Consider the following 115,343-nt stretch of genomic DNA (forward strand, 5'->3'; position numbering starts at 1 on the left):
CTGGGGTTTTTCTTTGTCTGGAATTTGGCGGCAGCTCGGCCTTGGCTATTTGCGGATGCCGTAATGGGGGGGGAGGTTGCGCTAGCAGTATTCGGAGGAGGTGTTTGTTCTCTGGTAGCTCGCTCGCCTAATATCGGGCGCGGAGCGCGTCTATTCACTCTTCATCGCGCTTAAGCGCCTGCGCCTTTCCCTCTTCTCCCAGTGTTGAATCTGGCGTCGAAGAGTAAACGTCCGTCCACGGCCTCAGATCTGCTCGAAAGCCGCTGGGGGTAAGGCGATGAAATCCCTTATATGGCCTTCCGTCACAGTTGCACTTTTAAAATTAATGTAATAGTGTATGCGACCAATAAGTGCGTCTGTTGTTCAGCTTAAATCGAATAATAAAACGTTTAGCCAACAGCTACATACACGCTTAGTAGATACCATAAAAATTGACCATATTTCCGCGTAATCGGCTATTGAATAAATAATTTGTTTGGTAGGTGATCGCAAAGAAAGATAAATACTCGTGGTACACACAGATAGCCTGTGTTTCTGCGCGTTTTTAAAACAATAAAAGCTTAACTGCTGAGGAGAAAACCTATGGGAGCCAATCCTTTCCTATTTAAGAAGAAATTGCTAGCGACTAGTATCTCTTCTTGCTTACTTGCTGTTGCTGGTGTTGCCGCGGCGCAGGATCAAGTAGAAGAAGAAGTAATTGTAAAAGGGATTCGCGCATCTATCGAATCATCAGTAAATAGCAAGCGCAATGCCGCGTCTGTTGTAGACTCTATTACTGCTGAAGATATTGGTAAGCTTCCTGATGTCACCATATCAGATTCTTTACAGCGTATACCTGGTATCCAGATTCGTCGTTCCGCTGGTGAAGGCGGAGCGGTTAACATCCGTGGCTTACCTCAGGTTTCGACTCAGCTGAACGGTGAATCCTACTTAGGCGCCAACTCTATTACTGACTTCCAGCCTAACTTTGGTGATATTCCTTCGCAGCTATTCAAAGGTGCGGATGTAATTAAGTCGCCAACAGCAAGCTTACTAGCCTCCGGCCTTTCCGGTACTGTAAACCTAAAGACTCGTCGTCCATTTGATTTTGACGAAGGTTTTACTGGCGTTGCTGCCGTTGAAGCCGGTTACGGGACTGATAGTCAAGAAGTAAACCCAAGTGTAAATGGCCTGTTTAACTTTAAAGGTGAGCGTTTCGGTGTTCTAGCGGCGTTCACAAGCTCACAAGCTGACCTAGCAAACTACTATGAAGGTAAACAATACGGTACTGACGGTGGTTCTGACGGTATGGTTTCCGAAGGCGCTGGTCAGGGCGACCCTTATGGCGGTACGTTCTTGGGTGATAACGATGACGTTGGCGGCGAGTCTTTCTATGCGCCAGAAGGTTGGGTTGTATATAACAAGTTTACAGAGCGTGAGCGTAATGGCGCCAATGTTTCCTTCCAGTTAGATTTGGGCGAGGGTTTTGAGTTGGTGGCAGATTACTTCTACACCAAGCAAGATGAATGGAACCGTTCTACAGGTTTGGTTGCGGAAACGAAGTGGGCAAACTGCTGCTCATTTAACGATTTCGCGGTAAATAATTCAGTTGATACGGGTGTAGATGGTATCAATACCTACGATTCGATCGACTATATTTCTCGTCGTTTGCAGTCTTACTCAGAAGTTAACGAGTTCTTCTCAACTTCTCGGGACCTTAACGTAGAGCTTAACTACGATAATGAAGGCCCTTTAACAGCAAGTTTCCGTGTTGTTCGTGGAGCAGCTAATCAGCAAAATCGTAATAACTATTTCCAAGGCGATTTGATGGATGGCGGCCCTACTAACTCTAACGTTTGGACTGATCCAGTATTGGGTAACCGTATTCCTGGTGAGTGGGTTAACCCTAACCCGAATGGTTTCCAAGGCCTTTCTCAGTTCACCATTGATCATTCCGGTAGCGATCCAGTTTGGACTGGGTTCAACACGCCTCCAGTTTTAGGTGGCGCTGACAACCAGGCTGCTGATGGTACCTATAACGTAGCGGCCGGTACTCGTACGTTGGGCGATTTTATTGCTGATCCAAACTCGTACAACGTTGCTGCGATTAGCTCCGAAAACAACTACGATCGTGACGGAAAGCTAAACGTTATGCGTGCAGACGTGAGCTATGAGTTTGAAGATAGCTTCATTACCAGTGTTGACGTTGGCTATCGCTTGAGCGAAAAGTATGCAAGCAACGACGTATGGCACGGTGTATCTAACTTCTACGAAGGCGCTGGCGGCGTAACCTCTGACGGGACTCCTAACCCGGAAGGCTGTCAGGCTCGCTGGAAGGCTACCGATGTGATCTTCCGTGAAGACTGTCAGGTTGGTGAAATTGTTACTGCTGACGGCGAATCTACTTGGGTTCCTTGGGTCGCGATTGGTTATGCTGCTCAAAGTGACTACCCAACAATTGCCGTTACTGATTTCGGAAACGTTAAAGGTTTACCTGCGGTTTGGACCGTGGATCCTAAGGCGCTAGACAATGTAGAAGAGTTCCATACGACTTTCTACGGCAACTACATTAAGAGCGTTGATCCCGGTGCCTCTTATGAAGTTAAGCTCGGTGATAAGAGTGGCTACGTTCAGGCTAACTTTGAAGCCGGCCCTGTTACCGGTAACTTCGGCCTTCGCGTTGTTGATACTGAGCTAACCGTTAAGCAGAACACTCGTGGAGGTTCACGTTCGTATGGTATGGCTCCGGCTGATACTGGGGACAAGTTGTCTGTACGTAACTTCCAAGACGTGCTTCCTGCGCTTAACGTGGCTTGGGATGTAAGCGACGATGTTAAGATTCGTGGTGCATACTCTGAAAACATGGTGCCGTTGAATTTAGATCAGTGGGGGCGTTCACTGGTAACCAACTATGCCTTAGATAACGGTATTCAGCGCGTTACAACTATCAGCTATGACGGTAACCCAGAGCTAGATCCTTGGCGCTCGTCTACTATCGAAGCCACTGCTGAATGGTATTTGGCTCCAGGTAGTATGTTGACCGCCGGTATTTTCCGCATACAAGTCGACAGCTTCCCTGAGGGCGTTACTGTTTACGAGCCATTCCCAGACTTGGATGGTGTTGTTCGTAACCAAGCTGTTGAGACATCTAAGCAAATTAACGGCGACGGTGGTAGTTTGAAGGGTATTGAATTGGGTGCTAAATACGCATTCGAAGATCAGCCTTTTGGTATCGATGCTAACTTAACTTTGGTTGAGTCAGAGTCTTCAGCTCTTGATGTGGAAGGGAACCACCCTCCGTTTATCGATGTATCTGATACTCAGGCCAACCTCGGCTTTTGGTTCGACAACGATGTTATTCAGGCTCGTATTGCTTATAACTACCGTTCAGATCGTTACACCGGTGTACGCGTAGGTAACTTGGTTCAGTATCAAGCACCTACCAGCTACATCGATGCGAACATCAGCTGGGACGTAACGGATAGCGTTACTACCTACTTGAACGCATCTAACATTACGGGTGAGTCTGAAGAGTACTACTTGCAGTGGGACGGTCAGCACATGGCTCAAAACGTTTATGAGCCACGCTTCACGCTTGGTGCTCGTATGCGCTTCTAATAATTTGGCCGAAAGGTTAAGTTAATAAAACCGCCTCACTGGTGTTTGCTGGTGGGGCGGTTTTTTTTGTCTGTAATTTAAGATATGAGATCTTCGTCATGAACAATTTAGTTAAAAAAGTCGTGATAGTAGGAGGCGGTACAGCAGGCTGGATGACTGCCGCATACCTGATTAAATTCCTCGCTAAGTCTGACGTGTCGATCACCGTTGTAGAGTCTTCTGATATAGGGAGCGTTGGTGTTGGTGAAGCGACGATTCCTACGATACGAGAGTTTTATGGCGCTCTTGGAATGAAAGACCAAGACGTTATGAAGGCAACCAATGCTACGTTTAAGCTTGGTATAGAATTTCAAAATTGGTTTAAGCCGAATCATTCATTCTTTCACCCCTTTGCACAGTACGGGCAAAGTGTAAATGGTGTGAACTTTCATCACTATTGGAACAAAATGCGCCAGCATGGCTACGAAGGCGAATTGAGCGAGTTTTCTCTCGGTGTCATGCTAGCTAAAAATGGAAAATTCACATTTCCAGCGAAGAATCCACCATCACCAATGTCGGTGTTTGATTGGGCACTGCATTTTGATGCTGGGTTATTTGCCAAGATGTTAAAAGAGTATTCTCTAGAGCGGGGCGTAACCCTAATCGATGACAAAATAACCAACGTAAATTTACGCGAGAATGATGGTTTTATCGACACGCTCGAACTTGAGAATGAGGGTGTTGTTTCTGGTGAATTGTTTATAGATTGCTCTGGTTTTCAAGCGCTACTAATTGAAGGGGCTTTGAAAACAGGCTATGAAGATTGGTCCGAGTGGTTACTGTGCGACCGCGCTGTTGCAGTTCAAAGTGAGTCTGCTTCTGAGCCACTACCTTATACCATTTCTGCAGCGGAAGGTGCCGGCTGGCGCTGGCAGATCCCGTTGCAACATCGTGATGGCAATGGACATGTCTATAGCAGTACACATATGAGTGATGACGAAGCTACACAGATTCTTTTAGATAATGTAAAGGGCAGCCCGATATCTGAGCCAAAGTCCTTCAAATTCACGCCGGGACGGCGGGTTCAAGCTTGGAATAAAAACTGTATCGCGGTCGGACTTTCCAGTGGGTTTTTAGAACCATTAGAGTCGACAAGTATTGCGTTGATTGAGCTTGCGATACAAAAAATTCGCTTGTTTTTCCCTGACCAGACGTTTGATAAAGACGTGATTGCCGAGTTCAATGATCGAACAAAAATGGAATATGAACGCGTGCGAGATTTTGTGATATACCACTACAAGGCGAATCGTCGTGGGGACACGGACTTTTGGCGTCATTGCGAGTCTATGGATATCCCAGAAACCTTAGCGTACAAAAATAGATTGTTTGAAAAACGAGGGCATTTGGTTAAGTCACCTTATGAGATATTTCAACTGCCTAGCTGGTTAGCTATTTATACCGGCAATAATGTTCAGCCTACGGGTTACGATACGATGGTTGATAGTTTTGGTATTGACTATCTTAAAAATGTATTCGACCAGATGCGTAAATCGGTTGCTGATTCCGTCGCTCAAGCACCTACACACGCCGAGTTCCTTACTAAAATTTAAACGTTTATTAGTGGTTATTTGAAAAGGTATGAGACTGGTATTTTATTCCGATAGTCCAGCACTGAATTAAGCTGTGGGCTATCGGAGATGCTCGGGGGCGCGAAATACTGAGCTATAAATATAGCCAGATTATTTCTCTGGCGCACTACAGTGTCGGCTTATAAACTCTTGATGCAGCGGCGCTGCAGTTGCACCTTTCTGGATTAGCGTCGCCATTTGTTTTAGTTGCTGTTCTAGTTGCGGCATATCTAGATGATCCAGCTTAATCTGGCTTTCATTGGGCATTACGTCAAAACCGTTGTACATGCTAATCCAACTTGCTGATTTAAATGATTCACCTTCGTGCTCAACAATATATCCACGTCGTTTAAAGACATTAATTTTGTGTTCAAGTGACGCTGGCATTTTGATAGATTGAATGTGGCGCCAAAACTCAGTGTCGGTACGTTCTGACAGCTTATAGTGCAGAAGTATAAAGTCTCGAATATGTTCCATTTCGAGGCTAGCCTGACGGTTGGCTTCATCGATATCCGTTTGGTTAAAAGACTTGTCTGGGAAAAACATAATCAATTTGCTAATCGCTGTTTGGATTAACGAGATACTTGTCGACTCCAATGGCTCTAAAAATCCACTGGAAAGTCCGACCGCGATACAGTTTTTATGCCAAAACTGATTACGCCGTCCTGTTTTGAATTTTATCGTGCGAGGCTCACTGAGGGCTTGGCCATCGAGGCTGTCCAATAGGTGTTGCTTGGCGTCGATGTCGGAGATGAAATCATCGCAATATACGTAGCCATTGCCAACTCTATGCTGCAGTGGAATGCGCCATCGCCAGCCTGATTCCATTGCAATAGATTTTGTGTAGGGTGTAGGTGGCGCTGCCGATTTACTTTGCACCGCGGCAGCACTGTTAACGGGTAGCCAATGGCTCCAATCTTCAAATCCGGTTTGAAGGGTTTCTTCAATGAGTAAGCCACGAATACCTGAGCAGTCGATAAACAGATCGCCAGTTAGCGATGTTGCGTCGTTGAACGTAACACCTGCGATAAAGCCAGTATCGGTTTGAGTTACTTGGGTTACTGTTTTTTCATGTCGAATCACGCCATTTTTTACCGCATATTTACGTAAGTAATTGGCGTATAGCGAGGCGTCAAAGTGAAACGCATAATTATATTCGGCAAGGGGCGTTTGCGGGTTTTCACGCGGTTGAGCGAAACGACCTTGTGTTGCAAGCATGGTAGAAAGGCAGTAGTGACTTAATTCCTCTACTTTATTTTGTTTTCTTAAATGTTGCCAAACCTGATAGAAGTCAGCGCCGTACATAGATTGACCATAATTTGAAAACGGATGAAAAAAATCACTTTGCTGATTCTTCCATCCGACAAATTCGATACCGAGCTTGAAGGTGGCCTGTGTTTCTTTGATGAAATCAATTTCGTCTATACCAAGCGCTAAGTTGAAATCTCTGATGCCCGGCAGCGTAGCCTCTCCTACACCAATGGTTCCGATGTCCGGCGATTCGATTAGATGTATCGCTACTTGGCGTTTGCGTAAGAAATGTGACAACGCAGCAGCAGCCATCCATCCCGCAGTGCCGCCACCAACGATAACGATTGATTGAATTGCTTGTGTCATATGCTACTGCCTACCTTATTTTTAGGTGAGGAAGGATAAACTTGGCACCCTTGTATGTCTATAGATCTGGGGAGTTTGGGGTCCTGCTTGCGGATGTGATTGGTTGTTTACGGCTATTGATACTTGTATTGCGTGCTGTTAGTTTTACTCCCCTTTTGGTAGATTTTCTTTTTGCCCTTCATTTAGACATGGTTTTTCTATGCTTCAGCAATTTGTGCATCTTCGGGTGCGCACCGAGTTTTCGCTTCAAGATAGTATTATTCGCGTTAAAAAACTGGCGGGGCGCCTAGTCGAACAGCGTATGCCAGCTTGCGCGATTACTGACTTCCACAACTTTTTTGGCCTTCTCAAGTTCTATAAGGCGGTACAAGGGGCGGGTGTAAAGCCGATCTGTGGATGTGATTTTCGGCTGCTGGTGGACGACAGTGATCTACAGCCGCCGTTATTTACCCTGCTAGCCATGAATGAGCGCGGCTATCGCAATATTACCCAGTTGATTTCAAGATCGTATCAAGAAGGGCAAAAGCACGGCGAACCCTACCTATTGAAAAGCTGGTTGGCGGAACACGCCGAAGGGGTTATAGCGCTATCTGGTGCTAAGTTCGGAGAGTTGGGGCAGCTATTACTGGGCAACAAACAACCCGAAGCTCGGGCGTCACTCGAGGAGTGGATGAGTCTCTATCCGAATCGATTTTATGTTGAAATTCATCGTACCGGACGAGAAAACGACGAGCGTCACCTGCATGCGGCGGTCGCTATGGCGGCTGAGTTTCAGTGCCCTGTTGTGGCGACCAACGATGTGCGCTTCCTTGATAGCGACCAGTACGGCGTACACGAAGCGCGTGTCTGTATCGGCGAGGGGCGTGTGCTCGACGATCCGCGGCGTGAACGGCGTTATAGCGACGAACAGTATTTCCGCTCGGCAGCAGAGATGTGCGAGCTGTTTTCCGATATACCTGAAGCGATTGAAAATACCGTAGAGATCGCCAAGCGCTGCAATCTGAATATTCAGTTAGGCAAATACTTTTTGCCTGAATACCCCATTCCCGATGGGCTGACTGAAAACGACTTCTTTCGCAAAATCTGTAACGAAGGATTGAATGATCGTTTAAAGCGGATCTTGGATCCTGCCGACCCTAACTACCTTGAAGCACGTAAAGAATATGATGACAGGCTGAAATTCGAGCTGGATATTATTATTCAGATGGGCTTCCCCGGCTACTTTTTGATCGTGATGGACTTTATCCAGTGGGCTAAGGATCACAAGATACCGGTTGGACCGGGACGTGGTTCGGGTGCTGGGTCGCTGGTCGCCTACGTGCTGAAGATTACCGATCTCGACCCACTGCTTTACGACCTACTGTTCGAACGTTTCCTCAACCCAGAGCGAGTTTCGATGCCGGATTTCGACGTCGACTTCTGCATGGAAGATCGCGACAAGGTCATTAGCTATGTTGCTGATAACTACGGCCGCGATGCGGTATCGCAAATTATCACCTTCGGCACTATGGCTGCTAAGGCGGTAGTGCGTGATGTAGCGCGTGTGCAGGGTAAGTCCTACGGTTTGGCCGATAAGCTTTCCAAGATGATTCCAGCCGACGTCGGCATGACCTTGTCGAAGGCCTTTGAGCAAGAAGAGGTGTTGCGGGAATTCTTGGAATTCGACAGTGATGGCCAAGAAATTTGGGATATGGCCCTACAGCTCGAAGGCATTACCCGTAACGTAGGCAAGCACGCCGGTGGTGTGGTAATTGCGCCAACCAAGCTGACCGATTTCGCGCCACTGTACTGCGATGAAACTGGCTCGGGATTGGTCACCCAATTCGATAAAGGTGACGTTGAAGACGCAGGCTTGGTTAAGTTCGACTTCCTCGGCCTGCGTACCCTTACCATTATTGATTGGGCGGTTAAGATGATCGACGCCCAGCGGATTCCGCTTGGCGATGCGCCATTGGATATCGCCGAGATCGATCTGCTCGACGCGCCGACCTTTGCGATGTTAAAGCGCGCCGAAACGACCGCTGTATTCCAGCTGGAATCGCGGGGTATGAAAGACCTTATTAAGCGTCTCTCGCCAGATAACCTTGAAGATATGATCGCCTTGGTGGCGCTGTTCCGCCCTGGGCCACTGCAATCGGGCATGGTTGACGACTTTATCAACCGGAAGCACGGCCGTGCGCAGGTGGCTTATCCTGACGCAAAATACCAGCACGAGTTATTGAAACCTATTCTTGAACCTACCTACGGCGTAATCGTCTATCAGGAACAGGTGATGCAAATCGCTCAGGAACTAGCGGGCTATACCCTCGGCGGCGCCGACTTGCTACGCCGTGCAATGGGTAAGAAAAAACCGGAGGAGATGGCCAAACAGCGTTCGATTTTCGCCGAAGGGGCCGCCAGCAAAGGCGTTGACCCCGATCTCGCCACCAAGATTTTCGACCTTGTGGAAAAGTTTGCCGGCTACGGTTTTAACAAGTCACACTCTGCAGCCTATGCGTTAGTGTCTTACCAAACGGCATGGTTAAAAGCGCACTATCCCGCACACTTCTTAGCGGCAACTATGTCGGCCGATATGGATAAAACCGATAAGGTCGTAACCTTCATCGAAGAGTGCCGTAACATGGAGTTAAATCTCCTGCCGCCGGATGTAAATAGCGGTGATTTTCAGTTTACGGTCGATTCCGAAAACAACATTATTTATGGCTTGGGTGCCATTAAAGGTCTTGGTGAAGGGCCGGTTGAAAGTATTCTTGAGGCGCGCAAAGATGGCCCGTTTCAAGATTTGTTTGATTTTTGCTCTCGTATCGACCCCCGTAAGACCAATAAGCGTGCGCTGGAAGCCTTAGTGCGCAGCGGTGCTTGTGACAGTATTGGCCCTGGTGTAGACATCGACTACGATCGCGCGGTCATGTTTCATGCAATCCCCGAAGCGGTGAAAGCCGCAGAGCAAAAAAGTGCCAACGCCAGCGCTGGTATTGCTGACCTGTTTGGAGAGGTAGTGCCGTCCGCTGACGATGGCAGTTCCGTCTATCAAGAGTTCCAGCGGGTACGACGCTGGAATATGAAAGAGCGTTTAAACGGCGAGAAGGAAACCCTGGGGCTTTATTTAACCGGCCATCCAATAGATGAATACCACAAAGAGCTCAATCACCTTGTTTCGGCTCGTATTGCGGACCTGAGAGCAGAGAAAGGCAAGCAAACTGTCGCCGGTTTGGTGGTGGCCTTTCGAGTGATGAAAACTAAACGTGGCGACACTATGGCGTTTATTACCTTGGATGACCGTACTGGGCGTATAGAATGTGCCGTTTTTGCGGACACATACAACGAATTTCGCGACAAAATCGTTAAAGATGCGATGTTAGTTGTGGAAGGGCAGGTCAGCGTCGATGAATACAGCGGCGGTTTGAAGATGCGCATCGACAAGGTTACTGATCTTACCGAGGCTCGCGAGGCTAATGTTGCGGGCATAAAGTTAAATTTGAGTGCGGATTCTCTACCGCTTAACTTCGAGCGGCAGTTGCGAGAAACATTACAAGAACATCGCGACGGGAAATGTCAGGTAATGGTGAAGTACCACAAGGCTAATATCGTTGGCGAATATCGCTTTGATCAAAGCTGGTGTGTACGACCAACTGACGCGCTTATGGAAAGCCTGCGCACTCTGTACGGCCCGAAAAGTGTTGAGCTGGTTTATCGGCACTGATACTTTCGGGGATAGGCGGGTGGTGGTAAACTTGCGCACCCTAAAAAGGCTGGATTAAAAAAGTGGCGTAAAACTTAGCTAAATACTTGGCTGAGTCGCAACACCAGCGTACTAATAAGTCGATTCGTCGTCAAAGGTTAGACAAAACATGAATTTGAATTACCTAAATTTCGAGCAGCCGATCGCCATTCTCGAAGGCAAAATTGAAGAGTTGCAACTTGTCGGAACGGATAACGACCTAAATATCAGCGACGAAATTGAGCGATTGCGAGAAAAAAGCGTCAAGTTGACTGAGGGTATCTACTCCAACCTTAGCCCTTGGCAGGTAGTTCAAGTCGCCCGCCACCCGCAACGCCCCTATACCGCTGATTATATCCCCCGTCTTTTTGATGATTGGGATGAGCTCCACGGCGACCGTCACTTTGGTGATGATAAGGCGATTATTGCCGGCATTGGCCGTTTGGATGGCCGTTCAGTGATGGTCATTGGCGAAGAAAAAGGCCGCTCGGTTAAAGATAAGGTTTACCGTAACTTTGGTATGCCCAAGCCAGAAGGCTACCGCAAGGCGTTACGTCTTATGGAAATGGCCGAGCGCTTTAAGTTGCCGGTGCTAACACTTATTGATACTCCTGGGGCCTACCCAGGTATCGACAGTGAAGAGCGCGGTATCAGCGAGTCAATTGCACAGAATTTAGCCGTCATGTCGCGTTTGCGCACGCCGATTATCTGTACCGTTATTGGCGAAGGTTCGTCTGGCGGTGCTCTGGCAATTGGTGTTGGCGACCATCTTAATATGCTGCAGTACTCCACCTATTTTGTGATCTCCCCAGAAGGTTGTGCCAATATCATTTGGAAAACCGTGGATAAAGCACCACTGGCCGCCGAAGCGATGGGGGTTACCTCCACAATCTTGGAAGAGCTGGGCATTATCGACGAAACCATCGAAGAGCCTTTAGGTGGCGCCCACCGCGATATGGATGCAATGGCGGCAAAGCTAAAAGAGCGCTTGTCCGCGCAGTTGGATGAATTGACCAGTCAAGATATCGACAGCTTGTTAGCGAAGCGCTATCAGCGTTTGATGTCTTACGGTAATCCAGCTTAATCAGCGTATAAACCTACCTAGTGGATCATAAATATCATGGCGGTATTGTCAGAAATACTCGCCAGCGGTAACTCATCTTCAGTAAACGAATGGTCAGAGTTAAAACAAACGCTGGCCTATCTCGATCTCGCAAACATTACCCGTTTGCGCGACGACATTTTGCGTCGTCAGAACAACAATCAGCCCTACGACAAAAAACTTATCAAGCTCGAACAGGTTGTTGAGCAGGCGCGTCAGCGGGTTGCCTCGCGCAGCGTAATGCCGACTATTAAATACGATAACAATCTTCCAATAAGTGCCAAGCGCGACGAAATTGAAAAGCTGATAAGTCAGTATCAGGTACTCATTCTCGCCGGAGAAACGGGCTCGGGCAAAACGACTCAAATCCCTAAAATATGTTTACAGCTAGGACGCGGCGTGCGCGGTTTGATCGGCCACACCCAGCCGCGTCGTATCGCCGCTAGTACAGTCGCCAGCCGCATTGCTGAAGAATTAAATGTAGAGCTTGGCACCACCGTTGGTTATCAAGTGCGATTTTCGGATAACACCGACGAAAGCACGCGTATAAAATTAATGACCGACGGTATTTTATTGGCCGAGATTCAGCAGGATCCAATGCTGCTGAAATACGACACGCTAATAATCGATGAGGCCCACGAGCGCAGTCTCAATATCGACTTTTTATTGGGCTATTTAAAAGGTCTGTTAAAAAAGCGGCCGGAATTAAAGTTAATTGTCACCTCCGCTACCATTGATTTAGAAAAGTTCTCGCAGCACTTTGATAAAGCCCCAGTGCTAGAAGTTTCTGGGCGTACCTTTCCCGTGGAAGTGCATTATCGCCCTTGGGACAATGAGTTCGAGGACGCGAGCGATGCGATTGTTGATGCGCTGCAAGAGCTGCTGCAAATTGCGCCGCAACAGGGTGGTGACATCTTGGTATTTTTAAGCGGCGAGCGCGAAATTCGTGAAACCTCCCACGCGATAAAAAAAGCCGGTATTGCTAACCTCGATATTTTGCCCTTGTATGCGCGGTTAAGTTTGGCGGAGCAAACAAAAGTCTTTAAACCCCACCGAGGGCGGCGTGTAGTTTTGGCCACTAACGTTGCCGAAACATCGCTTACGGTTCCGGGAATTCGCTATGTGATCGACCCCGGTACTGCCCGTATTAGTCGTTACAGCGTACGCACCAAGGTACAGCGTTTGCCGATTGAAGCGATTTCACAGGCTAGTGCAAATCAGCGTATGGGGCGCTGTGGTCGAGTCAGCGAAGGTATTTGTATTCGCCTCTATAGCGAAGAGGATTTCAATAGTCGACCAGCGTTCACTGATGCAGAAATATTGCGCACTAATCTCGCGGCGGTTATTTTACAGATGCTGCATTTAAAAATCGGTGATGTCCGTAAATTCCCGTTTGTTGATCGCCCCGATAATCGCATGATTAATGACGGCTTTAAGCTGCTGGAAGAATTGCGCGCGGTAAACAAAACCGGGCGAGTGACCGATATTGGCTATCAGCTACAAAAATTGCCGGTCGATCCGCGCTTTGGTCGAGTCGTGCTGGATAGTGTTCGCCACGGTTGTGTGAAAGAGATGCTTATCATAATCTCAGCTTTGAGTTTGCAAGACCCGCGCGAACGTCCTGCTGATAAGCGTCAGGCTTCTGACGAAAAACATCGGCGATTTTGGGATGAACGATCCGACTTTATCGCTTATATCAATCTGTGGAACTACTGTGAAGAACAGCGTCAAGAGCTCACCCAAAATCAGCTGAGAAAATTGTGCAGCAAAGAATTTATCAACTTTATGCGTTTGCGAGAATGGCGCGACCTGCACCACCAGCTGCGCTTGGCAGTGAAAGGTTTGGGCTTTAAAGAGAATTCACAGGCGGCGGATTACGACGGAATTCATCGGGCTCTATTGGGCGGCTTGTTGTCCAATATTGGTTTGAAGAACGAGGATGGCAAGTCTGCTGACGATAACGATACGCGTAAAAAGCCAAGTACAGTAGCCCGAGGTCAGCAGGATTATAGCGGCACGCGCAATCGAAAATTTCAGATATTTCCCGGCTCTTCGCAAACTAAGAAGAAGCCTAAGTGGTTAGTTGCGGCCGAGTTTCTTGAAACCTCGCAACTCTTCTCTCACTGTGTGGCGGCGATCGAACCGAATTGGGTGCTCGACAGCGCTGAACATTTATTGAAACACCACTATTACGAGCCCTATTACGATAGCCGCAGCGGGCAGGTTATGGCCTACGATCGAATAACCTTGTTCGGTTTAGTGTTGCAAGAAAAGAAACGTGTCGGCTACAGTAAAGTCGATCATAAACAGGCGCGCGAAATTTTTATTAGAGCGGCGCTTGTAGAAGGCGGTTACAGTAAACATAAAACTGTGCAAAAACTTCTGCTCGAACCGACAAACAGTGTAACGGCGTCGAACCCTGAAGCTAATAGCCAAGCCGCGATTTTAGAATCACCGAGCTCACATTTTTGGCTTTACAATCGCGCGCTTATCGAAACCTTACAAGACTTGGAAAATAAATCTCGACGCCGCGATATTTTGGTCGACGAGGAAGTTGTTTTTCAATTCTATTGTGAAGTTATTCCCGGCGAAATTGTCAATCTCGCGGGCTTCGAACATTGGCGCAAGCAGGCTGAACAAACCGATCCCGCTATTTTAAAACTGCAACAGCAGAATTTAATGCTGAATGATGCTGAGCATGTTAGCGAAGCTCAGTTCCCCGACCAAATAGAGTTGGATGGAGTAACGCTACCGCTTAGTTATCATTTTGAGCCGGGCCATAGCGATGATGGTGTAAGTGTACGAGTGCCGGTCGACTATTTACATATGATCGCTGAAGGGCGCTTAGAGTGGCTTGTCCCCGGGCTTTTGCGAGACAAGTGCATTGCCCTGTTAAAAGGCTTGCCGAAACATCTACGTAAACAGTTGGTGCCAGTGCCGCAAACGGTCGATCGTTTGCTTGCGCGTATCAGCCCGTCAAAGTTAGCGCTTACGGAAGCGTTGGCGACTGAGTTACAGCGGTTGTACAACATCGAAGTAACGGCAGACGATTGGTTGCAAATTGAGTTGCCCGATTTTTACCTCATGAATATTCAGGTGGTCGATGCCGACGAGCAGGTAATTGACCGCCATCGAAATTTGTCTCATCTACGTGAACGTTACCGCGAACACGTTCGGCAAAGTTTACAGGACGCACACAACAGTTTTGATCGCGACGACATTACGGCGTGGGATTTTGACGCGCTACCTGAGCAAGTCGAAATGAAACGTCAGGGTGTAAAAGTGAAGGGCTATCCGGCGTTGATCGATAAGCAGGGTTCGGTTAGCTTAACTGTGCTGGATAATCCGCAAGAAGCGCAGTTGTTGAGCTATGCCGGTACGGTCAGGTTAGCGCTATTAAATCTCGGACAAACACGAAAGTATTTGGCTAAACAATTGTTAAAAGGTAAAGATTTGGGACTGGCGCTACTGGACCTTGGGAAGCGCGAACAGGTTATTGACGACATTTTACTGGCGGCTATTGCGGATGAGTGTTTCCCCGACAGGCAGTTACGGATATCGTCGGAACAACATTTTCAGCAGTGCATTGATGCGGGACGCGCCGAAATTGTCGCCACGGCGCACCGTTATGAAGATCTGCTGCAAAATGTGTTAGCTTTAGTGGTCGAAATTAAGAAAACTATGAAAACCAATAAAAATGCGTTGATGCTGGCGTTTACGTTTGCGGACATTCAGCAACAGATGAACGACTTGTTTACGCCGGGCTTTATGTTTGTAACACCGTGGGAATATTTACAGCACTACCCGCGTTACCTGAATGCAATTCTATTGCGCTTAGAAAAGGCGCCGCAAAACCCTCAGCGCGATCGAGCCCAGATTAGTAGTTTGAGCGATCATCGCCAGCGCCACAGTGACAAGCTACAAAAAGACGGTTTCCTAGCCTACCAAAATAGTGCTGCATGGCAGGAATACCGCTGGATGATTGAAGAATTGCGTGTGTCAGTATTTGCGCAAACTTTGAAAACATTAAAGCCCGTTTCCGACAAACGTCTAAATAAGCTGTGGTCCAGCTTGTAAAGTGCATAATTGCCGCCGCAAATAGCGGTTAATATGTAAGACTTTGCAATTTTTACTGTTTAGACTACCCAGCTACCGCTAAAATAATCGCCAAATTACTGACCGAGTTAAGCCTTGTGATCTCATCGTTAGCTGTACCGCTATTTTCCCGTCGCTGTCGTGGCTCCCTCTTTGGGCGTCTGCGTAGAATAGCGTTGTTTTCCTCACTAGTTTTATCGCTGTTTTTCGTTACCGGGTGTGCGAGTAATCCGCAAGTATCAGATTCCGCCCCAGATCAAGGCTACGATTCGAGCCTCGATAGCGACAACTATGATCGCTTCGAGTCGTTTAATCGAGTCATCTTTAGCTTTAACAAAACCTTAGATCGCTATCTATTAAGACCACTTGCGGTTGGCTATACCTGGATTACTCCCGACCCTATCGAGTCGGGGATTGGTAATTTCTTCGGTAATTTGGGTGAAGTGAACAATGTTGTAAACGATCTGCTGCAGTGGAAGTGGAAGCAAGCCGGTAATGATACGGGGCGGTTTTTACTGAATTCTACCATCGGTCTCGCTGGCTTTTTTGATATTGCCGGTAAAGTGGGCTTGAATCGCTCTGATGGTGAAGACTTTGGTCAAACCCTCGCGGTTTGGGGCGTGCCTCAGGGGCCGTATTTAGTTCTGCCCTTTTTGGGGCCAAATACTATTACTTCGAGCCTTGCCACACCGGTCGACTGGGTCGTCGATCCGTTAGCCAATCCTGTTAGTTTTGTAGATGATCGCCAGATAATCTATGGTTTGACGGCGCTAAAGTTCGTTAATCTTCGTGCGAACTTATTGGATGCTGAGAAGTTGATTTCTGGCGATGAATATAGCTTTATGCGTAATGCCTATCGTCAGCGTCGAGAGTATTTAATCAAAGACGGTGTTGTCGAAGATGATTTTGGCGGCGATTTTGAGGGGAGCGAGGACGAGGCGTTCGATTTTTAGCAAACACCTCGCCGTTGTCGACGTTTGGTTACAACGCGGTTGCGACTAGAGCACTTCGGTAATTTCCATGCCTAACAGGCAGGGCTGGGCGCTAGCGTCGGGATGAGATTCGACTCGGCTAACTACGGCTTTTGCCTTTAGCATTGGGTTATGGCCGTGGCTGGAAGCTATGGTCACTTCTACTTCTGTTCCCATTGGCAGCGCGGTGTCTAGTTCCACCAGCAGGCCGCCGCCGCTTAAGTCACGACAAATACCCTCATAGCTATCACTACCGCTTTGAACCTGCATCGATACAGGGGTATCGACCTTCATACGGATGAAATTACGCTTTTCCTGATAATCTCGACTGGCTAGGCTCATATGTAGTTCCTTCCTAATTTTTATCAAGGCTGTTTTTATAGTACGGTTGCTTCTTCTTCGGTGTTTTTTGGTGCTTTTAAGCCGTTTTCACTGCGTTTTCTATTGGTGTTGTGAGCTTGACAGGTTACCGTAAGAACCCAGTGTGAAATCTGGCCGACCTGTACGTTTAGTGTGCAAATTTACCCTAAAATTGCCCTTTTGGGTAGCTTGCACGGGGTCATTTATGAGAGTAGTGTAGACAATCCTTTCGACCGTATCCCAATAAAAAAATCTAAAGTAAGCAAGGATCTCAAATGGTTGAAGTCCGTCGCCAGTTGTTGGTAATTGATGACGATACCATCGTACGTAAAAGTATCGCTGCCTATCTAGAGGACAGCGGCTTTGATGTTACCCAGTTTGGCGTAGCAAAAGAGGGTTTGGCGTGGCTGCAATCAAATCACGTAGACCTTGTTGTTACCGACCTCTGCATGCCCGAGCTCGACGGCCTCAGTTTACTCAAACTTATTAAGCAACAAATGCCTGATATACCCGTGATTGTTATCTCGGGGATGGGGGTTGTGCGCGATGTTGTTGAGGCGTTGCGCCACGGTGCAGCTGATTATCTGGTCAAACCCCTTGTCGATATGGAGGTTTTGGTTCACGCCATTGGCAGAGGCTTGGAGCGGAATATTTTGCGCGCCGAGAATCAGCTTTATCGAGATCAGTTAGAGCGTGCCAACAAAGAACTCGAGGAGTATGTTCAGCTGCTAGAGCGCGACCAGCAAGCTGGGCGTCGAGTTCAGTCAAAACTGTTACCTCGTGCGCCAAAGGTCTGCGGACCTTTACATATTGATTACCAAATCATCCCTTCTCTTTACCTCAGCGGCGACTTTATTGACTACGCTTTACAGGTCGACCGGTATTTCGCCTTTTACCTTACCGATGTGTCTGGCCACGGCGCCGCGCCAGCGTTTGTTACTGTATGGTTAAAACAGTTGGTGCAACGCTGTTTTCGCGAGCAGAGTATTTTTCGTTCGGAGGAGTCTTTCCGGCGCGACGCGGGAACCCTACTCAAATTAATTAACCGAGAAATTATTCACGCGGGTATTGGTTGTCACATGACTTGTTTTGTCGGCGTTATCGATATACACACATTGGAGATGCGCTATGTGGTTGCCGGCCACCTACCGCTGCCGGTGTTGGTGTCGGGCAGCCGTGTTGAATACTTACAGGGTAAAGGTAAGCCATTGGGCATTTTTGAAGATGGTGATTGGCCGGTAAGTGTTGTGCAGCTGCCGCAAAACTTCAGCCTCACGATTTTTTCTGATGGTGTATTAGAAGTTTTACCACCGCCAGGGTTAATCGAAAAAGAGCAGTACTTGCTCGACTCATTTGTGGCAGAATCCGCGCCACAAATACACACTGGCACTGCGGAAGATCGTCCTAATTCACTACAAAAGGTGAACGCGCGATTAAAATTGTTAAATCTTGATACCGCTCCTGATGATATTGCTATATTGAGTATATCGTCTGCGAGTTTTCGTGCCGCAGCGTCAACAAAGTTAGACCTAGAGTCAACGGGAGAAGTATGAGCTCTGGACAAATAAAAGTGGCTGATCACAAAGGTGTATTTGTCATAAAAATGGAAGGGGATGTGCGTCTCACGCTCTGCTTGTCGTTCGATGAATTTATTGAACACATGTTTGCCGCGCCAGATTTCTGCGCTGTAATTTTTGATTTGTGCGATGCGGTGGCTATCGACAGCACTACCTTGGGGTTGATGGCCAAGATTTCCATTCGCGGCCGTGCTATGGAGTTTGACGCTCCCTATGTAGTATCGAGTAACCCTAATATCACCCGCTTGCTGGCTTCTATGGGTTTTGAAGATATTTTTTATATTGTCGAGAGTGCCGATGCGCTAGAGATGCCTATTGTCGATACCGAAAGTGCTACCGCTTTGGATGAAAATATCGTCGACGAGAGTCAGGTGCATAACAGTGTGCTCGACGCTCATCGCACCTTAATGGAGCTTAATTCCACCAATCACAACACCTTTAAAGAACTGGTAGCAGCACTCGAAGGTGAGCAGAAGCCTTGCCGTTAACCCCGCTAACTTACCTCCTTTGTCGTGTGAATCATGACGCGTTTCTCAGTTAGTCCAATACCAATTCGACTTTACTGCTGGTAGCCTAGCACGCTGTTTGGAATCAATGGGACGGCAGCGACATGCCTTATTTGCGTCAGAGCTTGAATGGCACCACCATCAACGTATACGAACTACAAGAATCCTGCTTAATTGGCCGCAGTGCGGGCGATTGCGCGATTCTTGTCGATGATCCTACCGTTAGCGCGCAGCATGCGCGTGTTAGCAATACCGCCGAGGGATGGATTCTCGAAGATCTAAATAGCACCAATGGTGTATTTGTGCGCGGCAAGCGAGTGGGTGTTGTTAACTTAGTCGAGGGCGAGCGCGTCTCGATAGGGACTCACGATCTAGAGTTTACTAAGGCGCTTCCCAGTGATTTGGATAAAACCTTAAAAATTAAAAAGAGCTGGATTCCGGGCGTCTATTACACCGAGTAGTCCCTGCTGTGGTTTACCTTTAATCGTCGCTGGAATTCCAAGCCAGTAAATCAATCTATGCGAGAGCTCATGCCTGTAGCGAAACTAGCCGATATCCTCGCCCGCGTAAGCCTGCGTTACTGGGTATTAGTGGTGGGTGTGGCGATAGCGCTTAGTGGCGCCGCACCGCAATGGTTGAGCGGTGTCGACCGCGGTTTGTTCGTCGCTAGTAGCTATTTGGTGGGCAAGCCCCGTGGGACTTCTGATATTGGCTTGATTCAAGTTCCACAGAGCGATTACGACCTTTGGCAGTCTGACCTCTATCAAGCCGGCACTCTGGGTGCCTTGTTGTCGAATATTTTGTTGAGTTCGCAGTCGACCATAGGTTTGGTTTTGTATAAGCCGTTGCCGCTAGAGTATGGTCCCGCCGATGTTCTGCTCGAATCTATGGCGGTAGCGGCCGAGTCGAATGGTTCCGTATCGCCACAAGACCAGCAGGCCCGCGAGCTGGTTAGCCGGAAAAACCTCATCCAAGAGATTTTGCGCAATGACCGTGTTGTTTTGGGGGTTAAGGGCAATCTTCAGCAGGCATTAACGCCGTTACAAAGCCAAGGGGGTGAGCTTGGTGATATCCCCGTTTGGGTGCGGCGCGTGATAGCTCCACCTGCGGCCCCGCAATCAGCGATGTTGAGCGGTATTGAATCTCCCCGTCCTGTACTAGATCACTACACCATAGCGAATCCTCATAATTTCCAGCACAGACTAGTGGTGTCTGACGGCGATTCGGTGTTTAGCGGGTTTTTACTGAGGCTGTTATATCAGGCAAAAGGTCAGCCGGCATTAAGTTGGCTAGCCGATGGTGGGGTGCAGCTCGGTGCGAATCGTTTGCGTGCATCCACCACTGGAGACTATCTGGTCTACAATCTCGCCAGCGCTCGGATGGCGCCGCGTATCAACCGCATGTCGTTAGATGAAGCGCTTGCCAGTGGTGCTTTCAGTGACCTTGTCTTAATCGCTCGCGAGAATGATGAGGATGCCGAGGCGTTAGCCGCAACACTATTCAGTTTGCTGATGGAGCGCACCGCAGCAAAGCCTTGGTGGCAGCCCTTTTCACAAGCGCTGGTGATATTGCTGATAACACTACTGCTGGTCTTTGTCGTACCGCGCTTCAGCTTTGTGGTGGCAGGACTAATCTGCTTACTGGTAAGTTTTGTCTTGCTAGTTGGCGAAGTCGTGTCTGCTGCTACTCATGGCATCTGGTTGCCCATGTCACTTGCCTTGTTTTGGCTTTGGCTTGGGTTTGTGCTCATCTGTATATTTCAACTTAAGCAGCGTGTTTGGCGCGAAGTGGTGACTCGAGCCGATAGCTCTGCCATCGACCAAGCGGCGATGTTTATTGATAAGGGCGACTTAGATGCAGCCTACCAGTGCTTGTTGCCCTGCAGCGCCACTGACGAGGTGCTCGCGCAAATCTACCGTGTAGCAGGCAAGTTAGCCGAGCAACAAGACTACCCGCGCGCAATAGCGACCTTCCAATCCATATTGCTGCGGCGCAAAAGTTTTCGTGACTGCAAAGAAAAGATTGAAGCCTTGGCGGCTATGCGTATCGCCGCTGGGCGTGATACTGATCCCGAGGTTGATGCTACTCAGGTTATTGATCGCGCCGCGCTGGTGCGGCCCGCACTTGGCCGCTACGAGCTTAAAGACGAGCTAGGGCGTGGCTCCACTGGAATTGTTTACCTTGGTTTTGATCCGAGGATTGCGCGTCAGGTAGCGATCAAAACGCTTAACTACCGGCAGTTTCAGCAGGGCGATATCGCGGATATAAAAGCGCGATTTTTTCGTGAGGCGGAAGCGGCGGGGCGGCTTAATCATCCGAATATTGTATCGGTGTTTGATGTCGGTGATGACGCGGATTTGGCCTATATCGCGATGGACTACGTCGAAGGTAAAGCACTCAATGCTTTTGTAGACGAAAAAAATCTACTGCCGGTATTTGAGGTGTATCGGATTATTGCCGATGTTGCCTCCGCGTTAGAATATGCACATAGCAACCACATAGTGCATCGTGATATTAAACCCGGCAACATCATCTACAACCCATCGCCTTATCAACTCAAAGTCACCGATTTCGGCATCGCTAGATTGGTGGACAATTCGCGCACAAGCACGGGTGAGATTTTGGGAAGCCCTTTGTATATGGCGCCCGAGCAATTGTTAGGCCGCAGAGTTCAGGCGGCTGCCGATGTGTTTAGTCTTGGCGTTACCTTTTATCAATTGCTGACGGGTCGGTTGCCATTCAATGGCGATAGTTTGGCAAGTTTGAGCTACGACATTATTCACGGCAAACACAAGGGCGTGCGCAGCCTGCGGAAGGAGCTACCGAGTAGTGCTTCGCGGATTACCAATCAATGTTTACAAAAAGATCCGGACGATCGATATGAAACCGCTGCTGATTTAGCTGCGGCAATTAAGAAAGCGATAAAACGTGATTTTGTGCAGGAAGCTCGGCGCTTGGGTTATGTATAGTGGTGTGGTTTTTGTGGCGGGGCTTTAGTAAAGCGCACCGGCACTCAGGCTCACACCAACAAAAAAATTAAAGGTTAGTAACCTTAACCGATAAGAGGTTTATCCCGTGGCTATTCTCGCTCAGCTGGTTGATGATGTTGTTGTCCATAAATTTGATATTAAGGCCGCCTCGACAACGCTGGGCCGACGCCCTAGTAATGATATTGTTATTGATGACAGCGCAATTAGCTCCCTTCATGCCTATATTATTCAGCAACCCAACCCCGACTTCCCGGAGTACTTTGAATTTTTTCTGGAAGATAACCAGAGTACCAACGGTTCTTTTATCAACGATCTACCGGTGACAAGTCGTAAACTTCTCCACCACAATGACATTATTCGTTTCGGCTGGAACAAATTTAAGTTTATCAACGACAGTGAAGCCGACTTGGAAGCAACGGTCCACATGTTGAATAAAACCCTTTAGTCGCCGCGTAATACTAGTGTTATTTTTCTTTACCTAAAACTAAAAGCAATGATAAAAAGCGAAAACAAATATCCGTAGAGCGATATTTGTTTTCGCTTAACGCCTTTAGCTAACGACGGCTTCTTGTCTATCTTCGCTATTAACGGCTGTTATCGGCTTGCCATCCATATCGACAATCGTCGCAGGCTCAATCGTTGTTTCAGTTTCGTCAGGATCTGGATCACCGCCTTCATACTCCTCCAAAAAGGTTAATAACTGTTCGCGGTAACGGTAATAGTCGGGGTGTTTGAGTAGCTGTTTGCGCGTGCGCGGGCGCGGTAAGTTTACTTCCATAATCTTGCCAACTTTTGCGTTGGGCCCGTTTGACATCATTACCACACGGTCAGCGAGTAGAATCGCTTCGTCAACGTCGTGGGTTACACAGATTGCGGTAACTTGCGTTCGCTTCCATACCTCCATTAACACTTCTTGTAGTTCCCAGCGGGTAAGCGAATCGAGCATGCCGAAGGGCTCGTCGAGTAAAAGTAGTTTTGGTGATAATGCAAAGGCGCGGGCAATACCAACGCGTTGCTTCATGCCGTTGGAAAGTTCACAGGCTTTTTTATCCATTGCATCGGAAAGCCCCACGCGAGAAAGATAATACTCAACAATTTCTTTACGTTCTTTACGGCTGCCATGAGGGTAAACCTTGTCAACGCCGAGCAGCACATTTTCGCGCGCTGTTAACCATGGGAATAAACTCGGTGCCTGGAATACCACACCGCGATCCGGCCCCGCTCCGGTTACTTCACGGCCGTCGAGAATAACGCCGCCACCACTAATTTCATTCAGCCCAGCGACCATCGAAAGCACCGTGGACTTGCCACAACCAGAGTGCCCGATTAGGGAAATAAATTCGCCTTTTCGAAGTTTAAGGTCAAAGCCGTCAACCACCGTTAGCGGCCCCTTGGGGGTGGGATAAATTTTTGTAACCTGTGAAAATTCTACGTAACGATCGAGATGTGCCGTGTGTACCTTGGCGGCAGCGCGGGCTGCGTCGTTTGGCAGTTCTGCTGCTGGTTCTTGTGGAACTGTCGCATTCGTCGCTTTTGGTGCTGCGGTATTTGGTGTTAAATCGGGTAGATCGAGCGAGTCGTCGGCGTTACTTGCCGCCATGCCAACTTTCATTAGATATTCGGTGATTTCTTTGCGCAAACGTATAAATTCGGCATCGTGATTCATGGCGGTACGTTCACGTGGTCGTGAAATGTTGATCTTGAATTCTGGGCCTAAACTAGCGCGTGGCCCAGGGTTTAGTGGAATAACGCGATCGGCAAGCAAAATGGCTTCATCCACATCGTTGGTAATCAGCACGATGGTTTTCTTTTCGATTTGCGAAATCTCTTCAATCTCGTCTTGTAGTTTTGCGCGGGTAAGCGCATCTAACGCCGACAGCGGCTCGTCCAGTAGAATTACTTCGGGTTGCATGGCTAAGGCGCGAGCCACGGCAACACGTTGACGCATACCGCCGGAGAGTTCTGCTGGGCGTCTGTCGGCCGCGTGCGATAAACCCACCATGTCGATGTAGTGACGAATATGCTCGTCTCGTTTACTTCTTGACCAGCTGCCAAATACTTGGTTTACCGCTAGCGCAATATTGCCGTAGACCGTGAGCCAGGGCATTAACGAGTAGCTTTGAAAAACAATGCCGCGTTCTGGACTCGGCCCTGACACCGGTTTTCCTTTGAAAAGAACTTCGCCGGAGTCTGGGCTGATTAACCCCGCTATCGACGAAATAAGCGTGGTTTTTCCACTGCCGGAAAAACCTACAATGGCGACAAATTCACCGTCTTCAATATTTAAATTTAAATCTTTTAACACTTCAGTAACATCGGCGCCGTTACCGTAGCTCTTGCTCATATTTTTCAATTCTAGAAATGCCATGCTACTTCCTCGATTAATACTTCTTCCTCGATTAATGTTTGTCGCCGAATGTAAATAGATTTTGCAAAGTAAACATAATGCGATCGAGCAAGAATCCAATAATGCCAATAGTTAACACTGCAACCATAATGCGGCCGAGTGAGTTGGAGCTGCCATTCTGGAATTCATCCCAGACGAATTTCCCCAGGCCTGGGTTTTGTGCGAGCATTTCGGCGGCGATTAGTACCATCCAGCCAACACCCAGCGATAGTCTTAATCCGGTAAAAATCAGTGGCAGAGACGAGGGTAAAACCAGCTTGGTAATTTTGGTGAACCAGCCTAGTTGCAATACTTTGCCCACGTTCATTAAATCTTTGTCGATCGAAGCAACGCCAAGCGCTGTATTGATTAGTGTCGGCCAAAGCGAGCACAAGGTGACGGTAATGGCGGAGTTTAAGAAAGATTTACTAAACCACGAATCGTCAGACGTTACATAGGTCGCACTTACCACCATGGTTACAATGGGTAGCCATGCCAGCGGAGAGACCGGTTTGAATAATTGAATGATTGGGTTCATTGCGGCGCTAAACGTCGTGCTAAGACCGCAGAATATACCTATAGGAACGGCGAATATCGTCGCGATAAAAAAACCCATGAAGACGGTTTTAATACTGGTCCATATTTGATCGATATAGGTGGGTGATCCGGTATAGTCACGCCATTTTATTTTGTCTGTCTTACCTTGTTGTTCATATTTTTCATTGCGTTTCTCTTGGCGCTCATAAAATGCATTTTGTTTTTCGCGCTGAGCCTTGTGGTCGCCCCAAAGGCCGGTGGCCTGATGGTAGACTTCTACTGGGCCGGGAATGGTTCCAAGGCTGGTCACAACTTTACTGGAGAGCTGTCCCCACAGCGCTAGAAATACAACAAAAGCAACAATAGGAATACCGACCACCATCCATAACTGCTTTAACTGCTCTTTTGGGTCTTCACCGGCCGCTAGGCGCACTAGCGGCACGAACCATGTCAGCCCAGATACCTGCAGAAAATGAATAAATTTATTTATCATGACTAAAGCCTGTTTATGCTCGTTAATGTAAAAATGGATTTTCATTTGCTGCGAGCTACGATTGCTTTTGCTCGCAGCAAATGAAATTGGTGATTATTTCTTTTTAGTGATGCCTGTACCGGTAACGACATCGCCAGACTTTAAGCCGATGGGGAACTTGGCAATATAGTCATTTGGCTTTTTACCGTTGTATACAATGTTGTCGATAAAGTGAGTTTGTGGGTCGCGGTAGCCATCTGAACCAAACGGGAAGTCAGCTTTCGCTACCTTGCCTTCTTTGATAAGAAGCTCAGCTGCCTGCATATAGATCTCTGGCTTATACACTTGCTTGGCAACGTCCTGATACCAACTGTCGGGTTTGTCGTCGGCGATCTGTCCCCAGCGACGCATTTGTGTCAAGTACCAAATAGCATCTGAATAGTAGGGGTAGGTCGCAAAGTAACGATAGAATACGTTGAAGTCTGGTACTTCACGCTTGTCACCTTTTTCGTATTCAAATGTGCCTGTCATAGAGTTGGCGATAACGTCATAATCTGCGCCGACGTAGTTGGGTTTAGACAGAATTTTTACTGCTGCGGGGCGATTGGCATTGTCGTTTTCATCTAACCATTTAGCCGCACGAATAAGTGCTTTTAAGACGGCTAAGTGAGTGTTGGGATATTTTTCTGCCCAGTCATTGGAAACGCCGAATACTTTTTCTGGGTTGTTTTTCCAAATTTCGTAGTCAGTTACAACCGGTACGCCAATACCTTTAAATACCGCCTGCTGGTTCCATGGTTCGCCTACGCAGTAACCGTAGATAGTGCCAGCCTCCATAGTTGCGGGCATTTGTGGTGGTGGCGTTACCGAGAGCAAGGTGTCGGCGCCAATTTGACCTACAGTGCCGGAAGCGCCTGGGCCATAAAACCCTGGTTGCAGTCCGCCAGCTGCCAGCCAGTAGCGCAATTCATAGTTGTGTGTCGATACCGGAAAAACCATTCCCATATTGAATGGCTTGCCTTCGGATTTATATTTTTCAACAACAGGTTTCAGTGCGCTCGCGCTAATTGGGTGTACGGGTTTGCCATCCTTATGCGGAATATTTTTCTTCATTTGGCTCCAGATATCGTTGGAAACTGTAATGCCGTTGCCGTTTAAATCCATGCTGAAGGCGGTAATAATATGCGCTTTAGTCCCATAGCCAATGGTTGCGCCCAGTGGTTGTCCTGCGAGCATATGTGCTCCGTCAAGCTTCCCGTCGATTACGCCATCGAGTAAAACTTTCCAGTTTGCTTGTGCCTCTAAGGTTACGAATAAACCTTCGTCTTCAAAAAAGCCCTGCTCGTAGGCGATTGCGAGTGGTGCCATATCGGTAAGCTTAATAAAACCAAAAGTGAGTTCGTCTTTTTCCAGTTCTAATTCGGCGGCGATACTATTACTTGATGTGCTAAATAAAAACGCAGCAGTGAATATACTTGCTGATAGCCGCGATAATTTTTTATAGACAGATTTTTGTTCAAACATATGTGGCCCCAAAACGTTGTTGGTTGGTCCCGAAAGGCTGCAGTGCAGCAAGTTAGTTAAGCGTTGTTAGAGTAAGCATCGCTATATTACATAGCCGACACGCTCCGTTTTTCTTATCGCAAAACCCTTGCCACATTTGTTTTTTTATTAAAAAGTTATTTTATTTCAATTAATTAGCCGATAAATCTCTGAGTAAACCTATTCTTAGATGATGGAATTTAAAAAATAGGCGCACAGTTATGGGGATAAGGTGCGCCATTACTGACTCATTTTTACCCGTAAAAATCTATTTTTGTCGATGTGTAGCGATGCTTTTTTGCGTCATTGCGGTGCGGGGTCGCTGCAGGAACGGGCGCTGAGGGAATATCTAACGGTTAAGATGGCGCTTTATATTTTCGTTGCGCGCCTTTTTGGAACCTACAGTTTTGTTTTTATTTCGAAGTGGGAGAAATTAAAAGCGAGGTTGCTGATAATAGCAGGAAGGCATGAAGCGGATACTGAAACAGGGTGAGTTAAATGCCCAAGGTTCTGTTGTGGGAAAGAACCTTGGGCAAAAAGCGAGAAGCTTTTTGGTCGGTGCGGGCTGTGTAATCCAGTGTGTGGGTTTACACCAAGCTAAATGCTACGCGTCGCTTGTTGAGGTCTGCGCTGGATACTTTTACTTCCACTTCGTCGTCAAGATGATAAGTGGTCTCGCCAACCGTGATGGTCATGCGTTTCGCGTCGAAGGATTTCTCCTGCTTTTTCGGGAATAGCACAAACCCGTCTAAACCTAAATCGAGCAGGCGGCAGCCGAAGCCTTGCTGGGTAACGATTCGAATTTTCGCCAAACCTTGTGTGCCAATTTGAGTTTGTGCGTACTGGCTAATTAACCACTGGGTAAGTTCGCGGTCGGCTTTACGTGTTTCGTCAATACTGGCGCGTAGACGTTCAAGACTTGCGTCATTTAATGGCGTAAACGTGGACTTCGTTAAACAACTGCGTAACGCCCAGTGGTTGTATAAATCGGCAAAGCGGCGAATTGGTGATGTTACTGTGGCGTAGGCGCTTAGACCCATACCCATATGTGCATCGCCTCGCAGGCTTAATTCACTGGTGGGCATCATGCGTCGTAGCGGTAGTTCCAGGTGTGCTTTATCTGGGTTGTTGCTGAGCGACTTAAAAAAGGCGAGGTAGCCATCTAGGGTGGAGATGTCGGTCTCAGGCGTTATTTCTTCCTCTTTAAGCAAGGCGTTAACTTCGCCGATACGGTCGCTGCGGAAACCACTGTGAACGCTGTGTAGTCCTTTACCTTTGCTGGCGAGTAATTGTCCGGCGCAGAAATTGGTTGCGACCATGGCTTCTTCGACAATTTGATGGGCAAGACTTTTAGTGCGCGGAGACATTCCGACAATTTTACCCTTATCGTCCAACTGAATATCGTAATCGAGCTGATCGCGGCTCACCATATTGTGTGTTTTACGGTAGTTGATACGCGCTTTGGCAATTGCCGCTAGCTGTTCAAGCATGGCGATATGCTGTTCTGGAACTAATGCAAGGTCGTTATTTTCCAAGGCATCGGCTACACCTTGGTAGCTAAGTTTGGCGTGGTTCTTAATCGTCGCAAAGCTAAATGCGTTCGCGATGATCTCTCCGTCGCTATTGATATCGAGCTTACAAATCAATGCGGCGCGAGGCTCGTCTTGAACCAGAGAAAAACAGTCGTGAGAAAGTGGTTTGGGCAACATTGGACAGGCGCCACCAGATAGGTAGGTGCTTTGGCCTGCATATTGGGCGCTGGTGGCGAGAGCCGAGCCCTGCTCGATAAATGCGGTTGGATCGGCAATAGCAACTAAGAGGCGGTAGTGTTGCTGGCCATCTTTTTCAAATACTTCTACTGCGAGCGCGTCGTCCATATCTTGTGTGGTGGCGGCATCGATGGTCACGAACGGAATATTGGTTAAATCTTCACGTTCGGCTTGCCATTCAGATAGCTTCAGCGAGCCGATAATCGTATTCATTTGCTTGTCGATGGCGTCGTTAGTGCGGTTGCTTAGCTGGTATTTTGCCGCGATGTAATTGCGTTCGAAGTAGGGGGAATCGGGCTGGCCAATGCTTTCGAGTACTTTTACGAGGGCTTTGCCATCTTTATAAGGGTGCTGGGTAAGACGTGCGACAACGCGATCGCCATCTTGGTTGCGACCACGCGCTTTTGGTGGAACGAATAGCCAGCGACTGTGCTGAGCGGTTTTGCCCTTGCTGCGATCTTCCAGCGGTTCAACAAAATGCGTTTTGCCGCGAACGTGGTAAACCCCTACAAAAGTGTCGACGGCGGGCTCTAGCAATTCTTCTAAGTTGGCTTCCAGCTGGTCTTTATCATTCTTGGTTAGGCATACCTTTACACGGTCTCCGGGAATGAGTCGTTCCATTTTGTCGGGTGCAAGGAAAGCATCTCTACTGTCGTCTAAACGGACAAATCCAAATTTCCGGCCGGTTCCGGCGACGGTACCTTCGGCAAATTCCTTGGAGGCGTGAATGTCGGATTTAAGTTGAGAAAGTTGGGAGAGAATAGACTTATCAAGCATTGCGCGAGGTTCCGATTAAGGCAAAGCGAGGGATTCTAACAGAAATGCAGTATAACTAAATGAAGTTCGCCGCTTGTATCGCAAAACCGGCGTCAAGCCTCCAAAAAGGGCGGTTGGATCATGATTTCGGCCGGCTAAATCGTAGTTAGCTATAACAGGCATAGGTATTCAGGCTAATATCTATGCTATATAAGGTGACAGCTGATACCCAGCTGGGAGACGAATCCATGGTCGTGGTAGTACTACTAAAAGAATCGCTCAGGTCGTTGGCGCTGTTATTGGGGGCTTTTATGCTGCTGATGCCCGCTCTGGTGGTTGGCGAGGGGCAAACTGCTACCGATGTACAGAAACTGGAGCCAAGCCCCGCGCCTAGTGTGTTGTTGTTAGCCGAAATTCAACAAGCGGAAAATGTAGATTTAAAGCAGGTTGTTTCCGAGCCCCTGCCAACGCCAGATGCCGACGTTGGTAGTGCACAAACTCCGAACGAAGACGGAGCTCCGGCCGCCGATGGAGAAGCCATTTCAAAAGATGCGGTTAGCGATCAAATGCAATCTGCACGTGAGGCCGTCGCTAGTGGAACCGCCTCGGACTCATCCGCTACGACACCTACGCCCGAGTATTCCGGCCCCGCTTATTTGCCCAACGAGGAAGAAGAGGCTCGCCTTGCTGCCGAGGGCAAGTATCGCCCGCCATTAGTCATTTTGGGCACGGAGGTTCTGCCAGGGACTTCGACCCGACTTGGTTGGTCGCCCAATGTCTCGTTTTTGGGTATTGCTGCGCCCACGCCGGTATTAGTAGTCAACGGCGTCAATCCTGGGCCGACGCTGTGTTTGACCAGTGCTATTCATGGTGACGAGCTTAATGGCATCGAGATCGTTCGCCATGTGCTGTATAGCATTGATGCCAAGGAGCTTTCCGGCACCGTGATTGGCGTGCCGATTGTAAACTTGCAGGGATTTCGTCGCTCTTCGCGCTATTTACCAGATCGACGCGACTTGAATCGCTATTTTCCGGGTAACAATAATGGCAGTTCGGCATCGCGGATTGCCTATTCATTTTTTAACGAGGTGATCTCCCATTGCGATCTGTTGGTCGACCTGCACACAGGCTCATTCCATCGTACGAACTTGCCGCAGCTACGTGCGAATCTGGCCGTAGAAGAAGTCGCCGATCTCACCAAAATGATGGGCTCTATCGTGGTAGTACACAGCAGTGGCGCCAAGGGCTGTTTGCGTCGAGCGGCGGTAGAGGCGGGAATTCCAGCGGTTACCTTAGAAGCAGGACAGCCACACCAATTGCAAAAAACGGCGGTAAACCACGGTATTAAGAGCGTCGAAACCTTGCTTGATACATTGAAAATGCTCAAGCGGCGCGCGTTTTGGGAGCTGAAAAGTGAGCCCGTCTACTACCAGTCACACTGGGTTCGAGCCCGCGAGGGTGGTGTATTGCTGAGTGAGGTTGAGTTAGGTGACAAGGTGCGTTTGGGGGATTTACTGGGGGTGGTTAGCGACCCGATTACCAATATGCGCAGTGAGATTCGTGCACCTTATAACGGCAGAATCATCGGTATGGCGTTAAACCAGGTTATCTTCCCTGGGTTTGCCGCTTATCACATTGGCTTACAGTCGTCGGCAGAAGCCGCTGCGGAAACGCCACCGGATGAAGGCGACGATAGTATCCTCACGCCGAGTAATGGTCTCGAATCGATTCCGGACCCAGACCCAAGCGATGAACGTCTTTACGAGGACTCGTAGTTTTACTGCGTAACTTTTTTTCTAAGGAATGGGTTTCTAAGGAATGGGTTTGCAAGAGATCGGGTTATAAGAGACTGCGGGTGTAAGAGACGGGGCGGGAAGGGAAGTGGCTCAAGCTGTGCGTAAAGCCGCCAGCTTGAGCCAAAGTAATAACGTCTATTATTGACTTATTTCAATACGGGGAGATGGATCCGAACCGGCTCTTTTTTCTTCACCCAAGGCAGTTCATGCCAAGAGGTGGAGCGATCGTACTTGAACAGGCTACGCATGCTGTCGCCATCAGCCCAGAAGAAGTTGTCTGGGTCGCGCCAACTCATAAACCAAACCCACTCGGGTTGCTCGTCTAACATTTCGGTCGTCGGGAAGCCACCCACTTCGCCAAGCGCAATTGGCTTGCCGTCGGCAAGTTCAACCAGCTGCTGATAGTTTTCTTTATCGTAGCGCTTTGAATAGACATCGGTAGCGAGAACATCCACTACATCGGCACCTGGGTAAAATAGCTTGTAGTCAGGCACTCGGTCTTTTACTTCGTTGGCGTTAAACACCCAAATCAAATTGTCTAGCTTGTGAAAGTTAACCAAGCGATCAAACATCATTCTCCAAAGTTTTGCGTAGCCTTCTGGACCCTGACGGTATCCCCACCAAAACCAAAAACCATTCATTTCATGGTATGGCCGCCAAAGTACTGGAACGTGGGCGTACTGCAGTTGCTTAAGGTGCCAGGCAATAACGTCGACTTGCGACTTCCAGCGCTCGTTAAGCTCTGTGCCTGGGGTGGTCATCTCTTGCCACTGGGCATCGGTAAGTTTTGATTGAATGGCGTTTTCAAAGGTGTTGGGTTCATCCATTGTTGGCGGTACGGCATGCCACATAATCGTGTTGATAAAACCCTGTTCGTGGCGACGAATAGCCTCGTCCACAATATTCTGGCGAAAGTTGATGCCATCCCAAGAGCCAGGCTCGCTAAAGCCAAAATCCTGTCCAAAAATAGCGGGGTATTCTCCGGTTTGCTTGTGCATACCCATCATACGGTTGGAGCCGTTTAGGGGCGCGTTGTGTTGTCCGGTAAGAATCTTTTTGCCCTGTATCTTATAGAGGTACGCGAGCAACTCTTTTACTTCCTTCGAAGCGTTAGGTGTAACCGGTTTAGAATTCGCTGCTAAAACTTGGCTGTTTAAGCAAATTACGGCGACAACAAACAGCGCGAGGCTGGATCGCCATTTAAGGTTTTTCATGTTTCTCTCCTAGATTTTTCTTGTTGGGTGCTTTTTTTGGATAAATTTTGGGGTCAATAAAGTTCCGATGTAATTCTAGCAGGCTCAGGAGAATCTAGAGTCAACAATTACGCCAACTCGAATTTTAGGTGTTGAGCCCCCCAACGCGACGAACTGCAGTTTGCTTAAGACGAGTGGGTGTGACGCTAAAATCAACTACGGCTATACTTCTAACGTATGAGTAAATAATGATCACTTTAGAAATTACTGGGTCCCAGTTCACAATTTGATAGCAAAAAAACGTGAATAAGCTCTCAACTAGATTGATTTGAACTAAGACTATAGTTTTAGTTTGCTAGTGGTTTATCTGCGTATATAGTACCAGTATGCCTGAGCTGTATCTGGCGAAAGAACTCGAAAAAACACAGTAGTACGGGCGAATTTAGATCCGAATGTGTAAAGGGGCGGAGAGCCTAACCTGTCCAACTGAAGAGAGATTACAGTGATTATGTACCAACGTGAATTCAACAAAACACTACCGAGGGCAAGCCGCAGTACAGAAAATGCTGGCTTTACTCTGGTGGAATTATTAATAGCAACGGTGATTGTAGGCATTATCGCGGCTTTTGCAGTGCCGTCATATTCTGGCTATGTGGATCGCAGCAAGATGCGCAGCGCGCAAGCCGATCTGATCGCGCTTAGCGTCAATATAGAAAACGCATATCAGCGTCTTTTGGCCTACCCCGTGATTACCGCAAGTGAAGACCTAGCAGCAAAGTATTCCGGCTGGCGGCCAACGTCAGAAAACTTCACCTACAGTGCTGTTTCGACGGCAACGGCTTATACCCTTACCGCGACTGGGGTTGGTAATTTTAGCGGCTGTACCATCAGCATTAATCAAAACAATGTACGTTCAACCTCGAGCTGTAAGTTCGGTAGTGGAGATTGGATATGAAATTAGGTCGTTCGGTAAAGCGTCAACTGGGTGTAACCCTAATTGAGCTAATGATTACTACGGCAATTATGGCGGCTATGTCATTGGTGAGTATGGCTTTCGGCACTGGCTGGGTTACCGAAAACCGTCTTATCGAAGCCGAGAATCAATTGGTTGTTGCCTTTGATAAAGCTAAATCAACGGCTCTACGCAATCGTTACGGCAAGGTAGGTGGCTCGGCGGCTTCTACTGTTTGCCTGAGCAACCAAATTATAAGTGTACATGAGGCGACCAGCGCTGCGGCGGCGAGCTGTGCCACCACCGCAATTTGGCAAGCCGATTTGCACGAACGTATTTCAGTATCGGCGGGAGGCACTTCGCTTTCATGCTTATGTGTTACTAGCAAGGCGGAGCTTACCGCTACAGGCTGTGGCAGTTGTGCCACGACGACTTCTTTAAATTTAACAATGGGTAATGACAATGTCTCTATTTCGCTGCTCTAGCCAACATCAACGTCGACGCGGATCTTCGGCGGGTATGGATACGCTTAGCCGAGTTCGTGGCGATATTTTAATCGAGTCGTTAATTGGCATGTTGCTTTTTGGTATAGCCGGGATGGGAGCTTCCTATATTTCGTCCAGTGTTTCGGTTAGCCAAAAAGATATGAAAGTACAGGATTTAGTGGTAACTGAAATGCGCAGTCGAGTTATGAATCGCACCAGTGCTAGCGAGTACTGCGATGGTTCGGCAATAGCTCCAGTAACGGTCGCCGGGACAGAAATTGCGGTTACAGCAACTTGTAATACGGTCTCGGCTACAGTCAATAGTGTATCTATCGCTAACATCTCTGCGCCGATCACCTTAAATGCAACCATAGAGTCGCTGGGCGATGTTCGCGTCGGTCAGGCTGCACAGCAAAATTAATCTGGCCTAAATTAGGGACTATAGTTATTGGGCGCTAGTTTGTGAGTGTGCAATAAAGAGCGTAATAACGGCCATTGTTGGTTTAGATAAATGTCCTTGGTGATGAGGCTGGATCCATAGATGGAAAAAATGTTTCAAAAGCAGCGTGGCGCTTCCCTAATCAGTTTGATGATTGGCGTGTTGGTGTCGATGTTGTGCATTCTTGGCACTATGGTCATGCATAAAAGTTTGATTCAGGTGTCAGTGGAAGCGAAAACCGATGCGGAACACGATTCCAGAGTTGCGAGCGCGATGTTGCGTTTACAGCTTGGCTTGCAGAATGCTGGCTATGGGATCGACAACGCGGGCGCTGATGATGTTGTAGTGGCATACAGTGGTACTACGCGTGATTTACTTTGGCGTTACCTCGACGCAGATAGCGGCAATATGACTTGTCGCGGCGTACGCGAAGTCACCTACACCGATGCAGACTCGGGCATTGCCGGTCGAAATTTAGTGAAATTAGGCGCATCGTCTGGTTGTACCGAAACAGCAACGCTGACGGATTTAAGCTGGACGAGTGGCGATTCGATAGCGAAGTTTCGCAACCAAGCCAACCCGATATTTAATTTTTCGGTGGGTATTGCCGCTTGCGCCCCCTATGGATTAGGTGTGTCGGAAAACCATCTGATTGTCACGGTAATGGCACCAAGTAGTGCTGTGCTGGCAAACACAGAAGAGGGACTTAATAACATCGACCAGACGAGTTTTGCTTTTTGTCTGACCAACACTCGGCTGTAAATGCGAGTGGTTTCTTACTGAGATTAAATCATGTTAGCCAATATGAAACGTCGCCAACTAACGTCGTCATCAATAATAGCCTCCAGCAAGGTTTCGTCTCGTCGAAGCCTAGGAGGTAAGCGTACAAGGCTGCCCGGTCAGGCCGGTATTGCGACTATTTTGATGGTGCTTCTGATCAGCCTTGCGATGACGGTAGCGGCCCTAGGGGTTGTCTATACACTGCGCGGTACGCAGGAAATGCAAGTAGCGGCACACGCGACAACACACTCGCAGGCCAGTGCTTGGGCTGGGGTAGAAGCCTTCCGCCGCTATCTATATGAAATTCATGATGAGCCAGCCACCTTAGCCGCTATTTCTGGTGCTTTAGATATGTCGATAAACTCCGTTTCGGCAAACCTTTCGGCACAGGTTGTCAGTGTCACCTCGCCAACGGATGAATTCGTAGATTCCTATTACGATGTAAAAGTGAATATCCGCAGTGAAGACGAGGCCGCCCGTTCGACCTCGGTGCTGCAAGTGGTTTATCGGGTTTCGCCATTTTTATGTAGTGGTGGCATAAGTTTGGACTCCGAGTTGGATTTCCAGCGCGACCTTAATTTAGGCGGCAGTATCACCGTTCTCGAATTCGCTGGCACCTCGGCAAGTTTCCAAGTGGATGGCTCGGTCAATATGGAAAATATTTCGGTTTCGGGTATTGATTCCATGTATGCCACTGGCGACATCGTGATCGGCAGTAACTCTAGCCTGCAGGAGCTATGGTCAAACGGCGATATTATCTTGAAGGGCGGCTCCAGTGTTGGTAAGGCGACAGCTGCGGGCGGCATCTCAATGCTCGACGGCGGTACTTCAATGGGAATCGGTTATGCCAATGACGACATTGTGCTAGATGGCTCAAGTTACGGTACCGTTAGCTCACGATCAAATATCCAAGCCTTGCGTGGCACGGCTAGTGGAGCGCTTACCGCTGGCGGTACTATTGAGCTTTCTGGAGTTAACCTTGCGGATGTAAGTGCTGTCGGCAATGTTATTGCGAAAAATGGTTTTACGCCCAGCGTAGATAATGTGTATACAGAGGCTGATTTGGTTTGTGAAGACAACACTTGGGTTGGATACACATCAGTCACTGCCGCTGGTAATGCGAGCGGCTGTGCCGCAGACCCAGATTTGTCGACCGGCCAAACCGTAAGTGTGCCGGTGATGAGCGAGATTAGCGAATTTAGCCTTTCGCAAACGCGAATCGATGCTTGGGCTTTTTTGGCTAAGGCCAACTATGTTTTTGAGCCGGATGGCAGCGCGATTAAAGTTACCGTGGCAGACGTAAGCGGCGTTACCGACGGAGTTTATTACATTGGCTCATACAATGGTGGTGCGGGTACTACCTACAACTTCCTGTGTGAAACAGTAAATGGCAGTAATGAGTGTACTTCGCCAACACCACCGAGCCAGCGCATTTGTATGGGTTACAGCGACTACAATCGCTGCCTTACATACGACAGTGGTACCGATACTTGGAATTTGGGTGCGCAAAATATGGCGCCTGGGTTAGTTTGGTTTAAGGGCAATGCACACTTGGGTAACGGGCACTTTTACAATACCTTTGCCGCTAGCGGTAATATCACAACCGACAGCGAGCACGTTACCGAAGCGATCAACTATGCCGGTTATGCGGCTATATGTGAGAGTACCTTCAGCGTTAATCCAAATAATTATTACACCAACTTAGTGCCGCTAAACTTCTGTGATACATCAAGCAACGAAATTATCTACTCACATGAAGGCAATGTTGGCTTGGTGTCCGGTGGTTATGACCCTAGCTTGGGCGGCACGGTTTTCGAGGGTGGCAGTGTTAGTCTTGGCGCATCCAGTAAAATATACGGCACCGTTTTGGCCGGTGATATGTTGACGACGGCCGGTCAAACCGAGATTCACGGTTATGTTACCGCGTCGGGTCAGGGGAGTGGTGGTGCCGGTGCATCCAATTCTCTAGGAGGGTCGACCACGATTAATTTGGAGACGCTGCCGTCGGGTTATGCTCCAACCATCGTGCCGAATATGAACTCTGCCGTTTGCAACCCGCCAGATAGTGAGGTGGTTCGCTCCTATTGGACGCGTTACTTATAAGCTAGGATGTTCAGTAGTTAATTAGTTTCGCCGTAAATTCGGTTTGAATTAAGCCCCGCTATTCGATTGTGAATAGCGGGGCTTTTTAGTTTCCATTGGTTAGCTTTTGAATCTAATTCAGGCGTTAGATTCGAGTGCGGCTAGGTATCGTATCAGTCTAAATATCGGCGCCACCATAGCCTAGTTGGCGCCATGCCTCGTAAACCATTACCGCGGCCGCATTAGATAAATTCATGCTGCGGCTTTCCACCACCATGGGAATACGCAGGACTTGCCCTGGCGGCAGGGACTCTCGTATTGCCGGTGGTAAACCGCGTGTCTCTGGCCCGAAGACAAGATAATCCCCCTCGCGAAAACGTACCTCGGAATGCATTTGGCTACCCTTGGTTGAAATTGCCCAAAGCGTTCCCGCACCTTTAGCTGCCATAAACGCATCCCAGCTTTGGTGGGATATGACGTTTTCCCATTCCGCGTAGTCTAGCCCCGCGCGGCGCAGGCGTTTGTCATCCAGCTCAAAACCAAGCGGCTCGATAAGATGTAACTGACAGCCGGTGTTGGCACATAGCCGAATGATATTGCCAGTATTGGGCGGTATTTCTGGCTGATAAAGCACGATGTTAAGCATTCTAAGGTTCCGTTTACATGAATCGGTTAAAGCATAGATCAAACCGTCATCTTCCCCCAGCGCTGTAACCTGCAAAAAGTGCATAAAAAATTACAGCTTCCAAGCGCATTTGCAGCAAGTGTCTATACTAATTGTTATCGAAGGTAAGTTGATTATAAGCGAGAGTTATGGATTGCCCCATATGTGCGTTCTCGCAAGGGGTGTTTGCAGTCAAATTTTTGAGCGGCAGATACTGCGTTCAGTACACCGAATAGCTGGGAAAGATCACACACAATGATTACGAACTGGTTTAAGCGCGGTAAGTCTTCCCGAGTGCACTTGGGGCTAGAGCTATTGCCGGGTGGGGCCGCCGTGGCGGTTTGTGAATCTAACTCCTATATCAGCGCGCTTAAAAGTGGCGCTCGTCAACCAATTAGTGGCGTTACCTCAGGTGAAGCTCGCGCCAATATCCTCGACATTAAAATATTTGATCAAGCGGCCGACGACGATCTGAGTGCGCTCATTTCCGATTGGGTAACCGAAAAGGGCTATAGCGGAGCCAGTTGCACAGTGAGCTTGCCTTCTGATGCCTACCAACTACTTTTGGTCGAAGCGCCGGATGTGCCAGAGGCCGATTTACGTCAAGCGGTGCGCTGGAGAATTAAAGATCTTATTTCAATCCCTGTCGAAAAAGCCGCGATAGATGTGTTTTTGTTGGCATCTGACGGCAGTAAAAGCGGCAAAAAAATGGCTTATGTTGTGGTCTCGGAAATGGCCAGTGTCACCAGCGCCATTGAGATGATAAACACTACGGGATTAGAACTTGAATCCATTGATATTGGTGAAATGTCGTTGCGCAATTTGCTTTATATAAAAGAGGCGAGACTAGAGGATAGTCGCGGTTTGGCAGTCGTGCGATTAACCGAAAAAACCGGAGCTGTATCGCTTTATCGCAAAGGCAATTTATACCTGTCGAGAAAATTCAGTATTAATTATGGCGCGGGGTTACTTGATGACATTCCCGTCGATAGCTTTTTGCTAGAGGTGCAGCGGTCGTTGGACTACTTTGAGCGGCAGATGGGGCAGGCGTCGCCGACAGCGGTATACCTCTGTGGCGAAAATGTTAGCGAAGACAAGGTTACGACCGAGCTTTCCCGCGGCTTAAGTGTACCGGTACGTTATCTAGATCTTGCAAATATGTTGGACTTTCCAGAGCTAACCGATCCCGGCTTGCCGCAAACCTGTGTTGCGGCGTTGGGCGCAGCCTTACGCAAAGAGGTTTTAGCGGCGTCGCGGGCGAATATTGAAGCTGCAACAAGAGGTGCGAACAATGCCGTTGCAGCAGGTTAATTTATACCTACCGGAATTACGCCCCACCCGAGAATGGATAACGGCGAATACTCTGGCCTTTGCCAGCTGCGGCGTAGTTGTAATGTTCGCGATGATCTACTTAATGTTACAGATGAATTTAAACAGCTTACAAGAGCAGGTGATCGAGCTGGAAACCCGTGGCGTTTTAGCTCAGGAAAGCGTCGAGAAGATTAAAAATAAAGCTAAGCCAGTTCGCGCCGAAAAGCTGGATCAAGAACTCATACTATTAAAACAAGCTATCCGCAGTCGCAAGCGCGTCGAACGTTTTATTGAAGGCGAAAACTTTGGTAACGAAGTTGGTTTCGCCAAGGCGATGGAGGCTATGGCCCGTGAGTCCATGCCAAGCCTATCCCTGCAACATATCTATATCGCCGAAGGCGGTGGCGTTTTGAAATTACGCGGTGAAACGTTAAAGCTAGAAGATGTGGCGATCTACATTCAGCGTTTGCAACAAAACTATGAATTTAACAAAACAAATTTTGGGGCGTTAAATATTGAAGAACAGGAAAATCGCGGGCGACATGCCTTTTCCTTGGGTTTTAAAGGTGACACTGAACGCCTAGCGCGTGGGGGTAAGCCATGAGCTTATTCGATAGCGTATCAAAGAAATGGTTAACCCTTAGCGAACGCTTTAATAACCTTGTTAAACGCGAGCGCGTATTGATCTCACTGTGTGTCCTGGCCGCCATTTACATGGGCTGGGAGTTTGGCGTTGCCGCGTCATTAGATAAAAAACGCACGGTGTTAACGAAGCGTTTTGAGGCCGCTAATCGAGATCTAACCAAGATAACAGCGGAAGAAAAAGTTCTTGTAAAAATAATGGCCAACGATCCCTCTACGGTCAAGCGACGTGAAATTTTACGTTTGAAAAAAACCTTGGAGAAAACTGAGTTAGACCTGCAAAAACTATCTGTTGGTTTACTTCCTGCCGAGAAACTTTCCCAGCTTTTACAGGACGTTTTACGTGAAAGTTCCGCATTGCAACTGAGAGCTTTGCATACACACCTTCCCGAAAAAGTAACACTCAATACCGGTGTGGAAAATACTAGCGAAGACGATGGCAGCGTAGCCAATGATTCGCCGGAGGGCGACCAACCTGTAGTGGAAGATGCCGGAGTTTACAAACACGCGGTTACTGTAAGTTTAACCGGGTCTTACTTTGATATTGTTACTTATTTGAAATCCTTAGAGGATTTGAACTGGACGCTTTACTGGCAATATATAGATTACAAGGTTGATGGCTATCCAAATGCTACTGTGACATTGCAGGTTTATACGCTCTCCACCGAGAAGGGGGCTTTCAGTGCATAGAGTTGTTAAATATTTTAAGCCTTATTGTTTTTTGTTAGTCGCCGTTGCCGTGATGTTTAGCCATTCTCTATTCGCGCAGGCTGCGGATGTTAATGATGAACATGGCACTATTAATAGTGCCAACCTTGGTAGTGAAAGTACTAGCAATAAACTGCTAGTCACGGAAACACTGCGAGACCCTACTCAGCCATTACATTTTCGGCAGGGGAAAAAATCCGCGTTGCCATCGCTTACCTTGCAAGCCGTTATTCAGCGCAACGGAAAATCTCAGGCCGTTATTAATGGCGTTGTGGTCGGTGTTGGCAGCCGTTTAGGCACAGCGACGATTTTAGCAATTGAAGCAAAATCTGTTACCTATGAAAGAGGCGGGAAAGTGGCTAGTTTGCGACTACGCCCATCCGTCGTTACTAAACGTTAGGACTATTATGAAAACCAAACGCACCTATCGCGGTATTTTTAATCGAGTTGTCGAGCAGCGTGACATGCGATCAGAGGGTAACACTGAGAATCAGTGGTTGGCTCGTGTTGGAAAGTCAATTTTAGTATGTTGCGCGCTTGTCATTTCCTCGTGCGCGAGCGTCCCACAGGAAAAGACCTTGGTTGAAACCACCATGGAGTCATTGTTTGCAGAGAGTAAAAACGCGAATCATACCGGTGCGGCGGCGTCCGCCAGCGGTGCGTCGGCGGTTCCAGCTGAAGTTTCGGCGGCATTAATGAACAATGCACAAACCAATAATCGATATACGCAATCGTCAAACGAATCTTTGCGGTTTGATATTTCTGTAAACCAGGTACCTGCGCGTACTTTTTTCTTAAGTCTTGTTGCCGATTCGGGGGTGAACGTTGTCGCTCACCCAGAAGTCGACGGGGTTATATCGCTAGAGCTTAACAATGTAACTGTGCGGGAAACATTAGACGTAACCCGAGATGTTTACGGCTATGAATATAAATTCCAAAGCGGCATCTATACGATATACCCGCGAAAAATCCGCACAGAAATATTTCCGATAAATTATCTGGATGTAAAGCGTGTGGGCGTTACCGACACGGGGGTCTCCATCGGTAAAATTAGTTCTAGTTCACGCGATTCTGGCAGTGGATCAAATTCCGGTGGCGGCCAGCAATCCGATAGTAGCGGTTCGAATCTACTCGGTTATATGGATAACAAGGGCTCTAACTCCAATTCTGGCAACCAGTCCGGAGGCCAATCGGGCAGTAAGATTACCGCAGGAGCTCGCGTGCAAACTCTTAGCCGTACAGATTTTTGGGGTTCTCTGCAGGAAACACTAATGGCGATTGTTGGCGGTGATGGCGACGGCCGAATGGTTATGACTAATCCTCAGGCCGGTATGGTCGTAGTCAAAGCTCTACCCAATGAGATAAGTGCCGTACGTGATTTTCTGACGCGTTCAGAACTCAGTATTAAACGTCAGGTAATTTTGGAAACTAAAATTTTAGAAGTTACCCTTAGTGATGGCTATCAGGCTGGAATTGATTGGGGCGCAATTGGCGGCAGTTTAGGCGCTACTCAAACAACTACTGGCTTCGGCGACTTTGCCGATGTGATTGGTCAAGGGCAGGGTGTGAGTGAAGTTCTATTTCAGTCGGTGTTTAATGTTGCCGATATTACTCAGCTGCTAAACCTACTCGAAACTCAGGGCCATGTGCAGGTACTTTCCAGCCCGCGTATTTCTACTGTGAACAATCAAAAGGCGATTATTCGCGTGGGCTCAGATGAGTTTTTTGTAACGGGTCTTTCCAATAGCACTACCACCAGCGCTTCTTCGATTCAAAGTCAGCCAGAAATTGAATTTGCTTCGTTTTTTAGCGGCATCGCCTTAGATGTTACTCCTCAAATTGCAGAAGATGGTGAAGTGATTATTCACGTGCACCCGATTGTGAGTAAAGTCGAAGACCAGCTTAAAGAAATTAATGTCGGTGATGACTTGTTTTCACTGCCCTTGGCATTGCGTGACATTCGTGAATCCGACAGCGTGGTGCGGGCTAAAAATGGTCAGGTGGTTGTGCTTGGCGGTTTAATGCAAGAGCGTACAGTCGACAACGCGGGAAAGCGCCCGTTTCTCGCCAGTGTTCCCGGTTTAAATGTTTTGTTTAAAACGCGGGAGAAGCGACGCTTAAAAACCGAATTGGTGATTCTGATGCGACCAATCGTTGTCGACGATAATACTTGGACGGAGGAGCTGGAGCGCGGGTCGTTTAACTTCAATAGCATTTCTGACGATTATCGACGCCGTGCCGATTAGAGGGCCTATGTATCAACAGCATTTTGGGCTGATAGAATCGCCGTTCTCCCTAACGCCTGATACCCAGTTTTTTCTGAACCAGCAGAGCCATCGCGATGCTTTAAATACCATGCTGGTTGCACTGCAACACTGCGAAGGGTTTATCAAAGTGGTGGGCGAAGTCGGCACCGGAAAAACACTACTCTGCCGCATTCTACTTTCACGTCTAAAACATAATTTTGTCACCGTCTATATTCCCAACCCTTACCTAACGCCAGAAGAATTAAAAGCCGTAGTCGCACAAGAGATAGGTGCAAGTTATCAACGCGATATGCCAGCTCACGATTTGATGTCGTCGATTTATCGTGCGCTGGTTAAGCTGGCACGCAAAGGTAAGCAAGTGGTGTTGTTAGTGGACGAGGCACAAGCGATGCCGCGCGATACTATTGAATGTCTACGCCTATTAACAAATTTAGAAACCGAAAAACGAAAATTACTGCAGGTGGTCATTCTTGGGCAGCCGGAGCTGGATACATTATTGGCGCGCCCAGATTTACGCCAACTAAAGCAGCGCATTATTTTTTCCGAAACCCTTAAGCCTTTTACTGTGGTAGGAGCTAGTGAGTATGTTGTGCACCGTATTGTTTCCGCGGGCGGACAAAAAAATCTATTTAGTCGCCGTGCCTTGTGGTTAATTGCGCGGGGTTCCGGCGGCATTCCACGCCTAATCAATATTATTGCCCATAAAGCGTTAATCTCGGCGTACGGGCGAGGTGATCGCCGGGTTAATATTGTGCATGTCGCAAAAGCTATTTCGGATACTTCAGAATCTAATTGGTTTGGCAAACTTATCGCTTGGTATTGCCGTGTCTTGAGTGTCGCGGCAAGTCCAGCATTGCGTACTCATGCGGTTCTTCCCCTGATGGCACTGGCGAGTTTTCTAGGTAATCTGCTATGAGCCTTATTAACGATATGTTGCGGGATCTGGACGAGAGAAATTCCGGCGATGGCGGGAGAGCCATTAATACGCAACAGCTAGCCAGTGAGATCGCAACTAGTGGTGAGGGCGCCGGCGGTGCACGAGCCGATTTGTCTGAAATTAAGCCCGCTAAAAAAAGCCCGCCACGTTGGCTAGCAAGTGTTTTTATTATCGCTATGGCGGGAACGGTGGGATGGTATCTAAAGGATAACGTTAACAGCGCTAGCTTGGAAAAAACGCGCGGGGTTGCCAGTATTGAGCCTAACGAAGTGCGTGTTGATAGGGTCGCGAATATTGACACTAGTACAGCGGTTGACCCTAGAGCTAATCCCGCGCTTGAGGAGGCACTTGAGAATGAGGGATCTATAGATAAAACCGTCCTTCCAGAAGCTGCGCAAATTGAGCAAAGTGCGGCGCAGGTTACCACTTCGGTTTTAGAGCCTGTTCCAGAAAAATTAAATGCCGATGTGATTGCCGCACTTACCCTAGCAGAAGATCGCTTTGCGCGGTTACGGCTAACGCGTCCCGAGCATGATAGCGCCCAATATTATTATCGTGCGGCGCTGGCGGTAGAGCCAGATAATAGACGAGCGCTGGCTGGCCTAGAAAAAATAGCGGGCTACTACAGCGACAGCTTGCGCGATGCCGCGAAGACTGACGATGCAAAAAGGCTTGCCATACAGTTGCAGCGAGCTCAGCGCGCAGGTGTAGATGCCGCTACCCTAGAAGAATATAAACAGCAGTTGACACTATTAGAAGATGTTCAAGCCAAAGAAATAAATCATCAACCGCAATTTGCAGATGCGTCTGAACAACAAATACCGCTGGTAGAACCCTATGCTTCCGAGGCCAAGGATTCGACTCGCCTTCATATTGAACAAACCGATGTGACGCAAGATAGAAGTGCGGCTTCGCAAGCAAAAGTATTATTAAAACGCGGCGAAACTGTCGCAGCAGAAGCGCTGCTGCGCAAGCTGATCGAACAACACCCGAATGCGCAAGAGAGCAACCTCGCTCTGTTCGATTTGTTGATCGCACAAAATCGAATTCAAGAGAGTGAGCGTTTAACCGCATCATTATCCAGCGATCGATTTTTAAGTAGCTACCTAAATGCCCGCTTGTGGGAGCGCGAAAGAAAGCCGTTGCTAGCAATAGATGCCTTAGCGAGTTTAACTTTAGACCAACTAAAAGTCATGATGAACAATGGCGGACTTTCGGTTGAATTGTTTGAGCGCCATCAATCTTTACTGGCAGCGATCTATCAGCAAACAGCACAGCACCTGTTAGCGGTTGAAAAATATCAAATGCTGCTACAGAACAATTCTAGGAACAGCGCCTATTGGTTGGGCTATGCCGTGTCAAGCGATGCGTTACAGCACAGTCACAATGCCTTAAAGGCCTTTGAAATGGTGGCAAATTCGCGCACTTTAAGTGATGTTGTTGTTGATTATGCGCGCCAGCGAGTCGCAAGCCTAAAACCTATAGTGGCCGCAAAAACCAATGATTTAGTGTTGGAGCATTAATCGCCAATGAGTAATGAGAAAAAACGTATCCGCCTTGGTGACCTGTTAGTTGCTCAGCAGCTAATTAGCCAGGAGCAACTCGAGAGCGCTCTAAACGCTCAGCGCACCACCGGCTTAAAGTTGGGTAAGCAGCTGATCGAAATGGGGTATGTGGAAGAAAACACCCTATTGTCGCTGCTGTCGGGTCAGCTGGATATTCCTTTTGTTGAGTTAAAACAATTTCGCTTCGATCGCGAACTTGTACAGAGTTTACCGGAGAGTTTAGCGCGTCGTTATCGCGTTATGATTTTACGTTCTGACAGCGACGGTCTGTTGCTCGGTATGGCGGACCCTACTGATATTTTTGGTTTGGATGAGTTACAGCGCATACTTGATAAACCTTTAAAAACAGCCGTTGTGCGCGAGTCTGAACTTCTCGATATTCTCGATATGGCCTATTCGCGCGAGAGTGAAATTGCCTCGCTGGCGGAACAACTCGATGAAGAACTCGAAGCCGACTCGGTAGACCTATCCGATATTATTACCGATGCCACCGATAACGATGCGCCAGTTGTAAAGCTACTGCAAAAAATATTCGAGGAGGCGATCAACACCAAAGCATCGGATATTCACATCGAACCAGACGAAACAGTATTACGCATTCGCAAGCGAATTGATGGTGTTTTGGTCGAACAGGTGATGAACGAGAAACGTATCGCCAGCGCGCTGATTGTACGATTAAAGTTAATGTCGAATTTAGATATCGCGGAAAAACGTATGCCCCAAGACGGACGCTTCCATCTCAAGGTGAGCGGCCGCAGTATTGATGTGCGTTTGTCGACTATGCCGGTGCAATTTGGCGAATCGGTAGTTATGCGTATTCTTGATCATACCGACGGCGTGCGCTCGCTTGACCAAGTAGGAATGCCGCCAATATACATTAAGCGGTTCCGCAATATTATTACTCGGCCACACGGTTTGATTTTGGTTACTGGTCCTACCGGTAGTGGTAAAACTACTACCTTGTACGGGGCACTGTCGGAGCTGAATACTCCCGAGAAAAAAATCATTACCGTTGAAGATCCTGTTGAATATCGTTTGCCGCGTATTAGCCAAGTTCAGGTTCACGAAAAAATAGGGTTGAATTTTGGTACGGTGTTGCGGGCCACATTGCGTCAAGATCCAGATATTCTTTTAGTTGGTGAGATTCGCGATGCTGAATCTGCGGAAATTGCCTTGCGTGCGGCAATGACTGGTCACATGGTTCTTTCCACCTTGCACACCAACGATGCCGTTACTTCGGCGCTGCGCTTAATTGATATGGGAGTGGACTCTTATTTAGTTGCCTCCAGTTTGAAAGCGATTGTTGCCCAGCGTCTAGTTAGAAAAATATGTGAAAGTTGCTCTCAGCCACACGAACTCACCCCACAGGAAAAAACCTTTATAAATAGTTTGCGGCGCAGCCCATCCGAGGCACCCATGAATTTTCGTCAGGGGCAGGGTTGCTCGCATTGCTATAACACTGGTTATCGCGGTCGGATTGGTGTGTTTGAATTGCTGGAACTTAATACGCCCATGGCTAATGCCCTGCGCGATAACAACGTGCGTGAGTTTAATGATGCCGCCCATAGCGACCCACATTATCGCCCGCTAAGTGCAAGCGCACTGGAATTTGCGCTACAGGGTATTACAAGCCTTGAAGAGGTGTTGCGCGTATCGGCACAAATAGAAGACGAAAGCTTGGCTGAAATAACCCAGCCACCCACAAATATGAACTACTAATTAAAATAGATCCTTATTTTAAGGGTCGTGGTTAAACCGCTATGCCGCAATTTAAATTTGAGGGCCGCTCAACCCAAGGGCAGCCGATAACTGGAGAGGTAACGGCCGCGTCTACTGATTTGGCAGCAGCGCAGTTGCTCGGTCGTGGTGTAACGCCCATATCGATTGTCGAAGTCTCTATAGGTGCTTCGTCGTTAAAACAGATAAACAAATTGCTGGGCGCGGAAAAAGTTCGCGTCGTTGATTTGGTAATGTTTTGTCGGCAAATGTATACCATTACCAAAGCGGGAATCCCGCTAACTCGAGGTATGCGCGGATTGGCGGCGGGCATTCGTCATGAGCACCTTCGTGATGTGCTAAATGATATTGCCGACAAACTTGAAGCGGGAACCAACTTGTCGCGTGCGATGCACCATCACCCTAAAATATTTGATAGCTTGTTTGTCAGTATGATTAACGTGGGAGAAACTAGTGGTCAGTTAGATGAGACCTTTAAGCAAATGGGATTTTATCTTGAGCGGGATGAAGAAACGCGAAAACGTGTTAAGCAGGCTTTGCGCTACCCCTCATTTGTTATTGGAGCCTTGTTGATCGCTTTGTTGATCGTAAACTTTTACGTTATCCCTCCATTTGCGTTGATGTTTTCGGAGTTCGGCGCCGACCTGCCGATAGTGACCAAAATTCTTATTGCTACGTCCAATTTTGTGGTCAATTTTTGGTACTACATAATTGTAGGTTCTATTGTTGGTATTGGTGCGGCTATTTACTATCTGCGTACCGAGACCGGTGCAATGATGTGGGGGCAACGAAAGTTAGGCTTGCCGATTGTTGGCGATTTAATAGAGCGAGCATCGATGGCACGTTACTCAAGAAGTTTTGGTTTGATGCTTAAGTCGGGTGTGCCCATTACGCAGTCGCTAAATCTTTGTGCCTCGGCTATTGATAACCCATTTTTAGCAAAGAAAATTCGCAGTATTCGCCAAGGTGTAGAACGAGGTGAGGGGCTGTTAAGAACCCACTTACAGGCGAATATGTTTTCACCTCTAGTATTGCAAATGATTGCTGTGGGAGAGGAGAGTGGTCAGGTAGAGGTATTGCTAACTGAAGTTGCCGAATTTTATGAGCGCGAAGTCGACTACGATTTAAAAAACCTTACCGATAAAATTGAGCCCATTCTAATTGTTATAATGGCAGGATTTGTTTTAGTGCTGGCGCTTGGAATATTTTTGCCGCTCTGGAGCATGTACGATGTGCAAACAGGACAGTAACGCGCCGCTTAAAAACCGTGGGTTCAGTTTGTTTGAAATGCTGGTCGTGATGATTGTGATCAGTATTTTGGTCTATATGAGTTTCGACTATTATTTATCGACAATCGAAAACTCCAAACATTCAGTTATAAAGTTCCAGGCCGGTACATTTGCCAGAACGGTTGAAAACCTCTCAGGCGAAGCGACGCTGCGCAATACCGATTATGTGGTTACGGGTATTGCTAGAGTCTATATGAACCAATTTGGCTGGCCGGCGTCTTCGGATACGACTAGCTCCCTAAGCGCTTACAATCAAACGCCTGAAGAGTGTCAAAAACTGTGGCGCGCAATGTTTTCAAACCCTCCTTCAACGACGATTAATACAACCGATTCGTCACTTCACAACATTGATTACAAAATATATTCAATAAACGGTCGAATTTGCCGATATGAATTACTAAGAAAGCAGGAAGGACGCTATTTCTTTGACTATGATTTAGTTACGGGAAGTGTGACGGTTTCGATTCCTGATTAAGTGAAAATGACTACAAAAATGACGCATAAGCGTCGTAAATACGACATTTTTTCTTGCGGGAATAGGATTGTTTTTGGGCGCGTCGGTTTGCTGGCGCTTTGGCAAGGTTGCCAGCCAGTCTACTGAACGAGACGGTTTGTTGAGGCGCCTTTCGACGCTTGCAATCAAAACAATCTAAAAAAGTAATTTATTAAATTTGGCAGTTTTAAGTAATATTAATTGGAGAGTATTTTATGGTTAAGCAACAATCGGGTTTTACTTTAATCGAGCTGATTGCGGTGTTGGTAATCTTAGGTATTTTGGCGGCGACGGCAGTCCCTAAATTTATTAATTTGTCTGACGAGGCCGCTCAGGCTGCAGTCAATAGTATTGCCGGTAGTATTGAAAGTGGTGCAGCACTTAACCACGCGGTTGATATTGCGCGTGAGGCGGGTCTAACAACGGATACCATCGTGACTGTTGCTACCTGCGCCGATACGGTCAACCTGTTGTCTAAAGCGTTACCGACGAAGTATGCCGTTTACGCGCCAGATAATGCCGCATCAGCTTCAGCTAGCGCGGGTTCATCCGTTGCGGTTGGCGATAAAGAAACGGAGGTGTGTCGTTTGTTCGATACCACTACGGATTACTACGCCGACTTTGCTGCAATTGGCGCCGCGCCTTAACGTTTAATAGCTAAAAGGAAGTTTGTAATCGATATTGATGTACACCGAGTTATCCGCTTAGCTCGATGTACATCAAAAGCATGTACTACCTCTAGCCAATAATGTAGATTAAGCCGAAAAGGTGAGTGCAGGTTAGTTAATGAAATCTGAACACGGTTTTTCGTTAATCGAATTGGTGACAGTTATGGTTCTTATTGGAATCCTTGCTGGCGCCGTTATAGGCTCTTCGGTACCTAGTTCTAGCTTGCAGCTTCAGTCGAGCCGCGACACCATCGTCGCGGTTTTTAATTCTGCTCAGCAGCTGGCAATGAACCGCGCTAACGCGGTGCGTTTAATCACGGCATCTAATAGTGTCGATATCCGAATTGACAGTAATGACGACGGCGATTTTTCTGCAGCCGAAAGTATTGCCTATGCTGGAATACAATACCCCTTATCCTTACCATCCACACATACCTTGACGGCAGTCGATTTTGACTTCGATCGTCTCGGTCATACTAGTTCGACTACGCTAGTGCTTAGTCAGGGAGCAAATGTTGTTTCTCTAGAGGTTAGTGGTGCAGGGTATATTCGATAGCGCTCTCTTTGTAAATCCCCGATAACTAAAAATTCGATACGTAAGAACCTATTTCCTGAACATTGCGTTATGAAACGATTTGGCTTTATATCGTCCATAGTTTCGCAATTCTCCCGGTTTTGTTCGTTTCGCTATTTTCTAGCCATTTTAATTCTCCTGTTAGTGACTGCACCTGTCTAGTCAGACCTCCTTTTGTCTGCAAACTGCTTATGGGTAGTGCAATCTTAAACTTGTGAAGTGCTACACTCTTATATAGACATAACTTTTGTTTGGTTATCGGTTCAAGGATCGATGCCAGCGATTTTTCTAGCGCTAAATTATAAAGTGTTCCCCCTATGCCATCCGCACTTCAGCCTAACAAGCCCGACTCTGGCGTTACCCTAATCGAGACGATTGTCTTCTTGGTGGTAATCGCGATTGCATTGACCGGTTTGATGATGGTATTCAACGAAAGTGTTACTAAATCCGTAGACCCTGTTGTGCGTATTCGTGCTTTGGAGTTGGGGCAGGGGCAGTTGGATGAGGTTATGTCGCGTAAGTTTGACGAAAATACACCGACGGGAGGTATCCCGCATTGCGGTGCTGTTAGCGGTGTCGCCTGCTTGGGAATAACAGCCGATTCAGGTTTTGATGATGTTGGTGATTACGATGGTTTCAGCCGCACAGTGGACGGTTATAGCTTGACCGTTAGTGTTTCCGAGGCCGGCGATGATCTGGGGTTGAGTGCGGCAGAAGCGAGATTGGTTCAGGTTGTGGTTACCATGCCCGGCGGTGATAGTTTACAGCTCGCCGCTTACCGAGCCAATTTTTAGTATGTTCTCGCCAAAGGCAAAAAGATCCCGTATCCAGCCCTTGTACATGAGCTTGGGTTTTACCTTGATCGAACTCATTTCGGTCATGGTGATTCTTGGAATTATTGCGACCATAGGAACCCGTTTTGTAGTGACCACGGTCGATAGCTACGCGGCAACCGAAAAGCGTGCAAAATTAACAGCACGCGGACGAGTCGTGGTAGAACAAATTACTCGCCAATTGCGTTTGGCTGTGCCCTATAGTTTACGGCTGAGCAGTAGCGGTAATTGTTTGGAATTTATGCCCGGTGTTGCTGGCGGTGCTTACCTCGAACGGGTAGCTGACGAAACGCTGCCTGGGTCCGCCGCCACGTCTTCAATAACGACTGCGCCGTTTAGTGTTGGTTTGGGCGCACCGACTTACTTGATTATTGGTGCTATGTCTAACTCGGATATTTACGCTCCTGCAGGTAATGCCCTCGTCGATATTAATTCAATAACCTACGGTGCAACGAACACTATAAATTTTTCAGCGCCGCACAGATTTGAACGCAACTCCATTAACCAGCGATTTTTTATCGGCGATTCGCCAAAGCGTTTTTGTTTTAGTGGCGGTCAAATTCTTGAATATGGTAGTTACGGACTTTTAAGTGCTGCAGTTGATGATTCCAATCCCGGTGGAAGCAGTCTAGTCATGGCTGAAAACGTTACCACTAACTCAACTTTTTTTTCGATCTCGCCCGGAAGCGAAGATAGAAACGTCGCGGTTAGTTTAGACTTTACGCTTACAGAGCGAGGTCAGGTAGTAACAATGAATAACACGGTGTTACTTCACAATGTTCCCTAGTTTTATTGAGCCGAAATCGAAAATTTCACAGGGTGGGTTTTTATTGCCCTTGGTGATTTTTTTGTTGGTGGGTGTGTCAATGCTTGCTATTGCTATTAGCCGTGTATCGAGTTTTTCTGGCGCTAGCTCAAGTGCCGAGGGCTTGTCTGTTCAAGCGTTGTTTGCATCAGAATCCGGCTTGCAGTGGGGTATGAACCAATTATTTTTTCAGCAGACTAGCCGTATAGCGGTAGATGCAAATTGTACGACATTAGAAAATAGCGGCGCTGGACAGACATTAACCTATAGTGTCGATGGCCTGAGCAGCTGTACAACACAAATTAATTGCTCTATTTCCACTCAGGGTGCAACTAGCTATTACACACTCGAAAGTTCATCGACTTGTGGCGGCGGTAACCTACTGGGCCAGCGGCGATTACAAATATTGGCGAAAATGCAATGAGATGCGGCTTAACAATATTTAATGTGGTGAAGCAGAGCAAAAAGTCGGTATTCGTGCGCGACGTTATTTTCCTACGTTTTTTGGTATTGCTAGCGTCTGTCTCATTAAAGTTTTTTGTTGTTTTTTTAGGGCTATTAGGTGCTGAAAATCTTTATGCTCAGTCGTGTAGCGAAGTTTTTTCTGATGGTGCGTCTGGTGTAGGAACTGGAAGTTCGGTTACCCTCAATGGCGGTTCTTATATCTATAATAGCCCTGATAATGTTTTAAATACCGGCGGAATTACCTATAACGGCGACCCATCGAGCAATGTTGTTTGCGATGGTGTTGCCTGTGGGCAAGATAGCCCGGTATCTGCTGGGCTGACATGGACAAGCTTTCCCGGTGGGTCGTATATAAGTGCAAGTACGGCTACCTATACCTTAGCGCCAGGGGATTACGGGGGATTTGCCTACTATTACAGTTATGGAATTTTATATCTTTCCCCTGGTACCTATACTTTTTCCGGTGATTTTACCATGGGGTATGAAACTGACTTGGTGATTACCTCACCTGGAACCGTACGAATTTATGTGTCTGGTAATGTTAGTTTTCAAAACTATAACCAAGTTAACTATGGTTCTACCGGACGGTATCTTTCTGTGTACTCCGGCGGAAATTTTACGCTTGGGACCGGTGGCCGTTTTCAGGGTATTACCTATTCAAAATCAGGACTAACGCTTTCCAATGACACTATCTATCGCGGCGCTGTTTCATCAGAAGGAAACATTACTTTAAATTATGGCACCTCGCTGTATTTTGATGAGCCATCCGTGTCGGGTGGCGATTTTTCTGAAGTGTGCAGCGTTGGTGGGTCGCCCGCAATCGATCATTTTGTGATTGATGTAGGCTCTGGCAGTGGCAGTACCTGTGTTCCGTCTGAAATTACCATTAGCGTAGAAGACGCAACGAACACGGTGCTTACGGACTACACCGGTACGATTGATATCACAACATCTTCCGCTAATGGCGATTGGAGTAAAACCGCAACCGCCGCCGATGCCTTGGGTGATTTGACTCCAGGCAGTGGCGACAGCGGTGCAGCGACCTATAGCTTTGACGCTAGTGAGGCTGACGCGGGCGTTATCAGTTTAAATTTAGCCAACTCGCACGCAGAGAGTCTAACCATTACCTTGAGTGATTCGGCGGCGGGCGTGACCACCACGTCAACGACGCTTAGCTTTAGTGAGAACGCTTTTGTGGTGACCGCGACGGATAGTCTCGGCGATGATGTTGTGGCGGGTCGTGACCATGATTTTCTCGTGCAAATGATGCGTGAAGACCCGACTACCGGCGCATGTTCGCCTGCGTCGGAGTACGATCAGTCCTCGGTAAAAGTTTGGTTGACGCGTGCCGCTAGCGACCCGAATGGTGCTGCGCCTGTTGTGACAAATGCGACCTCTTCGGCGTCGGTTAGTTTACCGAACACTGTCCCCGCAAGTAATAATTTCACCTTGCCGTTTATTGATGGCGAGGCATCCTTTTCGCTCGAGACGAGTGATGTGGGCCGTTATCGAATCGAATTTTTGGACGATAGTTCGGGGTTTTCGAGTAGCGATATTACTGGCTTTAGTAATACTTTTGTTACTCGTCCGTTTGGCTTTTATTTACAGGTTACCGGCAACCCTGCGGCGACCAGCGCAACTGAGGCGGTATTTACATCGGCGGGGACTAACTTTTCCGTTACCGCTGTCGCCGTGGGCTGGCAGACGGGGGACGATGCGAATAACGATGGTGTTGCCGATGGCCACAACGACACAGACCCCGCCAGTCGTGCGAATCTTGCCGATAATAGTTCTTTGCCAAGCTATGGCCAAGAAAGCCCAGCAGAAACGCTACAGCTAAGCGCAAGCTTGATCGCACCGAGCGGTGGCGTATCCGCGGGGCTTGAAGATGGCGATGCGAGCGCTGCCGATGGACGAAGTTTAACGACGTTCACTTCGGGCAGTGCTTCTACCTCCAATGTTTATTTTAACGAAGTTGGTATTATTGAAATTAGTGGTGTGGTAGGAGATGGCGATTACCTTGATACGGGAACAAGTTTTACCGCTCGAAGCCAAGGGCGAAGTGGATATGTTGGGCGGTTTACCCCGGCGTACTTCGCTATAGATTCGGCTAGTGTTGACGCTGCTTGTGTCCTCGGGGGGTTCAATTATTTGGGTGAGCAATTTGGCGTCAGCTTTAACGTGTCGGCCTACAGTAGCCGCAATACCATCACCCAAAATTATAACGCGGCGTTTGCGCGTTTCAGTCCTGTCGATAGTCTCGGTAGTGAAGATTACGGCGCTATAGATGCCGCTGTGCCAACTGCGCTTACGAGTCGTTTGTTTGGAATTTCCAGCAGTTATAATTGGGCGGCGGGTGTGGGGAGTGTTGTAACAACGGCAGCCCTTGCGCGCACTACCGGCCCCGATGGGCCATTTACACAGGTCAACTTGGGGGTCTCGCTCAGCGATGCCGACAGCGTTAGCTTGCGGACGAGTGATTTCGACATAGATACCGATAACGATTCGACTCTGGATAAGGTTTTACTTGGCCAGTCTGAATTTATTTATGGGCGGTTGCGTTTAAGTGACGCCTTCGGGCCGGAGACCGCTGAGCTGCCGGTGGCCTTTTATACGGAAGAATGGAACGGCAGCTATTGGACTCAGCACCAAGCGGATTCCTGTACTGAAATTGTGCGCTCGGCGGTGACTTATCCTAGCGGAACTATCGATATTGATGGCAACCGCACGGTGCCACTAGGTAGCGCGTCGACTACGGGTAATTATAGTGGTTTAACCGCGACAACAATTACATTTGATTCGGGCGATGCGGGGCACTTTTTTAGCGCGCCGAATAGCGCTACGGGCAGCTTTTCCGTAGAGGTTGATCTTTCGGCTTACCCTTGGCTGCAATTTGATTGGGACGGTGACGGTAGCGATGAAGCGAGTTTGCCAACTGCGACTTTTACCTTTGGTAGCTACCGCGGCCATGACCGTGTTATCTATTGGCAGGAGGTGCTCAACTAGGCACTTCCGTCGCAAATCATTACATATTGATCCAGCTGTTTAGCGCTTGCATCTTGAACACGCTGGATTTGTACTTTAATAAAATCCCGTCGGCTAAAATCATTTCTAAGATTAAGTCACTCGCGACGCGGTCGCCTTTTTTAAAGCGCGAGCCGTTAATGGTAACGGTACTTCGCCCATTTTCTACATAGTTGTGTTCAGAATAGTTAAGCGTGGGTATTGTTGTTTGTTCGCTCCAACTTAAGCTCCTAATGTCGCCAATCTCGGTAAAGTCGGCGATAGTTGGTTCGATCTTAACATTCGGCTCGGCGCTTGGCTTAGCTGCTGCGGGATCAAACGGTCGAGCCGGAATATTTGACTGCGCTACGGATTGTGCCGCGGCCGGAGTTGGCTTTAATGTCGGGGCTGGCGTTGGAGCGGGCGTGGCTGCCAATGTCGGCAGTGGCGTTGCCACGGCGGCAGGCTTCGCCGGTTGTTCGTAAAGTGAGGCGACGTCTGAACTTTTTATCACGGCTTGTGGTTCCGGCTTTTTCGCCACCACAATCTTTTTCGCGGCGGGTGTTGGTGCAACCGTTGTTGGTGCTGGCGCTGTCGGGCTATTTACCGCTGAATTCAGCGTTGGATCGATAGCGGTGCCAATATTGGTGTCGACAGCAGCAATTTCGTTGGTGCTCAAAATAGCGGTTTGTTGCTCTGGCTTTTTAATAGCGACAAAAATACCAATGGCGACTAATAGCAAGCCAATCAGCAGTGCCATTAATATCACCACCAATTTTGAATTGCTGTTGTGGACCGCCTCGATGGGGTGATGTTGGCTGTCGATCCCCGGCGTTTGTTGGTTGCTGCGGCGTTCGCGGTCGGCTTTGTTTAATGCATCAAGAATCAATGACATGGGCGTAGCTTGTGTCTCTGTTGGTTAGTCGAGAATGTTTAAGGTGTAATCTATCCCCAGAACTTCGTTCAGCTTCATTAGGGTTTGCTCCCCTAGAATGCCGTCGTCCGTAAGGCCGTAGTTACGCTGAAAAATTTTAATACGTTCTTGCAGGGTAGCGTTAAGTTCGTTGCGGGTGAGGGGCTTTTCCCGTTGATCTAATTGGGCAAAACTTTGTGCGACCCACTTTACGGTATCGCTACGCTGGCCGAGGGTGAGCGGTTCTAGGTAGCCTTCTGGGCGATGCCAGAGGTAAAACGTTTTGCCTGTCCACATATGGCCAAGCTCCATCAGGGGTGTTAGTACCAAAACGCCTTGAGGGGTTAGCAACTGCGCTTGTGTTTGGCTCATGCCGGTAATAATTGCATGGGTTATAAATTTATCGGGAGTTGTCAGCTCGAGAACCGCAGGGCGGTTAAGGTCACGGAGGCTGTCCCAAGTGGCAAGCTCTAGTGTTTTACACTGAATGCGCTCGCGGGTTAACTCCCAGCAGGGATGGGTATCGGACGAAACATCATGACCAAGATAGCGAACGAGGTCGGCTTGCGCCTCGCTATAGTTATCTTGGCGGTATTCAAACAGCGAGCCTAATCGCTTTTGCGTACTCGGTGCGGTACGAGCGCTGGCGATTAACTGGCTACGAAGGTTTTCGCTTTCTACCTTGACGATAGGTGTTGGCAAGGGGGTAGGCTGGGTCGGTGCAATCTCGGTATTCTGCTGTTCGCGACTAAGTGTTGCTGTGGTCTGTGTGCTATTTCCGGTTGCGGGTAGGTTGGGGCGAAAGAATAATAGGTTTATGAGTAGCGCTACAACGAAAACTGCAGCAACGGCGGCACCGCCGATAGCAATGGGCCGCCAGTTGATAGCTTTACGGCGCGACGGCAAGTAGTCCATGCTGCCGGCAACTTCAGAGCGGGCAAGCTCGAAAATATCTTTACTGATTTCTTGGGTATTGTGTCCGTAGGCGCCGATTAAAGTACGCTCGCAGACAATGTTGATTAGCCTTGGAATGCCACCGGTAAAGGTGTGAATTTTTCGTATGATTTGGTGGGTATAAAGTTTGCGTCCCTCGGGCATTCCGGCGACTTCTAAACGGTGATTTATATAGGCTTCGGTTTCTTCTAGGGTTAGCGGCGTAAGATGAAAGCGAGCGGTGATACGCTGTGACAGTTGACGCAAGCGTGGTTGCGCTAGCAGTTCATTAATCTCCGGTTGGCCGACTAAAATAATTTGCAAAAGTTTTTGGGTGGTTGTTTCGAGATTCGTCAGCAGGCGAATTTGTTCCAGCGCCTCAGGCGATAGTAGCTGAGCTTCATCGATGAGTAACACCGTATTGTGACCGCGCCGGTGATTGTCGAGCAGGTATTCGTGCAGGGCGTCGGTTAGTGATTTGATATTGGTGGTGTCGTTAAGGTATTTAGCCCCAAGTTCATCGCAAATGGTACATAGCATATCGACGACATCGGCCATTGGATTTAACACGATAGCGATGTCGGTATTTTCGGGAAGCTGTTCCAGTAAACAGCGAATAATGGTGGTTTTACCTGTACCTACTTCACCAGACAGCAAAACAAAGCCGCCGCCTTTTACGCCGTATAACAAGTGGGCTAGGGCTTCTTTGTGTTGTTGGCTCATATAAAGGTAGCGGGGATTCACCGCTATTGAGAAAGCCTGTTCTTTTAACCCGAAATAATTGTGATACATGGTTCTGCTATGCTAATAGGTTATTGTTATGGTTATGCCTAATGGGGGTTTTTCAACCGCGCTGGCATGATACCGCGTTTTTATAGTGGCGACTATTTAGTCGCTTTTAGCTTAATTACCCAGAGATCTAATTATTATGGAAATGACTCTCACCACACCGGGGCTTCTATTTCCAGCGATTTCCCTATTGTTGCTTGCTTATACTAATCGTTTTGTTGTGCTAACCAACGTTATTCGGCAATTGAGCCAGTTGGATGATGAGCGATCGCTAGACTTGGCTCGACGCCAAATCGACAGCTTGCGTGTTCGGTTGAAAATCATTCAAGCGATGCAGGCTTGTGGTGTGTTGTCGTTTCTAACCTGTACCTTGGCAATGTTTGCCTTGTTTGTACACTGGGAGGGCGTGGGTAAGATTTTATTTGGTCTCAGTTTGGTATTGCTTGGTAGCTCGCTGCTGTTTTCGCTGTTTGAAGTTCAGGCGTCGACTAAGGCTATCAATATGGAGATCGAACGCTTTGATTGTCGCCGCAATAGTCGCAAGCCAAAAATTGCAACCCCAGATGTGTAGGTGACACGCTCAACCGATTGGGCTGGATTTTGGGGCATCGACTTTACTCTTCGCGTGTTTGTAGCGAGATATCGATTGCTAGCGTATCCTCAATTTCGTCCAGCTTATCTTCCAGTTCGGATTGATTGAGTCCGCTTGGCAAGGTGAGTGTACCATCTGCTTCGAATAGCGGCTCGCCACTATAGGGCATACTCGAGATACGCGTATTCAGTTTTTCGACATTAATATTGTATTGAGCAAAAGTGGTTGCGATCTCTTTGACAATACCGGCGCGATCTGGCCCCCAAACGCGAAAATCTAGGCGTTTGCCGTCTGATGCCGCAGCAGCGCCAGGGCTGTTGTCGATAATGATATTGATTTTACGTTCATTGAGCTGTCGTAAATCGGCGATAAGCTTAGCTTCACTTTCGGCCGCTACCTGTAGGCTTATAACGCCGGCAAATTTACCTGCCAGGTGAGATAGCTGGCTTTCCAGCCAATTGCCGTTGTTATCTTTAACAACACGAGAAATGGCCTCGACTACGCCGGGCTTGTCTTCACTGATTACGGTAAGTACGAGATTGCTGAGCATATTTACTTTCTTATTCTGGTTAAACTCTCATAATACTACCGCAACCCCGTTGCTCGCGGCCATTCAAATTTAGAAGGCTGTGCTTTTAGCCCTAGTTGATCTAGCGCTAGAGTGGAATTGATAACCTAAGGCCCACTATGATCGTCCCGCCCGAGCAGTTAAACGCCGATGTTCTGCGCAGTATTATTGAGTCATTTATCACCCGCGAGGGTACGGACTACGGCGAGCAGGAATGGTCTTTAGAGGAGAAGGTAGAGCAGCTCTTGCCTCAGGTATTAAACGGTGAGGTCGCAATTGTTTACGATGAGGCCAGTGAATCAATAACCCTTATGGAGCGCCAAGCTCTGCCGCCCCAATGACGGAAATAACCACTTGTCTGCCGTTAAAACCCTCAGTCTCGGATCGAACCGTGCATACTAATCTTTCAAGTAGTTGTCTGCGGGCGGCATGTCCAGATTTGGCCTTTCGGTGTGACGGCGATGCTGCTAACGCACACGCAATAGTGATACTGGCCCACGGTGCGGGTGCGGGAATGGATTCTGACTTCTTGACCACGCTAAGTAAGGCTTTGGCTGCGCGCGGGTTATTTGTGGTGAGTTTTGAGTTTGCCTACATGGTTAAACGACGGCTTTCGGGTAATAAACGGCCACCGGCGCCTAAACCTATCTTGCTTGCCAATTGGGCAGCGGTGCTGGAATGCACTGTTCAGTGCAGTTCGCTGCCAGTCGTTGTGGCGGGGAAGTCGATGGGCGGGCGCATAGGCTCCGAGCTGCTGGCGTCCGCGAGCCTGAGTCCTTTGGTCAGGTCGAGAGTGGCAGGCTGTATGTGCTATGGTTACCCGTTTCATCCGCCCGCAAAACAAGAACAGTTGCGTACTGAGCACTTGGCCGAATCTCGTTGGCCAGAGCGGATTCCGCTGAAAATTGTGCAAGGCACACGGGACCCCTTTGGCAAGCCCGATGAGGTTGCGAATTACAGTTTGGCTAAGGAGATCTCAATCGCTTGGCTGGAGTCTGGCGATCACGACTTTGTGCCCTTGCGGCGCAGCGGTTTTGAGCAGCGCGATTTAATTCAGCGTGCGGCAGATCTATCAATCGCATTTATCGAGGCACATTTATGTGACGGCACTCTTACCTTGCCGCGCACATTAATGCGCTAGTAATACCGACAACTAAGTCAACTTTGATTGGCACTGGATACTTATGGAAATTATTGCGCTCTGCCGAGCGGGATTTGAAAAAGAAGTGGCGGCAGAGTTATCTGAACTTGCCGCTGTAAATGGGTTGGCTGGATACGCTAAGACCAATGACCGCGATGGTTACGTGGAGTTTATTTTTTATCAGCCCGAAGATGCCGTATCGTTTATCGAAAACACACCATTCCGCCAGCTTATTTTTATTCGTCATTGGTTTATTGCCCAGCCGGCGCTCACCATTGACGATGTGCAAGACCGAGTTACCCCCTTGGCGGAACAGCTGCAGCAGTTGCTTACAAGCCTACAGCTAACGCAATTGGATTTAATCGAGCCGGTAAACCTAGATACCAATGACGGGAAATCATTACAGCGTTTAGCCACCGGAGTGTCTGGGCATTTAGGGCGCAGCTTAGGCGATATTGTCGGCCGTAAAAGCGCGCGCTATAGGGGCCAATTGTTGATGTTAGCGGGTAATTGCGCCTTTGTAGGTGTTTACCCAAAAGCCAACGTATCGCCCTGGCTCGCAGGTGTGCCCCGGCTACGCCAGCCCAAAGCAGCACCTAGCCGAGCAACCTTGAAACTAGAGGAAGCTTGGCACCACTTTATCCCCAAGACTGAGTGGGACCAACGTTTGGCAGCCAGTATGACTGCTGTAGATCTGGGGGCCGCGCCTGGGGGTTGGACGTGGCAATTGGTGAATCGCAGTATGTTCGTACAAGCGGTCGATAACGGCCCTATGGCCGAATCGCTTATGGAGTCCGGTCAGGTTACTCACCATATGCTCGACGGCTTCGCCTTTAAACCGGACTACTCAGTTGATTGGCTGGTATGTGATATTGCCGACAAGCCCGCTCGGGTAGCTGACATGATACGTCGCTGGGCGCTACAAGGCTGGTGTCGTGAAGCGGTTTTTAACCTCAAGCTGCCAATGAAACAGCGCTATCTGGAGGTTAAAAAATGTTCGGCAATGATCACCGAGGCATTGACTGCGGTGAACATTGCGCATGAGTTGCGGTTTAAACAGCTCTACCACGACAGAGAAGAGGTGACAGGACATCTAAGGATATTATGATTTCGGCGACCTACAATTCGGCAGCCAGACTTAGTTCTCTAGTACAGAAACTTTTTCCGGTTGCTTAAGAATAGAGTGGATCGGAGCCAGTAGCTCGAGGCGCTCGCCTGAACTGGCCCAACGGCGCCAATCTTCTAGTGTTTTCCATTTGCATAGTAAAAAGCGATGGTTTTCATCGCTGATATCGGCAAAGGCTTCCCCTGAAATAAAGCCGGGGACCAAATAAGTGCGTTGCAGTGCTTTTCGCGAGTGCTCTATATATGTATTTAGCATCTGCTCGTGTAAGTGCCGTTCAATCAGAACGTGTACCATAATAAACTACCTTCAAGGCTGGGGTGTTGCATTAAAAAATTTAGATCTAGTTGTTGGCTGTAGGCGTTGTTTTTAAGTGTAGGTTAAAGCTTAGATTTAATTGTAAAACACGGTGGTAGCCCGTCACGCTTTTATTAAAAGTGACGGTTAGCGATTAATTAGCCGAGTGATTTGACCAATTTATATTATTTTTGTTCGTTGCTGATTGTTAACGATCGTTGCAGTTTTTTCCAGCGGTTTCGATCATCTACAGACAAAGGGTTCGGAATAGGTATGAGTGAAAAAAAGATTTCGGGTAGTGGTGAGCAAGTAACCGATGCCGTTGAGCTTGCTGATGGGTTAGCCAAGCGAGTTGATGCCTGCGGCCTTATTTGTCCCGAGCCGGTAATGTTGTTGCATAGCGCAGTAAGAGATGTGAAGGCCGGAGACTGTATCGAGGTGATTGCCACGGACCCATCTACAGAACGAGATATCGCGCGTTTCTGCGAGTTTCTTTCCCATCAGTTGGTAAGTTTCGAGCAACTTGAGCGTGATGGCACAGTGTCTTTGTTGCGTTTTGTGGTGCGTAAAGGGGGAAGCTAACCAGCGCGTACCTATCATTTTTAGATATCCGGCATTGCGCCGAAGCGGCGTCCCTTCGCAGGTTGCGAAGTTGTAAAGCGCCAGCATCATTGGTGCGGCAGCTTTTTTGCTGATTAGGTTATCAGCAGGCTCGATGGGTTGAGCTTAAATTACGATAATACAGAGCCAAGGTCCCACAGCCACACAAACCCCTTAAGGTGTGCGGTACTGGTTGCGTACCGCGTTTGTGTTTAATCGCATAGGTTTAACTCTTAGTCATTTCCGCGCTGCCAGATTCTGTCACCAGTAATGAGATAGCAGCCAGTGCTTCTGGGTCCTGGGCTTTGATCTTGTTGGCAATATGGTGTTGGAAAAAGTAACGGAAATTGTCATGCATCTGTGCTGGGTACAGACAGTCGTCGCCAGGCAGTACCGGAGTACTTTCTACCTTATCTTCGGCTATCAGCATTCCGCACACAGTGCCGTCGTTGTAGAGTCTCCAGCTAATCACTTCCTGCAGCGTTAAGCTGGTGAAGTCTGCGTTCGACAATACGCCGTGGGTTCCAATGGTGTCGGGTATTTCTTGAACTGTGTCGTAGGGGCTTTCACATTCGTAGTCGTAGTACTCTGCTGCGGTTTCCAGCTCAACTATCTTGTGAATTGGGGAATCGAAGAATATTTCGTCGATACCTGGGTCGTAATAGCCTTCCCAGCAACCGTTAAGCGGATCGTCGATTTCTGGGCAGGCGACGATGTCGTCTAACCAAGGAACCAAGCCGACGACTTCCCCGTTAGCGCGCAATGCCCAGCAGAGTACCTTTAGGCTGAAAAGCTTCTCTCCACTTGATTCATTGGAGTAGAGCATTTCTAGGCCGTCGAGTTCTGGCGCGAGGCGTATAAAACGCGAATCTTTAAGAGCCGAGTAGGATTTACCCGTGAAGAGGTCGATCACATTATCCGTATTGTGACCATCGTTTGAGGTCTTCATAATACCACCCCCTGGTTGAGGCCCGGTAAACCGGTATGGTTAATTGGGCAGGACGGTTGAGTGAACCATCACTACATACAGTATAGACACAGCGCGAAGAACACAATACCTTGATTTGGGTTTCAGTTTTGCACGCTATTGAGGGTTAACTTGGTCGTGGCTCCCGTTGGTTTGGTGGGTATTTAATGTGAAGTTAGTGAGTATTTACTGGTTTGCTAAGCCGTAAGTGTGGCTCTTAAATTAAAGCGCCACGTGAGAGTCGGTTTCTAGGGAAACCCGTCGTTATCATTAGTGTAGATCAAATGAAGTCAAAATTAGTTCCAGAACACAGCTGCATACAATTGATAGAGATATTTAATAACTGCTTTGCTGAGCCCTGTAATACGCGTTTAGAGGGGGGAGGGTGTGAGCCAATATATTACCCTGCGGCCCATGAATACGCTGAAGATCCCGCGCGGGTGGTGTTTAGCCACGATTACTTCGCCAGTGCTCTGCACGAGATCGCTCATTGGAGCATTGCGGGTGACCAGCGTCGTCAGCAGCTTGATTATGGCTATTGGTATGCCCCCGATGGTAGAAGTGCCGAGCAGCAAGCGCTGTTTGAGCAAGTAGAGGTCAAACCGCAAGCATTAGAGTGGGTATTCAATCGAGCCTGCGCTCACAAATTTAGATTAAGCGCCGACAATCTAACGTCGGAACTTGGTGCGACCGAAGCCTTTAAGCTGGCGGTAGTGTCGCAAGCGCAGGCCTTTTGTCGCAACGGGCTGCCGCAACGCGCTGCGGTATTTGCAGATGCGCTAGCGCAAGCGTTCGGTGTCGACCAATACCTTGTCGAGGACGACTTCAATTTAGCCACGTTAGCGATTTGAGGCTGAACATGTACAAGGGCTCGCTTTGCCGGTGAACACAGTCTATTTGATAGATGCCTCGATCTATATCTTTCGCTACTATTTTGCGCTGGAGGATCATTGGTTTGCTGAAAATGATTATCCAACAGCCGCGGTTTATGGCTACACCCGCTGGCTAATGCGATTTTTATCTGCGCAGCAGCCGACTCGAGTCGGCGCGTGTTTTGATGAGAGTTTAGATAGCAGCTTCCGCAACGAGATATACGCCGATTATAAATCCAGCCGAGCCCTGCCCGATGATGCGCTCGCCTTTCAGTTGTTGGCCTGTAAGAAAATGACAGAGCTATTCGGCGTGGCCAGCTTCGCTTCAGCACGCTACGAAGCCGACGACTTGCTGGCGACCTTGGCGCAAAAGAATCGAGCGGCTGGCCGTGCAAATTGCGTGTTAACGCGGGATAAAGATCTCGCCCAAATTATTTTGGGTGCGCGGGATCAGTTTTGGGACTATCCCGACGGCGAGCCGATGGGCTCGAGAGAGTTGACCAAAAAAATGGGTGTGCAACCACACCAAGTTGCCGATTATCTCGCACTAATTGGCGATGTAAGTGACGATATTCCCGGCGTGCCAGGGCTAGGGCCAAAGACGGCAGCGGCCCTATTGCAGCACTTCCCGAACTGGGAGTCGATAAAGCTCGGGTTGCCTCTAGTCGCTAATTTACCGATTCGAGGTGCGACGGGTGTCGCCGCGAAGTTGCAGCTGTACAGTGCGCAAATAGACATGGCTTTACAGCTAACCCGTGTGCAAAACAAAATTCCATTGGGGCGTTGTGATTTAAGGCTGCGCCCCGCCAATATCAACGAGATTACACGCTTTGCTCAATACCTTGGGTTTGGACAAGGGTTTATAGCTTCGTTGCAACCGTTTGAGAGACAAACATGAAGATAGTGGCCGATGAAAATATTCCATACGTTGATGCGCTTTTTGGCGAGCTTGGTGAAATTGTGACTCGCCCCGGCCGCGATATTTGCGCGGCCGACGTTGCCGATGCCGATGTATTGCTGGTGAGGTCTGTTACCTCCGTCAACCAAAGGTTACTTGGTGACAGTAACGTAAAGTTTGTTGGCACTTGCACCATAGGTACGGATCATCTCGACAAGAATTGGTTAGATTCTGCGGGCATCGAATACCGCAGCGCTCCAGGTTGCAACGCATACGGCGTCGTACAGTATGTATTTTCGGTATTGGCGAATTTGGATTTGTTGCGCGGTCAGCCGAAAGTCGGCGTGATTGGCTGTGGTAACGTCGGTGGCCGACTGTATCGAACCCTAAAAGCCTTGGGGCTAGATGTCGTTGTTTATGATCCGTTTTTATCAAAGAGCAATATCCCCGATTTGCAGGAGTGGGAGGCGTTGTACGATTGCGATATTGTCTGCACGCACACGCCGTTAACTACGAGTGGGCCGCATCCCACCGAAAAAATGATCACCACGAATTTTTTTAGCAACTTAAAGACTGGTTGTTTACTGTTGAATGCTGGCCGCGGTGGGGTTATTGATAATAACGCCTTGTCCGATTATCTCGATGGCGACAACCTCAATAATGTGCGAGTGGTTTTGGATGTATGGGAAAGCGAGCCAGATGTGCATCGCAAGCTGTTACATCAAGTTATTTTCGCCAGCCCGCATATTGCCGGTTACAGTTTTGAGGGCAAAACCAACGGCTCGCTTATGATCTTTACCGCATTGGCCGAGTTTGTTGGTTTAGATGAAAGTCGCCACGCCGAAATTTTTAATCGTGTAAAAACGACAGCTTACGGCGAGCCAGAGCTCATTGATGTTGTTAGTGTGGAAGATGCGATTCTACAAAGTTACCAAGTGAGCGAAGATCACGCGCGTATGCTGGCGGTGGAACCCGGCCTGCCGGCAAGTTTTGATCAGCTACGTAAAAACTATCCCATGCGGCGCGAGTTTAGTCACTATCGTGTTAACGCCGCCAGTTCTGCCGTTGCTGAACAGTGTGCCGCTATTGGTTTTTTAGTTTAAGTGTGTGAGCTAATTTGTGAAATTTAAAGCGGCATCTCCTAGCCAGTTAAAAATCGGCTTTTTAGTTAACCCCTATGCCGGCATCGGAGGTCCTGCGGGATACAAAGGGAGCGATTTTGTCGAGCTGCAAGCCCTTGCGGATAAGGGCGAGTTAGAGTTACGAGCGCCGCGGCGAGCACAACTATTTATTAATAGCTTGCAAGAAGTGTTGGCTCGCTCCGCAACTACAGCGCCGGTTTTTATTGCCGCACCCTCTGCCATGGGGTGTGACTATCTACGCGATTGGCCATTTGAATTTACCGAACTGGATTGTAACTTGCGGCAGCCAACCATTGCCGAGGATACGCAAGACCTCTGTAAAACATTGTTAGAAAATGCTATAGATTTGTTGGTGTACGTTGGCGGTGACGGCACTGCACGAGATGTATGCGCGGTGGTACAAACACAGATACCAGTACTCGGTGTACCTTCCGGCGTTAAAATGCAATCGGGGGTGTTCGCTATATCTCCACAGGCAGCCGCCTTGGTACTCGCAAAAATTATTGCTGGCGAATTGACGAGTTTGGAGGAAGAAGAGGTTCGTGATATTGATGAGCGGGCATTACAACAAGGTAGGGTCAATAGCCGTTATTTTGGTTCAATGCGAGTGCCACAGGAACTCGCCTACATGCAAAGTGTAAAGCAGGGCGGCAGCGAAGTTGAAGAGCTAGTGCTGTTAGATATTAGTGCGGATATTCGCGAGCAAATCGATGATATCGTTTCTTCAATAGAGGCCAACACAGAAACCTTCGCTTTACTGTGTGCACCAGGGTCGACCACTCATTTTATTAGTCAAGATCTAGCTTTGCCGTCGACATTGTTGGGGGTTGATTGTCATCTTTTCAGCAAGGGTAAAGTTGATTCCTTCGTTGATGTTTCGGCAGTGAAGTTGGAGGCAATACTCGAGTCTTTAACTGCAAGTGAAAAAATAGTACCGGTAAAGCTTCTGTTAACCGCTACCGGCGGGCAGGGCGCGTTAATTGGTCGTGGTAATCAACAGCTTACGCCGAATGTCCTGCGTGCAATTGGCCGAGATAATTTGTGGGTTGTTGCTACCAAGCAAAAGCTCGAGCAGCTGGCTCAGCGCCCGTTGCTATTCGACAGCAACGATCAATCATTAGATCGAGCGTGGACGGGGTTAATCCCGATTATTACCGGCTATCACGACCGCGTTCTCTATCGGGTAGGAATTAATTATGACTGAACTAACAACGACACCCGAGAACAATCTTGAGGTGGATGATAGAAACAATTGCGAAATGGAATTAACGGCCTCGCTTGCGCAATTGGACACTCACTTGCGTGAACAGCTAGCTGCGCGTCCGTTAGAGGCTGAGAGTCGGCGCTTGTTTCACGGTCGTGGTGGTTGTTATCAGGGACTAAATTGGTTGGTCGTCGATTGGTTCTCGCCAGTGTTAGTGGTGACTTTATTTCGCGAGCCGCCGCTAGGTTTTGAGTTGAGGCTTGCTGAGCTGATGCGTTCACAGATTCAATCTTTAGCGACGTCGGTCGATGCCGTTCTGGTTCAATATCGCTTTCGCACTGGAGCACCATTCGCGACTTTAATCGGTAGCTTACCTAGTAGTTTGTTCGCGCAGCGTGGTGACTTGCGTTTTAATCTTTCCCTGCAGCAACAAAATGTTGGTTTTTTTCTCGATATCGAACCCGCTCGCGAGTGGCTGGAAGCGGACGTTGCAGGTAAACGAGTTCTCAATTTGTTTTCCTACACCTGCGCATTTTCGGTTGTAGCACTAGCCGCTGGGGCGCAGCAGGTGGTCAATATTGATATGAGCCAGCGGGCGTTAAAAGTGGGGCGTGATAACCATAAACTGAACAGTATTACTGTCGATAAGGTTAAATTTTTAGCTCATGATATTTTTAGTTCTTGGGGTAAGTTAAAGCATTTGGGGCCCTACGACCGCGTTATTATCGACCCGCCTAGTTTTCAAAAAGGCAGCTTTGTCGCCACTAAGGATTATCAGCGAGTGCTGAAAAAGATGATTGATCTGGTGGCGCCAGGCGGCCAATTTCTTGCCTGTTTAAATGCGCCGGAAGTCGCTCGAACAGATTTTCGAGCCTTGGTGGAAAGTTGTTGTCCCGAGTTTGTTTGGCAGCAAGACCTGCCTCAACATGGCGACTTTCCCGATGCGGATGTAGAAAAAGCGCTTAAAATGTTGGTGTTTCAGCGGCTTTCGTAAAATTGCTGAATAAGGTTTAGCGGCATAGGTTTAGCTAAGCCAAAACCTTGGCCGTAGGGCACTTCTAAGGTAATTAGTTCGTCTTCGATCTGTTTGTTTTCAACATATTCTGCAATCGTACTAATGCCCAGTTCTTTGCCGATACCGTTAATTGCAATAACCATTGCGCGTCCCAGCTTATCGTTGACAATATCCTTGATAAACGAACCATCGATTTTTATGTAGTCTACATCGAGCTTTTTTAAGTAGCCGAAGGATGAAAAGCCAGTCCCAAAATCGTCAAGGGCAAATCGGCAGCCAAGAATTTTGAGTTCATTGATAAACTCTACCGCTTCGTCAAGGTTGTGAATGGCGCTGGTTTCGGTTATTTCAAAACAGATTTTTTCAGTATCAAAACTTGTCGCCATCACCAGCTGTTTAATTGCCGAGCGACTGCGATGGCTTGCGAGCGAAAGGCTGCTGAGGTTAATTGAACAGCATCCCAGTTTGCGTGTGTGTTCTGGATGTCGATCGAGAAAATCTAAAATTGTAGTGAGTACCCAAAGGTCGATCTGATCTGATAATCCATAGCGTTCTGCTGCTGGTAAAAAATTATCTGGTGCTAAGTGCGTGCCGTCATCGTCAACGTAGCGAATCAGTACTTCGTAGTGAATATAGTTTCCAGCATTTGGATTGAGCGCAAAAATAGGCTGTGCGTAAAGTTCAAATCGATCGCGCATTAAGGCGTTTTGTAAGCGTCCCACCCAAAGCATTTCGTTGCGGCTAGAAATGTAGTTCGGCGATGCATCCTCGGTTACGACTACGCGATTGCGCCCTTGTTCTTTTGCCATATAGCAAGCCGCGTCGGCAGCGCTAAAAATATCCGAGAGGCTGTGGAGCTTGCCCGAGGTAAGCGCGATACCGATACTAATGGTTTGACGGAAGGTTTGACCCTTCCATTGAAAACTAAAATCTTCCGCCGCATTGCGTAATATCTCGGCGAGTTCTACCGCTTCTTTCTCGCTGGTGTCATTTTTTACCAGTGCAAATTCATCGCCACCGAGTCGTGCAAAAAAGTCGAATTTTGTATCCGATTCGTTAATCGCCTGCACAAGTTTTTTTAACAGTTCATCACCAGCACGGTGGCCGCAGGTGTCGTTAATGACTTTTAGCTGGTCGACATCCACATAAATTAGCGCGAGCGGCCGAGATGTTTTGCCCAGATGAGCAATGCGCTCGGATAGGTAGGATTCGAGTGAACGGCGATTGTGCAAGCCGGTAAGGTCGTCGTGTTTAGCTTGATAAGAGAGTGTCTCAGCTAGGCCTTTGCTCTCGCTTATATCTTGGCAAACCAGCAGTAGATATTCGCCGTCCTCGGGTTCGACAATGATACTGGCAGAGACTTTTGTCCATATTTTGGTGGTGTTATTTCGCTCTAAGCGCAATTCGGTTTCGTGATTTTTCTTTGTGTTAGAAAAGCATCGCTCAATAAAGCCCTGCTGTTTAACAGTGTCTTCTAGTGCTACTAGAGCCTCGAAGGGCTTGCCAACTAACGACATGGCGTCGTAGCCGAGTACGCTGGCGCCGTAGAGGTTGATATCGGTAATACGTGCGGTGCGATTAACGGCGACGAAAATAGCTGGACTTTTATCGAATAGGGTACGAAATTTCTTTTCGCTTTGGAGTAGTGCGATGCGCGAGCTTTGCTGGTCTTCTAGCACCTGCTGTAACGTCAAATAGTTGATTTCAAGTTCTTGATTGCGATCGGCAATAGTTTTTACCAGCTCGTCGTTTGATGCCGAGAGCTGCTCACGCACTGCGACTAGCTCGGTGAGCTGGCGAGTTGATCTGGGAATGAGGCTAGAAATGAGCAGGACTAAGCCGACAAATAACAGGGCGGTTCCGGCAGCGTTAAGCGGATATATCCACGGCGCGATGAGTTGGCCTAGGTCAGCGATTGCTGGTGGTAGGTAGTTTTGAAATGCAGTGATGAAATCCGCGCCACTGGCGATCACTACAGGCCCAATGCCGAGAAACATCAATTTAAAGGCGTTGCTAAACCCGTGGAAGTGTACGTCGGCTCGTCGTTGTCGGTTGAGAACAAAAAGACCAATCGCTAAGGTTACAACGACGATGTCGATTACAGGCATCACGGTCTGGGACAAGGTGAGCATAAGAAATAATCAACCTGTTGCTGAGAGACAGAACTTGAATAGAGATAAATTGAGTAAACGCGGGCAGCTGAAGGTCGCCGATTCACATTATTGCTAGAAGTATAGTCACAACTTGTGGGTATGTTTTGATTTAGCCCATGATTTCTTGTTGAGGTTTTCGTCTTGGTGACGGTGCTGCTCTGGGTGCGGGTAGGTTTAACGGTAGAGCGGGGCTAGATACGCCTGTTGGCTTATTAACGGTAGTTTCGAGAGTCTTGTAGATACTGCATAACAAGCTGTTTGAGTGCTTCTGAGCTGCGGTTTGCGAGGGTATCGCGGATAACGTTGATTCGCGTAGGCAGGGTTGGTGGGAGCAAGGGCTGGATTTGGGTGTTGGCGGGATCGCTATTGTCGGTATCGGTGATTGCGGCTCCGCTGCTGTGTAGTAGGTTTGTTGCCTGCTCGTCGAGACTGCTTAGGAAGGTAAACGCCCGATGACTGAGAGTAACGTCTTGAAACGCTTCCTGTCGTATGGTGTCACTAAAGTTTAGATAGTCGCTTTCCTGCAGCCATAACACTGTGTTGAATGCAGCGACAAATCTGGGCGCGTGCAGGCCAAACTCATCGGGAGAGTCCGGCCCGCAAATATCTTCCACATAGAGAATGATTTTCTGCGGGAACTGCTTGTACAGAAGCGTGAGCACCTTAGCGGTATCTCGACAGAAATCATCTATATGCAAATCGCTCATCGCGGTTACTCGTAAAAATGGGTTAGCGGCGATAGGCTTGGATAAATTTACCGAACTTGTTAATCGCTTTGCGTAAATCTTCTACCTGAGGAAGAAAGACTATGCGGAAGTGGTCCGGCGTTGGCCAGTTAAACGCAGTGCCCTGAACCAGCAAGATCTTCTCGCGAATGAGCAGATCTAAAATGAGTTGTTGGTCGTCGTCAAAGGCATACATTTCACGGTCGATTTTCGGAAACAGGTAGATGGCACCTTTTGGTTTGACGCAGCTAATACCAGGGATTTCAGCCAGCGCTTCACAGGCTGCATCGCGCTGATCTTTAAGGCGGCCGCCAGGCAGTATCAGTTCGTTAATACTTTGATACCCTCCAAGTGCGGTTTGCACAGCGTACATGGCTGGTACGTTGGCGCACAGGCGCATCGATGCGAGCATATCGATACCTTTCACATACTCTGGTGCTAAATGCTTGGCGCCACTTAACACAATCCAGCCAGATCGGAATCCCGCTAAGCGGTAGGACTTGGAGAGGCCGTTAAAGGATACACACAGCACGTCGGTCGCAATACGTGCCATAGGGATGAACTCGGCATCGTCATAGATGATTTTGCTGTAAATTTCATCGGCGAAAATCACTAGCTTGTGCTCGCGCGCTATGGCGTGGATCTGCTCCAGTAAGTCTTTGCTGTAGACCGCGCCAGTTGGATTGTTCGGATTGATAATCACAATGGCGCGAGTGCGGTCACTAATTTTACTGCGAATGTCGTCGATATCGGGAAACCAGTCGGCTTGCTCGTCACAAACGTAGTGCACGGCCTTGCCGCCAGCAAGGTTTACGGCGGCAGTCCACAGTGGATAATCCGGCGAGGGCACTAATACCTCGTCACCATCGTTTAAGAGCGCTTGGTTGGCCATAACGATCAGTTCACTAACGCCATTGCCGAGAAAGATATCGTCGATTTCCACATTGGCAATATTGAGTCGTTGGCATTCTTGCATGATGGCTTTACGGGCCGGAAACAGGCCTCGTGATGCGGTATAGCCTTGCGCGTTACGCAAGTTGTGGATGACATCGGCGATCATCTCGTCGGGGGCGTCAAAACCAAAAGGCGCTGGGTTGCCAATATTCAATTTTAGAATTCGATGACCGTCCTCTTCTAGGCGGTTGGCGTGCTCAAGTACTGGACCGCGTATGTCGTAGCAAACGCCTTCCAGTTTTTTAGATTTTTGGATCTGTTGCATGGGTTTTGACGAGCCTTTAGTCATATAACAGGAGTAAGATGGTTCGCTTCAAGTTAGTGGCAAGCGGGAGCCGATTATGTCAGATCAAACAGTAAAAAACGATGCCCAGCCAAAGCAAGATTTGAGGGATGACGCACTCTGGAGAGACAAACTTTCTGTAGAGGAGTATCGCATCTGCCGAGAAAAGGGAACGGAAAGACCTTTTACGGGAGAATACTGGGACAACCAGCGCGACGGTGATTATCTCTGTCGCTGTTGCGGTGAGCCGCTCTTTTCGTCGGCTTCGAAATTTGACGCCGGTTGCGGCTGGCCAAGTTTTTCTGAGGCGGCAGTTGCGGAAAATGTTGAAGAGCAGCGTGACATCAGCCACGGCATGATTCGAACCGAGGTGATGTGTGGTCATTGTGGTTGCCACCTCGGGCATGTTTTTCCGGACGGGCCTACCGAGACTGGGTTGAGATATTGTGTGAATTCCGCTTCTGTTACTTTCAGCGAGAAAAAATAATCGCAGTGTTTGGATGGCGGTGATTGATGGGCGAGTATGGGGCGGAAGCATCCTCGCCTGTTGACTTAGTGTCGGAGCGGCCATGGTTACAACCCTTGGCCTGTCTCGGGGGGGTTAGTCGTACACCTGCTTCTTTTTCCACTCCGAACGCTGCTCGTCAAAGCTACTCCATTCTGACTGGTTTTCGTCAAGCTCTGGAGAGTCGATCTCCGCTTCGTTCTGTGTGTTGAGTTCTTCCGCGAAACGTTCTTTAAGTATCTTAATACGCTCTCTCAGCAGGGTGATCTTTTGCATGAAATGATCACTTTTTCCCTCGCGAATCAGTAGGTTAAGCGCGGTGTCAAAGTAATGTATTGCCAATTTGGTTTTGCCCGCCTGCTCGGCGGCTCGCCCTTGTAGACTGTAGTTATCCACGGATATTTGTAACACCAGCAGTTTCATTAAAGCGCGGTAAGCGTCCGCTTGGTTTTTGGGGATTGCGGCTTTGAGTTCCTGCTGATGAATAAACCGATTCAGTTCTTCGAGGCACATTTTGACCTCTTTTATCTGTTGCGGGTTTTCCAATTGTACGGGGCCAGCTGGGCGGGTCTGCTTTTGCGTTTCGCTCAGCTGCGCGGAAACTGATTGCAAGTCTTGAAGGTGCACTGGATTCGAGGGTTCGAGTTTTGCGAGCTGCTCGCAGACTTCAATTAAGTTGCGCTGTATTAGAAGCACTAAGTCGCGAGGAAGAAAATCTTTTGGGAAGCCGGCTTGCATAAACTTAAAGTTGCGCCCGCGTGCCTTGAGGGCGGTTAACACCCGATTACGCTGTTCGCGCTTGGCGCGCAGGGTTTGCGATACAAAGGCGTAGCACACCAGTGCAGCGAGTAAAACGATGATCGTTGCTATTACATTTACGGATGACATGAGTAGGGGGTTGGTGTACCTATTGATGAACGGAGCCTGCCTTAAGGCTAGTCCTTGATTGATCTAAGTGCAACTAGCTAGGAGCTCTATTCGGATGCTCTTAAATGTAGAGTGATACGCTAAGTTACTGATTTTATTTGCTTGATTTTCGATCACTACTTTAACCTGAGAGTTAGGCGGTTAGCGGGTTGTAGCAAAAACCATCAATTTGAGGAAACTCTGAGCAGAAGTATTTCCCGCCAAAAGAAACCTAAAAAATTATGCTCAAAGGTGTTGACAGTCCCAGCGTGGCTCAATAGAATGCGCGCTCTTCTGAGATGACGAGCACATCAGAGTTTCTGTGTCCCCATCGTCTAGAGGCCTAGGACACCGCCCTTTCACGGCGGTAACAGGGGTTCGAATCCCCTTGGGGACGCCACTGCGGGAATAGCTCAGTTGGTAGAGCACAACCTTGCCAAGGTTGGGGTCGCGAGTTCGAATCTCGTTTCCCGCTCCATTCCCGATGTTAGCACCAACGCTAACATCAACGAGATAAATGACTTTTGCCTAGGCCCTAAGTTGTTTATCGGTGTTACAAAAGCGCAACCTTACGGGTTGCGCTTTTTTTTTGTTTTAATTTTCATTTGCGCCAACTAATCTCGGCGGCGTTACCCGTTGTTGATTGAAAAGCTGGTAATCTGCCCACAGGTTTAGGGTGTTGCCGGCGGTGAACACCATTCATTATTTATCCAACTTCTTTTACAGCGCTTCGGAGGCCTTGGGCATGTCAGTCACCCCTTTAGATTCAAAGGTTGCACTCAAAATACGCGGCCTACAGAAAACCTATGGGAAGTCGTTTGAGGCGCTAAAAGGTATTGACCTCGAAGTCGCTCGAGGAGACTTTTTTGCCTTGCTCGGACCAAACGGGGCAGGGAAATCAACCACAATTGGGGTGATCTGTTCTCTGGTTAAAAAAACCGCTGGCACGGTTGAGATCTTTGGTCACGATGTTGACCGCAATTTTTCCGTAGCGAAGCAATTTATTGGCGTTGTGCCTCAAGAATTCAATTTCAATATGTTCGAAAAGGTCGAAGATATTGTAGTCAACCAAGCGGGTTACTACGGCTTGCCGAAAAAACTCGCGCAAGAGCGTGCCGAAAAGTACCTGCGAAAGCTTGGCTTGTGGGATAAGCGTGACACTCAAGCGAAGGGGTTATCTGGCGGAATGAAGCGACGTTTGATGATTGCGCGCGCGCTTACTCATGAGCCGCAGTTATTGATTTTAGATGAGCCCACCGCCGGTGTAGATATCGAGTTGCGGCGTTCGATGTGGGAGTTTTTACAAGAGATCAATGAAGCCGGTACAACTATTATTTTAACCACCCACTACCTTGAAGAGGCCGAGCACCTGTGCCGCAATATCGCCATTATCAACAAGGGTGAGATCGCTGAAAATACCAGCATTAAAGACCTTCTCAAACAACTGAACCGCGAAACCTTTATTCTTGATAGTCGCACCGTGTTGGCGCAATGTCCAAGTGTAGAGTCTTATAACCTGCACCAAGTGGATGATACAACCTTGGAAGTGTCGGTGGAAAAAGGGCAGTCGTTGAACACGTTGTTTGCAAAGCTGTCTGAGTTAGGGGTGGATATTGTCAGTATGCGTAATAAGGTTAATCGGTTGGAGGAGTTGTTTGTTTCGCTGATCGAAAAAGTCGAACGAGAGGGTGCCGATGCGGCTCCAACAAAGCCTGCAACTACCGTAAAGAGAGCGTAAATCTATGTCACCGCAACAACAATTTATTGCATTTAAAACGCTGGTTCGCAAAGAGATTCGTCGCTTTACACGCATCTGGGTACAAACATTAATCCCGCCGGTAATTACCATGGCGCTCTACTTTGTGATTTTTGGTAGCTTAATCGGTCGTCGTATTGGCGAAATGGGCGGCTTGGATTACATGTCCTTCGTTGTGCCGGGGCTGATTATGATGGCCGTTATAAACAACTCTTACTCAAATGTGGTGTCGTCGTTTTATTCGGCTAAGTTCACTAAAAGTATTGAAGAGCTACAGGTAAGCCCGACGCCGAATTACATTATTATGCTGGGCTATGTGTGTGGTGGTTGTTTGCGTGGCCTATTGGTGGGTCTGATTGTCACGCTTATTTCTATGCTGTTTACGGACTTGCAGGTCCACAATCTATTTGTGACCGCATCGGTCGTGTTTTTGACCGCGTTTTTATTCTCGCTAGCGGGAATGATCAATGCCATTTTTGCCAATTCCTTCGATGACATTTCGATTATTCCGACATTCGTGTTGACGCCAATGACCTATCTCGGCGGTGTATTTTATTCAATCGATCTACTTCCCGAGTTTTGGCAGGGCGTCTCTCAGTTGAACCCTATACTTTATATGGTAAATGCTTTTCGCTACGGGTTACTTGGCGTGTCCGACGTTAATATTGGCGTTGCCTTCGCTGGAATTATTGGGTTTTTACTGGTGTTGTTGGCTTACTGTCTATTCTTGTTAGAACACGGTAAGAAACTGCGTAATTAGGAGTTGTAATGCAATCGGATCAATCGGAACAAGGTGCCAAAATTAAGCTCGGTGAATCTAACGCTTATACCGATGCCTACTCGCCGACATTGCTACACCCGATTCCTCGCTCGCATTCCCGGGCGGCGCTGATCGCTGATGGCGATATGCCCTTTAACGGGTGTGATGTCTGGACGGCCTATGAACTCAGTTGGTTGGACGCTAAGGGTAAGCCGCAGGTAGCGATCGGCCAGTTCACTTTTGCAGCCGACACCGATGCCATTATTGAGTCTAAGTCGTTTAAGTATTATTTGAACTCTTTTAACCAGACTCGATTCACAAGCGCCAACGACGTGCGTGAAACCATGGGCCAAGACTTGTCGGCTGCTTGTGGAGGCAATGTGGGCATTTCATTTTTTGCTATCGATGAATACATACCAGCATCCTCTGCGCTGCCGGGAATATGTATCGATGAGGAGTCAATTACGGGGGTGGTCTATCAGCCAGATGCAAGAATTTTGGCGGTAGATGGTTCGGCGCCGGTGGTGACTGAGTCTATCTATTCTCACCTTTTGAAAAGTAATTGTCCGGTAACGGGGCAGCCCGACTGGGCGACGCTTTGGGTTGAATATCGCGGTCACCCGGTCGATCGAGCCAGCTTGTTAACCTATATTGTGTCTTATCGTCAGCACCAAGATTTTCACGAGAATTGCGTCGAAAAGATCTTTTGCGATTTGATGCAGGTTGGTGATTTTGAGTCGCTGGCGGTTTATGCGCGTTACACGCGTCGTGGCGGGCTCGATATCAACCCCTATCGTGTATCTTACGATCGCGCCATGTTGCTACCGCAGTATTTGGAAAACGTCCGCACAGGGCGCCAATAGGCGCTCTATGAGTCTTTTTTACTGTAGGTTAGTTGATAATCTTATCTTTTAGTTTGTCGGTGGCTTTTTCCAGCGCTTCGACAACTTTTTCTTTGTCGTAGTTTTTGATCTTGTCGAGGTCGAGGTGCATCGCGAACCCTTCCATGTTGTGCTCGAAGTAGCTCTGGTGGCGACCTAGGTCTTTGCGGAAATCAACAACTTGGTAAACCTTGATGGGGTGGCTAAACCCCTTTGCCGTAATCTCACCCTTGTCGCGACACATAATCACATCTTTTACCAGTGACCAGGTTTCATGGGATATTAAAATTTCCCCCGGATCAGCGGCCGACTCTAGCCGGCTAGCCAAGTTTACGTGGGTGCCAAGTGCGGTGTAGTCCATGTAGTGACTGGTACCAAACGAGCCTACGGTGCAATACCCAGTGTTGAGGCCCATACGAATTTGCAGCGGCTTCTTAATCCCTTGGTTGTACCAATGAGTTTGCAGTTCTTTCATTTTGCGGCGCATCTCAATCGCCATTGCCAGTGAGCGGATACAGTCCTGCTTCAAGCCTTCACTTTGTGAGTCGCCGAATAAAATTAAGATACCGTCGCCCATAAACTTGTCGATGGTGCCGCGATACTTTATTGCGATATTGACCATTTCCGTGAGGTAAGTGTTGAGCAAGTCGGTCAGGCTTTCGGCTTCGAGCTCTTCTGTTAGCGAGCTGAAGCCACAAATATCGGAGAAAAATACGGTGATGCGGCGGCGCTCTGCAGAGAGTGTTTTTTCCCGACCTTCGTTGATCGCCTTCCATACGGGAGGCGTTAGGTAGCGAGATAGCTTATAGGTACGCAACTTGTGTAGTGTTAGTTCATTGCCGAGTTTCTTGTTGAGTAGGTCGAGCTTGTGTAAGCGGGTGTGAACAAAAATCGCGTAAGCACAGAAGTAGGTGAATACAGCGATTAGGCTGACAATGCTCAGCTCTAGCTTGTCTGCTAGGATCCATTGCGGCTCCCGAACCAGCACGATAAGCCCAATGCCGGCGATAAATGCAGCATTGTCGCGCAGCCATTTGTTTAGGCCGCCGTTAATCAGGCTGTTGAACTGAATCATGGTGGCAAACAGAATTGTAGGCAGTATGCTCAGGCCGCATAGCCCTACGGTTACGCCCATTGCTGCCGCGTCAACACTCATGATTTTGTTGATCAGGTTGGCGCGGCGGTCGTCGTGGGAGCGTTTGCGCAGCCAAAGAAAAGTTGTGATGGCGTAAACTAAAATGGCAACCGCGATAGCGGCATCGAGCAGTTCAAATTTTGGCCAGCCCGCGTTTACCGCAATTGTGCCGGCAGCGGCAATGCAGATGAGTGTGCGAATATCGTTTTGGCGCAGGGTGAAATCCGTAGCCAGCCGCTCGGAAGCCCTGTTGTGTGGGTCTGCCATGAATATGCCTGTCCTAGCTGAAGTATTGGTCGAGTAATTTTTTATAGTTTTAGTTGCTAAACGCGAAACACAAACCAGCCATCGGTACCGCAGGGCGGCGAGCGTAGACCCCTAGCTTTGACACGCATTTGCGCGTGAGTAAGCAATGTATCGCTTTCGTAAGGCTCTACTAAGGCCGTTCAGCAGCCGGTAATAGTGCAACAAAAAATGGTTTTAGTCGAGGTTCTAACTTTGCTGGTTGCGGACGGGTTATGAGCTGTGGGGGTGGGCAGCGATGGGTAATGACGAGATGAGCCGATGACTGGGTGTTTGTCGCTATATTGCGACTGTCCGCACTAGGGCTGCCGCATTTTTAACTCTAGAAATTTTTCTTCGAGTTCGGCATATCGGGCCTCGGATTGGGAAAGCTTCTTTTTGAGTGCTTGATTCAAGCCATCATCGCTTGCGCTAGAGACGTTGTTTTTGATGCTGCTCGCTAGGCGACGGGTTTCTGACTTGAGGGCGTAGACTTGCATTTCGTAATCGTCATTTTCATCTCTCAGCTGTTTTAACTCGGTTTTAAGTTGTATGACCTGGGTTGCTTTACTGCGTAACCGCTCTATTTCACGATTGGAGCTATTCAGCTCGTCTTCTAATAGCTGTATACAGGTTTCAGACTCTTGTACAAATCGAATTTGTTTTTCCAGTTGCCCCTGCAGCTCGTCGACCACTTCATCCTTTTCCTCTGCTGAACTCGCATTTCGGAGTTTCTGCTGAAGGCCTTTAATTATTTTGTGCTGGTCGGCGGCAACCGAGCGCAAGTGGCGCAGTTCTCCAGCCGTTTCGTCGCTGGCTTTGTCGGCAATCTGACTGGGACCTTCTACGCCCTCGGCAATGAGTTTGTCGAACTCGTTGTAGCTGTCGTGATAGTTCTGCAGTGCAGACTCTAAGACTTTGGCATCGTCTGAGTTGGCGGCAATCTCCGCGAGGGAGCTTATCTGCGATTGCGCTGTTTCCCTGCAGGCGTCCCACTTTGCTTCTAAATCGAAATAGAGTGCCTTGAATTTGTCGAGGTTGCTGATACGTTTGTGTGCATTGGCCAAGTCTGATTGCAGTGTTTCTAGCTCATGCTCTATAGAGGAGTTGTCGGTCGAAGCCGCGTAGTCACTATTGAAGCTAAAGATTTGTGTGTATTTTTGGTCGATTTGCTTCCAGTTCGCATCGTTGTTCGGGTTGACCGCTACGGATTCCATTTCTGAAAGCAAAATGGCGTGGCGGAGCGCAGCAACTCGGCGCGGTAGCGGGGTTTCGGGTGCGATATCGAGAGCGATTTCTGCACCGTTTGCCAATTGTTCATGATGCTGCCGAGCTTTTTCTAGCTGTACCTTAATGTCGCGCTTATAGGCGTTGGCGTTGGCACCCGCGGCTTCTTTGTCCTGTTTATGCTGAGCTCTTGCTGTGCGGAGGTCTTTGACTAACTGCTCCATACGAGATTGTAGCTTGCCGGCGATTGTTTTTAGCGATCGGTTGCGAACGGCCAAGAAAATACAGACGATAAAAAGCACGCCGATGACTTCGGCGAGAATAATGAAAATAAAATGTGGTGAGTGTATATCCACGGCTTTCCAGATTAGTGTTTTAGCGGCGCAGAATGTATGGCACCTACATGTCATGTTAGATCAAGTATGGGCTACAAAACGCAGGTTTTCGACTTTTTATGTATAAAGTAATATATACGAAGCGGTTTTCGTGTCGAAAATTATCGCTCAGGTTATAACACCACTCATTATTGCCCCGTGGTGGAGATGTTGTAGAGCTAATTTGGGATGCTACGGGATTGCGTTTAATTAAACCTTTGTGTAGAGTGTGCCGCCTCCACAGTAGGCCTGTTTAGGTAGGGTCTAGCTCGAGTTTTCGGGTTAATTATGTTTATAGTTTACCGTGGTAGATGATTACAAGGTGAGGTGTCCGAGTGGCCGAAGGAGCACGCCTGGAAAGTGTGTAAGGCGCAAGTCTTCGAGGGTTCGACTCCCTCCCTCACCGCCATATAAAAAAACCCGCTAATAGCGGGTTTTTTTTCGTCTTTAGCTCAGACAAATCGCACCCTTGCCCCATCCTTCATAAGCTTTTACAAAGAAGCTGTCGGCAGGGCTGGCGAGCTTTAGTTGTTGGGCGATGTGCTGGGCAATAAACTCGACTGTGGTGTCAGTATCAATTAAGTAGCAGCGGCTAGTCGGCATATTCAGGCTGAACTCGCCTTGTTGCGCACTATAGCTAAAGGTGACGCGCTTGCTGTCGCTGCGATCTATGTCGATATCGGCCAAGGTGCCAATATAAATATCGCGCCAAGCGGTTGCCCAGTCATCCATATCGTCAAAAGATAGTTCGCCATTGCGCCAGATTTCAATCTTCGAGCGATGTCCATGAGCGATTCGTTGACAGTTACCTGCATGCTTCTTTAGGCCGTGACTGTAGTGGTAGTAGGGGCTTTGAATTGCTTCAGGAGTAAAGCTGAGGGTTAGGTTTTCAATATTGCCTGGGAAGGTGTCGCGCAACTGTTGCACACACCACTGGGCGACAGAATCCGGAGTGATTTCAATCGCGTCTATCAAGGTGACTGCGGCGTGTGGCGACGAGCAGCTAAGCGACTCATTTTCACCGAAGGTCCAGTTCAGGTGCTGTTGGTTGGCGTCATTCCAGAGGTTTGCAGCGTGGCTCTGGGTCGGCACCAGAAGGCAGTGATCAATGGTGCTGTCTAACCAGTTTCGTAGCTGTTTTTTTACAATTCCAAAGTCGCATACCATTCCTTGCTCGTCCAAGTCTCCTTGCAACACTACACTGGTTAACCAAGTTTCGCCCACTAATCCGCGATGGGGGCAAAGGAAGCTAAAATCTACATTGGTAAGGTTGTCGACGAATAATTGCATAACAGCTAAAACCTTGGGAAGTCTGGAAGTCGAGGTATAGTAACCCATTCGGCTGGACGGAACTATTTGAACTAACGGCTATATCAAGTTCAAATTCAACGCCCGTAGGCCCGTTCGAACCGGTGTCTGAGTTTTTAGAGGTTTGTAGGAGTGGCTAGATGTTTTATCAGTTAGTTTTTTATGTTCCGGAAACTCACTTAGACGCCGTAAAGCAAGCTGTTTTTAATGCGGGGGCGGGTAGGTTGGGTGACTACGATGCGTGCTGTTGGCAGGTGCTAGGTTCTGGCCAGTTTCGGCCATTGCAGGGCAGCAACCCGTTTATTGGTCAGCTGGGTAGCGTGGTGCAAGTGGCGGAATATCGCGTTGAGATGATTGTTGCAGAACAGGCGTTACAACAGGTGCAGCTGGCGTTGCGTGATGCCCATCCCTACGAGCAGCCGGCATACTCAATTTGGGCACTAGCTAATGGCGAATAGCCACTGCAGTTGCGCTGCGACGACTATTCAGTTCGCGCTGCTGTGTTTGGTTTTAGATAGCGGCGGGGAAAGGGATTACTTGGCCTTTGCTGCCGCTAGGCCGGTTGTCTGATTCTGCGTTGTCGTTAACGCCGTTAGGGTCTTGTGTGTAACCTGACAAGGCTGTTTGCAGGCGAGCTACCGAAGAGTGCATCATTTTGGATATGCTAATGCACGAGCCCAGCGGCGATGAGTGCAGTTTGCGTTGGCAGTCGACCTGAAACTGTAGGCCCCGCAAACGTCGTTGCATTTCTTTGGGCGCCTGCGCGATTAGCGCTTCGACTTCACGCTGGCGAAATTGCTCTAGCGCTTCAGGATGTGTTTCAGCCATCTGTATTAGCTGATCAAAACTTGGCCACTTGTTCATCATATACTGCCTCTTATTTCAGTTTTTGGACGAGACGGCTCTGGTCCAAAATAAGTACTAACTGGCAGTGTCCTTGGTGATCGGCTCCTCTCTCACCAGGTACACCCCTTGCTCTGTTGGCTTGCTTCTCGGCCTTAGGCTTTGCAATAAAACTCATACTTGTCTGAGTCCTACGGTCAAGAGCTCTGCTTAAAATTTATGCTAACAAAAACAAACAGGCTATGTGTATCGGGGTTTCTATATCAAATTGTAATATGCGGGCGGTGTCTAGGCTGGCGTGGAATTAGCCTGTAGAAAAAAAGATAGTGTGTTGTAGCTGGTCTAGTAAGTAATTGATTTTCTGGCACTTTTATTTATGTTGGCGCTTAATACTTCCTAATGGTTTAGCTAGAGAGGTGAACTCATACGAAGTTTGAGTCTCGGGATGGTTTGAGTGGGTGTTTGTCTAATATCTGCCTAGATTAAGCGGGAAGGATACGGGAATTAGTATTGACGCGGCTAGTGAAACTCAGTCGTAAGTACTGGTTTTTGCGGTAGCCTGGCCCGAGGGTAGGGCCAAGCTAGGCGACATTTTGTAGCGCCTGAAGCTAAAACTTATGTTCGTAAATTTTCGCTTTTTCTATTCGTGTATCGCTAAATTCAACGATTTCAAAGCGGTAGTTGCCGAGTTCGAAGCTGGCGCAAGCTTCGGGGATACTCTCTAGGTATTCTACGATCAAGCCGTTGATTGTTTTCGGGCCGCTGATCGGCAGCGCCCAGCCAAGATTGCGGTTTACATCGCGCACCGATTCGGTGGCATCAACTAGATACCAGTCATCCGCACATTCGACAATACCGTTTTCGTCATCTTGTGTGCCGTCGGTACTGAAATCTCCAACGATCTCTTCCAGCAGGTCTACTAGTGTCGCGATACCTTGAACATCACCATACTCGTCGACAACAATTGCCACGCGGTGCTTCTCTTTTTGGAAGTTCAGCAGCTGCGTGGGAAGTGGTGTTGATTCTGGAATAAAGTAGGGCTTACTCAGTTGCGCACGAATTGCATCATGAGTAACGGTGCTGTCGTCACCGAGAATAAATCGAGCCGCGTTGCGCAGGTGAAGAATGCCGACAACTTTGTTGATGTCGTCTTCAAACACAGGCAACTGTGTGAACTCACTGGTGCGAATGATATTTAGAATGGTACCAACATCGTCGTCTAGGTCGATACCTTGCACTTCGTTGCGCGGCACCATAATGTCTTCGACGGTGGTTTTCTCAAGGTCGAGTACGTTTAGTAGCATGCCTTGGTGTTGATCGGGGATAAGCTCTCCCGCTTCATCTACTACCGTGCGCAGTTCTTCTGGGTGTAGGTGGTCGGTAAGTGACGAGCCTGACGTGTCGAGCCCTAGCATGCGGGTCAAAGTATTGGAGATTAGGTTTACGATCCATACCGCTGGGTAAAGAATATAGAGGAGCGGTAGAAGTACTAACGTGGCTGGGAAGGCAATTTTCTCTGGGTATGCCGCGGCGATAGTTTTGGGGGTAACCTCGGCGAAAATAAGGATAACCATCGTCAATATAATGGGCATTACTACCATTGCTGCCCATTCGCCAAAGAGCTTGGCGGTAAGCAAGCCGGCGACCGTGGTAGCAAAGATATTGACCAGATTATTGCCGATTAAGATGACGCTAATCAGTCGGTCGGGGCGCTGTAGTAGTTTCGATGCGCGTGTGGCGCCGTGATGCTTTTTCTTTACCAAATGGCGCAGTCGGTAACGGTTCAGCGAGAGCATGCTGGTCTCGGAACTCGAAAAGAAAGCAGAGAGTAGAATAAGGACAAGAAGGATGACTATAAGGTAGTCAGTGGAGATAACGTCCAATTGTGGTAAGGCCCGTGTTTATTTGCGAGGTGGTATCTTGAACGACTTTAGCGGTCTCTTCAAGGTTGATGTTAGCGTGGCGTTAAAGTGCGCTATTTAAACCCGCTGCAAGATCACTTCCAAGACGAGTTTGCTGCCAAAATAGGCAAGCATTAGCGCCGCAAAGCCGCCGAGCGTAAACCGAATGGCCGCAGCGCCACGCCAACCTAGCGTGTGTCTCCCCCAGAGTAATACCGCATAAATTATCCAGGCCATAACCGAGAAAATTACTTTGTGGGAAAGGTGCTGTGCTGTCATATTGTGGATAAAGGTGAAGCCGGTAATTAGGGATAGCGTCAATAGTATCTGGCCTGCCCAAATCATCTCAAACAGTAAAGTTTCCATTGTCTGTAGCGGCGGCATTAGTCGCATCATGCCGGTGAGGTGTTTCGTTTTAAGCTGGTGGTTTTGATAGGCTAGAAGCAATGCTTGCAGGCTCGCAATCGTGAGCAAACTATAGGCAAGAATCGACAATAATATATGGGAAATTACCGGCGCGGTTAGGCTGTGACCGAGCTTGGCGTTTTCGCCTGTGAGTATGTTTGTGAGTAGGGCTGCGATGGAAAGCGGTAGTAGAAACAGAAACAGATTTTGCAGTGGCTTTCGAAAACTGCTGACGAGAACAACGCTATTAATCACGGCGAAAAATAATGAGGGGACTTTGAATATCCCGAACTGGTAGCCTGCGTCAGTGCGTAGCGACCAAAATACAGCGAGGTAGTGAGCGCATAAACCTATCGTTATAACCGCTAGCAAGGGTTTGGCCGGTAGCTGTTGCTGACGAAATACCGCGTTGAGCAGCAGTGCCCAAGCTGCGAGATAAAAAATGATGGTCAGTCCGTGCAAGCTCAACATAAGAATAAGACATTTGGTAAGTTAATTAACAATAGTGTTTTGCGGTCGACTACTTCAGAATATTTTTGGGAAATTCAGTGCCCGCCGCTGCCAAAGCGGTGCTTAGAGTAGAGCTTTCTCTTGTTGTTGTGCAAGTTGTTGTGCGTGGTGGGGGTAGATTGTAATGGTATCCTTTTGAGCTTGCGCTAATTTTTGCCCCAATTTCAAATCTTATGGCAACTGTTTTCAACCGACGTAGCTTGTTGCTCGTGCTCCGTGCGTGCAATGCTTCGCATACATAATAAAGATTGCTAATAAAGAAAGAGAGTCATTCATGAATGTTACTTCAAGCCTTCGCTACGTCACAGTTTTGGTTAGCCTTGTTTACCTAAGCGCCTGCAAGACGGGATGGGATAGTGATATAGAGCCTAGCGCTGAGCCGTCGCCAACACCGGTGCCTACAGCAACTCCGACGCCAAGCTCTGGAAGCAATTCGTCTCATTTCAGCCAAATAATTGGCAACGAATGCGCATTTGCGGCGTTGCGCTACGACGGCAGTGTGGAAACCTGGGGTAGCGAATACTGTGGCGGTGATAGCAGTGGTGTGCAGGCCGAGCTTTCTGGTGTCGTTACTATTGCTCGCTCAAAGGCTGCATTCGCGGCACTGACATCGGGCGGAGCAGTTGTAACCTGGGGGGCGGCTGACTACGGAGGGCGTAGCGATGACGTGGCTGCTGAGTTAATCGATATCGTTGAATTAAAAGGTAATAGCGAAGGCTTTAGCGCCTTAGATGCTAGTGGGGCCGCCATTGTGTGGGGGTTCGAAAGCCCAGCGCTAGCGCTAGATCAATTGCAGTTCAGTGCGCAACAGGGTGTTTCTGGGTTGAGCCAACTAACCGCATCAGTAGATGCCTTCGCCGCCATAACCGCCGACGGAAATGTCATTGCTTGGGGCTATGGCGCCGCTGCTGACAATCAGGTTGTAGCTGATGATTTGCAGGGTGTTACGGCATTAAGTGGAGCATTTGGCTTCAGCGCCTTGCGTGATGACGGTGCTGTCGTGCAATGGGGCACTCTTTATAGTAGCGCTGCCGGCCTGTTGCTATCCGACCTAGATATGACCCAAATAATATCGCTACATAGTGATGAGTCGCAGATTACCCCTCTGGCCGAATTCGCTGGCATTACCAGTAATAATGATGTGCTGTTGTGGGGCGGGCCAACCGATGAGGTGGTTCAAGTCGACGAGCTTGTTGGCGCGGTTCAGCTATACAACAGCAATTGCTTGTTGCTCGCCGTAATGGCTGATGGCAGTGTTAAAACTCACGGTTACGAAGAGTGCGCCAGTGATTTGGTGCTGGCTCGAGGGGCGTGGTTAGAGGGTTCGTTAGTGTCTCCTGTATTGGTGCAGAGTAACCGGCTCGGTATTGCGTCATTGCAATCCGATGGTACGGCATTGTTCGATGTGTGGCCCGATCTTGATGAGCAGAGCTTTGCTGGGATTGAAGCGATAGCGACTTCGCCCCATGTGATCGTTACTCAAGGTTCATCGGGTGAGCTGCAGGCATGGGGCGACGCTTCCCGAGGCGCTGACTTACGTGATTTGGCTGCGGACTTAGGCGATATCAGTCTGGTCGTTAGTCATAAAGAGTCCGGTGCCTTGCTAACATCTTCGGGTAGTGTTGTGGTGTGGGGCGAGGCAATGTCCGACGCCACCGAACTTAGCTTGGCTACGCAGTCGATGCCTCTTACTTATATAGTCGCTGCTGATTATGCAATGGCTGGGTGGAGCAGTGATGGTGATGTGGTCGCTTGGGGTGATATTGACTACGGTGGCGATGCAAGCGCCGTAATAGCCAATCTACAGAACGTTGACGAGATAGTGGCTGGCAACCGAGCCTTTGCGGCGCTAAAAAGCGACAACACCGTTGTGACTTGGGGCGACCCAATAAATGGTGGCGACAGCTCCACTGTGGCGGCCTCCCTTGTTGATGTACAGCAATTGATGGCGAATCGTGCAGGCGCATTCGCCGCCGTCACTGGCGCTGGCAATATAGTCACTTGGGGGAATAGTGTTAGCGGTGGGGATTCGGCTGCCGTGCAGTCATTGTTAATTGGGGTGACTGCGGTATACGCCAGCCATCAAGCCTTTGCCGCACTGACTGCCGAAGGCAAGGTTGTTCTCTGGGGCAGTGGCGTCGCTGCTGGCGAGGTAGCTGGTTTGGCGTCCGCACAGCAAATTATCGCAGCGGATGACTTTTTCGCGGTGCTGACTCAGGCCGGCGAACTGGTGATATTGACCGAAAGCGGGGTCGATAACCTCAATCAACAGCTTGGCTTAACTCAGCAGTTCATCCGAGCTTTTAGTAACGGCCGTGCAATTGCGGTGCTCGATACCAGCGGTAAGGTGTTTACTTGGGGAGATGCGAGCCTTGGTGGCGATAGTGCAGTCGTTGCGGATCAGTTAACGTCCGTCGAGGTCGTTATTCCAAATGGTGGCGCCTTTGCGGCCGTTCGTTCAGACAAAACCGTCGTTACTTGGGGGGGCGACAACTTTGGTGGAGATTCCTCTGCTGTTGCTGGTGTGCTAAGCGGTGTTGTCGAGATTAAGGGCTCTAGCGCTGCCTTTGCTGTTTTGCTGGCGGATGGTCGGGTGGTGAGCTGGGGCGCGGCTGATGCTGGTGGTGACTGCAGTAGTGTTGAGCATAAACTCACCGAGGTTATAAAGCTAAACGCCATTGCCGGCGGCTTTTTTGCGACCCGTAGCGACGGCAGCGTGGTGACTTGCGGTTCCGTGCCGTCGAGCAGTAGCCATAACATAGCGGTTTCGGCGCCCTAGGGGTTTTGATCTGGATTGTGGCGCGCCGGACGGCACTTTTTTGCCGAGATAACGAGGCGCAGCAATAGTCACTTCACGATACCTCGGCTATAAGCGCTTCCGTGGTCGAATTTGTGCTGACTAGCCTATATACTGCCGCCCTTAGATAATACCGTCGCTTTGGCTAAAGCGCGGTAATTAGCGCCTCATTCTTTATAGCAGAGTAAATAGATAATCCTATGTTTGAGAATCTTTCAGAGCGGTTGACACGCTCCCTGAAAAAAATAAGCGGTAAAGCGCGCTTAAACCACGACAATATTCAAGAAGCTTTGCGCGATGTTCGCAAGGCGTTATTGGAGGCCGATGTCGCCCTCCCTGTGGTGAAGGAATTTACCAACCATGTGCGTAAGCGTGCATTGGGGGTGGAGGTTAATCGTGCGTTAAATCCTGGTCAGCAGTTTCTGAAAATTGTAGAGACTGAGCTGACACAGTTGATGGGTGAGGCCAACGAAAAGTTGAATCTCGCTGCACAGCCGCCGGCAATCGTGCTTATGGCGGGCTTGCAGGGCGCGGGTAAAACTACCACCGTTGCCAAGCTAGGCCGCTTTTTGCGGGAAAAAGAAAAGAAAAAAGTCATGGTGGTCAGTGTCGACGTTTATCGTCCTGCCGCTATCAAGCAGCTGGAAACGCTAGCGGCCGAAGTTGAGGTCGAGTTTTTCCCATCCAGTGCTGATCAAAAGCCGACCGAAATCGCCAAGGCTGCTGTCGCTCACGCCAAGAAGCTGCATATTGATGTGTTGTTGGTGGATACCGCGGGTCGCCTTCATATCGACGACGCCTTAATGGAAGAAATTCAAGGCTTGCACAAGGTCTTGAATCCAGTCGAGACTTTATTCGTTATCGACGCCATGATCGGTCAGGACGCGGTTAACACAGCAAAAGCGTTTGACGACGCGCTACCATTAACCGGTGTGATTCTAACGAAAACCGATGGCGATGCTCGCGGCGGTGCTGCACTTTCGGTTCGCCAGATTACTGGAAAACCGATCAAATTTATGGGCGTAGGTGAGAAAACCGACGCCTTAGAGCCTTTCCACCCAGATCGTATCGCCTCTCGTATTTTAGGTATGGGCGACGTGATGTCGCTGATCGAGCAGGCTGAGCAGACGATCGATCGCGATAAAGCTGAAAAACTCGCGAAAAAGGTTCATGAAGGCAAGCGCTTCGATCTAGAAGATTTACGCGATCAATTGCAGCAGATGCAGAACATGGGCGGTATGGCCTCAATGCTGGAGAAGCTACCCGGTATGGGCAACATGGCGCAGATGGCCGAGAAGGCCAATGTGAACAGCCAGTTTAAGCAGATGGATGCGATTATCGGTTCTATGACACCTGCTGAACGCCGCAACCCCGATTTGTTAAATGGTTCGCGTAAGCGTCGTATTACGCTGGGCTCTGGCACCCAAATTCAAGATCTAAATCGCTTGCTCAAGCAGCACAAGCAGATGAGTAAGATGATGAAGAAAATGAAGGGCGGCGGTTTACAGAAGATGATGCGCGGTATGGGGGGCATGTTTCCTGGCGGCGGCCCAGGTGGAATGCCGCCAACGGGTGGCGGTGGATTACCCCCAGGTTTCGGTAGTTAAGCGACAATAATCCAGCGTTTTCGCCCACTAAAAATGGATGAAATAAAGACTATACAAGCGGTTTTTGTTCCATTAAAATACGCCGCCTTTCGCAGGTGTCCCGTGGTTATTCGGATAAGTGATTAACCACCGATTATGGGCGCCTGAATACAAGAATTAATGACAGGAAAGACTTACATGGTAAGCATTCGACTATCTCGTGGTGGCTCTAAGAAGCGCCCATTTTATCATTTGGCAGTTGCAGATAGCCGCAACGCCCGTAACGGCCGTTTTATTGAGCGCGTTGGATTCTTCAATCCTGTTGCACGTGGCCAAGAAGAGCGTTTGCGTATTGATACTGAGCGTTTACAGTACTGGGTTTCCCAGGGCGCGCAGTGTTCAGATCGCGTTTCTAAATTATTGAAAGACGCTGCTACTGCCGCTTAAGCGGTAGTTTAGCGCGATTACGCCGGTGACCGATAAACGTTCAAACCTCATAACGGTTGGGCGCATCACAGGTGTTTTTGGTATTAAAGGTTGGTTGAAAGTTAAGTCTTTCACTAGCCCAGAAAGCAATATTCTGAACTATGCACCTTGGTGGCTGAAAACCCGTCACGGTGTTAAGAAAATCGAAATTGATAGCCATAGTCTTCGTGCAAATGGGCTGGTTGTTCACATCAAGGGTGTGGATGATCGTGATGTCGCTGCCGATTACTCGGCTACAGACATCGCCATAGAGCGAGACTTGCTGCCCGACCTAGATGCGGGCGATTTTTATTGGTCTCAGCTGATCGGCCTTAGGGTTGTTAGCGAATACCAAGGGAATGTCTACGATTTCGGTATTGTTGAGCAGCTGCTAGAGACTGGCGCAAATGATGTGCTGGTCATTAAAGCGGACGATCAGAGTATTGACCAGCGCGAACGCTTGGTGCCCTATGTGCTTGATACCTATGTGACGAGTGTGAATCTCGACACGGGTGAAATACGGGTGGCATGGGATCCTGAGTTTTAGCGTGAGTTTCGTGCAGGGGAAACCTGTGTTAATCATGGCACGAGGTGACTATTTGGTCAGATCGGTGTTATGAATCAGATTCGCGTAGTTGTGATAACGCTGTTCCCGGAGATGTTTTCGGCGCTAACAGAAAGCGGCATTAGTCGCCGAGCTGTTGAGCAGGGGTTAATAGAGATTAGTTTTCTTAACCCGCGCAGTTTTACCACTGATCGACATCAGACCGTGGATGATCGCCCCTATGGTGGCGGACCCGGAATGGTTATGCGGGTCGAGCCTTTGCAGCAGGCTGTGTTGGCGGCGCTGCAGGCGTTAGGGTGTGACCGTGCAGATGCACAGGTAATTTACCTTTCTCCTCAGGGTGAAACACTAAATACTGCGGGTGTTGACGCTGTTGCTGAGCGGAAAAATTTAATATTGATTGCCGGTCGCTACGAAGGGATCGATGAGCGCTTTATACAGTCTTGGGTAGATTCGGAAATATCCATTGGTGACTATGTATTGAGTGGCGGAGAATTACCTGCAATGGTATTGCTTGACGCCTTGATCCGGAAGATTCCGGGAGCATTAGGTGATCAGCAGTCGGCACAGCAGGATTCTTTTGAGGATGGCTTACTTGATTGTCCTCATTATACTCGGCCGGAGTTAGTAAACGGCGAGAGGGTTCCCGAGGTGTTGTTATCGGGCGACCACAAAAAGATTGAAAACTGGCGTCTCCAGCAATCGCTTGGAAGAACATTTCTGAGGAGGCCAGATTTGCTTGAGGGGAAAGCTTTATCCTCTGAGCAGAAAAAATTACTGGAAGCCTTTTTGGAGTTAGAAAAGCGCCAACAGTGTAACGATTGATGACAATCGCAATAGTTTCGTTGCCCGGGTTAATAGCCGTGAGGCTAATGTATTTAAAGTAGGAGCAAACCATGAGTTCTAAGAACAAAATCATTCAGGAGCTGGAAAACGAGCAGCTCAAGCAAGAGCTTCCCGAGTTTAGCCCCGGTGATACCGTGGTTGTGCAAGTGAAGGTAACCGAAGGTAGTCGTGAGCGTTTGCAGGCCTATGAAGGTGTTGTGATCGGTAAGCGTAACCGCGGTTTAAATTCAGCGTTCACCGTTCGCAAGATTTCCCACGGTGTTGGTGTTGAACGTACTTTCCAGACTCACAGCAAGCAAGTTGATAGTATTTCTGTTAAGCGTCGCGGTGATGTTCGTCAGGCTAAGTTGTACTACTTGCGTGACCTTACTGGTAAGGCGGCTCGTATTAAAGAGAAGCTTAGCGCTCGATAAGCAATACAGTGAAAGTTGGGTAGATACTATCCTATCTTTCGAAATTAGGGCTTGCTTCGGTAAGCCAACAAAAAGCGACTTTAGTCGCTTTTTCTGCATCTGCTGCAGCCAATTTTTGCGAATAGTCTGATGTTGTAAGGAACCATGTTAGAATCCCACGCTCCAAACAGGAGCAAGTTAACCTCAAACCTTTTAGGTCGGCACAGTTGCTTTTGAGTTTTGACTAAAACAATAAGAATTTTTATAGATAAAACGAGGGTTTTATGAATATTCAGACATTTAAGCTGCCGGTTGTGGCAATTTTTGTGGCGGCACTTTCTGTGTTCGGCCTTGTTGCGTGTGATAGTGAAGCAAAAAGCAATACCGATGGCGCGAAAGCGGCGGCTCAGCCGACAACGCCAGAAAGTAAGGCGCCAGCCTCTGCGGCCAAAGCTGAACTAAGTGAAGATCAGTCGAAGGGCAAAATCATCAACGCTCTGATGACTTTGAATCCAGAATTGAAAATATCCAGTGTTCAGGCTACCAGTGTCGACGGTATCTATCAGGTTAGTATCGGCAGTGGCGGTGTAATTCATATGGATGCAACAGGTACTTTCTTTTTTGAAGGTGACTTGAAGCGCGTTGAGGGTAAGTCGGTAGTTAATGTTACCGAAGAAGCCCGTACACCGATGCGTGCAGAGCTTTTGGCTACCTCACAGCGTGACGAACAGATTATCTTTAGCCCTGAGGGCGAAGTTAAAGCCAGTATCGCGGTCTTTACCGATGCCGACTGTGGCTTTTGTCAGAAACTGCACAAAGAGGTACCAGCCTTGAATGCTATGGGTATCGAAGTGCGTTACCTCGCTTATCCGCGCGCTGGTATCGATTCCCCATCCTACCGTAAGGTGGCTTCTGCGTGGTGTTCAGACAACCCCCAGGACGCGTTAACCAAAATTAAAAATCGCCAGAATATCCCCGAAAATGTTTGTGAGGGTAACCCGGTCGCATCACAGTACTCATTGGGTCAGAAAGCTGGTGTTACGGGCACGCCGTCAATTATCTTAGATAGTGGTGAGATGATTCCAGGCTACATGCCTGCAGACACCCTGGCCGCACGTTTGGGTGTTAAATAAGTACGAATTAGTTAATTCGTAAGTGCATGTGTAAAAAGGGGCCGTAGAGGCCCCTTTTTTGTTGGTTTTTATTAAATTTAGACGCTATTTTCGATAGTGCATAGTTACGCGCATTGACAGCCTACACAGGCGTCAGTAAGGTTGCGTTTCTTTTAAATAGGGGCTTTTATCGCCGCTATCCGATCTTTTTATAATGTGAGGAAATGAGCTTGAATCCGGTGAATGTTGGTATATGTGGCCTTGGCACTGTGGGTGGCGGTACCTTTAACGTATTGACACGAAACAATAAAGATATCAATGCAAAGGCCGGTCGGGCGATTACCATTACTCATATTGGTTCGCGTCGCGACAACCCCTCTTGTGCTACCGGTGATATCAAGGTTAGCCGCGACATCTTTGCTGTTGCCGACGATCCAAATGTTGATATTCTCGTTGAAATGATCGGCGGAACTACGGTTGCCAAAGATCTAGTGCTCCGCGCGATTCGCTCAGGCAAGCACGTGGTTACGGCGAATAAAGCCTTGATCGCCGAATTTGGTAACGAACTCTTTGCTGAAGCTGTTGCTCATGGCGTTACCATTTCCTTCGAAGCCGCCGTAGCTGGTGGTATTCCGATTATTCGGTCTCTTCGAGAGGGTTTGGCTGCCAACAAGATTCAGTGGTTGGCTGGTATTATTAACGGAACCGGAAATTTTATTCTCACCGAAATGCGTGATAAAGGTCGCGCGTTTGATGATGTTCTGAAAGAAGCTCAAGAGTTAGGCTACGCGGAGGCGGACCCAACTTTTGACGTTGAAGGTATTGATGCGGCACACAAGCTTGTTATCTTGGCGTCGATAGCCTTCGGTATGCCGCTGCAATTCGATAAGGTGTTTACGGAAGGGATTAGCAAAATATCACCTCAGGATGTGGCCTATGCCGATGAGCTAGGCTACCGTATTAAACATCTCGGTATTACACGTCGGATGCCGGATGGCGGCATTGAGTTGCGTGTTCACCCAACCTTGATTCCAGCGACACGGTTAATCGCCAATGTAGATGGTGTTATGAATGCGGTATTGGTTAAGGGCGATGCCGTCGGTGCAAGTATGTATTACGGCCCAGGTGCTGGCGCGGAACCTACCGCGTCATCGGTTATCTCGGATATCGTGCACGTTAGTCGTTTAGTTCGCGAAGATAATGTTGACGCGACCAACGTCCCGCATTTGGGTTTTGCTGAAGACCAGCTAAGCGATTACCGAATCGTTCCAATTGAAGAGGTTGAGACAGCCTATTACTTGCGTATGACGGCGCTCGATCAGCCTGGTGTGTTGTCAAAAATTACACAGATTTTGAGCGATGCGGGTATCAGTATCGAAGCCTTGATTCAAAAAGAGCCGAAGGAAGGCTGCAACCACGTACCGGTTATCCTGTTGACTAATCGTGCTATCGAAAAGCAAATTATAGCCGCCATTGACAAGATTGAGCATTTAGATTGTATAGGCGACAAAGTGGTTCGGATTCGTGTTGAAGCCCTCAAGTAGCTTTACAGAGTTAACCCGTTTATCCAAATAGAATGACAAGAGACGATCGATAAAGTGAAATATATAAGTACTCGCGGCGACGCGCCAAGTTTAAGTTTCGAAGAAGTAGTGTTAACTGGTTTAGCGACTGATGGTGGTTTGTATGTGCCAGAGACACTGCCAAAGTTTAGTGCTGATGAAATAGCCTCTTGGGCTGGGCTTAGCTATTGCGAACTGGCTTTTAAAATTATTTCTCCTTTCGTCGATGGCGAAATTCCAGATGCCGATTTAAAGCGTTTAATTGAAACCTCTTACACCACCAAGAGTGGAAAAGGCTTTCGGCACGAAGCTATCGCGCCGTTAATCCAGACCGGCCACAACGAGTGGATTCTGGAGTTGTTTCAGGGGCCAACTTTAGCATTCAAAGATTTTGCACTGCAGTTTCTTGGCCACTTGCTTGACTATATTTTGAAAAAGCGTAATCAAAAAGTTGTGATTATGGGGGCGACTTCGGGTGATACCGGCTCGGCCGCCATTGAAGGTTGTCGCGACTGTGAGAATGTTGATATTTTTATCTTGCATCCGCACAAACGTGTATCGGATGTTCAGCGCCGACAGATGACAACCGTACTGGAAGATAACGTTTTCAATATTGCGCTAGAAGGCAACTTTGACGATTGTCAGAATATGGTTAAGGCGAGCTTCGCCGACCAATCGTTTTTGACAGAAGGGCGGCAGTTGGTCGCGGTAAACTCAATTAACTGGGCGCGTATTATGGCCCAGATTGTGTATTATTTTTATGCCGGTTTAGCGGTTGGAACACCGCAGCGAAAAGTATCTTTCTCTGTGCCGACCGGTAATTTTGGTGATATTTTTGCCGGTTATCTTGCCAAGCAAATGGGATTGCCAATCGATCAGCTTGTGATCGCAACCAATAGTAACGATATTTTACACCGCTGTATTAGTGCGAACGATCACAGCCAGCAAGACCTAATCCACTCGCTATCGCCAAGTATGGATATTATGGTGTCGAGTAATTTCGAAAGAATGTTATTTGATTTGCACGGCCGTGATGGCGCTAAGATCAAAGCTTTAATGGAAAACTTCAAAGCTACCGGTCAATTAGTGCTCGGTGACGATGCCTTAGCGAAAGCGCGTGAACTATTTTCCAGTTACAGGTTGAGCGATGAGGAAACCATAAGCGTCATTCGTGAGGTGTTTGAAACTACCGAATACTTGCTGGACCCTCATACCGCCATTGGTGTGCAGGCGGCCCGTAAAACGCGCCAGTCGAACGCGGTGCCGATGATTTGCTTAGCTACGGCACACCCCGCCAAGTTTCCAGAAGCAGTGCAAAAGGCTGGGCAGTCGGAAGATCCAAAGTTACCTCATCATATGCAGGATTTATTTAGCCGCGAAGAGCGTTATCAGGTAATAGAAAAGGATATTGCTAAGGTACAGGATTTCATCCGGTCGAATATTTAGCGGTACATTCTTGTTATGAAAAAAGCCCCTAATTGGGGCTTTTTTTTGTCTCGAATTTGTGGTGAGCCTGCAAATAAGTGGCCGAGGATTTAATTCCTAGCGCTACTATGCTCCATCTTTTAATGCGTCGAGCGTAATCCAAAGTTTGGTATTGTCGAGCGGAGTCTTTGGTGGCAGGTCTGGGTTTTTAAGCTCAAATACCATTCGGTAGGAAAGGTCGACCTTTTCGATGACTGTGCGGACGGTATCATTTGTGAAAAATAGTTCGTCAAAACTACCATCGTCTATCGCTGCGAGCAGCCCCTGTTCGATAGCTTTTGCAAGGTCTGGTCGTGTCGGTGTTACGAAAAGATAAAATGGCATTTTGTAAACAAGCATCACACGGTTGTCGACGGCAAGGTTGAGTTCTGGCCTATTTTTCATTTCTAGCCAGGGTTCGTGAACGCCGCGCGGAAATGCTTCAAAGCGCTTACCGTCAACCATGTGGAAAAGGCTCTCATATTTATTTGCTTCGATTACGGTAAGACCGTTGGCTTTTAATATTGTTGTGTCGGTCCAGCCACGACCTTGGCCAAAGGTGTGGGAAAGTAGGTCTTGGCGGGAATTTATATGGCGAAAATTGCTCAGGCTTTCGGCATTCATCAGCAGCACCCTATAGCCCAGTAATCCTTTATAAAGTGGTACTCGTACAGGAAGTGTATGCTCTTCCATATCGTTGTTCGTTGCTGTCCAGCTTACATCTATTGAGCCTTCTATTAATCCTTGTTTCTGACGCTCACCCGTTAGCGTCGCATCAAATATATCGAGCGAATACTTTTTCTCAGCGTGTTTTAACGCGAGCTTGATCATACTAATCGCATAGTTGGCATTTGCATCGCCTCGAGATGCGATTCTTACCGTTTCGTCCGCAGTGCACGGAATTGCAGTAGCAAGCGCGCCCATTGCCAATACTGCGCTGAAAACAAGTTGCGTAAGATTCATGGCGATTCCTGTGATTACCTAAATCATTATCTAAAGATTAGTACAAAAGCGTTTTTTTGGCACTTAAAGTGCCTTTTTCATTTTTTGCACCTTCATGGTGCGATTTGTGGCTGGGTTGTGATTTTATTCAACGACATAATTTAGTTTAGTTGCTGATTTAGACCCGTGTGCAATGATTTACTCGGTGGTTCTAGCCATCTATACAAGATGGAATATTAATTGCTCTGAATTAGACCTGTTCCCATAACATTGATGTGCCGCTTGCGTTCGGGCTCAACTTTGAACACGAGTTATCGTTGTGCGTTCTTCATAATAATCGGAGAGGCAGCCATGCCTGCTAGTTTTATGTTGACATCAGGTTTCGTTTTACTGCTGATACTTCTGGCATTTACTGGCTATGCTTTGGCCGTAAGGCGTGGGCGGAATGCCGATCTTTTGGCTGGCGTGCAAGTGCTACAAGCAGGCAAAATATTACTTGTTCATTTGCAGCAGCACCGAGGCTTAAGCGCTGCATACCTGACTGGAAATGAAGAGGTGTATCCGGAAATTGAGACACTGCAAGAGCAGATCTCGATGGATATTCTACAAACGAGTTCGCTGAGTCATTGGCTCGATACCAATGAAGACTGGCAGGGCGTTTCTCGCCACTGGGCGAGCCTCTCAGTCAAGGCTTTTACAATATCTTCAGAGGGTAGCTTTGATCAGCACTCGCGGTTGATTGCATCCTTGTTAAGCATCTTAGATGACGTTGCGATTCGCTATGGGCTTTATTCAAACAGCCGTTTTGCCGATGTTCGCCTGGTTTGGCAGGAGTTCTTAACCATCGGCGAGCTAATAGGCCAAGTTCGAGCCTTAGGTGTAGAGATACTTAACTCGGGGGGCAATCATGGGCGAGGGAAGCAAATTGCTACCGTAAAGAAAAATATGGGCAAGATTCAGGACCTACTAAATCACTCTGCCTGCAGACGGATTCTAGACAGCAATCAAAAAGAGTCTCTCGCGGTGTTCCTGAGTTATGTAGATAGCCAAGTGGTGGAGGGGCGCGGGCCGGTGTCAGCAATGGAGTTTTTTGGTACGGCTACTGGCGCGATGAATCTGGTTATCGAACAGTTTGAATGTGAAATGTTAAAGCTTCATCGCCAGGTAACGGGTCGCTAGAGGCGGTTGCACCTCGTTGTCAGCGGAGTATCATGCGCCAACCCCCGAGCTAGAAAATCTAAGGCGCTCCATTCAATGAAGAAACTCATCCAAAGGCGCAGCGCGAGCGTCACCTTCGACAATGCGGGCGCGCCGTTTGGTGAGCTTGCCCGTCGTGTATTAGCTAATCGAGACGTTGCCAGCCCTAAGCAAGTCGACTACCAACTGCGTCAGCTAGAATCCCCAGCGACGATGCTTGGGCTGCAAGCCGCATGTGATCTTTTGGTAGAGGCACTTCGCGAGCAAAAGCGTATTTGTATTCTGGGAGACTTTGATGCGGATGGCGCTACTAGTACCACCTTGGCTGTGCGCTGTTTACGAGCATTTGGTTGTCGACATGTCGACTTTGTTGTGCCCAATCGATTCGAATATGGCTACGGCCTCACCCCTGAAATCGTCACCGTTATAGCCGCTCAGCGCCCGCAACTATTGATTACGGTTGACAATGGTATCGCCAGCGTCGATGGCGTTCGCGCTGCTCAGGCCTTGGGTATGCAGGTTATTGTTACCGACCACCACCTGCCGGGTCGCGAACTTCCCAGTGCCGAAGCCATCGTCAACCCCAACCAAGTCGGTTGCGAATTTGGCAGTAAAAATCTCGCGGGTGTTGGGGTGATTTTTTATGTAATGAGCGCTTTACGCGCTCGTCTGAAAGCATTGGGTTGGTTTGATAAGGGGGATATCGCCGAGCCTAAAATGGCAGACTGGTTAGACCTTGTTGCACTTGGCACTGTGGCCGACGTAGTGCCATTGGATCAGAATAATCGCGTGTTAGTTGCGCAGGGTTTAAAGCGAATGCGCGCGGCACGCTGCGTTCCCGGTATTCAAGCGCTATTTGAAGTTGCCGGTAGACCGCTCAATAAAGTTACCGCTAGCGACTTAGGTTTTATTGCCGGGCCACGCTTGAACGCTGCAGGTCGTCTGGACGACATGGGGTTGGGGATTCGCTGTTTGTTGACCGACTCCATTGATGAGGCGCGCGGCTTAGCGCGCGAGCTAGATAGTTTGAATCGAGAGCGGCGCGCGATCGAAGGGTCGATGCAAGTTGAGGCGGTAAAGCTCTTGGATGATTTCGCGAGTAATGATGCCGACTGGCCGCTAGGGGTTTGCCTCTATAAAACCGACTGGCATCAGGGAGTGATTGGCATCCTAGCTTCTAGAATCAAAGACCGTCTGCATCGCCCCACTATCGTTTTTGCCGAAGATGGCGAAGGCCAGTTAAAAGGCTCAGGTCGCTCTATTAGCGGCGTTCATCTACGTGATGTGCTTGACCGAGTGGCCACGCAGAACCCCGGTTTACTAACCAAGTTTGGTGGTCATGCAATGGCCGCGGGATTGAGCCTTGCCCTGCAGGATTTAGATAGGTTTAAAACGGCGTTTGAACTTGCCGTCGGTGAGGCTTTGGGTTTTGTTGAGCCAGAGGCGAGTCTAGCGACGGATGGGGAGCTAGAGCAGGAAGATTTTGACCTGTCGGTCGCAAAGACATTGCAGGCGTTAGGGCCCTGGGGCCAAGCCTTTCCAGAGCCAAGTTTCGATGGTGAGTTCAGGTTGCTTCAGCAGCGGATCGTCGGAGAGAAACATCTAAAGCTGTTGGTTTCTCCGGCGGATTATTCTGGTGTGGCGATAGATGCTATTGCGTTTAATGTGGATCTCGACACTTGGCCAAACAATGATATTCAGTTTGCTCGTATCGTTTATAAGTTGGCGATTAATGAATATCGTGGCGAAGAGAAGTTGCAGCTTTTGGTCGACTATCTTGAAGAGCTCGAATAGCTATGTGCGAGCTTGATAACGGTATAGAAGGGGCTCGGGATAGGGCACGGCTAACAATGGGCTCCGTGTTAGGCGGTTTTCGCCCAGCCGGCATTATCCCAATTAACCCCAGCGCGGCGGCGTTCTACGTAGGCATATTCGGCCTTACCTGTGCGCGGGTGTAGATTGTGTCGAAAGTGGTGATGGCTGTCGCTAGACCCCATATATTCCCAGCAGCGGCCTAGGAATAGACAGATAGCATCGCCTTCATTAAGCGCATACTCACTTAACTCTTCCCACATTTGCATCCACTCGGGATGGTCGGCTTCCAAAAATTCCACAGGCAGAAACTCACTGAATGATTAGTATCAGTGAGTTATTCTAGTTTGTTAATCTTTGTTGTCAAGTTACCGTCTTATCCTATTGAAATAAAAGGATATTTTCTCATCTTTTCGTGGGCTTTTTAGTGTGGTGCCGGGATAGTGTTAGCAATGGGAAGTGTGGTCTTCTAGTTACTACCCTAAATTTAGGGCAGTAACTATATTTAAGGTGGTAACTATTATCTCTTTAATGGTGCTATGTCGTTAATCGTACTTAGCTTTATGGGCGTACGACTTCGGGATTAGCCACGATAGACCCATCCACCACTCCATTAGATGCGAAGAACACCGCAATTTCACTGAGTAACTCATAGAAGGTAGCGGCGCTGGTGAACGGGTCTGCATCTGTATTACCAGCCGCAACCGGAGTGCGGTGGCTACCTTCGGTAAAGCGTGTTACCAGTACTGCTGGCGTCTCGCTGGCGGTAGCGTTGATAGTACTTTCCGCGCCGGCTAAGGCTAGCAATGGCTCAGTTCCCGCGAGTGGGGCTGGAAAGTTGTCTATGACGAAGCCGTTGTTAAGCACTGCGTAAAGTGGTGAAATTTGCTCGCCCCAGATTGCATCGGCGCCGTTGGGGATAACTTGATCAGAAGGGTAGCTGTCGTTGCCTTCACCTACAATTTCTGCGAACAAGACGCCGGTGTTAGAGTGCGCCAATGGTTTCACGAAATTGATTGGATCGACCGAATCAAGTACACCTTGAAATACGCTTAAGTAAGACTCTAGTCCCGAACGGCCCTGCACTAACTCCTCGCTTGCTGCTGCCAGTCCTTGCAAAATAGTGGCGCCAAAGGTTTCTGAGTTGACCAGTAACCGCGGCACACCGCCACCGGCAAATAGCGGCGCGACAGCCTGAATGCGTGGCAGTGCGGAGAAGGGACTGGCTTGCACGGCGGTGTTGTTGTTGACCGCAGCGAAGGTGATAGCGGTAATGCCTCCAAGCGAGTGACCGACTAGATAGACGCGGTTGGGATCAATATCATTGGCGGTACCATCACCATCGATATCCATGGATGCAATCGATGCGTTGAGGTTAAGCAGATCAAGAATCGCCTGACGCATACTGTCGCGTGAAACTTCAAAGTTCTTGAGGTTGATAAACAGGCTACCGGAATCACCGAAACCGCCGTCGTAACTCATGGCTATAGAGTTGGCTTCTGCGTCGGAGCTGTAGTCGTAATGGCGTTCGATAAGATCAGCTGCGGGCTCGGTCGCTAAGTTAGCTTGTGGAGGGTAGTTGGGGTCGGTAACACTGCGAATATAGGGCGAAACAGCGCTGCCGCTGGGGGTAATACCGTGCAAGGGCTGATCTATCGCCAGTGTCGCAAAACAGGGTAGTCCAGATGGCCCGCTGAGGTCGCCGTGAACACAGGCGAAAGCGAGGGCATCAGCCATGGGGATGGAGGTGCTGCGATCACCGGTAATACCATGCATAAATATAACGACAGGCCAGCCGTTAGCGGGCTTGGTTACGCCAAAGTTACTTAGCGTGGTTGCTTCTGGCAGTGTTGCCATAACGGGTATGGTTACGTCGGCCCGCTTCGCGGGGAAAGGGAAGCGATAGGTGGTTCTGTCTGACGGTGGTGTCGAGCCGAGCTCGTTACCTTTGGCCATATCGAGAATAAGACCGACGCCGTCAGCATCGGCTTGCCAGCGACTTGAGGTTACCGCACTGCCGTCGCCGCTAGGCGTCGCCTGATATAAGGGCAGGTTAATCTGCCCTTGGTAAAGTAGCGCTGGCGCTAGTTGGTTGCGAGGGTGGCTTTCGTCTTCGCCTTCAGCTGCGGGGCCGTATAGGGCGTCGCCAACAGGATCTACTCGATAAAAACTGCTACTGCGTGCGGCGGGTACCGGAAAGAGTGAATTAACGGGTGTGCCGGCAGCGTTGGCGAGCGCGGCAACGCTGCCGACGGCTTCGGTTGCTATATCCACATAGGGTTCTGCGTCGCCAGATTCAGCACTGCCGCTGTTGTGCACGCTGATGGCCGCTTCTGCGGCAGCGCGCTGCATAATATGCGCGGCCGTTGCATCGCTAGCGATAGTGGCGTAGTCGGCACCGTTAGCAATCGCGGCTGCAATACCGGCGTTATACAAAGGGTTGGGCTGATCGCCGGGCAGTATGGGCTGAGTTAGCAAAACATTCAGTGTGGAATTGATTGCGCCTTCGGTAATGGATGTGGCTGCGCTATTGTCACCACTGAGGTTATAGGTGCCAGAGACGAGCTTAACGATTGCGTCTTGCTTATAGCTAGTACGGAGATTCTTTTCGAAGAAGGTTTCTGGCGCAGCTAAGCTCGTTAAGATGCTGTCAGTGCCGCCCGTAGTGAAGGTGAGGGTAAGGATGATGTCGTCGGAACTGGGCGCTGTTGCGCTAATACCGGCTGCATCGAACACTTGTCCCATAAAACCAAAATAGCCCGCAGCTAAACGTTCCCATGACTGAATGGCGTCCCGCAGGCCATCTAGCCCTAATTGGCCGAGATTGGAGTTATCATCGCGAATGTAATCATAGGCGGTCGATGGGTAGACTTTGTTGCCGTTGAAGTCTTGTAGCTTGGTGATTACCACTAAATATTTTGTTTCGGCTTGTAGCGGCGTAAGCGGCGAAATGCGTAGGGTGTTATAAACGCCGTTATCTAGGCTCAATATTTCCGCGCGTAGAGCCGGGGTGGCGAGTGCGGCAAGGGTGCCGATATCACCGCTGGCGACGGCGGCTTGGTATGCGGCAGCTTCGCTAAATGTCGGCACTTCGATACTGGTGCCGCCCAGTGATGCTTGTAGTAGTGAGTCGCCACTGGGGAAGGTAAGCGGTAGCAAAAAGACGTTTTGGTTTGGATTTGGAATAATGGCCGAGTCTACTTGGATAAAGCTTCGCGCATCCAAAACTTGAGATGTGTCCAGCGGGCCGGAGAAGCTGATGTCGAAGGGAGCCGCTACTGAGTTGCCGTCAAGCGCATCAATACCACTAATGACGGGATTGGCTGGATCGGAACCAGCGAACATCGTGCCGTCGGCGAGTGTTTCGCTACTAAACAAGAGGTCATTAGGGATCGGCAAATCGCTGGTGGCGGGACTAAATACCACGTAAGTGCGGGCCGATGGCGCGGGCTCGCCGTTTGCTGTCATTTGCCCAGTATCATCCTCGTGACTAGAGCACGCCGTTAAACTGAGTAGCGACGCCAACAAAAGCGCTGTAAGGCTGTTTCTGACCATGGGTAATACCTCTGACCTGTTGTCTCTTCGATCTTTCTTGGCAAGATCTATTATTCTTGTAGCGCCATCGCGCGGACTTCATTCTATTAGTGTAGCCTGCCTCAGCCGTCGGTACAGGCGAGGCCACTATCTTTATATCGTTATTGTCGTTCTTTATTCTCGTTTTTTCGTGTGCCTTTTTCGGCTATCTATCGCAAAGGGAAAATGGCGACACACCCAGCTAAGTGACTGCCTAGCGTCGCGAGCCAAAATTGAATTCAGCTGCGAATAGTAGCAGTCGCAACATATTTGTCGAGGGCCTAGTGGGCAATTCTTGCAGCTTTAATAGGGTTTTTCGACAACAGGATATTATCCGGTCACTTATCAGTGCTTTATCTGTAGTTCCATCCTGATGGACTCAGGGTTGATCTAAGGCTGCTTCAAGACTGAGCTGTCGCTATCAATGACGCATAAGGCATCGTCGCAAGGCCGAGGCGCACGCCGCAGTCCCTAGAGTTGTAGGCGGCTCTAGGGTACAATGCGCGCGCATTTTCACCCCTAGAATTTAACCGTTTTGAGAACCCTAATGGAAATTAATCCTCTGCTAAATCACTTGTCGGATCTTCAGTCGCGCACCGACGTGCTTAGGGGGTATCTTTGAATACCCAGAGAAAAAAGAACGCTTAGCAGAAGTTGAACTGGAATTAGCCGAACCCAGCGTTTGGGATGACCCAAAGCGAGCTCAGGAATTAGGCCGCGAGCGTGCCTCCCTAGAGTTAGTTGTTGAAACTATCGAAGAGCTGCATCAAGGTGTCGCGGACTGTCGCGAATTAATTGAAATGGCCGTCGCCGAAGACGATGCAGACAGTATTGCCGAGGTAGAGAGCGAAGCTCAAGCCTTAGATGCAAAGCTAGCCATATTGGAGTTTCGCCGGATGTTTTCTGGCGAGATGGACCCGAACAATGCCTATCTGGATATTCAGTCCGGTTCCGGCGGCACCGAAGCGCAAGATTGGGCCGAGATGATGTTGCGCATGTATTTGCGCTGGGGTGATGACAAAGGCTTTAAAACGACACTTGAAGAAGCCTCTGCGGGTGACGTGGCGGGGATCAAAAGCGCGACCATCCGTTTTGAAGGCGACTACGCTTTTGGCTGGCTTCGCACCGAAACCGGTGTGCATCGTTTAGTGCGTAAATCGCCGTTCGATTCCGGTAGTCGTCGTCACACGTCTTTTGCTTCAGTTTTTGTGTCTCCGGAAATTTCTGACGATATTGAAATTGATATCAACCCCGCCGATTTGCGTGTAGACACCTATCGCGCAAGTGGCGCTGGCGGTCAGCACGTTAACAAAACTGATTCGGCGGTACGTATTACCCACGAGCCTTCTGGTGTTGTTGTGCAGTGCCAGAGTGAGCGCTCACAGCATTCAAACCGCGATAAGGCGATGAAAATGTTACGTGCTCGTATGTATGAACAGGAATTGTTGAAACGCAATTCAGAAAAGCAGGCGCTCGAAGACAGCAAGTCCGACATCGGTTGGGGCAGCCAAATTCGCTCCTACGTATTAGATGATCAGCGCATTAAAGATTTGCGTACCGGTGTGCAAACCAGCAACTGCCAAGCGGTGCTGGATGGCAATCTAGATGATTTTATTGAGGCGAGCTTAAAAGCGGGTTTGTAACGCGTTTTAGAGGCTGCTATTTACCGATTGATTGATAAGCGTATTTATCGAACCCCAAATTGAAATTGATACCAGGTTAGGAATTTAATACCCATGAGCAAGCAACCACAGAACGACGTGCCACAAGATGAAAACAAGCTGATTGCCGAGCGTCGCGCCAAGTTGGCCGTACTGCGTGAACAGGGTAATGCCTTCCCCAACGACTTTCGTCCAGAGCATAAAGCACAAGAGCTGCAAGACCAGTTTGGTGAAGAAAGCAAAGAGGCGCTTGCCGAGCAGGCAATGGTAAAAAGTGTCGCGGGGCGTTTAATTCGCAACCGTGGAGCTTTTCTTGCAATTCAAGATGGCAGTGGCGTTATTCAACTTTACGTAACCAAGGAAGCGCGGCCATTTGTTAAAACGCTGGACCTAGGTGACATAGTCGCGGCGAAAGGCGTGTTGCATAAATCCGGTATGGGCGACCTCTATGTGAGTTTGGATGAATACCAACTGCTAACCAAAGCACTGCGACCGCTACCGGATAAATTCCACGGCCTCGCCGACCAGGAAATTCGCTACCGTCAGCGCTACGTCGATTTAATTACTAACCCTGAAGTGCGCAACACCTTTATTTTACGCTCGAAGATCGTACAGTTTATTCGCGACTATTTAAATTCTCGCGATTTTCTTGAGGTGGAAACACCTATGCTGCAAGCCATTCCCGGCGGTGCTACCGCACGTCCGTTTGAGACCTTTCACAACGCACTGGATATCGATATGTTTTTGCGCATCGCGCCAGAATTGTATTTGAAGCGTTTGGTTGTTGGCGGATTTGAGCGGGTATATGAGATCAACCGCAATTTCCGCAACGAAGGTTTGTCGACCCGTCACAACCCAGAATTTACCATGCTGGAATTTTATCAGGCCTATGCCGACTACCAAGACTTGATGGATCTCACCGAAGACATGCTGCGAAACCTAGCGCAACAGGTGATGGGCTCTACTAAAATTGCCAACACCAAACCAGCGAAAGGCGATGCCGAACCTGAAGTGGTAACCTACGATTTCGCCCAGCCATTCATACGTCTATCGGTATTTGATTCGATCTTGCAGTACAACCCCACACTTTCTGCTGCCGATATAGATAACATCGAAAGCGCTAAAAAAGTGGCTAAGGATTTAGGCGTTGCCTTAAAGGACAACTGGGGATTAGGTAAAATTCAAATCGAAATTTTTGAAGCCACCGTTGAACACCGTTTAGAGCAGCCAACCTTTATCACCAAGTACCCCACAGAAGTTTCGCCACTAGCGCGTCGCAGCGATAATGATCCGTTTGTTACCGACCGCTTCGAATTTTTCGTTGGCGGCCGCGAAATTGCCAACGGCTTCTCCGAGCTTAACGATGCCGAAGATCAGGCTGAGCGTTTTAAAGCGCAGGTTGCTGAGAAAGATGCCGGTGACGACGAGGCGATGCACTACGATGCCGACTACGTGCGAGCACTTGAGTACGGTATGCCACCCACCGCAGGCGAAGGTATTGGCATCGATCGTTTGGTTATGCTGTTAACCGACTCTCCGTCGATTCGCGATGTACTGTTGTTTCCTCATATGCGGCCAGAAAAAGTATAGGCCGTTAGCATTATGCCAATAGCGACCAAGGGTAAGCTCGACGATAGCTGGCTGTTGCATTTAGGCGCAGAGTTTGATCAGCCCTATATGCAACAGCTGCGCGAGTTTCTGAAGCAAGAGAAGGTCGCCGGTAAAACGCTCTACCCGAGCGGTGCCAAACTATTCAACGCTTTTAATTCAACCCCGTTCGAGAAGGTTAAAGTCGTGATACTTGGGCAAGACCCGTATCACGGCCCTGGTCAAGCTCACGGTTTGTGTTTTTCCGTGCAGCGAGGTGTTGCAACGCCACCATCGTTAAAAAACATTTACAAAGAACTCGCCACTGATCTAGGCATTCCCACGCCGCCGCACGGTTGCTTACAGGCCTGGGCAGAGCAGGGGGTGCTGCTGTTAAATGCCACCCTTACCGTGGAGCAGGGCAACGCAGGCTCGCACCAGCGCCGTGGTTGGGAAGTGTTCACCGACGCTGCAATCGCGGCATTGTCGGAGCATCGTGAAAATCTCGTGTTTTTTCTTTGGGGTAGTTATGCTCAGAAAAAAGGCCAAGTTATCGATGCTAGTCGTCATTGTGTTCTCCAGTCTCCACACCCGTCCCCCCTGTCTGCGCATCGCGGATTTTTCGGTAATCATCATTTCTCTCTAGCTAACCAATATTTAGTACAAAAGGGTATATCACCTATTGATTGGTCGATTCCCGATTAGGTTCTGTCATTTTCCATCTTATATCTTTATGCCTATAGTTTTGATTGTGTAACAACTCCTTCACTATAACCCTCTGAATATTAAGGGTGTTGCCTACTTTTCCCGCCAAACAAAAACTAAATTCGGTAAGTCGAACCACTCCTTGACGTGGATCAATCGTCAAGATTTCTTGTCGCGCGTCCCTTCCCTATAATAAGAATCAAAGAAAGCGAGAATGATCTTAGGTTTATCCACTTATGAACGTAGTTATTTTTCTAGTGGTTAAGTCGACAAAGTTCTTCTTTTGCTTGGCAACGAATTTGAAACACTTCACATGGGAGAAGTAGACAATGGCTACACAATTAGACCTCAGTAAATATGGTATTCACGATGTCAGCGAGATTGTTTACAACCCTTCTTATGACACGTTGTTTGAAGAAGAAACACGTTCAGATCTTAAAGGCTATGAGAAAGGTGTTGTAACAGAATTAGGTGCGGTAAATGTTAGCACTGGGATTTTTACCGGACGTTCTCCAAAAGACAAGTTCATTGTTCTCGATGATGTTAGTCGTGAACATTTGTGGTGGGATTCTAATATTGCCCACAACGATAACAAACCCGTTACACCAGAAGTTTGGAAAGATTTAAAAGCACTTGTTGGCGAGCAGCTATCTAAGAAGCGGTTATTTGTTGTCGATGCGTTTTGCGGTGCGAACGAAAACTCTCGTATGAAAGTGCGTTTTATTGTTGAAGTTGCATGGCAAGCGCACTTTGTTACCAATATGTTTATTCGTCCTAGCGCAAAAGAGCTAGCTGAGTTTGGCGAGCCAGATTTTGTTGTTATGAATGGCTCTAAAACGTCTAACAAAAAGTGGAAAGAGCACGGCATGAATTCCGAAGTGTTTACGGTGTTTAACATGACCGAACGCATGCAGGTTATCGGCGGAACTTGGTATGGCGGTGAAATGAAAAAAGGTATGTTCGCAATGATGAACTACTACCTACCTTTGAATCATATGGCTTCCATGCACTGCTCTGCGAATGTTGGCGAAAAAGGTGACGTTGCAATTTTCTTCGGGCTTTCTGGTACCGGTAAAACCACCTTATCTACGGATGCGAAACGCCAGCTAATTGGCGATGATGAGCACGGCTGGGATGAGCATGGTATTTTCAACTTTGAAGGTGGTTGTTATGCGAAAACCATCGACTTAGACCCTGAAAGTGAACCTGACATTTACAAGGCGATTAGGCGTGATGCGCTGCTGGAAAATGTAACCGTTGATGCAGCCGGTAAAATTGATTTTGGCGACCATTCCATCACTGAAAACACTCGAGTCAGCTATCCAATTTATCATATTGATAATATTGTTAAGCCTATCTCTAGAGCGGGGCATGCGAAGAAAGTGATCTTCTTAACGGCAGATGCCTTCGGTGTGTTGCCTCCAGTTTCAAAGTTAACCCCAGACCAAACTAAGTATCACTTCCTGTCTGGTTTTACAGCGAAATTGGCCGGTACAGAGCGCGGTATTACTGAACCTACGCCTACTTTTTCTGCTTGTTTTGGCAAGGCGTTCTTGACCCTTCACCCTGTGAAGTATGGTGCAGAGTTAGTCGCAAAGATGGAAGCCGTGGGTGCCACTGCCTATTTAGTTAACACCGGCTGGAACGGTACCGGCAAACGTATTTCCATTAAAGATACGCGCGGTATTATCGATGCAATTTTGGATGGCTCTGTCGATAATGTTCCAACTCAGACAATTCCAGTTTTCAATTTGGAAGTGCCTACAGAGTTACCTGGCGTAGCGACCAACATTTTGGACCCAAGAGATACCTATGTCGATGCTGGTGAATGGCAAGTAAAGGCCGAGAAATTAGCTGACTTGTTTATCAAAAACTTTGAAAAGTTCACTGATAATGACGACGGTAAGGCTTTGGTTGCCTCAGGCCCTCAATTGGCGGCCGAGCCAGCATAGTAAATGTAGAACCAAGCGGATGCCCCACGAACTTAAATAAATGGGTCACCCCATAAATAAAAACCCCTCAGTTCACGTCCGAACTGAGGGGTTTTTTTACGTTAACGTTTTATCAAAAGGTATTAAATTTCATTTCCTAAGTCGTGTTGAAATGCCGCTATCCACATTAGTGCAGAGTTCCAGTTAACGGTAATTTCATTGGTCGACCAAGAGTGAATGTTGTCTAGAAAGCACTTAGCCGGTGTTGTAGGGCAGTCTGGAATTTGTGCCTTGGCTACCGGATCTTGAATGCCGCTATTTGGGCCACCAGACAGCGCTCCAGGTGGCACCCAAGGATAGCTGGCATCAATTGCACCAGCCCAAAAGCGGTGGTGTGGTTGGGCTAAGCTGTTTTCGCCGTGACCGGAAATATAGGAGAACGACATAGGGTTGTTGCCGAACAGGTAGTTCATTGATGCGGTAAAGGCATTGGCGTAACGCGCCTTGCCGGTAAAGCCGTAGACGTGGCCCAACAAAATCATTTTGTTGGCAACAATATTGTTCGATCCCCAAACGTAATCTTGTGGTGTGGAAGGCACAAGGTAGCCGGTGTCCTTAATAGTTTCGACGTAGCCATCGGCAATTTTTCGCAACTGCTTCCGTGCTTTTTTAACGATTGATTTGTCCACTTCCCCGTAAGGCACTGCAAGACTCATGAGTGCTGGTAAGTCGGTGTCGGCCCAGGCCCAGTCGTTTGAATTGACCGTGTAATTTTCCACCCTTGGTAGATATTGTTTGTCGCCCGTAGTTAACAGCAATTCTGTGGCGGCCCAAAAAAACTCATCGTCCGCATTACCGTCGCCATAAGCGCCACCGCCTTTATCGTTGCCAAACAGGTAAAAGTCACTGGGGTTCGCCAGCGCAGCTTGCCAGGCTGTAGTCGCCGCGGTTAAACACTGGTTGGCGAAATCTTTATCGATGTCGCGATAGAGTCGAGCGGCCTTAGCCGCGGCCGCTGCAAGGTTGAGCGTAGCGGTAACACTTGGACGTACCAGCGCTCGTTTATGTTTGTCCATGTGTGGCGCTAGTGGCAGTTGCGTCCAGCCAATATCGTGTAGCTTGTGATGTACCATGCCAGCTTTGGGATGACCGGCAGGGATTTGCATGGCCATCAAAAATTCGAGTTGCCAGCGGGCTTCATCCAAAAGGTCGGAAGTGCCGTTGCCACTCTCGGGAATATTAAAAGTATTGTCGGCGAGCTTGGCCAATTGCTTTTTATTCGCGCGCTTTGCTTTCGCGGACCACTCATAAATATCGAGAACTTTCCACGCAGAAATACCACCGTTAACCACGTACTTGCCGTGATCTCCGGCATCGTACCAGCCTTTTACCGGGCTCAAGTTGTAGTCACATTCTGTTCCCGGCCAGCAGGTAACGTTGAAATCGCCGGTATTAACGCCTTTATTTAGGTGTCCTGCGGGGCGAGCCCATTTTTTGTCGGCGGCGTAGCTACCAAGGCCGCCGCCAGTGTATTCGGTTTTAATCTCGATACCCGCGCGGTTGTGGTAAAAATAGCGCGACGCATCGTAGAAAATGGGCAAGTAAAGATCATTGCCGATTGCGAAGCTATAACTGCGGTCACCCTCCAGTACCAGGGTGTATCCGCTGCCTTCTGTTTTGAATTTAGAGAAGTTGATGTGATGAACCGTATCGCCCGATGCGGCATCAGAGCCCTGTGGTTTAGTCTTGCCTTTGATTAAGGTTTTTCCGTTCTGCTGCAGTTCCCACTTTAGTGAGGCCGTTGCACTCGTTTTGTAAGTTGCGACTTTTTTACTAGCTGTAGGATAGCCAACTTGATTGACCCTGGGGTTGCCCATTTCGGCAGCGGCGGGCGTGGCGATGTAGAGTGCAATTAACACCAGCGCAGCGCTACTGAATCTGCGAGCGAATTGTCTGGATAAAATTGAAAGTGATGGCATGGAGGGCTCCTGCTGGGCTTTGATGGTTGTTTCCCCAACGTTTTTTGTTTTTCTGGTTCGTACCCAGCGCTCAGATGAGGCGGGGGCACTATTCTAGCACCTGAAAAGTTAAGGCGAGGGGGGCAGAATGGTAGCAGTATTTGCGAGCGATTTCCCTAAGTGGAGTTTGCGGCTTCCAGATATAAAAAAACCTAACGCCATATTGCAGGCGTTAGGTTTGGGAGGCACTTCTACTGCGGTAGTTACTTAGGATAACTACCGCTAGTTTTGGGGTTAGTTTACTACTCTGTCACCGCAAGCGGAGCGCGAGATACAGGTTTGATTGTTCTCGTTGCCCCAGCCAGAGCTGGTGTTCTGGCAAATGGCAACGTTCCATCCGTACCAGTTACAAGTGCCACCACCACCGGATGAGCTCGAACTTGATGACGAGCTGCTAGACGACGAGCTTGAGCTGCTACTCGAAGAAGAGCTGCTCGAGGATGAACTGCTACTCGACGAAGAGCTCGAAGATGAACTACTGCTCGAGGAAGAGCTTGAAGACGAACTGCTCGAAGATGAGCTACTACTAGACGACGAGCTGCTTGAACTGGACGAAGAGCTACTACTTGATGACGAGCTGCTCGACGATGAACTGGAGCCAGAACAGCTGCTCACCACTCCACCACTGCCACTTTGGCTTTCACAGGTCGTACGGCCAATACAGCTTTGGTTATTTTCCCAGCCCCAACCGCTGCTCTGATTTACGCATAACGGGCGAGGGTCGTCTTGGTACCATTTACACTGCTCGGTACAGTTGCCACCGCTACTGCTTGAACTCGATGAACTGCTAGAGCTCGATGAGCTACTTGAGCTACTTGAGCTAGACGAGCTAGACGAGCTAGACGAGCTAGACGAACTAGACGAACTGCTAGAGCTACTTGAACTAGAGCTACTTGAACTGGAGCTAGAAGAGCTCGATGAGGAGCTTGAACCGCTATTACTAGCTAAATCGTGTTGGTAGGCGACTACCCAAGCCAAGGCGGAATTCCAGTTAATGGTGATCTCATTCGTAGACCACGCATTTATGTCATCGATAAAGCACTTAGCCGGCGTACTGCCACAGCCGCTTAACGCTGCCGCTGCGGTGTCGTCTTGTAGGCCGTCATTCGGTCCACCAGAGAGTGCACCGGGCGGCGCCCAAGGATAGCTACCGCTTAGAGCGCCTGCCCAGAAGCGGTGATGTGGTTGTTTAACGGGGTTCTCACCGTGACCGGTAACGTAAGAAATGGATAGGGTATTGTTACCAAATAAATAGTTCATTGATTTGGAGAAGGCTTCAGCATAGCGGCTGTCGCCACTAAAGTCGTAAGCATGACCCAGCAAAATCATTTTGTTAGCAACAATGTTATTAGAACCCCAATAGTACTCAGTCTCATCGTTAGGAACGAAGTAGCCGGTGCTATTAATTGTCGCTACATAGGCGTCGGCAATTTCTAGCAGTTTGTTGCGTGCCATGCTGCGCAGGTCTGAATCCATAGATTCATAGGGCGCGGCTAAGGTCATCAAGGCTGGCAGGGCTGTGTCTGGCCAGGCCCAATCGGTCGCTTCTACTGTATAGCTAGTAAGCGTGGGCTTATATTTAGCATCGCCCGTTGCCAGATAGAGTTCTGCTGCGGCCCAAAAAAACTCGTCGGAAGGATCGCTGTCACCGTAGGCGCCGCCACCATTATCACTGCCGCCGGTATAGGTGGCATTAGAATTTTGTTGAGCGGCGTCCCACGCTTTTTCGGCCGCCGTTAAACAGCTAGCAGCAAAAGCGTTGTCGATACCTTGAAACAGGTGCGCACATTTTGCGCCGACTGCGGCTAGGTTTAATGTAGCCGTTACGCTTGGTTGCACTAGCGCACGCTCGTTGCTGTCTTCGTGCGGAGCAAGTGGTAAACCGGTCCAGCCAACGTCGTGTAGCTTATGGTGAACCATGCCTGCATTGGCTTGGCCATCGGGTACTTGCATGGCAATCATAAATTCTAAATGCCAACGTGCTTCGTCGAGAAGATCGGAAACGTTGTTATTGCTTTCTGGAATATTCAGTGCGCCGTCATCAATAATAATGCCCTTCGCTGCACTGGAGCCCGCGCCTGCGGTTCGGCTGTAGAGATCCAATAGTTTCCAAACCGAAATTCCGCCATTCACAACATATTTGCCGTGATCACCAGCGTCATACCAGCCTTTAATGGCATCGAGTGTGTAGTTACAGCTATCGCCCGACCAGCAGCCAACATTGTAATCGCCGCGATTTGAGTCGTTGTTGATATGTCCTGCTGGTCTTGCCCATTGGCTATTGGCGCTGTAACTACTGTTACCGCCACCGGTGTATTGGGTTTCGATCTGGATGCCGGAACGATTGTGATAAAAATAACGCATCGCATCGGTATAAATAGGGCTGTAAATATTGCTGTTGATATCGAATGGGTAACTTTCGTCACCACCAATATGCAATGTATAGCCGCTGCCCGTGGTGGCGATGCTGCTGAAGTCTATTTGTTGGATGTTATCGCCAGACGCGGCGTCTACACCGCGAGGATTGGTGGTGCCACTCGCAATTACACTGCCGTTCTGGCGCAATTCCCAGGTGCTGGCGGTATTGCTGCTGGCAGCGTAGCTCGCTACTTTCACACCATTGGCAACATAGCCAACTTGGTTTACACGAGGGTTACCCACTTCGGCAAAGCCGGTGAGCGGGAGAGATGCAGCAAGAATTAAGCTTGATGTCGTTAGACAACGTTTGGCGAACTGACCAACGGACCGTTTGGTTAAGGTCATGGGGTGCTCCTTGTTTATAACACTGTAAAAGTGATAGTTAATTAACATCTATAGGGATGCCAAAAATAGGGAAAGCTAAATGAAGAAACTAAATGAATAGGTTACAGCGAACTTCTTTTCTGGAATTACAGAGTCGGTAATTACGGCAACCGAGATTTGGGCGCTAAATCTACGTACAACATTTACGTACTGCACTTAGACGCTACATATAGGTAATACGCATGCTTGAGGTTTATTAGAGTTGTCCTCAAAGTCGCTGGGATACTAGCAGCTAGGTACAGGGATTACAGTAAAAAGCCGCCGCTTTTTTTACGAATTGAGAAGAGCTGCGCTAAATTAGGCGCGCGATCTTCACCATTTGTGAAGTGCCTTTTAGTGACGGGACGTGTAGCTTCTCTTAATTTTACAGAAAGTTTTATGGCGCGATTAAATGCCAACTGCTTATGTTTTTACTCTTTCAAGTCCATTGTGTTTTCGCAATAGCGTTATCGTCGTTTCACTTAATATTTTTACATCTTGCTAGTTTTATTTGTCCGATTTATTGCCATCTAAACTTAATCCTGTAGTTCAGTACGCGTTGCTTTGCGGAACACCGGTTACCAATATTTTCGCCTTTCATACCATTAAATCCTTGCTGTGAATCAGGACATTAAGCTGCGGCGTCACATCTTTGATGTTTAGGCCTCACCAGATCGTTTATTTTTCGCCATTACTTCTACCAATTCACCCCGAAGCCCGCTCGCGAAATTGAGTCATTCGCTGTAATTAGAGGTTGACATTAAATCTATATCTAAATGATAATGATTCGTAGTTGCCTTTGTTGGGATTGCAAAAGCCCTTTAATTGGTACGCAAACTATCGCCTAGCGCCGATGCGCTAATGCCAATACGGCTGGGTGAGAAAGTACACACAGGTATAAGAGGCAGAAGTATAAATGGCCAAGAATCTATTGGAATTGGTAGTGATGGGCGGGCCGGTGGTGTGGATCCTCGGTATTTTCTCGTTAGTAGCGACCACTGTTGCATTGCTGAAGATCTGGCAGTTTTGGCGTCAGGGTACGTTAAGCCCAGCACTTATACGACGCGCGTTGGAGCAGCTAAGTACAGACTC

The 115,343-nt window shown here is 48.5% G+C and carries 92 protein-coding genes and 3 tRNA genes (1 of these 95 running past the window's edge); 67 read left to right on the forward strand and 28 right to left on the reverse strand.

Going from position 1 to position 115,343, the window contains the following annotated elements; genetic code table 11:
- Positions 1-582 precede the first annotated feature (582 nt).
- Together IDZ20_RS04900 and IDZ20_RS04905 are read left to right on the forward strand one after the other, a co-directional pair.
- On the forward strand, positions 583-3,597 hold the full coding sequence (locus IDZ20_RS04900) for a TonB-dependent receptor (protein WP_188150316.1): 3,015 nt from the start codon (positions 583-585) through the stop codon (positions 3,595-3,597).
- 98 nt (positions 3,598-3,695) lie between these two features.
- Positions 3,696-5,186, forward strand: a complete 1,491-nt coding sequence (locus IDZ20_RS04905) for a tryptophan halogenase family protein (protein WP_188150317.1) — start codon at positions 3,696-3,698, stop codon at positions 5,184-5,186.
- Between the two features lie 129 nt (positions 5,187-5,315).
- On the opposite strand, the gene IDZ20_RS04910 is transcribed toward IDZ20_RS04905, so the two are convergent.
- The gene (locus IDZ20_RS04910) at positions 5,316-6,821 is read right to left on the reverse strand and encodes a tryptophan halogenase family protein (RefSeq protein WP_188150318.1); all 1,506 of its coding nucleotides are present in this window, start codon (positions 6,819-6,821) and stop codon (positions 5,316-5,318) included.
- Between the two features lie 199 nt (positions 6,822-7,020).
- Here IDZ20_RS04910 and dnaE point away from each other — a divergent pair, with 199 nt between their 5' ends.
- The 4 genes from dnaE (at position 7,021) to IDZ20_RS04930 (ending at position 16,692) form a co-directional block, all read left to right on the forward strand.
- Complete coding sequence (gene dnaE / locus IDZ20_RS04915) at positions 7,021-10,524, forward strand: DNA polymerase III subunit alpha (RefSeq protein ID WP_188150319.1); 3,504 nt, start codon at positions 7,021-7,023, stop codon at positions 10,522-10,524.
- A 148-nt stretch (positions 10,525-10,672) separates the two neighbouring features.
- A complete protein-coding gene (gene accA / locus IDZ20_RS04920) occupies positions 10,673-11,626 on the forward strand; it encodes an acetyl-CoA carboxylase carboxyl transferase subunit alpha (protein ID WP_188150320.1) in 954 nt (317 codons plus the stop codon).
- A 36-nt stretch (positions 11,627-11,662) separates the two neighbouring features.
- Positions 11,663-15,721 (forward strand): ATP-dependent RNA helicase HrpA, encoded by a 4,059-nt coding sequence (gene hrpA, locus IDZ20_RS04925; RefSeq protein WP_188150321.1) that lies wholly within the window; start codon positions 11,663-11,665, stop codon positions 15,719-15,721.
- A gap of 194 nt (positions 15,722-15,915) precedes the next feature.
- The gene (locus IDZ20_RS04930) at positions 15,916-16,692 is read left to right on the forward strand and encodes an MlaA family lipoprotein (protein WP_245792121.1); all 777 of its coding nucleotides are present in this window, start codon (positions 15,916-15,918) and stop codon (positions 16,690-16,692) included.
- Positions 16,693-16,737: 45 nt separating this feature from the next.
- Here the strand turns inward: IDZ20_RS04930 and IDZ20_RS04935 are convergent, their stop codons facing one another.
- A complete protein-coding gene (locus tag IDZ20_RS04935; RefSeq protein ID WP_188150322.1) occupies positions 16,738-17,052 on the reverse strand; it encodes a PilZ domain-containing protein in 315 nt (104 codons plus the stop codon).
- Between the two features lie 293 nt (positions 17,053-17,345).
- On the opposite strand from IDZ20_RS04935, the gene IDZ20_RS04940 reads away from it, so the two are divergent.
- The 5 genes from IDZ20_RS04940 to IDZ20_RS04960 all read left to right on the forward strand — a co-directional run bounded on the left by IDZ20_RS04940 (position 17,346) and on the right by IDZ20_RS04960 (position 22,588).
- Positions 17,346-18,623 carry a response regulator gene (locus IDZ20_RS04940; protein ID WP_188150323.1) on the forward strand — a complete coding sequence of 426 codons (1,278 nt, stop codon included), beginning with the start codon at positions 17,346-17,348 and terminating at the stop codon, positions 18,621-18,623.
- The gene (locus tag IDZ20_RS04945; RefSeq protein ID WP_188150324.1) at positions 18,620-19,135 is read left to right on the forward strand and encodes an STAS domain-containing protein; all 516 of its coding nucleotides are present in this window, start codon (positions 18,620-18,622) and stop codon (positions 19,133-19,135) included. The genes IDZ20_RS04940 and IDZ20_RS04945 overlap by 4 nt, the downstream gene beginning before the upstream one ends.
- Before the next feature lie 122 nt (positions 19,136-19,257).
- Positions 19,258-19,614: an FHA domain-containing protein gene (locus IDZ20_RS04950; RefSeq protein WP_188150325.1), complete on the forward strand. Its 357-nt coding sequence runs from the start codon at positions 19,258-19,260 to the stop codon at positions 19,612-19,614.
- Between the two features lie 69 nt (positions 19,615-19,683).
- On the forward strand, positions 19,684-22,122 hold the full coding sequence (locus IDZ20_RS04955) for a serine/threonine-protein kinase (protein ID WP_245792123.1): 2,439 nt from the start codon (positions 19,684-19,686) through the stop codon (positions 22,120-22,122).
- Positions 22,123-22,228: 106 nt separating this feature from the next.
- On the forward strand, positions 22,229-22,588 hold the full coding sequence (locus IDZ20_RS04960; RefSeq protein ID WP_188150326.1) for an FHA domain-containing protein: 360 nt from the start codon (positions 22,229-22,231) through the stop codon (positions 22,586-22,588).
- Between the two features lie 105 nt (positions 22,589-22,693).
- Here IDZ20_RS04960 and IDZ20_RS04965 read toward each other — a convergent pair whose 3' ends face one another.
- The 4 genes from IDZ20_RS04965 to IDZ20_RS04980 form a co-directional block, all read right to left on the reverse strand.
- Positions 22,694-24,511, reverse strand: coding sequence for an ABC transporter ATP-binding protein (locus IDZ20_RS04965; protein ID WP_188150327.1), 1,818 nt, complete (start codon positions 24,509-24,511; stop codon positions 22,694-22,696).
- Between the two features lie 31 nt (positions 24,512-24,542).
- Complete coding sequence (locus IDZ20_RS04970; protein WP_188150412.1) at positions 24,543-25,556, reverse strand: ABC transporter permease; 1,014 nt, start codon at positions 25,554-25,556, stop codon at positions 24,543-24,545.
- Between the two features lie 96 nt (positions 25,557-25,652).
- Entirely contained in the window at positions 25,653-27,062 is a 1,410-nt protein-coding gene (locus IDZ20_RS04975) for a CmpA/NrtA family ABC transporter substrate-binding protein (protein WP_188150328.1), read from the reverse strand.
- A 605-nt stretch (positions 27,063-27,667) separates the two neighbouring features.
- A complete protein-coding gene (locus IDZ20_RS04980) occupies positions 27,668-29,626 on the reverse strand; it encodes a VacB/RNase II family 3'-5' exoribonuclease (protein ID WP_188150329.1) in 1,959 nt (652 codons plus the stop codon).
- A 182-nt stretch (positions 29,627-29,808) separates the two neighbouring features.
- On the opposite strand from IDZ20_RS04980, the gene IDZ20_RS04985 reads away from it, so the two are divergent.
- On the forward strand, positions 29,809-31,380 hold the full coding sequence (locus IDZ20_RS04985) for a succinylglutamate desuccinylase/aspartoacylase family protein (RefSeq protein WP_245792124.1): 1,572 nt from the start codon (positions 29,809-29,811) through the stop codon (positions 31,378-31,380).
- A gap of 167 nt (positions 31,381-31,547) precedes the next feature.
- On the opposite strand, the gene IDZ20_RS04990 is transcribed toward IDZ20_RS04985, so the two are convergent.
- Entirely contained in the window at positions 31,548-32,615 is a 1,068-nt protein-coding gene (locus IDZ20_RS04990; RefSeq protein WP_188150330.1) for a glycoside hydrolase family 26 protein, read from the reverse strand.
- A gap of 487 nt (positions 32,616-33,102) precedes the next feature.
- Between IDZ20_RS04990 and IDZ20_RS04995 the strand changes: the two genes are divergently transcribed.
- From IDZ20_RS04995 to IDZ20_RS05015, 5 genes are all read left to right on the forward strand, one after another.
- Positions 33,103-33,549, forward strand: coding sequence for a type IV pilin protein (locus IDZ20_RS04995; RefSeq protein WP_188150414.1), 447 nt, complete (start codon positions 33,103-33,105; stop codon positions 33,547-33,549).
- A complete protein-coding gene (locus IDZ20_RS05000; RefSeq protein WP_188150331.1) occupies positions 33,546-34,031 on the forward strand; it encodes a pilus assembly FimT family protein in 486 nt (161 codons plus the stop codon). The genes IDZ20_RS04995 and IDZ20_RS05000 overlap by 4 nt, the downstream gene beginning before the upstream one ends.
- The gene (locus IDZ20_RS05005) at positions 34,009-34,452 is read left to right on the forward strand and encodes a hypothetical protein (RefSeq protein ID WP_188150332.1); all 444 of its coding nucleotides are present in this window, start codon (positions 34,009-34,011) and stop codon (positions 34,450-34,452) included. Before IDZ20_RS05000 ends, IDZ20_RS05005 begins: the two co-directional genes overlap by 23 nt.
- 120 nt (positions 34,453-34,572) lie before the next feature.
- Entirely contained in the window at positions 34,573-35,232 is a 660-nt protein-coding gene (locus IDZ20_RS05010; RefSeq protein ID WP_188150333.1) for a PilW family protein, read from the forward strand.
- Between the two features lie 30 nt (positions 35,233-35,262).
- Positions 35,263-37,353, forward strand: a complete 2,091-nt coding sequence (locus tag IDZ20_RS05015) for a hypothetical protein (protein ID WP_188150334.1) — start codon at positions 35,263-35,265, stop codon at positions 37,351-37,353.
- Positions 37,354-37,510: 157 nt separating this feature from the next.
- Here the strand turns inward: IDZ20_RS05015 and trmL are convergent, their stop codons facing one another.
- Complete coding sequence (trmL, locus tag IDZ20_RS05020) at positions 37,511-37,978, reverse strand: tRNA (uridine(34)/cytosine(34)/5-carboxymethylaminomethyluridine(34)-2'-O)-methyltransferase TrmL (protein WP_188150335.1); 468 nt, start codon at positions 37,976-37,978, stop codon at positions 37,511-37,513.
- Positions 37,979-38,251: 273 nt separating this feature from the next.
- On the opposite strand from trmL, the gene IDZ20_RS05025 reads away from it, so the two are divergent.
- From IDZ20_RS05025 to IDZ20_RS05100, 16 genes are all read left to right on the forward strand, one after another.
- Complete coding sequence (locus IDZ20_RS05025; RefSeq protein ID WP_188150336.1) at positions 38,252-39,307, forward strand: type IV pilus biogenesis protein PilM; 1,056 nt, start codon at positions 38,252-38,254, stop codon at positions 39,305-39,307.
- The gene (locus tag IDZ20_RS05030; protein WP_188150337.1) at positions 39,288-39,911 is read left to right on the forward strand and encodes an MSHA biogenesis protein MshI; all 624 of its coding nucleotides are present in this window, start codon (positions 39,288-39,290) and stop codon (positions 39,909-39,911) included. Before IDZ20_RS05025 ends, IDZ20_RS05030 begins: the two co-directional genes overlap by 20 nt.
- Entirely contained in the window at positions 39,908-40,639 is a 732-nt protein-coding gene (locus IDZ20_RS05035) for a hypothetical protein (RefSeq protein ID WP_188150338.1), read from the forward strand. Before IDZ20_RS05030 ends, IDZ20_RS05035 begins: the two co-directional genes overlap by 4 nt.
- Positions 40,632-41,057, forward strand: coding sequence for a hypothetical protein (locus IDZ20_RS05040; RefSeq protein WP_188150339.1), 426 nt, complete (start codon positions 40,632-40,634; stop codon positions 41,055-41,057). The genes IDZ20_RS05035 and IDZ20_RS05040 overlap by 8 nt, the downstream gene beginning before the upstream one ends.
- Before the next feature lie 7 nt (positions 41,058-41,064).
- A complete protein-coding gene (gene mshL / locus IDZ20_RS05045) occupies positions 41,065-42,903 on the forward strand; it encodes a pilus (MSHA type) biogenesis protein MshL (RefSeq protein ID WP_245792125.1) in 1,839 nt (612 codons plus the stop codon).
- Positions 42,904-42,910: 7 nt separating this feature from the next.
- Positions 42,911-43,840 carry an ExeA family protein gene (locus tag IDZ20_RS05050; protein ID WP_188150340.1) on the forward strand — a complete coding sequence of 310 codons (930 nt, stop codon included), beginning with the start codon at positions 42,911-42,913 and terminating at the stop codon, positions 43,838-43,840.
- Positions 43,837-45,384, forward strand: a complete 1,548-nt coding sequence (locus IDZ20_RS05055; protein ID WP_188150341.1) for a tetratricopeptide repeat protein — start codon at positions 43,837-43,839, stop codon at positions 45,382-45,384. The genes IDZ20_RS05050 and IDZ20_RS05055 overlap by 4 nt, the downstream gene beginning before the upstream one ends.
- Before the next feature lie 6 nt (positions 45,385-45,390).
- Positions 45,391-47,145, forward strand: a complete 1,755-nt coding sequence (locus tag IDZ20_RS05060; RefSeq protein WP_188150342.1) for a GspE/PulE family protein — start codon at positions 45,391-45,393, stop codon at positions 47,143-47,145.
- A gap of 41 nt (positions 47,146-47,186) precedes the next feature.
- Positions 47,187-48,413 (forward strand): type II secretion system F family protein, encoded by a 1,227-nt coding sequence (locus tag IDZ20_RS05065; RefSeq protein WP_188150343.1) that lies wholly within the window; start codon positions 47,187-47,189, stop codon positions 48,411-48,413.
- A complete protein-coding gene (locus tag IDZ20_RS05070; protein ID WP_188150344.1) occupies positions 48,394-48,927 on the forward strand; it encodes a type II secretion system protein in 534 nt (177 codons plus the stop codon). The genes IDZ20_RS05065 and IDZ20_RS05070 overlap by 20 nt, the downstream gene beginning before the upstream one ends.
- 233 nt (positions 48,928-49,160) lie before the next feature.
- Positions 49,161-49,592 (forward strand): type II secretion system protein, encoded by a 432-nt coding sequence (locus IDZ20_RS05075; protein ID WP_188150345.1) that lies wholly within the window; start codon positions 49,161-49,163, stop codon positions 49,590-49,592.
- A 139-nt stretch (positions 49,593-49,731) separates the two neighbouring features.
- Positions 49,732-50,169, forward strand: a complete 438-nt coding sequence (locus IDZ20_RS05080; protein ID WP_188150346.1) for a pilus assembly FimT family protein — start codon at positions 49,732-49,734, stop codon at positions 50,167-50,169.
- A gap of 335 nt (positions 50,170-50,504) precedes the next feature.
- Complete coding sequence (locus IDZ20_RS05085; protein WP_188150347.1) at positions 50,505-50,981, forward strand: type IV pilus modification PilV family protein; 477 nt, start codon at positions 50,505-50,507, stop codon at positions 50,979-50,981.
- 46 nt (positions 50,982-51,027) lie between these two features.
- Positions 51,028-51,807 carry a PulJ/GspJ family protein gene (locus tag IDZ20_RS05090; RefSeq protein WP_188150348.1) on the forward strand — a complete coding sequence of 260 codons (780 nt, stop codon included), beginning with the start codon at positions 51,028-51,030 and terminating at the stop codon, positions 51,805-51,807.
- Positions 51,797-52,249 (forward strand): hypothetical protein, encoded by a 453-nt coding sequence (locus tag IDZ20_RS05095; RefSeq protein ID WP_188150349.1) that lies wholly within the window; start codon positions 51,797-51,799, stop codon positions 52,247-52,249. Before IDZ20_RS05090 ends, IDZ20_RS05095 begins: the two co-directional genes overlap by 11 nt.
- On the forward strand, positions 52,246-55,296 hold the full coding sequence (locus tag IDZ20_RS05100; protein WP_188150350.1) for a DUF6701 domain-containing protein: 3,051 nt from the start codon (positions 52,246-52,248) through the stop codon (positions 55,294-55,296). The genes IDZ20_RS05095 and IDZ20_RS05100 overlap by 4 nt, the downstream gene beginning before the upstream one ends.
- 19 nt (positions 55,297-55,315) lie before the next feature.
- On the opposite strand, the gene IDZ20_RS05105 is transcribed toward IDZ20_RS05100, so the two are convergent.
- A complete protein-coding gene (locus tag IDZ20_RS05105) occupies positions 55,316-56,188 on the reverse strand; it encodes a general secretion pathway protein GspB (RefSeq protein ID WP_188150351.1) in 873 nt (290 codons plus the stop codon).
- A 24-nt stretch (positions 56,189-56,212) separates the two neighbouring features.
- Complete coding sequence (locus IDZ20_RS05110) at positions 56,213-57,931, reverse strand: ExeA family protein (RefSeq protein ID WP_188150352.1); 1,719 nt, start codon at positions 57,929-57,931, stop codon at positions 56,213-56,215.
- A 136-nt stretch (positions 57,932-58,067) separates the two neighbouring features.
- On the opposite strand from IDZ20_RS05110, the gene IDZ20_RS05115 reads away from it, so the two are divergent.
- Positions 58,068-58,499, forward strand: coding sequence for a DUF2721 domain-containing protein (locus IDZ20_RS05115; protein WP_188150353.1), 432 nt, complete (start codon positions 58,068-58,070; stop codon positions 58,497-58,499).
- Between the two features lie 43 nt (positions 58,500-58,542).
- Here the strand turns inward: IDZ20_RS05115 and IDZ20_RS05120 are convergent, their stop codons facing one another.
- Positions 58,543-59,070, reverse strand: a complete 528-nt coding sequence (locus IDZ20_RS05120; protein ID WP_188150354.1) for a glycine cleavage system transcriptional repressor — start codon at positions 59,068-59,070, stop codon at positions 58,543-58,545.
- Positions 59,071-59,207: 137 nt separating this feature from the next.
- Between IDZ20_RS05120 and IDZ20_RS05125 the strand changes: the two genes are divergently transcribed.
- From IDZ20_RS05125 to rlmM, 3 genes are read left to right on the forward strand one after another with little or no spacing between them, the layout of a single operon-like run.
- A complete protein-coding gene (locus tag IDZ20_RS05125; protein ID WP_188150355.1) occupies positions 59,208-59,429 on the forward strand; it encodes a YheU family protein in 222 nt (73 codons plus the stop codon).
- Positions 59,430-59,479: 50 nt separating this feature from the next.
- Positions 59,480-60,229 (forward strand): alpha/beta family hydrolase, encoded by a 750-nt coding sequence (locus IDZ20_RS05130; protein ID WP_245792126.1) that lies wholly within the window; start codon positions 59,480-59,482, stop codon positions 60,227-60,229.
- Between the two features lie 43 nt (positions 60,230-60,272).
- Positions 60,273-61,337, forward strand: coding sequence for a 23S rRNA (cytidine(2498)-2'-O)-methyltransferase RlmM (gene rlmM, locus IDZ20_RS05135; RefSeq protein ID WP_188150357.1), 1,065 nt, complete (start codon positions 60,273-60,275; stop codon positions 61,335-61,337).
- A gap of 30 nt (positions 61,338-61,367) precedes the next feature.
- On the opposite strand, the gene IDZ20_RS05140 is transcribed toward rlmM, so the two are convergent.
- Positions 61,368-61,649 carry an antibiotic biosynthesis monooxygenase family protein gene (locus IDZ20_RS05140; RefSeq protein ID WP_188150358.1) on the reverse strand — a complete coding sequence of 94 codons (282 nt, stop codon included), beginning with the start codon at positions 61,647-61,649 and terminating at the stop codon, positions 61,368-61,370.
- Positions 61,650-61,922: 273 nt separating this feature from the next.
- Here IDZ20_RS05140 and tusA point away from each other — a divergent pair, with 273 nt between their 5' ends.
- Positions 61,923-62,231 (forward strand): sulfurtransferase TusA, encoded by a 309-nt coding sequence (gene tusA / locus IDZ20_RS16405; RefSeq protein ID WP_188150359.1) that lies wholly within the window; start codon positions 61,923-61,925, stop codon positions 62,229-62,231.
- 244 nt (positions 62,232-62,475) lie between these two features.
- Here tusA and IDZ20_RS05150 read toward each other — a convergent pair whose 3' ends face one another.
- Positions 62,476-63,198, reverse strand: coding sequence for a hypothetical protein (locus IDZ20_RS05150; RefSeq protein ID WP_188150360.1), 723 nt, complete (start codon positions 63,196-63,198; stop codon positions 62,476-62,478).
- A gap of 302 nt (positions 63,199-63,500) precedes the next feature.
- Here IDZ20_RS05150 and IDZ20_RS05155 point away from each other — a divergent pair, with 302 nt between their 5' ends.
- The 5 genes from IDZ20_RS05155 to IDZ20_RS16330 are packed head-to-tail and all read left to right on the forward strand — an operon-like array spanning position 63,501 to position 68,326.
- Positions 63,501-64,067, forward strand: a complete 567-nt coding sequence (locus tag IDZ20_RS05155; protein ID WP_188150361.1) for an elongation factor P hydroxylase — start codon at positions 63,501-63,503, stop codon at positions 64,065-64,067.
- Positions 64,068-64,098: 31 nt separating this feature from the next.
- On the forward strand, positions 64,099-64,986 hold the full coding sequence (locus IDZ20_RS05160; RefSeq protein WP_188150362.1) for a 5'-3' exonuclease: 888 nt from the start codon (positions 64,099-64,101) through the stop codon (positions 64,984-64,986).
- A complete protein-coding gene (locus IDZ20_RS05165) occupies positions 64,983-66,089 on the forward strand; it encodes a 4-phosphoerythronate dehydrogenase (protein ID WP_188150363.1) in 1,107 nt (368 codons plus the stop codon). The genes IDZ20_RS05160 and IDZ20_RS05165 overlap by 4 nt, the downstream gene beginning before the upstream one ends.
- A gap of 16 nt (positions 66,090-66,105) precedes the next feature.
- Positions 66,106-67,332, forward strand: a complete 1,227-nt coding sequence (locus IDZ20_RS16325; RefSeq protein ID WP_245792127.1) for an ATP-NAD kinase family protein — start codon at positions 66,106-66,108, stop codon at positions 67,330-67,332.
- Entirely contained in the window at positions 67,325-68,326 is a 1,002-nt protein-coding gene (locus tag IDZ20_RS16330) for a class I SAM-dependent methyltransferase (protein ID WP_245792128.1), read from the forward strand. The genes IDZ20_RS16325 and IDZ20_RS16330 overlap by 8 nt, the downstream gene beginning before the upstream one ends.
- Here the strand turns inward: IDZ20_RS16330 and IDZ20_RS05175 are convergent.
- The 3 genes from IDZ20_RS05175 to IDZ20_RS05185 form a co-directional block, all read right to left on the reverse strand.
- Complete coding sequence (locus tag IDZ20_RS05175; RefSeq protein WP_188150364.1) at positions 68,311-70,479, reverse strand: putative bifunctional diguanylate cyclase/phosphodiesterase; 2,169 nt, start codon at positions 70,477-70,479, stop codon at positions 68,311-68,313. The genes IDZ20_RS16330 and IDZ20_RS05175 overlap by 16 nt on opposite strands.
- Positions 70,480-70,712: 233 nt before the next feature.
- Positions 70,713-71,207, reverse strand: coding sequence for a hypothetical protein (locus IDZ20_RS05180; RefSeq protein ID WP_188150365.1), 495 nt, complete (start codon positions 71,205-71,207; stop codon positions 70,713-70,715).
- Positions 71,208-71,229: 22 nt separating this feature from the next.
- Complete coding sequence (locus IDZ20_RS05185) at positions 71,230-72,444, reverse strand: pyridoxal phosphate-dependent aminotransferase (protein ID WP_188150366.1); 1,215 nt, start codon at positions 72,442-72,444, stop codon at positions 71,230-71,232.
- A gap of 76 nt (positions 72,445-72,520) precedes the next feature.
- Between IDZ20_RS05185 and msrB the strand changes: the two genes are divergently transcribed.
- Positions 72,521-72,949, forward strand: coding sequence for a peptide-methionine (R)-S-oxide reductase MsrB (gene msrB, locus IDZ20_RS05190; protein WP_188150367.1), 429 nt, complete (start codon positions 72,521-72,523; stop codon positions 72,947-72,949).
- 114 nt (positions 72,950-73,063) lie between these two features.
- Here msrB and IDZ20_RS05195 read toward each other — a convergent pair whose 3' ends face one another.
- Positions 73,064-73,855 carry a hypothetical protein gene (locus tag IDZ20_RS05195; RefSeq protein ID WP_188150368.1) on the reverse strand — a complete coding sequence of 264 codons (792 nt, stop codon included), beginning with the start codon at positions 73,853-73,855 and terminating at the stop codon, positions 73,064-73,066.
- A gap of 342 nt (positions 73,856-74,197) precedes the next feature.
- Between IDZ20_RS05195 and IDZ20_RS05200 the strand changes: the two genes are divergently transcribed.
- The 5 genes from IDZ20_RS05200 (at position 74,198) to queF (ending at position 77,252) form a co-directional block, all read left to right on the forward strand.
- Positions 74,198-74,273 (forward strand) — tRNA-Glu (locus IDZ20_RS05200).
- A 2-nt stretch (positions 74,274-74,275) separates the two neighbouring features.
- A tRNA-Gly gene (locus IDZ20_RS05205) sits at positions 74,276-74,351 on the forward strand.
- A gap of 267 nt (positions 74,352-74,618) precedes the next feature.
- The gene (locus tag IDZ20_RS05210) at positions 74,619-75,611 is read left to right on the forward strand and encodes an ABC transporter ATP-binding protein (protein WP_188150369.1); all 993 of its coding nucleotides are present in this window, start codon (positions 74,619-74,621) and stop codon (positions 75,609-75,611) included.
- Between the two features lie 4 nt (positions 75,612-75,615).
- Positions 75,616-76,389, forward strand: a complete 774-nt coding sequence (locus tag IDZ20_RS05215; RefSeq protein ID WP_188150370.1) for an ABC transporter permease — start codon at positions 75,616-75,618, stop codon at positions 76,387-76,389.
- Between the two features lie 8 nt (positions 76,390-76,397).
- A complete protein-coding gene (queF, locus tag IDZ20_RS05220; RefSeq protein WP_188150371.1) occupies positions 76,398-77,252 on the forward strand; it encodes an NADPH-dependent 7-cyano-7-deazaguanine reductase QueF in 855 nt (284 codons plus the stop codon).
- A gap of 28 nt (positions 77,253-77,280) precedes the next feature.
- On the opposite strand, the gene IDZ20_RS05225 is transcribed toward queF, so the two are convergent.
- Both IDZ20_RS05225 and IDZ20_RS05230 read right to left on the reverse strand, forming a co-directional pair.
- Entirely contained in the window at positions 77,281-78,672 is a 1,392-nt protein-coding gene (locus tag IDZ20_RS05225; RefSeq protein WP_188150372.1) for an adenylate/guanylate cyclase domain-containing protein, read from the reverse strand.
- A gap of 335 nt (positions 78,673-79,007) precedes the next feature.
- A complete protein-coding gene (locus IDZ20_RS05230; RefSeq protein WP_188150373.1) occupies positions 79,008-80,270 on the reverse strand; it encodes a coiled-coil domain-containing protein in 1,263 nt (420 codons plus the stop codon).
- Positions 80,271-80,609: 339 nt separating this feature from the next.
- Here IDZ20_RS05230 and IDZ20_RS05235 point away from each other — a divergent pair.
- Positions 80,610-80,697, forward strand: a tRNA-Ser gene (locus IDZ20_RS05235).
- Between the two features lie 38 nt (positions 80,698-80,735).
- Here IDZ20_RS05235 and IDZ20_RS05240 read toward each other — a convergent pair.
- Positions 80,736-81,578, reverse strand: coding sequence for a 6-carboxytetrahydropterin synthase (locus IDZ20_RS05240; protein ID WP_188150374.1), 843 nt, complete (start codon positions 81,576-81,578; stop codon positions 80,736-80,738).
- 158 nt (positions 81,579-81,736) lie between these two features.
- Here IDZ20_RS05240 and IDZ20_RS05245 point away from each other — a divergent pair, with 158 nt between their 5' ends.
- Positions 81,737-82,054 carry a YqfO family protein gene (locus tag IDZ20_RS05245; RefSeq protein WP_188150375.1) on the forward strand — a complete coding sequence of 106 codons (318 nt, stop codon included), beginning with the start codon at positions 81,737-81,739 and terminating at the stop codon, positions 82,052-82,054.
- A gap of 52 nt (positions 82,055-82,106) precedes the next feature.
- On the opposite strand, the gene IDZ20_RS05250 is transcribed toward IDZ20_RS05245, so the two are convergent.
- From IDZ20_RS05250 to IDZ20_RS05260, 3 genes are all read right to left on the reverse strand, one after another.
- On the reverse strand, positions 82,107-82,463 hold the full coding sequence (locus tag IDZ20_RS05250) for a DUF3135 domain-containing protein (RefSeq protein WP_245792129.1): 357 nt from the start codon (positions 82,461-82,463) through the stop codon (positions 82,107-82,109).
- A gap of 584 nt (positions 82,464-83,047) precedes the next feature.
- Positions 83,048-84,322 carry an HlyC/CorC family transporter gene (locus IDZ20_RS05255; RefSeq protein ID WP_188150376.1) on the reverse strand — a complete coding sequence of 425 codons (1,275 nt, stop codon included), beginning with the start codon at positions 84,320-84,322 and terminating at the stop codon, positions 83,048-83,050.
- A 96-nt stretch (positions 84,323-84,418) separates the two neighbouring features.
- The gene (locus IDZ20_RS05260) at positions 84,419-85,216 is read right to left on the reverse strand and encodes a cytochrome C assembly family protein (RefSeq protein WP_188150377.1); all 798 of its coding nucleotides are present in this window, start codon (positions 85,214-85,216) and stop codon (positions 84,419-84,421) included.
- 313 nt (positions 85,217-85,529) lie between these two features.
- Here IDZ20_RS05260 and IDZ20_RS05265 point away from each other — a divergent pair, with 313 nt between their 5' ends.
- From IDZ20_RS05265 to thrC, 9 genes are all read left to right on the forward strand, one after another.
- Positions 85,530-88,034: an RCC1 domain-containing protein gene (locus IDZ20_RS05265; RefSeq protein WP_188150378.1), complete on the forward strand. Its 2,505-nt coding sequence runs from the start codon at positions 85,530-85,532 to the stop codon at positions 88,032-88,034.
- A 218-nt stretch (positions 88,035-88,252) separates the two neighbouring features.
- Positions 88,253-89,659 carry a signal recognition particle protein gene (ffh, locus tag IDZ20_RS05270; protein ID WP_188150379.1) on the forward strand — a complete coding sequence of 469 codons (1,407 nt, stop codon included), beginning with the start codon at positions 88,253-88,255 and terminating at the stop codon, positions 89,657-89,659.
- A gap of 177 nt (positions 89,660-89,836) precedes the next feature.
- Positions 89,837-90,085: a 30S ribosomal protein S16 gene (rpsP, locus tag IDZ20_RS05275; RefSeq protein WP_188150380.1), complete on the forward strand. Its 249-nt coding sequence runs from the start codon at positions 89,837-89,839 to the stop codon at positions 90,083-90,085.
- A 25-nt stretch (positions 90,086-90,110) separates the two neighbouring features.
- Entirely contained in the window at positions 90,111-90,650 is a 540-nt protein-coding gene (gene rimM, locus IDZ20_RS05280; RefSeq protein WP_188150381.1) for a ribosome maturation factor RimM, read from the forward strand.
- Between the two features lie 69 nt (positions 90,651-90,719).
- Positions 90,720-91,493 carry a tRNA (guanosine(37)-N1)-methyltransferase TrmD gene (gene trmD / locus IDZ20_RS05285; protein ID WP_188150382.1) on the forward strand — a complete coding sequence of 258 codons (774 nt, stop codon included), beginning with the start codon at positions 90,720-90,722 and terminating at the stop codon, positions 91,491-91,493.
- Positions 91,494-91,564: 71 nt separating this feature from the next.
- A complete protein-coding gene (gene rplS, locus IDZ20_RS05290) occupies positions 91,565-91,927 on the forward strand; it encodes a 50S ribosomal protein L19 (RefSeq protein WP_188150383.1) in 363 nt (120 codons plus the stop codon).
- Positions 91,928-92,190: 263 nt separating this feature from the next.
- Positions 92,191-93,039: a DsbC family protein gene (locus IDZ20_RS05295; RefSeq protein WP_188150384.1), complete on the forward strand. Its 849-nt coding sequence runs from the start codon at positions 92,191-92,193 to the stop codon at positions 93,037-93,039.
- Between the two features lie 203 nt (positions 93,040-93,242).
- Positions 93,243-94,562, forward strand: a complete 1,320-nt coding sequence (locus tag IDZ20_RS05300) for a homoserine dehydrogenase (RefSeq protein ID WP_188150385.1) — start codon at positions 93,243-93,245, stop codon at positions 94,560-94,562.
- A 54-nt stretch (positions 94,563-94,616) separates the two neighbouring features.
- Positions 94,617-96,026, forward strand: coding sequence for a threonine synthase (gene thrC / locus IDZ20_RS05305; protein WP_188150386.1), 1,410 nt, complete (start codon positions 94,617-94,619; stop codon positions 96,024-96,026).
- A 105-nt stretch (positions 96,027-96,131) separates the two neighbouring features.
- Here thrC and IDZ20_RS05310 read toward each other — a convergent pair whose 3' ends face one another.
- The gene (locus IDZ20_RS05310) at positions 96,132-97,007 is read right to left on the reverse strand and encodes a diguanylate cyclase (protein ID WP_188150387.1); all 876 of its coding nucleotides are present in this window, start codon (positions 97,005-97,007) and stop codon (positions 96,132-96,134) included.
- A gap of 330 nt (positions 97,008-97,337) precedes the next feature.
- Here IDZ20_RS05310 and IDZ20_RS05315 point away from each other — a divergent pair, with 330 nt between their 5' ends.
- Both IDZ20_RS05315 and recJ read left to right on the forward strand, forming a co-directional pair.
- The gene (locus IDZ20_RS05315) at positions 97,338-98,165 is read left to right on the forward strand and encodes a nitrate- and nitrite sensing domain-containing protein (protein ID WP_188150388.1); all 828 of its coding nucleotides are present in this window, start codon (positions 97,338-97,340) and stop codon (positions 98,163-98,165) included.
- Between the two features lie 75 nt (positions 98,166-98,240).
- Complete coding sequence (gene recJ, locus IDZ20_RS05320; protein WP_188150389.1) at positions 98,241-99,977, forward strand: single-stranded-DNA-specific exonuclease RecJ; 1,737 nt, start codon at positions 98,241-98,243, stop codon at positions 99,975-99,977.
- Between the two features lie 68 nt (positions 99,978-100,045).
- On the opposite strand, the gene IDZ20_RS05325 is transcribed toward recJ, so the two are convergent.
- Both IDZ20_RS05325 and IDZ20_RS05330 read right to left on the reverse strand, forming a co-directional pair.
- Complete coding sequence (locus tag IDZ20_RS05325) at positions 100,046-100,297, reverse strand: 4-diphosphocytidyl-2C-methyl-D-erythritol kinase (protein WP_188150390.1); 252 nt, start codon at positions 100,295-100,297, stop codon at positions 100,046-100,048.
- Between the two features lie 259 nt (positions 100,298-100,556).
- A complete protein-coding gene (locus tag IDZ20_RS05330) occupies positions 100,557-103,550 on the reverse strand; it encodes an MECDP-synthase (RefSeq protein WP_188150391.1) in 2,994 nt (997 codons plus the stop codon).
- Between the two features lie 565 nt (positions 103,551-104,115).
- Here IDZ20_RS05330 and prfB point away from each other — a divergent pair.
- The 4 genes from prfB to pckA all read left to right on the forward strand — a co-directional run bounded on the left by prfB (position 104,116) and on the right by pckA (position 109,473).
- Positions 104,116-105,211, forward strand: a protein-coding gene (gene prfB / locus IDZ20_RS05335; protein WP_188150392.1) for a peptide chain release factor 2 whose coding sequence is annotated in 2 segments (ribosomal slippage) — positions 104,116-104,187 and positions 104,189-105,211 — 1,095 coding nt in all. Because the reading frame shifts where the segments join, the coding sequence is not laid out codon by codon here.
- 93 nt (positions 105,212-105,304) lie between these two features.
- Positions 105,305-106,819, forward strand: a complete 1,515-nt coding sequence (lysS, locus tag IDZ20_RS05340) for a lysine--tRNA ligase (RefSeq protein WP_188150393.1) — start codon at positions 105,305-105,307, stop codon at positions 106,817-106,819.
- Positions 106,820-106,831: 12 nt separating this feature from the next.
- Positions 106,832-107,521, forward strand: a complete 690-nt coding sequence (gene ung, locus IDZ20_RS05345; protein WP_188150394.1) for a uracil-DNA glycosylase — start codon at positions 106,832-106,834, stop codon at positions 107,519-107,521.
- Between the two features lie 329 nt (positions 107,522-107,850).
- The gene (gene pckA / locus IDZ20_RS05350) at positions 107,851-109,473 is read left to right on the forward strand and encodes a phosphoenolpyruvate carboxykinase (ATP) (protein ID WP_188150395.1); all 1,623 of its coding nucleotides are present in this window, start codon (positions 107,851-107,853) and stop codon (positions 109,471-109,473) included.
- A 122-nt stretch (positions 109,474-109,595) separates the two neighbouring features.
- Here the strand turns inward: pckA and IDZ20_RS05355 are convergent, their stop codons facing one another.
- Together IDZ20_RS05355 and IDZ20_RS05360 are read right to left on the reverse strand one after the other, a co-directional pair.
- Positions 109,596-111,431 carry a glycoside hydrolase family 9 protein gene (locus tag IDZ20_RS05355; RefSeq protein ID WP_188150396.1) on the reverse strand — a complete coding sequence of 612 codons (1,836 nt, stop codon included), beginning with the start codon at positions 111,429-111,431 and terminating at the stop codon, positions 109,596-109,598.
- 273 nt (positions 111,432-111,704) lie between these two features.
- The gene (locus IDZ20_RS05360; RefSeq protein ID WP_188150397.1) at positions 111,705-114,233 is read right to left on the reverse strand and encodes a glycoside hydrolase family 9 protein; all 2,529 of its coding nucleotides are present in this window, start codon (positions 114,231-114,233) and stop codon (positions 111,705-111,707) included.
- Positions 114,234-115,167: 934 nt separating this feature from the next.
- Here IDZ20_RS05360 and IDZ20_RS05365 point away from each other — a divergent pair.
- A protein-coding gene (locus IDZ20_RS05365) for a MotA/TolQ/ExbB proton channel family protein (protein WP_188150398.1) crosses the window boundary here: on the forward strand, positions 115,168-115,343 show its 5' portion. 547 nt of this gene lie beyond the right edge of the window; 176 of the gene's 723 nt are visible here — the first part of the coding sequence; its start codon is at positions 115,168-115,170; its stop codon lies off the right edge, out of view.

It is taken from the genome of Teredinibacter waterburyi (genome assembly GCF_001922985.1).
In the GTDB taxonomy this organism is placed as follows: domain Bacteria; phylum Pseudomonadota; class Gammaproteobacteria; order Pseudomonadales; family Cellvibrionaceae; genus Teredinibacter; species Teredinibacter waterburyi.

Coding starts and splice junctions, on each gene's coding strand:
- accA (WP_188150320.1), top strand. CDS start 10,673: ATGAATTTGAATTACCTAAATTTCGAGCAGCCGATCGCCATTCTCGAA.
- IDZ20_RS04980 (WP_188150329.1), bottom strand. CDS start 29,626: ATGCTTGATAAGTCTATTCTCTCCCAACTTTCTCAACTTAAATCCGAC.
- IDZ20_RS05120 (WP_188150354.1), bottom strand. CDS start 59,070: ATGCTCAGCAATCTCGTACTTACCGTAATCAGTGAAGACAAGCCCGGC.
- IDZ20_RS04965 (WP_188150327.1), bottom strand. CDS start 24,511: ATGGCATTTCTAGAATTGAAAAATATGAGCAAGAGCTACGGTAACGGC.
- IDZ20_RS05250 (WP_245792129.1), bottom strand. CDS start 82,463: ATGATGAACAAGTGGCCAAGTTTTGATCAGCTAATACAGATGGCTGAA.
- IDZ20_RS05215 (WP_188150370.1), top strand. CDS start 75,616: ATGTCACCGCAACAACAATTTATTGCATTTAAAACGCTGGTTCGCAAA.
- IDZ20_RS04955 (WP_245792123.1), top strand. CDS start 19,684: ATGCCTGTAGCGAAACTAGCCGATATCCTCGCCCGCGTAAGCCTGCGT.
- lysS (WP_188150393.1), top strand. CDS start 105,305: ATGAGCAAGCAACCACAGAACGACGTGCCACAAGATGAAAACAAGCTG.
- IDZ20_RS04985 (WP_245792124.1), top strand. CDS start 29,809: ATGCTATATAAGGTGACAGCTGATACCCAGCTGGGAGACGAATCCATG.
- IDZ20_RS05000 (WP_188150331.1), top strand. CDS start 33,546: ATGAAATTAGGTCGTTCGGTAAAGCGTCAACTGGGTGTAACCCTAATT.
- IDZ20_RS05185 (WP_188150366.1), bottom strand. CDS start 72,444: ATGCAACAGATCCAAAAATCTAAAAAACTGGAAGGCGTTTGCTACGAC.
- IDZ20_RS05070 (WP_188150344.1), top strand. CDS start 48,394: ATGTGCAAACAGGACAGTAACGCGCCGCTTAAAAACCGTGGGTTCAGT.
- IDZ20_RS05195 (WP_188150368.1), bottom strand. CDS start 73,855: ATGTCATCCGTAAATGTAATAGCAACGATCATCGTTTTACTCGCTGCA.
- IDZ20_RS05095 (WP_188150349.1), top strand. CDS start 51,797: ATGTTCCCTAGTTTTATTGAGCCGAAATCGAAAATTTCACAGGGTGGG.
- IDZ20_RS04905 (WP_188150317.1), top strand. CDS start 3,696: ATGAACAATTTAGTTAAAAAAGTCGTGATAGTAGGAGGCGGTACAGCA.
- rpsP (WP_188150380.1), top strand. CDS start 89,837: ATGGTAAGCATTCGACTATCTCGTGGTGGCTCTAAGAAGCGCCCATTT.
- msrB (WP_188150367.1), top strand. CDS start 72,521: ATGTCAGATCAAACAGTAAAAAACGATGCCCAGCCAAAGCAAGATTTG.
- pckA (WP_188150395.1), top strand. CDS start 107,851: ATGGCTACACAATTAGACCTCAGTAAATATGGTATTCACGATGTCAGC.
- IDZ20_RS05035 (WP_188150338.1), top strand. CDS start 39,908: ATGAGCTTATTCGATAGCGTATCAAAGAAATGGTTAACCCTTAGCGAA.
- IDZ20_RS05075 (WP_188150345.1), top strand. CDS start 49,161: ATGGTTAAGCAACAATCGGGTTTTACTTTAATCGAGCTGATTGCGGTG.
- IDZ20_RS04935 (WP_188150322.1), bottom strand. CDS start 17,052: ATGAGCCTAGCCAGTCGAGATTATCAGGAAAAGCGTAATTTCATCCGT.
- IDZ20_RS05300 (WP_188150385.1), top strand. CDS start 93,243: ATGAGCTTGAATCCGGTGAATGTTGGTATATGTGGCCTTGGCACTGTG.
- IDZ20_RS05265 (WP_188150378.1), top strand. CDS start 85,530: ATGAATGTTACTTCAAGCCTTCGCTACGTCACAGTTTTGGTTAGCCTT.
- queF (WP_188150371.1), top strand. CDS start 76,398: ATGCAATCGGATCAATCGGAACAAGGTGCCAAAATTAAGCTCGGTGAA.
- IDZ20_RS05140 (WP_188150358.1), bottom strand. CDS start 61,649: ATGGTACACGTTCTGATTGAACGGCACTTACACGAGCAGATGCTAAAT.
- tusA (WP_188150359.1), top strand. CDS start 61,923: ATGAGTGAAAAAAAGATTTCGGGTAGTGGTGAGCAAGTAACCGATGCC.
- IDZ20_RS05310 (WP_188150387.1), bottom strand. CDS start 97,007: ATGAATCTTACGCAACTTGTTTTCAGCGCAGTATTGGCAATGGGCGCG.
- IDZ20_RS05155 (WP_188150361.1), top strand. CDS start 63,501: ATGAAGTCAAAATTAGTTCCAGAACACAGCTGCATACAATTGATAGAG.
- IDZ20_RS05010 (WP_188150333.1), top strand. CDS start 34,573: ATGGAAAAAATGTTTCAAAAGCAGCGTGGCGCTTCCCTAATCAGTTTG.
- IDZ20_RS05105 (WP_188150351.1), bottom strand. CDS start 56,188: ATGTCATTGATTCTTGATGCATTAAACAAAGCCGACCGCGAACGCCGC.
- IDZ20_RS05165 (WP_188150363.1), top strand. CDS start 64,983: ATGAAGATAGTGGCCGATGAAAATATTCCATACGTTGATGCGCTTTTT.
- IDZ20_RS05240 (WP_188150374.1), bottom strand. CDS start 81,578: ATGCAATTATTCGTCGACAACCTTACCAATGTAGATTTTAGCTTCCTT.
- IDZ20_RS04975 (WP_188150328.1), bottom strand. CDS start 27,062: ATGTTTGAACAAAAATCTGTCTATAAAAAATTATCGCGGCTATCAGCA.
- IDZ20_RS05110 (WP_188150352.1), bottom strand. CDS start 57,931: ATGTATCACAATTATTTCGGGTTAAAAGAACAGGCTTTCTCAATAGCG.
- IDZ20_RS05245 (WP_188150375.1), top strand. CDS start 81,737: ATGTTTTATCAGTTAGTTTTTTATGTTCCGGAAACTCACTTAGACGCC.
- IDZ20_RS05100 (WP_188150350.1), top strand. CDS start 52,246: ATGAGATGCGGCTTAACAATATTTAATGTGGTGAAGCAGAGCAAAAAG.
- IDZ20_RS05180 (WP_188150365.1), bottom strand. CDS start 71,207: ATGAGCGATTTGCATATAGATGATTTCTGTCGAGATACCGCTAAGGTG.
- IDZ20_RS05125 (WP_188150355.1), top strand. CDS start 59,208: ATGATCGTCCCGCCCGAGCAGTTAAACGCCGATGTTCTGCGCAGTATT.
- IDZ20_RS05005 (WP_188150332.1), top strand. CDS start 34,009: ATGTCTCTATTTCGCTGCTCTAGCCAACATCAACGTCGACGCGGATCT.
- IDZ20_RS05055 (WP_188150341.1), top strand. CDS start 43,837: ATGAGCCTTATTAACGATATGTTGCGGGATCTGGACGAGAGAAATTCC.
- IDZ20_RS04900 (WP_188150316.1), top strand. CDS start 583: ATGGGAGCCAATCCTTTCCTATTTAAGAAGAAATTGCTAGCGACTAGT.
- IDZ20_RS05210 (WP_188150369.1), top strand. CDS start 74,619: ATGTCAGTCACCCCTTTAGATTCAAAGGTTGCACTCAAAATACGCGGC.
- IDZ20_RS04945 (WP_188150324.1), top strand. CDS start 18,620: ATGAGCTCTGGACAAATAAAAGTGGCTGATCACAAAGGTGTATTTGTC.
- IDZ20_RS05085 (WP_188150347.1), top strand. CDS start 50,505: ATGCCATCCGCACTTCAGCCTAACAAGCCCGACTCTGGCGTTACCCTA.
- dnaE (WP_188150319.1), top strand. CDS start 7,021: ATGCTTCAGCAATTTGTGCATCTTCGGGTGCGCACCGAGTTTTCGCTT.
- IDZ20_RS04950 (WP_188150325.1), top strand. CDS start 19,258: ATGCCTTATTTGCGTCAGAGCTTGAATGGCACCACCATCAACGTATAC.
- IDZ20_RS05260 (WP_188150377.1), bottom strand. CDS start 85,216: ATGTTGAGCTTGCACGGACTGACCATCATTTTTTATCTCGCAGCTTGG.
- trmD (WP_188150382.1), top strand. CDS start 90,720: ATGAATCAGATTCGCGTAGTTGTGATAACGCTGTTCCCGGAGATGTTT.
- IDZ20_RS05150 (WP_188150360.1), bottom strand. CDS start 63,198: ATGAAGACCTCAAACGATGGTCACAATACGGATAATGTGATCGACCTC.
- IDZ20_RS04910 (WP_188150318.1), bottom strand. CDS start 6,821: ATGACACAAGCAATTCAATCAATCGTTATCGTTGGTGGCGGCACTGCG.
- IDZ20_RS05025 (WP_188150336.1), top strand. CDS start 38,252: ATGATTACGAACTGGTTTAAGCGCGGTAAGTCTTCCCGAGTGCACTTG.
- IDZ20_RS05065 (WP_188150343.1), top strand. CDS start 47,187: ATGCCGCAATTTAAATTTGAGGGCCGCTCAACCCAAGGGCAGCCGATA.
- IDZ20_RS05115 (WP_188150353.1), top strand. CDS start 58,068: ATGGAAATGACTCTCACCACACCGGGGCTTCTATTTCCAGCGATTTCC.
- rlmM (WP_188150357.1), top strand. CDS start 60,273: ATGGAAATTATTGCGCTCTGCCGAGCGGGATTTGAAAAAGAAGTGGCG.
- IDZ20_RS05060 (WP_188150342.1), top strand. CDS start 45,391: ATGAGTAATGAGAAAAAACGTATCCGCCTTGGTGACCTGTTAGTTGCT.
- IDZ20_RS16330 (WP_245792128.1), top strand. CDS start 67,325: ATGACTGAACTAACAACGACACCCGAGAACAATCTTGAGGTGGATGAT.
- IDZ20_RS05030 (WP_188150337.1), top strand. CDS start 39,288: ATGCCGTTGCAGCAGGTTAATTTATACCTACCGGAATTACGCCCCACC.
- IDZ20_RS05315 (WP_188150388.1), top strand. CDS start 97,338: ATGCCTGCTAGTTTTATGTTGACATCAGGTTTCGTTTTACTGCTGATA.
- rplS (WP_188150383.1), top strand. CDS start 91,565: ATGAGTTCTAAGAACAAAATCATTCAGGAGCTGGAAAACGAGCAGCTC.
- hrpA (WP_188150321.1), top strand. CDS start 11,663: ATGGCGGTATTGTCAGAAATACTCGCCAGCGGTAACTCATCTTCAGTA.
- IDZ20_RS05295 (WP_188150384.1), top strand. CDS start 92,191: ATGAATATTCAGACATTTAAGCTGCCGGTTGTGGCAATTTTTGTGGCG.
- ung (WP_188150394.1), top strand. CDS start 106,832: ATGCCAATAGCGACCAAGGGTAAGCTCGACGATAGCTGGCTGTTGCAT.
- IDZ20_RS05050 (WP_188150340.1), top strand. CDS start 42,911: ATGTATCAACAGCATTTTGGGCTGATAGAATCGCCGTTCTCCCTAACG.
- IDZ20_RS05355 (WP_188150396.1), bottom strand. CDS start 111,431: ATGCCATCACTTTCAATTTTATCCAGACAATTCGCTCGCAGATTCAGT.
- mshL (WP_245792125.1), top strand. CDS start 41,065: ATGAAAACCAAACGCACCTATCGCGGTATTTTTAATCGAGTTGTCGAG.
- IDZ20_RS05015 (WP_188150334.1), top strand. CDS start 35,263: ATGTTAGCCAATATGAAACGTCGCCAACTAACGTCGTCATCAATAATA.
- IDZ20_RS04990 (WP_188150330.1), bottom strand. CDS start 32,615: ATGAAAAACCTTAAATGGCGATCCAGCCTCGCGCTGTTTGTTGTCGCC.
- IDZ20_RS05360 (WP_188150397.1), bottom strand. CDS start 114,233: ATGACCTTAACCAAACGGTCCGTTGGTCAGTTCGCCAAACGTTGTCTA.
- trmL (WP_188150335.1), bottom strand. CDS start 37,978: ATGCTTAACATCGTGCTTTATCAGCCAGAAATACCGCCCAATACTGGC.
- recJ (WP_188150389.1), top strand. CDS start 98,241: ATGAAGAAACTCATCCAAAGGCGCAGCGCGAGCGTCACCTTCGACAAT.
- IDZ20_RS04940 (WP_188150323.1), top strand. CDS start 17,346: ATGGTTGAAGTCCGTCGCCAGTTGTTGGTAATTGATGACGATACCATC.
- IDZ20_RS05330 (WP_188150391.1), bottom strand. CDS start 103,550: ATGGTCAGAAACAGCCTTACAGCGCTTTTGTTGGCGTCGCTACTCAGT.
- IDZ20_RS05080 (WP_188150346.1), top strand. CDS start 49,732: ATGAAATCTGAACACGGTTTTTCGTTAATCGAATTGGTGACAGTTATG.
- IDZ20_RS05090 (WP_188150348.1), top strand. CDS start 51,028: ATGAGCTTGGGTTTTACCTTGATCGAACTCATTTCGGTCATGGTGATT.
- IDZ20_RS05225 (WP_188150372.1), bottom strand. CDS start 78,672: ATGGCAGACCCACACAACAGGGCTTCCGAGCGGCTGGCTACGGATTTC.
- IDZ20_RS05175 (WP_188150364.1), bottom strand. CDS start 70,479: ATGCTCACCTTGTCCCAGACCGTGATGCCTGTAATCGACATCGTCGTT.
- IDZ20_RS04995 (WP_188150414.1), top strand. CDS start 33,103: ATGTACCAACGTGAATTCAACAAAACACTACCGAGGGCAAGCCGCAGT.
- ffh (WP_188150379.1), top strand. CDS start 88,253: ATGTTTGAGAATCTTTCAGAGCGGTTGACACGCTCCCTGAAAAAAATA.